Origin of the sequence: Janthinobacterium salmonicoloratum, assembly GCF_051380845.1 — a bacterium.
Lineage (GTDB): Bacteria > Pseudomonadota > Gammaproteobacteria > Burkholderiales > Burkholderiaceae_D > Janthinobacterium > Janthinobacterium lividum_F.
In genome coordinates this window covers 115343-228944 of record NZ_JBNYXV010000003.1, presented here as the reverse complement: position 1 = coordinate 228944, position 113602 = coordinate 115343, and the positions used below count along the sequence as shown (strand labels likewise).

Below are 113602 nucleotides of genomic sequence, written 5' to 3'. Positions count from 1 at the left end.
ACTCTGGTGCATAGAGGGACTGCAAAAGAGTATCGAATTGCGGTTTTGGAGTATCAGAAAGTATCAAAGTCCGGTGCTACATTGTGGTCGTGGTGCTAAGTAACTGAGCATTGCCAACGACAAAAAACACTGGAGACACACAATGAAACGTTCCGCCATTGCCGCGCTGTGCGCCGGCGCCTTTTGCTTCGCCTCGTCCGCCTTTGCCGCCACCGACCTGGTCATCGCGACCGTCAACAACGGCCACATGATCGAAATGCAAAAGCTCAGCAAGTTCTTCGAGCAAGCCAATCCCGACATCAAGCTCAAATGGGTGACCCTGGAAGAAGGTGTCTTGCGCCAGCGCATGACCACCGATATCGCCACCAAGGGCGGCCAGTTCGACGTGATGACCATCGGCCTGTATGAAACGCCCATCTGGGGCAAGAAAAACTGGCTGATCCCCATCAAGCCGGACGCCAAATACGATATCGACGACTTGCTGCCGGCCATCCGTGAAGGGCTCTCCGGCGATGGCAAGCTGTACGCGTCGCCATTCTATGGCGAAAGCTCGATGATCATGTACCGCAGCGACCTGGTGAAAAAAGCGGGAGTGACGATCGAGGACCGTCCCTCCTGGAATCAGCTGCGCGACGTGGCGGCCAAGCTGCACGATCCGGCCAACGGCGTGTACGGCATCTGCCTGCGCGGCAAGCCGGGCTGGGGTGACAACATGGCCCTGATCACCACCATGGCCAATTCCTACGGCGGCCAGCTGTTCGACATGCAATGGAAGCCGCAATTTACCAGCAAGCCGTGGAAGGATGCGGTCACCATGTATGTCGACTTGATGAAGAAATACGGCCCGCCGGGCGCGGCCGCCAACAGTTTCAATGAAAACCTGGCGCTGTTCAACCAGGGCAAGTGCGGCATCTGGATCGACGCGACGATCGCCGCCTCCTTCATCACGGACCCCAAGCAAAGCAAGGTGGCCGACAAGGTGGCCTTTGCCCAGTCGCCCGTGGGCGTGACGGAACGGGGCGCCAACTGGCTGTGGATCTGGTCGCTCGCCATACCCGCGAGTTCCAAGCACCCGAATGAGGCGCAACGCTTCATCAACTGGGCCACGTCGCCCGACTACGTGAAACTGGTGGCCAAGGAAACGAGCTGGGCCAATGTGCCGACGGGCACGCGCAAGTCGACGTATGCCAGCCCCGAGTTCCAGAAAGTGGCGAAATTCGCCGCCGCCGAAGGCAAGGCCCTGGCCACCACGCGCGCCGTGCAAAGCACCTTGCCGCCGTCGCCGTACGTGGGTGTGCAATTCGCATCGATCCCCGAATTCCAGGTAATCGGCGTGGCGGCCGGCCAGCAGATGGCAGCAGCGCTGCTGGGCAAGGTGACGGTCGACCAGGCGCTGGAATTGTCGCAGCAGACGGCGGAAAGAGAAATGCGTAAAGGCGGCTATTACAAATAAGACGTCTCCGGTCTTGCTGTGCCATTTGCTTTGTAAACAGGTGATGTGATTGGCCTTGCTGTTCAGCGGGGCCGTCACTCCCTCACGTCCCAAGAGTATCCTATGAAACGCATTATCCCCCGGACTTTGCTGACGCCGGCCGTGGTCGCCGTCTCCGTCATTTCCGTGATTCCGCTGTTGATCACGCTGTATTACGCGTTCGTGCGCTATTCCATGCTCGATCCGAGCGGCCATCCTTTCCATGGCCTGGCCAATTTCCACTTTTTCTTTACCGATGCCTCGTTTCTGCCCGCGTTGCAGAATACGTTTACCCTGCTGTTTTCCGTGATGCTGATCACGGTGGTGCTGGGCACGGCGTTGGGGCTGCTGATCAATGAAGCGTTCCCGGGACGCGCCATCGTGCGCGTGCTGCTGATTTCGCCGTTTCTCATCATGCCGGCCGTCAATGCGCTGATGTGGAAAAACATGCTGCTCAACCCGATCTACGGCCTGTTCGCGCAGATCAGCCTGTTCTTTGGGGCCACGCCCGTCGACTGGCTGTCGGCCCACCCCCTGTTTTCCATCATCATGATGGTCTCGTGGCAATGGCTGCCGTTCGCCTGCCTGATCTTCATGACGGCCCTGCAATCGATGGACCGCGAACAGCTGGAAGCGGCGCGCATGGATGGCGCCACCTATCTGCAGCAGTTGCGCTACCTCTACATTCCCCACCTGGGCCGCGCCGTCTCGGTGGTGCTGATGATCGAGATGATCTTTTTGCTGTCGATCTTTGCGGAAATCTTTACCACCACGGGTGGCGGTCCCGGCTTTGACACGACCACCATCACTTTCATGATTTATCAGCAGGCACTGCTGTCGTATGACGTGGGAGCTGCTTCGGCCGGCGCCCTGTTCGCCGTGCTCATCGCCAACATCGCCGCCTTCTTCCTGATGCGCGTCATCGGCAAGAATTTGTCGAAATAAGGAGACCTTGATGCATAGCAAACTCAATCTGCTTGGCCGCACGGCCGCCGCCTGGCTGTTCGCGCTGCTGCTGTTCTTTCCCATCTTCTGGCTGGGCCTGATGGCCTTCAAGACGGAAGGGCAAGCCATTTCCACGCCACCGCTGCTGTTCTTCACACCGACACTCGACAGCTTCCGCGAAGTGCTGGCGCGCGACAATTACTTCGGCTACGCGTGGAACTCGCTGTTTACCAGCGTGGTCTCCACCGCCATAGGCCTCCTGATCGCCATCCCGGCCGCGTATTCGATGGCCTTCTTTCCCACAGGCGGCACCATCGGTTTGCTGAAATTCATGCTCAGCTCGCGCTACATGCCCGGCGTGGGCGCCCTGATGCCGATCTATATCTGCTACCAGTACTTCGGCCTGCTCGACACGCGTATCGGCCTGACCATCATGTTCATGCTGATGAATCTGCCCATCATGATCTGGCTGCTGTACACGAGCATGAAGGAGTTGCCGCGCGAAATCCTGGAAGCGTCGCGCATGGATGGCGCCACCGTGTGGGACGAATTCCGCCACGTGGTGCTGCCCCTGTCCGTGGGCGGCATCGCTTCCACGGCCCTCGTGTGCATGGTCTGGTCGTGGAATGAATCGTTCTGGTCGCTGAACCTGGGCGCCTCCAACGCGGGCACCTTGGCCTGGCTGATCGCTTCGTACTCCAGCCCGGAAGGACTCTTCTGGGCCAAATTGTCGGCCGCTTCCCTGATGGCGATTGCGCCCATCATGGCGCTGGGCTGGTTCTGCCAGAAACAATTGGTCCAAGGTATGACCTTTGGCGCCGTTAAGTAAACACTATTGGATGACATCATGGCTTACCTTCAACTGAGCAATATCGAGAAATTCTTTGGCGAGCATCGCGCCATCAAGGGCATCGACCTGGAGATCCGGCAGGGCGAGTTCGTCGTCTTCGTGGGGCCGTCCGGTTGCGGAAAATCAACCCTGCTGCGCCTGATCGCGGGCCTGGAACCGATCGACGGCGGCAAGTTGTCGCTTGACGGGCGCGACATCACGGCCCTGCCGTCGTCGAAGCGCGACCTGGCGATGGTGTTCCAGTCGTATGCGCTGTACCCGCACATGACGGTGTTCCAGAACATGTCGTTCGCGCTGAAACTGGCTGGCGTCGATCCTGCCATCATCCGCGAGAAAGTCGACAAGGCGGCCGCCATCCTCGACCTGGGAAAATACCTGGAACGCACGCCGAAGGAGCTGTCGGGCGGACAGCGCCAGCGGGTGGCCATCGGCCGGGCCATCGTGCGCGACCCGAAAGTGTTTCTGTTCGATGAACCGCTGTCGAACCTCGATGCGGCCCTGCGCGTGCAAACGCGTATCGAGATCGCCAAGCTGCACCGCGAACTGGGCGCCACTACCATCTATGTCACGCATGACCAGGTGGAAGCGATGACCCTGGCCGACCGCGTGGTGGTGCTGCGCGACGGGCAGATCGAGCAGCATGGCTCGCCATTGGAATTGTATGACCGTCCCGCCAACCGCTTTGTCGCGCAATTCATCGGCACGCCCAGCATGAACGTGGTACCCGCCGATGCGGCGCCGCAACTGCTGGCGCAGGCGGGCAGCGCGGCCCAGGCCGACGGTTTTGTCGGTATCCGCCCCGAGCACGTGCACCTGGGCGCGGCGCAGCCGGGCAGCGTGCCCGTCACCGTCGACTTGGTGGAGTCCCTGGGCGTGGAAACCCTGACCTATGTGCGCTTGCCGAACAATGTGCAGGTGGTCTCGCGCGGCGCCGAACGCAGCAGCCTGCAGCCGGGCCAGCAGACGCACCTGACGTTCGAGCCGGGCTTCGTCCATTATTTTGACCGCGCGGGCAAGACCTATGCGGCTGCGCAAGGAGCGCTGTAATGGACGCCACCGCGTTGAACCAGGCGAACCTGGCGCGACTGCCCGCCAACGTTGCCGTGCCCGCGTATGCGCGCGGCGCGCTCGTGGGCAGCATCGTACATATCGGCGTGGGCGGCTTTTTCCGCGCCCACCAGGCCGTGTACCTCGACGATTTGCTGGCCTTGCCCGGAAATGAGCAATGGGGCTATTGCGGCGTGGGCTTGCTGCCGCATGACGCGGCCATGCGCGACGCCATGCGGACGCAGGACGGGCTGTACACGGTGGTCGATCGCAGCGCGGCCGGCGATACGGCGCGCATCATCGGCTGCATCGGCGAATACCTGTATGCGCCCGACGACCCGCAGGCCGTGCTGGAAAAGCTGGCCGACCCTGGCACGTGCATCGTCGCGCTGACCATCACCGAGGGTGGCTACTATGTGAATCAGGGTACGGGCGAATTCGACGTGCAACACACCGACATCGTGCATGAACTGGCGCACCCGCAGGCGCCGCGCTGCTCGTTCGGCTACCTGGCCGCCGCGCTGGCCTTGCGCCATCAGCGGGGCCTGGCGCCGTTTACCATCATGTCCTGCGATAACCTGCAAAACAATGGCGACGTGACGCGCAAGATGCTGCTGGCCTTTGTCGCCCTGCGCGACGGTGAGCTGGCGCGCTGGCTGGCCACGCATGGCAGCTTCCCCAACAGCATGGTCGACCGCATCACGCCGGCCACCACCGATGAACACCGGGCGCTGGTGCGCGACAGCTTTGGCATCATCGACGCCTGGCCTGTCGTGTGCGAACCGTTCCGCCAGTGGGTCATCGAAGACGAATTCCCGCAGGGCCGGCCGGCCTGGGAAAAGGTGGGCGCGCAGATGACGCACGACGTGCTGCCGTACGAAAAGATGAAGCTGCGCCTCTTGAATGCCAGTCACCAGGCCCTGTGCTACATCGGCATGCAGCTCGGTTACACGTTTGCGCACGAGGCGATGGCTGATCCTGGCATCCGCGCGCTGGTGCGGCGCATGATGGACGAGGAAGTCACGCCCTTGCTGGACGAGGTGGAAGGCATAGCCCTGGACAGCTACAAAGACACCCTGATCGAGCGCTTCTCGAATCCGGCCGTGCGCGACCAGCTGGCGCGCATCGGCACGGAGGGCTCCGCGCGCATCCCGAAATTCGTGTTGCCATCCGTGCGCGAAGCGCTGGCCCGGGGCGGCGCCATCAAGCAGCTGGCCTTTACGGTGGCGTGCTGGTTCCGTTACCTGGAAGGCCACGACGAGCAGGGGCGCGAGATGCCCCTGAACGACCCGTATGCGGTGCGCCTGCGTGCGCTGGCGCTGCAGGGTGGGGCGGACGCCACGGCGCTGCTGTCCTTGCGCGAACTGTTCGGTGACTTGAGCGACACACCAGCGTTCACGCAGGCGGTGGGGCACGCGCTGGCCAGCCTGTACGGGCTGGGCGCGCGCGGGGCGCTGGAACAGAGCGTGGCTTGAGGGGGAGGGCGCGCCATGCCACGTAAAGCCGATGCCTGCTTGCCGCAGATGGAGCTGGAACAGCAGCGCGACGCCACGCCCGGCTTCGAGCCGAAAGGCAGTTTTGGTTTCATCCGTTACCTGGAGCACGGCTTTCCGAATTCGCTGGTGCGCTGGCACTATCACGACGAGTATGAACTGCACCTGATCGTCAAGACGAGCGGCAAGGTTTTTGTGGGCGACTACATCGGCCAGTTCACGCCTGGCCATCTGGTGCTGACGGGGCCGCGCGTGCCGCACAACTGGGTTTCGCTCGACACGCCGCCGGAAGGCGTGGCCTTGCGCGACATGGTGGTCCAGTTTTCGCATGCGCCGCTGGCGTCGATGGCCGCCGCCATTCCCGAATTGAAGGATATTTTTCCGCTGCTGCAGCGCGCCTTGCACGGCGTGGAATTTTTTGGTGTCAGTGAACAGTCGCTGCGGCGCTTCCAGCGCATCCGCGACAGCAGCGGCCTGCCGCGCTTCATCGAATTTCTCACCCTACTGGGAGAACTGGCGCAGACCAGTGACTACCAACTGCTGTCGACGGTGCCGATGCAGTCGAGCGACGACGACGTGGCCCTGGCGCGCATCAGTTCCGCCATCAACTTCATCGTGCACAATTACAGCAGCCAGTTTTCGCTGAAACAGCTGGCCGAGCAGGTAGACATGCCCGAGCGGACGTTCTCGCGCTTCTTTCGCAGCGCCACGGGCAACAGCTTCACGGACTTCGTCAACCGCCTGCGCATCAACAAGGCCTGCCAGCTGCTGATGGAGACGGAGCGTTATGTCAGCAACATCTGCTACGAGGCGGGATTCAATAACGTGGCCAACTTCAACCGGCGCTTTCTGGAATTGAAGGGCATGACGCCGAAGGAGTTTCGCCAGCAGGCACTGGGCCGTTTTGGTGCCTGAGGCTTTTTGAGGTACATTCGATGGCACAGGCGGGGACAGTCTGAGAGAGACGAGCATGGAACACCTATGGCAGAAGGACAGCGAGCGCAAGGCGCCCGAACTGGAACGGGAAAGCTACGACGGCATCATCAATTACCTGGAACACGGCTATCCCAGCTCGCGCGTGCGCTGGCACTGCCATGAAGAGTATGAGCTGCACCTGATCGTCGCCACCAGCGGACGCCTGTTCGTGGGCGACTATATCGGCGAGTTCTCGCCCGGCCACCTGGTGCTGACGGGGCCGCGCCTGCCGCACAACTGGATTTCCAACGTGATGCCGGAAGGCGGCGTGGCCCTGCGCGACATGATCGTGCAATTCGCCCACGCGCCGCTGGCCGGCGCCGCGCGCGTCATCCCCGAATTGCGCGAACTGCTGCCGCTGCTGGAACGCTCCAGCTATGGCGTGGAGTTTTTCGAGATGGGAGCGGAAGCGGAGCAGCATCTGGCGCGCATCCGCGTCACGCATGGCGCCGAGCGCTTCGTCGAATTCGTCCAGCTGATGAGCAAGCTGGCGCGCACCGCCAATTACCGCCTGTTGTCGAGCGCTTCCCTGCGTTCGTACGATGATGACGCCACCCTGGCCAAGGTCAATTCCGTCCTCAACTACATCACGGACAATTATCGCGAGCCGATTTCGGCGGAAATGCTGGCCGAGCAGGTGGGCATGTCGCTGAGTAAATTCTCGCGCTTCTTCCGCAAGGCGACGGGCAACAGCTTCACGGATTTCATCAGCCGTTTGCGCATCAACAAGGCGTGCCAGCTGCTGATGGACACGGATCACTATGTGTCGAACGTCTGCTACGACGTGGGCTTCCAGAACGTGGCCAATTTCAACCGCCGCTTTTTGCAGGTGAAGGGCGTCACGCCCAAGGAATTCCGGCGCCAGGCCGATGGCCGCTTCGGCGGCATCGGCGGGCCTGTTGCGGATACGCCACTAATGTGATGCCTGTCATGGGCTTGTCACTTTGAACAGTTATCCTCCACGGCTTCAACCCCACTCTAGCCGAGGAATGCATGAAGACTGCCGTAACGTCCACCCCGAAACTGACCCTGCTGGCCATCGCCGCCGGCCTGGCCCTGGCCGCTTGCGGCGGCAGCGATAATACGCCGGCGGAGCCTTCCAAGCCCGTGGCGCAGACGGGCGTGTTCCTCGACGGCGCGGTGGAAGGGCTCGATTACGTGGCTGGCAGCGCGGCCAAGGCCAGCACCAATGCCAAGGGCGAATTCATTTGCAATCCTGGCGACACGGTGGCCTTCAGCGTGGGCGGCCTGGCCCTGGGTTCGGCGCCATGCGGCGCCGTCGTCACGCCGCTGGCGCTGGCCGCCAGCACGAATGTGGCGGACGATAAGGTCGTCAACCGCCTGCTGGCGCTGCAATTGCTGGACGATGACAGCGATCCGTCGAACGGCATCAAGCTGACGGCTGAAGTGAAGGCGGCGCTGGCCGGCAAGACGCTGGACTTTGCCGCCGCCCCGGCCGTATTCAACGCGGCCCTGGCCGCGCATCTGTCGGCCGTGGGCACGAAATTCGCCGGCCGCACGGTCGATGCGGAACGCCGCGCCCTCGTGCGCGAGCATTTCGAAGATACCCTGGCCTCGAAAGCGGGCGCGCCCGTCAACGAAGCGCTGACGCAAGCCAATCCGGTCGGCGAAGTGAAAGTCACCGTGACGCGCTACCAGATCCAGGCGGACAGCAAGTTCTACGTGCCGTACGAAGGCGCCAATGCCAAGATCAAGGGTGAATTCCCGAACGGCTTTTTGCCATCGTATGGCTCCGGCCTGGCCTACAAGGGCAAGAACGCGGCCGGTGACCTGGAATTCTATGGCTTGACGGACCGCGGCCCGAACGGCGATGGCCCGCTGGTGCCCGACCCTTCGGGCAAGGGCACGATCGGCAGCAAGATATTCCCGTCACCGAGCTTTATACCATCGTTCGGCGTCATCACGGTGGGCAAGAACGGCGCCGTGCTGGGTTCATCGACGCCGATCAAGGTATCGGCCACGGTCAACAGCTCGGGCTTGCCCGTGCCCGTGGGCGCGGTGGGCAATTCGGCCGAGATTCCCGTCATGGATGCGATGAAGTTCGATGCCGCCGGCAAGGCCGTCTTCAACGCGGGCGGCCTCGATTCGGAAGCCATCGTCGTCGATGCCAAGCGCAATGCGCTGTGGGTGTCCGACGAATACGGCCCGTTCATCGTCAAGATCGATGCGGCCACCGGCATCATCCAGGCCAAGTACGAACCGGGCAAGGGCTTGCCGGCATTGTTCGCCAAGCGCCGCGCGAACCGCGGCATGGAAGGCATGACCCTGGACACGAGCAATGACAAGCTGTACGCCTTCCTGCAAAGCCCCTTGTCCGACGGCACGGCGCCGTACTCGGTGACGAAGAAGAATGAACAGGTCGAGCGCTTCGCCCGCTTCACGCGCTGGATCGAATTCGATCCGACGACGGGCACCAGCGGCAAGATGTATGCGTATCCGCTGAATGCGGCCGACTACCAGGATGGCCGTACGGGCAACGCCAAGCTGGGCGACATGGTGGCGCTGGGCGGTGGCAAGTTCCTCGTCATCGAGCAGGGCGCCGCGCCTTCGGGCAAGGTCTTCAATAAACTGATGCTGGTCGAATTGAAGGACGCCACCGATATCGCGGCCGCCGCCTTCAATGCGACGACCTCGGACCTGGAAAAAAGCAGCATGGGCGGCGCGGCCGTCAATGGCGCCGACTGGGCAGCCGTCACGCCGCTGAAGAAAACCCTGCTGCTGGACTTGAACGCCATCGGCTGGGCTGCGGAAAAGGCCGAAGGTCTGACCCTGATCGACGACTCCACCATCGCGCTGGCCAATGACAACGACTTCGGCCTGAAGACGAAGATCTTTGACGCGAATGGCGTGGAAGTCGATGGCGCCGACGTGACCAAGTGCACGGTCGATGCCAACGGCACCATCGTCACCAGCAGCACCGCCGGCTGCAACGCCGCCAACACTATCCGCGTGGCGCGCGGCGACGACCGCGAGCGCCCAAGCCGTCTGTGGATCGTGAAGTTCGCCAAGGCGCTCAATACGTATTGATGTAGTTTGACGGATGAAAAAAAGCCGCACAGTGTGAACTGTGCGGCTTTTTTACTGTGGGCCAGGCTTACTTTTTGGTGTAAGTATTGAGCCAGTCCAGCACCGTGTGATGCCACAGCAGCGAGTTCGCCGGTTTCAGCACCCAGTGGTTTTCGTCAGGGAAGACCAGCAGCTTGCTCGGGATACCCTGGCGCTGCAGCGCCGTGAAGGTGCCCAGGCCTTGCGCGGTGGGGATGCGGAAGTCCAGGTCGCCCTGGACCACCAGCATCGGCGTCTTCCAGTTTTTTACGAAGTTCACGGGATTGAACTGTTCGTGCTTGGCTGGCGCGTCGTAGTAGGGGCCGCCGTTTTCCCATTCCGTGAACCACAGCTCTTCCGTCGCGTAAGCCATGCCGCGGTTGTCGAACACGCCATCGTGGTTGACCAGGCATTTGAAGCCGTCCGGCCAGTTACCGGCGATCCAGTTCATCATGTAGCCGCCATACGAGGCGCCCAGCGCGCAGCTGCGCTCGCGGTCCAGCCACGGGAATTTCTTGGTGGCCGCTTCCAGGCCCTTTTGCAGGTCGACCAGCGGCTTGCCGCCCCAGTCGCCGCTGATGGAGTCCGTGAACTTCTGGCCATAGCCTGTCGAACCGTGGAAGTCGATGAAAACGGTGGCGTAGCCGGCGCCCGCATACACTTGCGGATTCCAGCGGTAGCTCCAGCTGTTGCCAAAGCTGCCTTGCGGGCCGCCGTGGACTAAGAAGGCGACCGGATACTTTTCACCGGCCTTGGCATTCCATGGCTTCATGACGTGGCCGTAGACGGTTTCGCCATTCGCGCCCGCGAACGAGAACTGTTCATATTCGCCGAAACGCACATCGGCCAGGGCTGCCGCGTTCTGCTTGGTCAGCTGGACCATCGGCGCCGTTTCCGACTTGGCGTCGAGCTTGCGCGTGTACAGCTGCGCGCCCGAGGCCAGGTTGGCTTGCGCCAGCACGATGGTATTGCCGCGCACGTCGAAGTCGCCCACGGCGCCCTTGCCCGTCAGCGCAGCGACCTTGCCGCTGGCCGCGTCGATGTGGAACAGACGGTGCTGGCCCACGTCATCGGCGGCGACCAGGAAGGCCTTGCTGTCCGGCGTCCAGCGGAAATCGGCCACGGAACGGTCCCAGTCATCGGCCAGGGTGCGCTTCTTGCCCGTGGCGACATCCATCAGGACCAGGTGGAAGCGGTCCGCTTCGAAGCCCGGCTTGGTCATGGCGACATAGGCCAGGGTGCGGCCATCGGGCGAGTAGGTGGCTTTCGCGTCCCAGGCCGGATTGTCGGCGGTGAGGTTGCGCGGCGCCTGGCCGCCAGCGGCAGGAATCGTGTAGACGTCGAAGTTGGTCGACCACGATTCCGTGCGGCCGGCCACGCGCACGGAGAAGGCCACCGTCTTGCCGTCCGGGCTGAAGTGGTATTCGCCGTTGTCGCCGAACGGTTTCGATGGCGCGTCGCCATCGAGCGTGCCGCTCAGGCTGACGGGCGTGGCGCTGACCTTGCCGCTGGCGTCGATCGGCGCCGAGTACAGCGCATTGCGGCGGCCATCGGCCCAGGTATCCCAGTGGCGCACGAACATCTGGTCGTAGACCATGCCGCTCGCCTTGTTTTTCGCTTTTTCATCGAGGCGCTTTTTCGTGCAGGCGAGGTCCGCGCAATCGAGGAAGACGCCCATGCTGAAGGCCAGGCGGTCGCCCTGCGGCGACAGGCGGTAGGTGTCGACGTCCAGCGCCAGGTCGGTGACCTTGGCCGCTTCGCCGCCGTTCAGGGGCAGCTGCCACACTTGCGAGGAGCCGGAACGGCTAGAGAGGAAGTAGATGGCGTCGCCGTTCGGCGACCATTGCGGGTCGCTGGCGCTGGATTCGCCACGCGTGAGCTGGCGTGGCGCCGCGTTCGGCGCGCGCAGGTCGATCATCCACAGCTGCGTGTTGCCGCGGTTCTTGTCCAGGTTGGTGCTGCGCACCGTGTAGACGACGCGCGTGGCGTCCGGCGACAGCACGGGACTGCCCACCCGTTCCATGGCCACCATGTCTTCCACGGTGAAACCGCGCGGCGCGGCCAGCGCAGGTTCTGCAGCGGCGGCGGTGGTGGCCATGGCGGCACTGAATGCTCCCAAGAGCAGCAGACGTAAACTCATTCAAACTCCCGATTCTTATGACGACGTTATCGATATGGTATTGACGTGGCCGGCTGTACCGCCGGCAGCCCGACATCATAGCAATAAAGGCGCGCCTGCTGCGGGAGTTGACCTCCGGGGTCTCGCGCCGGACGGCGACGGGCGCGTCTTCCGGTGCGGTGCGCGACTCTTGGAAGGCGGGCATGTTGGCGCGCGGGCTATGCGGGGGACCTGTCTGTACAGAAACAACTGTTTTTGTACGAAGTGCTAGACTGCCGGCCTTTGATCACTACTCTCGACACCCATGCGCCTGACTTCCCTCGCCCTGACCGCCGCCGCCCTGTTTGCCGCCTTGCCGGCCCAGGCGGCCACCATGCCGACGCTCGAACAAATCCACGCCGCCGTGCAGGTGGGCGTGGCCAAGACCCGGGCCAAAATGCAATCGGCTTTGCCGGTACCGATCGCCGTCAAGGTCACCAGCTTGACCGGCTGCCAGGATTCGCAGGAAGTGCCGGGCGAAGTGGTGTGCCTGGTCGCCATGAGCGGGGGCATGCGCGATGCTTTCATGGTGCTGCCGCTGCGTAACGAGAACGGTACGTGGGTGGGCGTCGAGCGCAAGGATGCCAAGTTTTCGGGACCGTCGCCGGCCGAGGCGCAAGCGATGATACGCGCCTGGGCCAAGGAAGAAGTGGCGCGCAATCCGGAAGCGGCCAAGGATGTGCAGATGCAGGAGGCGCAGACGACCATGCAGGTCAAGGCCGTCAATGAGTGCGACGTCAAGCGCAAGACGGGTTATCTGGTCTGCGATACGGAATTGAGTGTGCCGAGCCGTCCGGAAGGCATCAAGACGGAACTGACGTTCATGCTGGAAAGCGGCAACTGGCGTTACCTGCCACGTTAAACGCTACGCTGTTTGCCGCCGGAACAGCCACGCTGTTCCGGTATTGCTCTCGCTCTCGCCATCCCCTGCGGCCACGCGCCACCTGCAATATTTTCAGATTACTGGGTGCTGGTGAGCGTGACGCCGGTGGCGGCGGACGGCGTGGCTGTCGGCTACATGTCCGTGCGCACCAAGCCCGCCAGCAGGCGGCGCAGGCATCCGCCCTGTACGCGCAGGCCCGGTCACGCCCCTGCGTGCGCCGGAGCGCCGCCGGGCTACAGCAGGCGCTCTGACAACGCCTTGAAGGCAACCTTGGGCACGAGAAAGGCAAACGGCTTGGACACGGGTGGTAACTGCGCCAGCAAGCCGCAGTTGGCGCGCAAGGTAGTCAGCGCTTGCACTTGATCCAGATCAACTGGCAGGTCGATTTCCCCGAAGACCAGCTTGCCATTGCGCGGCACGTGCGCGATGGCCGCATCCTGGCAGGCGAGGAAGGCGACGGCGTCGCGCCAGTTGCCGAAGAGCTGCTGCCAGTCTTCGTCGGGGCGATGGTCCGCTGTGATGTCCGCCTGCACCTCCAGCGCGGGCGCGCTGCCGGCGCCCGGCGCAATCGTGCAGCGGGCTTGCGTGGCGCTGACCTCCAGCGTCATGGAGTTCGCCAGGTGGGTCGGCAAGATGTCGCTGAACAGCCGCGTGCCCAGCGCGTGTGGCAAGCTATCCATGATGTTTTTCAGAAAATACACGCAAGGAACGTCCGGCGCGCCTGGCGGCGTGTGGTCCAGGTAGAAACGCCAGTTGCTTTGCAGGAGGGACGGCAGCAGCTTACGTAATGGGCCCAGCAGGGCAGGGCCGAAATGCCCGTGGCGGTAGGTCAGCACGGTAAATGGCGTTTTGCCGCCACGCTGCCACAAGGTCACGCCGGCAGGCAGCAATTGCTGCGCGGCGTGGGCGTCCACCAGCCAGCTCACGTAGACGACGTCGCGCACGTCGCTGTGCAGGGTCAGGAAGGGCAGGCGCGACATGATCGCCTGGCGCACGTTGGCGAAATGCGTGCAATTGGCGAGCGCGGCAAACAGGCGCCCCGGCCAGCCCGCGCGCGGGTGACGGTAAGTGTTGTCTTGCAATTGGGAACTTTCGGATACGGTGATGCAGGCGGACGGCGCCGCCTGCCGGAAACGTTACGTCTTATTGCATGTGCCAGCCGTGGCTGACGACGATCGATTGTCCGCTCAAGGCGTTCGATGGGAAGGCTGCCAGGAAGATGGCCGTTTGCGCCACGTCTTGCGTGGTGGTGAATTCGCCGTCGATGGTTTCCTTCAGCATCACATTCTTGATCACTTCCTCTTCCGTGATCTTCAACTGGGCCGCCTGTTCGGGGATTTGCTTGTCGACCAGCGGCGTGCGCACGAAGCCGGGACAGATGACGTTGGCGCGGATGCCATCCTTTGCACCTTCCTTGGCCACCACCTTGGCCAGGCCCAGCAAACCGTGCTTGGCAGCCACATAGGCGCTCTTGAACGGCGAGCCTTCGTGCGAGTGCACGGAACCCATGTAGATGATGGCGCCGCCGCGGCCGGCCTTGATCATTTCACGCATGCAGGCGCGCGTGGTGAGGAAGGCGCCGTCCAGGTGGATGGCCAGCATCTTTTTCCACTGATCGAACGGGTAGTCGACGACGGGGCTGATGATCTGGATGCCCGCATTGCTGATCAGAATATCGACGCCGCCGAAGTGGGCCACGGCATCCGCCACGCCCTGGTCGACCTGCGCTTCGCTGGACACATCCATGGCGACGGCAAATGCCTGGCCGCCCGATTGCTTGATTTCCTCGGCCGTCTTGCTGGCCGCTTCCAGGGCCAGGTCGGCGATGACCACCTTGGCGCCTTGTTTCGCGTATTCAATAGCCATTTCCTTGCCGATACCACTGGCGGCGCCGGTAATCAGTGCGACTTTGTCTTTGAGTTGCATATTAATCCTTTGCATTGCGGGTTGGAGTGATCGTGGGAAGTCAGACTATGCCAGTATAGCCAGAAAACGGGCCGCGCATGCCCCGCGCACGCCTAAACGGCTTGCTGCCTGTCAAGCTGCCTGTCAAGCATTTCCTGCAAGCGCCACGCGCCAGGATTGGTGCCCGCCCAGGTACGAAACGCGTGGTTGAAGGCGCTTTGTTCCTGGTAGCCGAGCAGAAAGGCGATGTCGACCAGCGACAAATCCGGCTCGCGCAGATAATCGCGCGCCAGGCCGTACCTGGCCTGGTCCAGCAGAGCCTGGAAGCTGGTGCCCGCGTCGGCCAGCTTGCGCTGCAAGGTGCGCGGCGTCACGGCCAGTGCGGCGGCAATGGTGGCCAGCCGTGCCGAACCCTGGCGCAAGGCCGCCACGATGGCCGCGTGGACTTGCGCGTCGATGGCGCCGCCGCTTGTCTCCGCTGCGGCCTGGCGCTGCGCCAGCAATTGTTCCGCATGCTGGCACAGCACGGGGTACAGGCTGACGTCGGCGTTCGGCACGGGCCAGTCCAGCAATTGCGCGTCGAAGGTGGCCGTGTTGGCGTCCGCGCCGAAAGTGGGCAGGCTGCCCAGCACGCGCACGTATTCGTCGCGGTGCGTCGCATGGTGCAGCAAGTCGCCGCCGCCATCGTGGGTAAACGCCAGGCGGGCCGGCGGCAGCGGCATGCCGGCCAGCCAGTCGCCGCACACGCGGATGCCGGCAAAGACGCTGTCGACCAGGTGCCGGCTGGCGCCCGGGTAGTTGCTGGTCCAGCGGTAATGCGCGACGGCGCCATCGCGCTGCAGGGTCGAGCGGCCCAGGTCATGCGCCAGCCGTTCGTAGCGGGCCGTCTGTTCCAGCGCCTGGCCCACGTTGCTGCAACTGAGTAAAATCAAACCATACGCACTGTAGGTGCCCATGCGCACGCGCTGGCCCACGTGCAGGCCGAAATGCGCATCGCCCGCCAGCCGTGCACCCGCATCGAGCAGGCGCACGTAGTCGCGCGCGGCCAAGGCCAAGCTGGGCGCGGACGCTTCCAGGCTGTGCGGCGCCACGCCGGCCGCCTGCGCCAGGACGGCAGCTGAGATGCCGTGTGCGCCCGCCGCTTCCAGCAGCGGCTGCAGATAGGCGCCGGCGACCCGGCCGTCAGTACTTGTCATGATGGAACAATGCGATTGTCATGAAAAACCAATACCCTTGGCCTGTGGCGGCATATGCTGTTGAGAAGGCAAGGACAGTATAGCAAGCCGCCGTGGCGCGCAACTGGACCAATAAGAGGGGATGTCGATGCAACGCTGGAATGGCTGGGGAGACGAGAGCATCACCTATGCGCTCAGTGACGAAGCGCTGGCCTTCCTGGGCGAGCGCCTGGGGCCGGGCAGCCCCATGCTCGACGCCACCTTCGACGACGCCTGCGCGCGGGTGCCCACCTCGCGCCTGGCGCCGCATCCGCTGATCGACACCGAGCCTGCCACGCGCGTGCGCCATGCCCTCGGCCAAAGCCTGCCCGACTGGTTCAAGCTGCGTCATGGCCGCATCGGCGCGGTGCCCGACGGCGTTGCCTTTCCCGACAGCGCGCTGCAGGTGCGCCAGCTGCTCGCGTATGCGCGCCAGGCGTGCGTGGCCGTCATCCCGCATGGCGGCGGCACCAGCGTGGCCGGGCACCTGACGGTGGCGGCGGGCCCGCGTCCCGTGCTGGCGCTCAGCCTCGTGCGCTTGTGCGCGCTGGGTCACCTGGACCGCGAAGCGCAGCTGGCCACGTTCGGCGCGGGCGTGTATGGTCCCGACCTGGAAGCGCAGCTGCGCGCGCAGGGCTACACCCTGGGCCACTATCCGCAGTCGTTCGAATATTCCACCCTGGGCGGCTGGATCGCCACGCGCTCGTCGGGCCAGCAATCCTTGCGCTATGGCCGCATCGAGCAGCTGTTCGCGGGCGGCGAAGTGGAAACGCCGGCCGGCACCTTGAACATCCCCACCTTTCCCGCCTCGGCGGCCGGCATCGACCTGCGCGAAATGGTGCTTGGCTCCGAAGGGCGGCTGGGCATCCTGACGCAGGCGACCGTGCGCGTCTCGCCGCTGCCGCCCTATGAAGCGTTCCACGCCGTGTTTTTCGCTGGCTGGGACCAGGCGCAGGCGGCCGTGCGGGCGCTGGCCCAGTCACGCCTGCCCCTGTGCATGCTGCGCCTGTCGAACGCGCTGGAGACGCAAACCATGCTGACCCTGGCCGGCCACAAGAAACTGGTGGGACTGCTGGAGCGCTATTTGTCCCTGCGCGGCTGCGGCGAAGGCAAGTGCATGCTGATGGTGGGCGTCAGCGGAGAAGCCGGGCCGGCGCGCGCGGCCCTGCGCGGCGCCCTGGCACTGGCGCGGCGGCACAGGGGCGTGCACGTGGGACGCCACATGGGCGACAAATGGAAGCAGGGACGCTTTCGCAACGTCTACCTGCGCAACGGCGCCTGGGAACACGGCTACGTCATCGACACGGTGGAAACGGCCGTCGACTGGCCGCGCGTCACGACGATGATGGTGGCGCTGGAGCAGGCGGGTGTCAGCGCGCTGGCGCAGCACGGCGAGCAGGTCCATGCGTACACGCATTTGTCGCACGTGTACGCGCAGGGCGCCAGCGTCTACACCACCTATGTGTACCGGCTGGCGCCCACCTTTGAAGAAAACATGGCGCGCTGGCGTACCTTGAAAGACGCGGCCAGCGCCGCCATCGTGGCCAACGGCGGCACCATCAGCCATCAGCACGGCGTGGGCACCGACCACGCGCCGTGGCTGGTGGCGGAAAAGGGCGAGCTGGGCATCGCCGCCATGCGCGCGCTGCTGCGCCAGTTCGACCCGCAGGGCATGATGAATCCCGGCAAACTGCTGCCTGACTTCGGCGGCGGCTTGTGAACAGAGCGGAGCTGCCTGGCCTCCTGGCGCGCGACTGGGATGTGCTGATCGTCGGCGGCGGCATTACGGGCGCCGGCATCCTGCTGGAGGCGGCGCGGCGCGGCTTGAAGGCGCTGCTGGTGGAACAGCGCGATTTCGCCTGGGGTACGTCGAGCCGCTCCTCGAAGCTGGTGCACGGCGGCTTGCGCTACCTGAAGCAGGGACAGTTCGCGATGACGCGCGAGTCGGTGCATGAGCGGCAAGCCTTGCTGACGGATGCGGCCGGGCTGGTCGAGCCGCAGGGCTTTGCCTTTGGCGATTACACCGGCAGGAAGCCGGGCCGGCGCCAGTTCATGCTGGGCCTGGCGATCTATGATGTGATGGCGGGCCGGCGCGCGCGCCGCTATGTCGATGCGGCGGACTTTGCCATGCTGGCGCCGCACATCCGGCGCAAAGACTTGCAGGGCGGCATGCTGTACCAGGACGCCAAGACGGACGATGCGCGCCTGGTGCTGCGCGTGCTGCAGGAGGCGCGCCGCCATGGCGGCGTGGCCGTCAATTACCTGGGCGTGGCATCGCTGCTGCGAGAGGGGCAACGGGTCGTCGGCGCCATCTTGAACGATGGCGTCGGCGGCGAAAAGCCAACGGTGCGCGCGCGCCTGGTGATCAGCGCCACGGGCGCCTGGGCCGACGCCTTGCGCGGCCAGGTGGGAGAAAAGCCGAAACTGCGGCCCTTGCGCGGCAGCCATCTGCTGCTGCCGGCCTGGCGCCTGCCGCTGGCGCAAGCCGTCAGCCTGATGCACCCGCACGATGGCCGCCCCGTGTTTGCGTATCCGTGGGAGGGCGTTACCCTGGTGGGCACCACCGATGTCGACCACGGCGCCAGCCTGGACCTGGAACCGGCCATCACGCGCGGCGAATTTGCATATCTGCTGGCGGCGCTGCGCTGGCAGTTCCCGCAGCTGGCGCTGGGCGAGGGCGACGTGCTGGCCACGTTTGCCGGCGTGCGTCCCGTGATCGGCAGCGGCCAGCTTGACCCGTCAAAGGAAGCGCGCGAACATGCGCTATGGCTGGAAAACGGCTTGCTGACGGTGGCGGGCGGCAAGCTGACGACGTTTCGCGTGATCGCCCTCGACGCATTGCGCCGCGCCGCGCCGCTGCTGCCGGGGTGGCAGGCGGATTTGCGCCCCTTGCCGATTTTCGACGCCACGCCTCCCTTGTCGGGCAAGGCCTTGCTGCTCGATGGCGAACAGCGCGAACGCCTGCTGGGGCGTCATGGCGCGGCCGCGCAAGCCCTGTGCGAGGCGGCGCAGGACGGCGAACTGGAGCAGATTCCCGGCACGCAGACCCTGTGGGCACAGCTGCGCTGGGGCGCGCGCAACGAGGACGTGCAGTACCTGGACGACCTGCTGCTGCGGCGCACGCGCCTCGGTTTGCAACTGGCTGGCGGCGCACTTGCTATCATGCCGCGCTTGCGCGCCATCTGCCAGGATGAACTGGGCTGGGATGATGTACGCTGGGATGCGGAACAGGCGCGCTACCTGGCCCTGTGGCGCCGCCATTACAGCGTGCCGCAAGGCGAATGAAACAAGCATAAGAATAAACAAGAGGAGAGCATCATCGAGACCACCCTGTTTGGCCTGCCCCTGGCGCTGGGCGACGCCCGCATCACCTACGACAGCCTGTCGCCGCTGGACTTGCGCCAGCCCGTGGATACCCTCGTCGACGACCTAGGAGAAGACCTGCTGCAAATCACGTGCGCGAATGGCGACATCGTCGACGTGGGCTGGTATCCGGCCTGGAATGCGCAGGGACGCTTGCGCGTGGTGGCAGTGCGGGGGCAGGACTGGGAAGCACCCGTCTTCAGCGCGCAGCCGGACAAGGATCCGCAAGCGCTGCTGCAAGCGCTGCGCGCCGCGCTGGCCAGCCTGGGCTGAGGCCATGGCGAGCGTATCCGGCCAGGGGCCGTACATTCTTGCCATCGATAATGGCACGCAAAGCGTGCGCGCGCTGCTGTTCGATCGGGAGGGGATGTTGGCGGCCAAGGCGCAAGTGTTCCTGGAAGCGTATTACTCGGAGCACCCCGGCTGGGCCGAGCACGACGCCGACGGCTACTGGCAAGCCGTGTGCGAAGCGTGCCAGCAGCTGTGGCGCGGCACCGTCATTGAAAAATCGTCGGTCGCAGGCGTGGCCGTGACGACGCAGCGCGGCACGGTGGTCAACGTGGATGAAGAGGGCCAGCCCTTGCGGCCCGCCATCACCTGGCTGGACCAGCGCAGCACGCGCGACATTCCCCAGCTGGCGCCATGGTGGCGCGCCGCCTTCCGCGCCACGCGTCTTGATGGCACGATCACGTATTTCCGTCGCGAGGCCGAGATCAACTGGATCAGCGCGCACCAGCCCGACATCTGGCGCCGTACGCACAAATTCCTGCTGCTGTCGGGTTTTTTGAACCATCGCCTCTGCGGGCGCTACGTCGATTCGACGGGCTCGCAAGTGGCGTATATTCCGTTTGATTACAAGCGCCACGCCTGGGCCGGGCGCTTCGACTGGAAGTGGCAGGCGCTTGCTGTGAAACCCTCCATGCTGCCCGAACTGGTGACCCCGGGCACGCGCATGGGCGTCATCACCAGGGCGGCCGCTGCGGCGACGGGCATCCTGGAAGGCACACCGCTGCTGGCGGCCGCCGCCGACAAGGCGTGCGAAGTGCTGGGCGCCGGCTGCGTCGAGCCGCATGTGGCGTGCCTGAGCTACGGCACCACGGCCACCATCAATACGACCAACCGCAAGTATGTGGAAGTGACGCGCTTCATTCCGCCGTATCCGGCCGCCATGCCGGGCGCCTACAGCACAGAGGTGCAGATTTTCCGCGGCTACTGGATGGTCAACTGGTTCAAGGAGCAGTTCGGCGACCGCGAACGGGCGGCGGCCGCCGAAGATGGCACGGGCTTGTCCGCCGAAGCGCTGTTCGACCGGCTGGTCGAAGCCGTGCCGCCCGGTTCCATGGGGCTGATGCTGCAGCCGTACTGGAGTCCCGGCATCAAGGTGCCGGGGCCGGAAGCGAAGGGCGCCATGATCGGCTTTGGCGACGTGCACACGCGCGCGCACATCTACCGTGCCATCCTCGAAGGACTTGCATATGCGCTGCGTGAAGGCAAGGAACGCATCGAGCAGCGCAGCGGCATCTCCATCACGGAGCTGCGCATCGCGGGCGGCGGTTCGCAGAGCGACGCGGCGATGCAGCTGACGGCCGACATCTTCGGCTTGCCCGCCGCGCGCGCCCACGTGTATGAAAGTTCTGGCCTGGGCGCGGCCATCGCCGCCGCCGTGGGCCTGGGCTGGCATGCGGACTTTCCCGCCGCCGTGCAGGCCATGACGCGCAAGGGCAAGGTATTCCAGCCGCATCCCGGGCACAGCAAGGTCTATGAAAAACTGTATCGGCGCGTGTACCGCAAGATGTATGCGCGGCTGCAGCCCCTGTACCGCGAAATTGCCGACATCACCGGCTATCCTGAAAAGTGACGCTGGAGGTGACGGCGGCTAGCGCAGGACGAGCGCCTTGACCGTTTCCCAGGCCGCGCTACCCGATTGCGTGACGCGCACCTGGTTGCGGCCCCCTTCCTTGGCCACGTACAGGGCGCGGTCGGCGGCGACGAACAGCGCTTCGCGCTTGTCCAGCTGGTGCGGGCGGATGGTCGCCACGCCGATGCTGACGGTGATCCACGGCGAAGTGATCGATTTCGGGTGCGGCAATTGCAGTGCCTCGATGTGCGCGCGGATGGCGACGGCCAGGTGCAGGGCGCCTTCGGCATCCGTGTCGGCGAACAGCAGGACGAATTCCTCGCCGCCGTAGCGGGCCGCCAGGTCGCCCGGGCGTGCGGCGTGCGAGGCGATGGCTTGCGCCACCTGCTGCAGGCAGCTGTCGCCTGCCGGGTGGCCCAGGCTGTCGTTGTACAGCTTGAAGTGGTCGACGTCGAGCACCACCAGCGACAGGGTGCCCCCGCCGCGCACCGCGCGCTGCCATTCCTTTTCCAGGAAGCTGTCGAAATGCCGGCGGTTGGGGATCTGCGTCAGCGGGTCGAGGTAGGCGGCGCGCTGCAAGGCGTCTTCCGACTGCTTGTGGTGTGTGATGTCGTGCAGCAGGCCGATATACAGGGGCTGGCGCAGGTACATGGGCGTCAGGGTCAGGTCCATGCTCAGCGCCTCGCCGTTGCGGTGGCGGATCGCCACTTCGCGCGTGCCGTGCTTGTGCGCCTTCTCCGGGTTGGCTGCGTACATGGCGAAGTAATCGAGGTATTCCTGCGTCACCAGGGGGCTGAGCAGTTCGCCGATGAAGCGCCCGGCCAGTTCGTTTTCGCGGTAGCCCAGGTACTGGTCGCAGGCCGGGTTGGTGTACTGGATGCGGCCATCGGCTTCGATGATCAGCAAGCCCTCGGCCATGTTGTTGACGATGGTGCGCAGGCGCTCGGCCTGTTCCTGCTGGGTTTCATTGTTGCTGCGGATTTGCAGCTGGGCGCGCACGCGCGCACACACTTCGGCCATGCGCAGCGGTTTGCTGATGTAATCGACGGCGCCGCAGTCGAAGCCGGCCACCACGTCTTCCGTTTCCGTCTTGGCGCTCATGAAGATGACGGGGATGCCCTGCGTCAGCGGATGCTGCTTGAGGCGGCGGCACGTTTCGATGCCGTCCATGTCCGGCATCAGCACGTCGAGCAGGATCAAATCGGGATGGGCGCGCTGGGCGATCGCCAGCGCCCGTTCGCCGGACGTGGCGACATAGGTTTGATAACCTTGCTCGCTCATCAGCTTGCGCAGCAGCTCAAGGTTGGCCGGCGCATCGTCGACAATCAAAATAGCGGCGTCGCGCCGCTGGAAATGTTCCGCACTGCCTGAACTCATTGCTTCCGGCCTTCTCGATGTACTCTGCGATGCCAGTGTTTGCTGCACTTTCGGTGAAGCTGACCGGGTTCAAATCTGCTACAGCGGTCAAATCATACATCCTTGCTAATTTTTTGGGTGAAAAAATCGACGTTGCGCGAGGTGGAAAGTATTATTTTTATACTATTTTTAAAAATATATAAACGCAGTTGCTATCGTGAAGGCGGTTTTTAAGGGGGGAAGGCGCGTGCCCCTTGGCGCTGGGGCAGAAGTGACACGCCCCGCGGCAGGCGGGGCGTGAGGAGCTCAGTTACATTTTTGCGGCGATCAGTTTGCCCAGGATGGCGATACCTTCGCGGATGCGTTCCGGCGGCACCGTCACGAACGACAGGCGCAGGGTGTGCGTGTCCGGCGTGTTAGCGTAGAACGGCGCGCCCGGCACGAAGGCGACCTTGTTGGCGATGGCTTCATCGAGCAATTTCATGGCGTCGATGTGTTTCGGCAGGGTGACCCAGATGAACATGCCGCCTTCAGGCTTGGTCCAGGTGACGCCGGCCGGGAAGTGCTCTTCCAGTGCCGACAGCATGGCCTGGCACTGGTTGCCATACAGGCTGCGGATGCTGGGGATATGCCGGTCCAGGAAGCCATCCTTGATCACTTCATGCACGACCATCTGCGTCAGTTGCGACGTGTGCAGGTCGGCCGCCTGCTTGGCCAGTTCCAAACGGCGCACCAGTGGCATCGGCGCCACCACGTAGCCGAGGCGGATGCCGGGCGTGAGCACTTTCGAGAATGAGCCCATGTAGATCACGCCATCCGGATTCATATTGATCATCTTCGGATACGGCTCGCCGCTGTAGCTGAGGGCGCCGTAAGGATCATCCTCGATCAGCGGCAGGCCGTGGCGGGCGCAGGTTTCCACCAGTTCCACGCGGCGCGCCACGGACAGGCTGCGGCCCGTCGGGTTCTGGAAGTTCGGCAGCGCGTACAAGAGGCGCGCGCCATCGGCGACGGGGTTGATGGACGACGGTACCAGGCCTTCGTCATCGGTATCGACGGAAACGAATTCGGGACGGTAGACGGAAAACGCCTGCAGGGCGCCCAGGTAGCTGGGGGTTTCCACCAGCACACGGCTGCCTTCGTCGATCAGGACCTTGCCCAGCAAGTCCAGCGCCTGCTGCGAGCCGGACGTCATCAACACTTGTTCCGGCATGATGGTGCTGCCATTGCTGGATAAGGAGTCGGCGATCCACTGGCGCAGCGGCAGGTAGCCGTCTGTCGGGCCGTATTGCAGGGCCACCTTGCCATTGTTCGACAGTACCTTGTCGAAGGCGGTCTTCATTTCTTCCACGGGGAAGGTGGCAGGCGAGGGCAGGCCGCCGGCAAACGAGATGATCTCGGGACGCTGCGTGATCTTCAGGATTTCGCGGATGAACGAGCTTTGCAGCTGTTCCGCACGTTCGGCAAAGCGCCATTGGATCGGATTCGGATTTTCAATTTTCATACGAGTCTCACAGAAGATGCCGAGCTGCGCCGGCTGGATTTGTTGGCCCGCTTGTGGCGGTGCGTGCGCAAGCGGCGCCGGATAGGCGTCGCCATGGTGCTGCGGTATTGTACGACTTGCACGCGGCTCTGCCCATCCGCACGCGCAAGGGCGTTGCAAATGGGCGTCAGGGAGTTTTACTTCAGCTTGCGTCCGATGGCCACCACGGCGATCACGGCGCAGGCAAACAGCAGGCTTTCGCCCGTCAATGGTTCATGCAGCAGCACGGCCGCGCCCACCAGCGTGAGGAAAGGCTGCAGCAGCTGCGTCTGTCCCACGCGGGCCACGCCGCCCAGCGCCATGCCCCGGTACCAGAAAAAGAAACCGATAAACATGGAAAACACGGAGATATAGGCAAAGCCCAGCCAGGCCGCGCCGCTGGCCTGCGCCATCAGCGCGCGTTGCGGCCAGGCGCTCCACAGTACCACGGGTAAGACAAATGGCAAGGCCAGCAGCAGCGCCCAGGAAATCACATGCTGGCCCGGCATGGCTTGCGCCAGGCGCCCACCTTCGGCATAACCTAGGGCCCCCAGCAGCACGGCGGCGAACATCAACCAGTCGGCAAGGTGAAAGCTGCCGCCGCCCTGGCGCAGCGCGAACGCCACCACCAGCGCCGTGCCGAGTAGGGCCATCAGCCAGAAGCCAGGGGAAGGACGTTCCTTGCCGCGCAGTACGGCAAACACGGCGGTGGCCAGCGGCAGGATGCCCACCAGCACGGCGCCGTGCGAGGCGGGCAGGCTGCGCATGGCGATCGACGTCAGCCAGGGGAAGCCCAGCACGCAGCCCAGCGACACGAGCGCCAGCGGCAGCCATTGTTCGCGGCGCGGCAACGGCGCCCGCTGGTGCCATAACCACAGGCCGGCCAGGCAGGCGGCCACCAGGGCGCGCCCCAGAGCGACAAAGGTAGGGTCGAGTTCGGCCACGGCCAGGCGCGTAAAGGGCAGGGTCAGGCTGAAGAGGGCGACGGCTGTCAATCCCAGCAACAGGCCTTTGCGGTCTGCGCCAAGGCGCAGGGGGGGACTGGGAGAGGTGGTGGCGTGCGATGGCATGGGTGTCCTGGTACTGTTGGCATGGGTAAATATAAATGGGGCGGGGTGGATCAATCCGGCCCGTACTGCTATCCTAGAGCTGAATAGCAATACAGTACAAATACACTTCCACGCATAATTTCACATACTGTCATGGTCATATGAGCAATACACTCGCCTCGCCGTCCCTGCCCTTGCTGTCGCGCGCCTCGGGCGAAACCCTGATCGATCAGATCGCTCGCTCGCTGGCGGCGCGCATCGACGACAAGCTGCTGCGCGGCGGCGCGCGCATGCCCTCGATCCGTCAGTGCGCCGCCAGCCTGGAGGTGTCGTGCGCCACGGTGGTGGCCAGCTACGACAAGCTGGTGGCGCGCGGCTACCTCGAGTCGCGGCGCGGCGCCGGCTTTTTCGTGCGCGAGCGCGGGTCCCTGAATACGCCGGCACCGCCCGCTGGCGCGCAGGACGCGGCGGTGCAGACCATGGACGTGGTGTGGCTGATCCGTAACATGTTCCGCCAGACGCCTGCCATCCCCGCGCCCGGCTCCGGCATGCTGCCGTCCGAGTGGCTCGATGGCGACCTGGTGGCGCGCGCCTTGCGCGACGTCAGCCGCCAGCCCGGCAATTTGCTGCTGAGCTATGGCGCGCCGCAGGGTTTCCTGCCGCTGCGCCAGCAGTTGCAGCTGAAACTGGCGGGGCTGGAAATCGCCTGTCCGCCCGAGCAGATCGTCACCACGGTGGGCGTGATGCAAGCGCTGGACCTGGTGGCGCGCGAGTTTGCCCGCCCTGGCGAGACCATTTTCGTCGATGATCCCGCGTACTGGCTGATGTTCGGGGCCTTTGCCGCCATGGGCATGAACGTCATCGGCATCCCGCGCTTGAATGACGGCCCCGATATCGCCGTGCTGGCCGAACTGGCGGCCCTGCACCGTCCCAAGCTGTACGTGATCAACTCGGTGCTGCACAACCCCAGTTCGACGTCGCTGTCGGCGGCCAAGGCTTTCCAGGTGCTGCGCCTGGCCGAACTGCACGATTTCCTGATCGTCGAGGATGATATTTATTGCGACATGCACCCGGGCGGCGCGGTGCAGCCGGCCACGCGCCTGGCCGCGCTGGACCAGCTGCGCCGCGTAATTTACCTGGGCGGCTTTTCCAAGAGCCTGGCGGCGAACCTGCGCGTGGGCTTCATCGCCACGTCACCGGAGCGGGCGCAGCGCCTGGCCGACCGCAAGATGCTCGCCACCCTGACTACCAGCGACATCGGCGAACGCGTGGTGTATAAAATCCTCTCGCAGGGGCTGTACCGCAAGCATGCGGAGCGCCTGCGCACGCGGCTCGACAAGGTGCGCGAGGGTACCTACCGCAAGGTCGAACAGGCGGGCTTGCGCTTCGATCCGGCATCAGCTGGCATGTTCGTGTGGGCCGATGCGGACTGCGACACGAATGTCCTGGCCGAAAAGGCGCTGGCCGAGGGGCTGGTGCTGGCGCCGGGCAGCCTGTTTTCACCGCGCCAGCTGCCGTCGACCCGCATGCGCCTGAACCTGGCTACGGTGCAGGACGAGCGTATTTGGGCGTTTTTCGCCCGCGCACTGGGGTAAACAGTACATTGCACGACATTCGGCGGGGGCTCTTGAAATCGCCTGTACCATCCCCAACTCCGTAGAATCCGTCCCATCCACAAGACTATGAGGTAAAAATGGCTGTCTCCGAAAAGCAAACCCTGGGTTTTCAGACCGAAGTGAAGCAAATGCTGCACCTGATGATCCATTCCCTGTACTCGAACAAGGAAATCTTCCTGCGCGAATTGATCTCGAACGCGTCCGACGCGGCCGACAAATTGCGCTTTGAAGCGATCGATAACGATGCCCTGTACGGCAACGATCACGAATTGAAGATCAAGGTCAGCTTCGACAAGGATGCGCGCACCATCACCATTTCCGACAACGGCATCGGCATGACCCGCGACGAGGCGATCTCGCACCTGGGCACCATCGCCAAGTCGGGCACAAAGGAATTCTTCGGCAAGCTGTCGGGTGACCAGCAGCAGGACGCGGCCCTGATCGGCCAGTTCGGCGTGGGCTTCTATTCGGGCTTCATCGTCGCCGACAAGATCACCGTCGAAACGCGCCGCGCCGGCGTGGACGCCTCTGAAGGCGTGCGCTGGGAGTCAGGCGGCGAAGGCGATTACAGCATCGAGAACATCGACAAGCCGTCGCGCGGCACGGACATCATCCTGCACCTGCGCGAAGGCGAGGACGAATTGCTGTCGAGCTGGAAGATCAAGTCCATCATCCGCAAATACTCGGACCATATCTCGCTGCCGATCGTGATGCAGAAGGAAGAGTGGGACGACGAGAAAAAAGAAACCGTCCTGAAAGACGAATTCGAAACCGTCAACCAGGCCAGCGCCCTGTGGGCCCGCAACAAGGCCGACATCACGCCGGAACAGTACGACGAATTCTACAAGCACGTGTCGCACGACTTCCAGTCGCCTTTGAGCCACACGCATAACCGCGTGGAAGGCCGCAGCGAATACACGCAGCTGCTGTACATCCCGGCCAAGGCGCCGTTCGACATGTGGGACCGCAACAAGCGCGGCGGCATCAAGCTGTACGTCAAGCGCGTCTTCATCATGGACGATGCCGAGCAACTGATGCCGACCTATTTGCGCTTCGTGCGCGGGGTGATCGACTCGGCCGACCTGCCGCTGAACGTATCTCGCGAAATCCTGCAGGAGTCGCGCGACGTCAAGGTGATCCGCGAAGGCTCGACCAAGCGCGTGCTGGGCATGCTGGAAGAGCTGGCGAATGCCGACGAGCAGGACAAGAAGGACAAGTACGCCGTCTTCTGGAAGGAATTCGGCCAGGTGCTGAAGGAAGGCATCGGCGAAGACGCGGCCAACAAGGGACGCCTGGCCAAGCTGCTGCGCTTTGCCTCGACCGCCAACGACAGCGACGAGCAAATCACCTCGTTCGCCGACTACGTGGCGCGCATGAAGGAAGGCCAGGACAAGATCTATTACGTCACGGCTGACAATTACGCCGCCGCCAAGAACAGCCCGCACCTGGAAATCTTCCGCAAGAAGGGCGTCGAAGTACTGCTGCTGACGGACCGTGTCGATGAATGGATGCTGTCGTTTATCCAGGACTTCGAAGGCAAGGAACTGGTCTCCGTCGCCAAGGGCGGCCTGGACCTGGGCGCGCTGGAAGACGAAGCGGAAAAGAAAGAGCACGAAGAAACGGAAACCTCGTACGCCGACCTGGTGGGCAAGATGAAGACCGTGCTGGCCGACAAGGCCAAGGACGTGCGCGTCACGTTCCGCCTGACCGATTCGCCAGCCTGCCTGGTGGCCGATGAAAACGAATTGTCGGGCAACCTGCTGCGCATGCTGAAGGCTGCAGGCCAGAGTGCGCCGGAATCGAAGCCGATTTTGGAAATTAACCCGAACCACCCGCTGGTGACGCGTCTGAAATACGAAGATGCGGAAGGCGGCAAGTTCGGCGACTGGGCCAACATCCTGTTCGACCAGGCCATGCTGGCCGAAGGCGGCTCGCTGGCCGACCCTGCCAGTTTTGTGAAACGCCTCAACGAATTGCTGCTCAATTCCGCGAAGTAATCGCTTAGCTGCAATCGTCAGCAAGCCGGCTCTTTCCTCGTGAAAGGGCCGGCTTTTTTTATGCTACAGTGCGCGATTATTTTATTTTATGGAAAAAGCAATGGCGCATTGCCCGGCATGTGACAGTTCCAACGTTCAACGGCTCTCCATGGTGCATGCCTCCGGCATTTCAGGCACATCGACCCATATGTCGGGCAGGATCGATGGTGATTTCATCCACGGCCATGCGCATACGCGCAGCCAGACCTTGTTGTCGCGCCAGGCCGCCAGGCCGGCGATGCAGGCCGGCCAGAAGGTAGGGCTGATCGTGTTGGGCGTGATCGCTTTTGTCATCGCCGCCGTCGTCTTTTACCAGGCTGGCGCGAATGGCCTGTTCTGGATCTTCGTGGCAGGGGGTGTCGTCTCCATCGCCTGGTCACAAACGGCCTTCATCGCCAATTGGGACAAGGATGCCGCCGCCTTGCAGGCAAAATATGCGCGTACCTTCATGTGCCATGCTTGCGGCCACCGCTTCATTCCGGTATTGAAACAGCCATGAAGACCCGCTCCGTCTGCTGTTTATTGTGTTGAGTGCGCGTAATCCGACACCGTGGCTGATGCATCAAGGCCGGCCCTCTCGTCATGAAAGGGCCGGCTTTTTTCATGGCTGATGTTCAGCGCCGCATGAACGTGCTTCAAGCCCTGACTGCAGGTACTTGAGGCATAATTGCCCCTTGTTGAATTTAATCCGTCAATGGCCGGCATGGCCGTTGGCGCAGGAGCCTGTCATGTCAGTGAGTACCCGGGACGCCCTTTTGAAGAGCGCAGAGATCCACCTGCGTACGAAAGGCTATGCTGCTTTCAGTTATGCCGATTTGTCGGAAGAGATAGGCATACGCAAGGCCAGCATCCACCATCATTTTCCCACCAAGGAAAACCTTGGCATGGCATTGATCACGCAATATATCGAGGTGTTTACAGAGAAGCTGCAAGCCATCGATGCGGCGCACGCCGATCCGGTCGAACGCCTGCGCGAGTTCGCCGGGCTGTTCCTGGCCAGCGCCAACGATCATTTGCTGCCGCTGTGCGGCGCGCTCGCGGCCGAAATGGCGGCGCTGCCCGAATCGCTGCAAGCCCTGGGCCGGCGCCTGATGGCGCAGCAGTTGGAGTGGATGGAAAAAAACATCGTTCAGGCGGCGCAACTGCATGGCTGGACCTTGCAGAAACCTGCCAGGGATTACGCCTTCATGCTGCTCAGTACCCTCGAAGGCGCCAGCTTTATCGGCTGGGCCCTGGGGCCATCGATCGATCCGCTGGCGGCATTTCACCATCTGCTTGACAGCCTGGCGTAATGCTGGCCGGTTGGCTCAGGCAAACAAGGTCGGTTTGCTCACCATCAGCGCGCTGATGGCCAAAAACACGGTCACCTTGACAAGCAGCCAAGCCTTCAGCGTGGCGTTTGACAATGTCGTGTCACTTTCTATCTTCTGTTCCTCCCGGTCGGCCCAGAAATGATCGATGGCCTGCGTGCCGATGAACAGCGCCAGTGACAGGCGCATCCAGCCTGTCTGCAGCCAGGCCCATTGCTGCTGGTACAACAGGACCAGCCCGCCAATCAACAAAACCCATCCCGCAATGCCGATCTGCTGATGCAGCATATGTAGCGTGGCGCGGCCGGCATCGTTGCGCAGCAGGTGCAGCAGGCGCGGCGCCAGCATCAAGGGGCCGACAAAGGCGATGGCCGCGGCAACGTGCAGTATCAACAGCAATTGGTAGGTATTCATGGTGCTCTCATGATGGTGGGAACGCCTGTCCCGGAAGCGTTTAGAATACGGACAAGCCCCCACATTGACTACTCGCATTCATGGCCAACACCGTAGCCCACGCAGAACCGCGCAAGCGCCCGACGCAAGCCAGGTCAAGGGCGGCCGTCTCGGCCATGCTGGAAGCGGCGGCTCGCATTATCGAGACCCGCGGCTGGGCCGCGCTGACCACCAACCATGTGGCTGAGCGCTCCGGTTTCAGCATTGGCTCCCTGTATCAGTACTTCCCGTCAAAAGAGGTGCTGCTGGCCGAACTGTTGCGACGGGAGCGCGCCCTGCTGATGCATGATATCCGGCAAGCAAGCGAGTCAAAGGTCGACCTGGCGTTGGCGCTCGAGCAGTGCATCGTCGCGGGTCTGCGGCACCAGTTCGGCCGTCCCGTGCTGGCGCTGGCGCTGGAATATGTACAATCATCGCTGCCCATGCAGGAGGAAGATGATGTGCTGCGGCAGACCCTGTGCGGCCAGATGGCGGCCATGCTGGCGCGCCATGGCGTGCTTGCCCCCGAGACTGCCGCCGCAGACATGGTCGCGCTGTGCCGCGGCATGATTGATGCCGCGGCACGGCGCGGCGAAACCGATACGGCGGCCCTGTTGCCGCGCTTGCGCCGCGCCGTGCATGGCTATCTCGGCGCATCACGGACGGAAGCCGCACGCGCCGGCTGAGCGATGGCGCGCCTCAGAGGGTGCAGCCGTCCAGGCCACAGACCTGCCCGGCTGATGCCGCCAGCTCCGCCTGGGACCGGGCATGCATTTGTTCCAGCGCGTGCTGGAATACCTCTTGCGGCTGTGCGCCAGAAATGTGCGCGCCATTGCCAAAGACGAACAGCGGCACGCCGGAAGCGATGCGCGAGGCTTTGTACTCATCGTCCTGCACCTGTTGACGCAATTGCGGTGTCGACCATGCTCGCTGCACCACATCAGCAGGGACCCCCGCTTGCGCTGCGAGCAGGGCGAGGGAGCCGCGGTCGAACAGCGACTTACCGTGCGAAACACTTTGTTCGTAGAGGACTTCGACCAGGTGTTTTTGCAATGCCTCGTCGTCAACTGCCTTGACGAGCATGTGCGCGTCCATGGTGTCGCCAAACAGCATGGTGTCGAATTGATAGTCCAGGCCTTCCGCAGCCCCATGCGACTGCACCGAGTACATCATTCCCTCGGCGGCCATCGGATCACGAAACTTTTTCAACAAGACTACCTTGAACGGTTCGGCTTGATGGTTTGGCGCAATGCGGTAAGCGCGCAAGTTGACCTGCACGGCGTCCCTGTGTTCGAAAGCGGCAAGGGCTTTGTCAAAGCGGCGCTTGGCAATCCAGCACCAGGGGCAGACGAAATCGGACCAGATATCGACGACGAGCGTTTTTGTATTGCTGTTCATGGTTTTTCCTTGAATGGCCGGCCTGGCATGCGTATTGCCAGGCCGGCTGACGCGGCTGTATCAAGCCTTGTCGAACGCGTCCAGCACGTGGGTGCTGTACACAACTGCGGCGCCGGCATTGAGGTTGATCGCCACGCCGAGCGCTTCGGCAATTTCTTCAACGGTCACGCCGAGTTTCTTGGCGGCGGCAGCGTGGAAGGCGATACAGCCGTCGCAGCGCGTGGTGACGGCCACGGCCAGCGAGATCAGTTCCCGCGTCTTCGCGTCGAGATGGTTGGTCTTGTCGCCGGCGCCGCCCAGTGCGGCAATGCCTTTCATGGTGTCGGGCGTCAGTGCGTTAAGTTGCATCGCACGTGTGTTGATGTCTTGCCGAGCTTGTTTCCAGTCTTCCATGATTTCCTCACTATGTATGCGCTTGCGCGCGGGTTGGTGGTTCGGCGATTCCCGGGATGGGAATCAGGCCTCGATCATTTCCAGCTTGGGCAGCATGCGGATGGCCTTTGAGAAATTGGCCAGGTTGACCGAGGTTTTGGTCACGGCCTGGTGTAGCGCCTCGACGCGCTCGCGCGAGGCATCCGTATGCAGTCGCACCACGTAGCTGACTTCGTCGTAGCCGGGATTGATGTTCTCGTCCAGGCCGAGGAAGCCGCGCAGGTCCAGCTTGCCGTCCGTTTCGATCTCCAGGCTGTGCACGGTGATGCCCATGGCTGCCGCATTGGCGGCGTAACCCACTGAGAGGCAGGCGTTGAGGGCGGCCATCAGCAACTCTTGCGGATTCGGCGCCGTGTTTTGACCCAGCAATTCATGCGGTTCATCGGAGGCGATCTCGAAATGGCGCGCATGCTTTTCACCGCCCAGGATATAGTGGCTGACGGTGGCCACGCTGCGCGTCTGGTGTTGCCATTTGGTCTTGACGTTGAAGCGCGCCTCGCCCTTGTCTGGATGGTCTGCCACGCCCTGGGCAAATTGTTGCAGGCCTGCTACGTCAATACCATTGAGCACGTTGGCGCCGGTCGCTGCGCCATAGGCTGGATAGTCGGTGTAGCCCTGGGACAGGGGGCCGCTGGCACCGTAATAGGTCGAGCGGTCGCTGTCGGCCAGCGGCCAGTTGTTCTGCATGCGGTCCACCAGATCCGGGTTGGAAATGAACGGCATGCCGAAGGCGATCAGGTCGAGGTCGCCTTTTTTCAGCTCGCTGCGCGCCAGTTCCTGCGTGAAGCCGCCCGCGCCGATCAGGGTGCCGCGGTAAGCCTGGCGGAATTGCGCGCCAAAGCCGGGCGGCACTTCCGCCGCCGTGATGGTCGGCTGGTAGTTCAGGTGCACATAGGCCAGCTTTCTGGTATCGAGTGCCTGCGCGACGCTGGTCCACACCTGCGCTTCGTCGGCATAGGCGCGCATGTCGTACAGGCGGCCGAACGGCGAAACGCGCACGCCGACTTTGCTGCTGCCGATGGCGGCCGACAGGGCGTCTATCGTTTCCAGCAAAAAGCGTTGGCGGTTGGCGATGCTGCCGCCGTACTGGTCGGTGCGCGTATTGACGGCGCTGCTGAGGAACTGGTCGAACAGGAAACCGTTGGCCGCCATGATTTCGACGCCATCGAAGCCCGCAGCCATGGCCACCTGTGCGGCATGCACGAAGTCGGCGGTCACACGCGCGATCTCGTCGACGGTCAGCGCGCGCGGCACGCTGGGCAGCACCGGTCCGGCCTTGCCCGGTTCGATCCAGGCGTAGACGGTGGTGTTTTCCGCCGCCACGGTACTGGGGCCGACGGGCGCCACGTTGCCAGGCTGGATAGACACATGCGACATGCGGCCCACGTGCCACAGCTGGGCGAAGATCTTGCCGCCCTTGGCATGTACGGCATCGGTCACCTGACGCCAGCCCTGGCCCTGGATTTCGCTATGGATGCCTGGCGTGTACAAATAGCCGCGGCCTTCCTCGGAGACCGGCAAGCCTTCGGTGACGATCAGGCCGGCCGAGGCGCGTTGGGTGTAATACAGCGCGGTGAGCGCGTCGGGATTATTTTCGAGCGTGCGCGTGCGCGTCATCGGCGCCATGACGACGCGGTTGGCCAGGGAAATGCCGGGCAGGTCATAGGGAGTGAACAGTTGATGCATGGGGTGCCTCGCAAAGGGTCGAATGCGCCGTGGCGCGGAAAGATTGCCGGGTGAAATACCGGGTTTGAAATAAGTCTACCATCTAGTAGGTAGGCAAGTCAACCGATGGTATTAGCAACAAAATCGCTATGATGCTGCTTTGTACGAGACGAGACGGATGATTTCCATGAAGAACCGCCTGATGGCTGGCCTGGGCGCGCATGCGCTGGGCTGCCTGCTGTTTATTGTGTTGAGCTGGCTGGGATTTTTCCTGTACACGCAGCTGTTTGGCAGCCTCGGCTCGCGCGGCGTGGCTGGCGGCCTGGCCTTGCTGCTGGTGTTTTATGTGTATGCGGGCACGAATCTGCTGCTGGCGCTGCTGCCGCCCGGCAAGGTAAAACCGCTGCTGTGCGCCTTGCTGGGTGCGGCGGTGCTCGCGTATCTGCTGCCCCAGCATCCACTGCGGGCCATCTATTTCAGCGTGCTGTCGGGCGGCTTGAGCTGGCTGGCCGTGCTGGCCAGCGTGCGCTTAATCAGATTCATGCGCGGCTGACAGGCCCGTGAGAAAGGCGGCGACCGCGCCGGCGGCCGCTTCCGGCGCCGCTTGCAGCAGCATGTGCGGCGCGGCGATATCGACCAGCTGCGTGCCTGGCGCCAGGCGCAGTATCTGCAGGGCGTTTGCCGGCGGCACCAGGCGGTCGTGGCGGGCGCGCAAATACAGCACGGGCAGGCTGCCGCGCGCGAAGCTGGGCGAGGCGTCCTTTTCCAGTATTTCCAGCACGGCGCGCAGGCGCTGGCGCAGCACGCCGGGCGGCACTTGCGCCAGCGCCGCCGCCAGTTCCGCCTGCAGTGGCGGCGTCGCATACGGCGCCAGCAGCGCCTGGCGCAGGGCGAAGCCGGGCAGGGCGCCAAAGGGAACGAATTCCAGCAGGTGGCGCAGCGGCGCCAGCATCGGGCGCGGATTGCGCACGAATGAACAGCACAGGACCAGGGCGCGCATGCCGGGCGGTGGATCAGCGCGCAAAGCTGCCCCCAGCGGCCCCGAAAACGATTCGGCCAGCAGCACGAAAGGGCGGCCCTGCTGCAAGCGCTCGCGCACGAACGCTTCCAGCGCCGCATAGTCGAGTGGCGCGACCGGATAGGCGATGGCCTGGGTGTCGATGGGGGTTTGCGCGCGCAAGGCGGCGTCAAAACGGTGGAATAGCCGGGCCGTGCCATCCATGCCAGGCAGTAGGACAAGCAGGGGAGAGGCGTGGGCTGGTGTCGTCATTGCGGCCATCATAACAGCCGCGCCGGCACGCATGCCGTCCGCCGGCCGCACCGCATGGGTGCTGGCGCCATGCTAGAATCGGCGGCGCGTCATGCGTGGCCGGAATCGCGGCCAATTCCCGACAGACAGAATCATGCATATCATTTTTTCGAATTACCGCACCCTGGGCGGCGTCTTGCTGGCAGCCGCTTGCGTCCTTTCTCAGCCCGCCGGCGCCACGGCGGCACCCTCGGCGCCGGCCGCCAAAAGCCTGTCTTCCCTGCTGACCGGCGGCCCCTTGCCGCGCCTGAGCGAAGCCCCGCAAGTGCGCGCGGCCCTGTTCGATTTCTTCGGTTACGCGCGCGGCAGCTATACGGAAGACGATGAACTGCTGCTGGCGCAGGCGCTTGAAGCGATCAGCGAAAAGCGCGACGCCACGCGCGCCGTGCTGGCCGATGGCCGCCAGTTGCTGGCGTCGATGAATGACCGCAAGCAGGGCCGGGAACGGGGCGCCATGCTGCTCGACAAGCGCGGTGCCATCATCGCATTTGGCCTGGTCAACGGGCATTGCCACCAGGAAGGCCAGCCGCTGGCGAAAGTCTGCAATCCTGATCCGAACGCGGTGCTGACGGTGTTCCACCGCAAGGGCATGCTGGTCGGCGAAGCGGCGCCCTTGCTGGCCTGGGCCCGGCAATTGCCGCCCATGCTGGCGCTGATCGCGGGCGACAAGGAAGCGGGCGCCGATGGGCAGAAGATCGCCAGTGTCGAGTATGTGCTGGCGCAGCCGGCCTTGCCGGGCTGGAACCGCACCCAGCTGCCGCCCGCCTATCCACCGGCGCTCTTGCCGCTGCTGCTCGATAAATCCACGGTGCTGACGTCGGCCGGCGCCGGCGTGTTTGCCTATCCGCTCACGCTCAAGGGCAAGAAACAGAATAATGTGCTGGACCATGCCGAAGGCCGCCCGCCGCGCGACCTGGAAGTGGCGCTGCGCAGCTACGCCAGTTTCGATGCGGTGGTGGAGCGCTATCGCCAGCTGGCCAAGGGCGCCCGGCTGCAGCGCAACGAGCGCACGGCCTACCTCGATGGCGACATGGGACAGGGCAGCTACCGCGTCTACATCCGCAACACGGGCGTCGACGGCGTGATGATCGACGTGGCGCTATGGCAGCGCAAGCTGGCGACCAGCCGCTGATTTTAGCAAGGGCGCGCCGCTTCGTAGCCCAGTTGCACCAGCTGCGCGGCGATAGCGTCGTCGCGTGTTTTCCTGCCGGTGCGCAGGCGCGCATGCGTGAGGGACGCGGGCAAGCCATGCGCCAGCAGCGCGTCGATGTCGAGCATGGTCTCGGATGCCGACAACTGGCGCAGGGCGGGCAGAGCGGCGAGGCCGGGCAGGCTGTCGAGCGTCTTGCAGGTGTGCAGGTTCAGGCGTTCGAGCACGGGATTGGGCCCCAGCGCGATCTGCCGCAGCTTGATCTGGTCTTCCACCCATAGCGCCTGCAACAGGGGGAAACGGCCGATATCACCCAGCGTTTCCAGGCCGCGCACGCGTATCACTTCCAGTTTCCTCAACAGCGACGCCTCGATATGCGCGAGCGATTCGCGGCCACCCAGCTGCAACAGCAGCCTGTCCAGGCGGGCCATCTCCGATATGAAATCCAGCGGCACCTTGTTCTTGATGCGGTACAGCGACAGATCGTGCAGCGCCGGCAGGCCGGCCAGGGTGTCGATGTGCTGGTTGTGGCCCTCGATGACCAGGCTGGCCAGGTGCGCGTAGTGGCGCAGGGGCGCCAGGTCGATATTGTTCCTGGCCGACTCGCCCAGGTTCAGGTATTCGAGGCCGCGCAAATTGTCCAGCTGCAGGATGTCGCCTTGCGCCAGCTCGTACACGCCCAGGCTCAGGCGCTTCAGGCGCGTCAGTTCGCCCAGTGCCTCCAGATGGATGGCTTGCCGGTGGAAATTGATGGACAGGCTGGCCACATGCGGCAGCGCGCGCAGGATGCTGGCATCGAACACCTTCGGGTCATAGCCGTAGATGCGGATAGTCAGTTCCGGCCCGCAGGTGGCGGCCAGGGCGTCGAGGTCCGCCAGCAGCGGCCCCGGCTTGCCCAGGGTGTCGAACTGCACCAGCACCTGCTTGCCAGAGGCGATGGCGGCGCGGATCGCCCCGGCGTCGATGCGCTCGGGGTTCTGGATGCACTGCGGCTGTCTTGTTTGCATCATTGTCACAGTCCGATAGGGTAGTCCACCTGCCTGGCGGGCGGGCAGCCTTCCGGCCCCGGGAACGTCTGCTTGCCCGTGTCATCGAAGCGCTTGCCGCATTCGACGAGCACGCGTTTGCGGAAGGTGAAAATGCTGGCCACCTTGCCGTTCGGGTGGTAGCAGATATTGTCGCCATCGCGGTCGGCCGAGCCGTAGCTGATCATGCTCTGGCCATTCACCGTGCGCGTGCTGTGGCCGCTGCGCGGCTCCGTGCATTTGAGCTGGCCGCTTTCGTAATAGGCGTTGACGACGGAAGTGTCGGCGGCGCGGTCGACCAGCAGTTCGTCCTTGCGCTTGCCGTTCGGGTAGTTCGAATAACCTTCCTGGCGCTGGCCGTACTGGAAGGCGTAGTAATACTGCGGCTTGCCGTCCGGGTAGTACATGTGGTGGTATTCGCACACGTCGTCGCGCGTGCTGCCGTACTCCTTGAAGGTGCAGCGGTGGATGTCGTTGAGCAGCTGGCCGTCTTCATAGTATTCGCGCAGGTGCGTGAGCAGGCGTCCCTGGTCGATGACGGCCAGGCGTTCCGGCTTGCCGTTCGGGTAGTAGCGTGCGTCGAGGCCCTGTTTCTTGCCGTTGTCCCACAGCGTATCGAGGCGCAGGATCTTGCCGCTGTCGTCGAACGCCTGTTCACGCCCGTCCAGCTGGCCGTTGCGATAGGTGGCCGTGTAGACCACGTATTCCTTGCCTGCCGCGCCAAGGTAGCGCGTGCGCGCGCCATCGAGCACGCCCGCCTGGTAGTGGTCGCGCACGCGCAGCGCGCCTTGCGCATCCGTGTCGAGGGCCTCGCCCTGTTTTTTGCCTTTCACAAAAGTGACGCTTTGCGTGACCTTGTCCTTGAGCTTGAGCTTCCACGGCCCGTCGCGCAAGCCGTCGATAAAGCTGCCGTCGCCGTCTTCCGTGATCCACGCGCCATGACGCGCGCCGTTGACGTAGTTGCCGCGCGTTTGCAGCTTGCCGCCCATGCGGCGTTCGTGCGGGCCGTTCAGCTGGCCGTCCGCATAGGTGTCGAAACCCGTCACTTCTTCTTCATCGGCATAGTTGACGACCGTCCAGCGGCCTTCGCGCTTGCCGGCCCGGTAGACGCCACTTTCGCTCTGTTTGGGATAGTCGAAGTGCCAGACTCCCTCGCGCATGCCGTTGATGAAGTGACCTTTTTCGCTGCCTTCGTGCATGCCCTCGCGCACCCACAGGCCCTGGCGCTTGCCCTTGGCGTACTGGCCCCGCTCGACGACCGAGCCGTCGTCCCAGGCCAGGCTGTAGAGGACGGACGGGCCATCTTCGCTGCCAGTGAATTGCTGCGGCGCCGTCTCCCACGTCACTTGCCACAGGCGGTAATTGGGCAGGATGCCGGCGCCCGCATCGCTGTACAGGGTGTAGCTGGCGGTGAGAAAACGGTCGCCTTTTTTCTGAAAGGTTTTCTTGTAGGTGATGGCGTCCTTGCCGCCTGCTGCCACGGGCTTGCCGTCATCGCTGTAGTAGCCGACGATGGCGCCTTGCGTATGGTCGATGGCGTCGAAGTCCGCATTGCCGCTCTTGCCCCGCGCGACGCTGTAATCCATCGGTGCCAGTTTCGCCAGCGCGGCCTTGACTTGCCCCGCGTTTGGGGCGGCGCTTTGCGCCACGATGCGGTTCAGTGCCGGCTGCAAGCCGTCCAGGCGCCGGTACTTGCCGGAGCCGCGATGGTAGCGGTAGGCGCGCAGACCGTTTTTGTCACCCTGGCGGAACAGCACCAGCATGGTTTGCACGCTGGTGTCTGATTCCTTGTCCAGCGCGGCGTAGAAGACGGATCGGATGACGGCGTTGCCGAACTGGTCGAGCAGCATAGGTTTCGAGCTGCTGCTCTTGCATTCGCAGTAGTAGCCGTTGACGCCCTCTTTTTCCTTGAGGAAGGCGACATCCAGGCCGCTATCCTGCGAGGCGCTGATGGCGGGGTGGGCGAGGCTCTTGCCTTCGTAGAAGGGCGCGCCGTGGGCGAGGGCGGAGCAAAGCAGCAAGGGCAGTAGCAGACGTTTCATCGTGGGGCTGGCGCCGGGGCGCCACTATGGAAAGGCCACGATTCTGCCTGCGTTCTTCCTTGTGGGCAAATGCGCGCGCGCGTATCGTGTGCGGTGCGCGCCCCGGTTCAGGGCTGGTGCGCGGCGCAAAAATCCAGCAGCAGCTGTTCGCCGTCCGGCCAAGGGCCGTAGCCGGCATCGCCGTTGATATGGCCGGCGTCGCCGATCATGGTGAAATCGCTGCCCCAGGCGGCGGCAAACGCGCGTGCCCGCGCGAAGCTGACGTAGGGATCATCGCCGCTGGCCACCACCAGGCTGGGAAACGGCAAGGCTTCCAGCGGCATCGGTGCAAAGCCCGTCGTGCCGGCGGGATAGGAGGGCGCTTCCACATCGCTGGGGGCGACGAGGAAGGCGCCGGCGATCTTGTGCGGCGAGCCGCTGGCCGCCCAATGGGCGACGAGGGCGCAGGCCAGGCTGTGCGCCGCCAGCACGGGCGGGCGCTCGCAGGCGGCGATGGCGCGGTCGAGCTCCACTACCCACTCGTCCTTGTCCGGCGTCTGCCATTCCCCATGCGGCACGCGCGACCACTGCGGGTGGCGCGCTTCCCAATGGGTTTGCCAGTGCTGCGGCCCGGAATTCCACAGGCCGGCCAGGGTCAGGACGAGAGGCGACATCGATGCTCCTTAAAGTTCAGTGCGTAGGGCGAATAGCTCCGGGAACAATACCACGTCGAGCATCTTGCGCAAATAGCTCACGCCCGCCGTACCTCCGGTACCCGTCTTGAAGCCGATGATGCGCTCCACCGTCGTCACATGGCGGAAGCGCCAGAAGCGGAAGGCCGTTTCCAGGTCCACCAGCTTTTCGGCCAGCTCGTACAAGGCCCAGTGTTTCGACGGGTCGCGGTAGACTTCCAGCCATGCCGCCTTGACCGAGGCGTCGGCGCTGGTCGGCAGGGTCCAGTCGGCGTTCAGGCGCTCGGCAGAGATGGGCAAGCCGCTGCGCGCCAGCAGCTTGATGGCTTCATCGTAGACGGACGGCGTACGCAGGGCGGCGTCGAGCACCTTGTAGGTTTCTGGCGCCGTCGTATGCACGTTGAGCAGGGCGGCGTTCTTGTTCCCCAGGATGAATTCGATCTCGCGGTACTGGAAGGACTGGAAGCCGGACGAGGCGCCCAGGTAGGGACGGATGGCCGTGTATTCGGGCGGCGTCATGGTGGCCAGCACGTCCCAGGCATGCACCAGCTGGTCCATGATGCGCGCCACGCGGGCCAGCATTTTAAAGGCGGGCGCCAGGTCGCCGCTTTGCAGGTTGGCGCGCACGGCGTGCATCTCGTGCAGCATCAGCTTCATCCACAATTCGCTGGTCTGGTGCTGCACGATGAACAGCATTTCGTTGTGGTTCGGCGACAGCGGATGCTGGGCCGTCAGGATGCGGTCCAGCGCCAGGTAGTTGCCATAGCTCATAGATTCGCTGAAATCCATCTGTGCGCCATGCCACTGCGCATCCTGGCCGCCGGCATGCATGGGGCAGCCGCTGGTGTTTTCCTTGTTCATATTCTTTTCGTCGCTCATGGGATGGTTCAGGTGACCGCATCGCGCTTGGCGGCGATGTCGTAGGCTTGGGTGTCGAGGATGTCGCGCAGGATTTCCACGGCATCCCACACGTCGGAAAAACTCGTGTACAGGGGCGTGAAGCCGAAGCGCATGATGGCCGGTTCGCGGTAGTCGCCGATCACGCCGCGCGCGATCAGCGCCTGCATCACGGCATAGCCGTGCGGGTGCGTGAAACTGACCTGGCTGCCGCGCCGCGCATGCTCGCGCGGCGTGACGAGGCCCAGCGGGTGGCTGGCGCAGCGCTGTTCCACCAGCGCGATGAACAAATCGGTCAGGGCCAGCGACTTGCGGCGGATGGCTTCCATGCTTGTTTGCGCAAAGATCTCCAGGCCGCACTCGACCAGGGCCAGCGAGACGATGGGCTGCGTGCCGCACAGGGCGCGGGCGATGCCATCGGCGGGCGCGAAGCCCGGGTCCATGGCGAACGGGGTGGCGTGCCCCCACCAGCCGGACAAAGGCTGGCGGAAGCGCGCCTGGTGTTTTTGCGGCACCCAGATGAAGGCGGGCGAGCCGGGACCGCCATTCAGGTATTTATAGGTGCAGCCGACGGCCAGGTCGGCGCCTGCGCCGTTCAGGTCCAGCGGCACGGCGCCGGCCGAATGGGCCAGGTCCCACAACGCCAGCGCGCCCTGTGCGTGGCAATGGCTGCTGATGGCGGCCATGTCGTGCTGGTAGCCGGTGCGGTAGTTCACGTGCGTGAGCATGGCGACGGCGCAATCGGTAGCGATGGCTTGCGTCAGATCCTCGGGGCTGTCGACCAGGCGCAGCTGGTAGCCGCGGTCGAGCCAGGCGGCCAGGCCTTGCGCCATGTACAGGTCGGTGGGGAAGTTGCTGCGTTCGCTGACGATGATGCGCCGTGCGGCATGGGCGGGATCGCTGGCCTGCATCTGCAGGGCGGCGGCCAGCGCCTTGAACAGGTTGACGGAGGTGGTGTCGGTGATCACCACTTCGCCCGTGCCGGCGCCCAGCAGCGGGGCCAGGCGGTCGCCCAGGCGCTTGGGCAGGTCGAACCAGCCAGCCGTATTCCAGCTGCGGATCAGGTCCGTGCCCCATTCGGCCGTGATGACGTGCTGGGCGCGGGCCAGGGCCGCTTTCGGCCGTGCGCCCAGGGAATTGCCATCGAGGTAAATTACGCCTTGCGGCAAGTCGAATTGCTGGCGCAGGGGCGCCAGGGGATCATCGAGGTCGCGCGCGCTGCAGTCATGTCGAGAAATCATGGTGGCTTTCATATTGATGCTTGTCGGGATGGCATGATATTGCTTGAGGCTTAAAGTATCGTGCGGAAGTGGCAGTGTAGCAAATCCCCGCCGCAAAGCGCGCATCCCGGCAGGCAAAGGCGGCGAAAAAATGCCGGCTTGTGGGGCGTCAACGAAAAAAATCACGATTTTTAAAAATATTTTCAAAAATCCCTAAAGTTCTGCGATTCGCCGCCGTCAACAAATACATGAACAGCGGGAATCCGTCAGGCAAGCGCCGAAATATTTTTAAATATTTTTAAAAACAAGCCTAAAGTTCCCGTTGAAGCTGCCGTTATCTCAGTAGACAGGCTTGATTCTGATCAAGTTGTTGTAAAAAAGTGATATTTTTTACAGGCCAAAAGTCGGCTAAATCCGGCATAGAGCCAACCTCCCACATCCGCGCCGTTGCTGGCGTGCAACCATGATCGAGCGGTGTTTGTCAGACAAACACCTACGGTCCTGTCCGCCATTTCCCGACCAAAAATACAGCGCTACGCCTCTGTTGCGTTTAATGTTGCTCCTGCAGAATGTATCTCACTGGCAACAAACAACGCCAGCTGAATTCAACGGATTGAGGAGATGGAAATGACTGCTAACGACATGATGGCTGAGATTCGCGACGCTAACCTGAGCTACCTGATGCTGGCCCAGCAAATGATTCGTGCGGACAAGGTTACGGCCATCTTCCGTTTGGGCATAGCCGCCGAAATCGCCGAACTGATCGAAGGCATGAGCAATGCGCAGATCCTGAAGCTCGCTGGCGGCAACATGATGCTGGCCCGCTTTCGTTTCGACGACGGCGCCATCCTGGGCATGCTGACGAACTACAATAAAGACCGCTCGCTGGCCCAGTCGCACGCCGCCATCCTGATGGCCGGCCAGGGCGTCGAAGAAATCGCTTAATTCAGCAACCTTCAGTCAGTATCAGTCAGTAGTGGAGCACACAGCATGGCCAAGAAAAGTGTCGTATCGGAAGCGCAGGAAATCCAGCTGGCCATCGAATTGATACAGCTGGGCGCCCGTTTGCAATTGCTGGAAACGGAAGTCTCGCTGTCGCGCGAACGCCTGCTGAACCTGTACAAGGAATTGAAAGGCGTCTCGCCGCCCAAGGGCATGCTGCCGTTTTCCACCGACTGGTTCATCACCTGGCAACCGAATATCCATTCCTCGCTGTTCATCAATATCCATAAATTCCTCGTCGACCACGCCGGCGCCACCGGCATCGAAGCCGTGATGAAGGCCTATAAACTGTATCTGGAGCAGATGCCGCCCGAAGCGGGCGAAGAGCCGCTGCTGTCGCTGACACGGGCCTGGACCCTGGTGCGCTTTTTCAGCAGCAAGATGCTGGACATGGCACCCTGCGGCAAGTGCGGCGGCAAGTTTGTCGTCAACTGCCTCGACCTGAACGCCGATTATGTGTGCGGCCTGTGCCACATGCCTTCGCGTGCCGGCAAGACCAAGAAGGCGCGCGATGAAGCGGCCGCCGTCGCGGCGCCGAGTGTCGCCGCCTGATACTGCCCGAATAACTGCCCCAATATAGCCTCAGCGAAAACCGGAGCGGTCGCCAGACCGGACTCCGGTTTTTTCATGGTGCTTTCGCTTACACTGGCGTTTTCCCCCTTTGACTGCCCCATGCTGCAACAAATCCTGCGCGCGCCCGCGCTCAAGGCCATCCTGATCCAGGTGCTGGCCTTTCCCCTGCTGTTGCTATTGGTATATGGCCTGGCACGTGCCGGCGTGGCCATGTCGCTGCCGGCCGTGGCGCTGGTGCAGGGCGTGCTGGCGGCGCTCATCACTTGGCGCGCGGGACTGGCGCGCTGGTGGTGTGCCATCGGCCTGCTGTTTGCGCCCGCCTTGCTGGCGGCCAGCCTGCTCGATTTGCCGCCGGCCGTGTTTCTGGCGGCCTTTGTTTTCCTGCTGAGCCTGTACTGGTCCACGTTCCGCACGCAAGTGCCGTTTTACCCGTCGGGGCCGAAGGTATGGCAGGCGGTGGCCGAACTGGTCGCGGACCGTCCCGGTGTGCGGCTGGTCGATATCGGCAGCGGCCTGGGTGGCCTGGTGCTGGACCTGGCGCGGCGCCGGCCCGATGGACATTTTTCCGGCATCGAACTGGCGCCGTTGCCGTGGCTGGCAAGCCGCTTGCGCGCAAGGCTGGCGGGGAGCCGCGCGCGTTTCCTGCGCGGCGACTACGAAGCGCTCGATTTCGGCCGCTACGATGCGGTCTTTGCCTACCTGTCGCCGGCGGCGATGGCGGCCCTGTGGCTCAAGGCGGAAAGGGAAATGTTGCCCGGTAGCATGCTTCTTAGTTACGAATTCCAGATTGCGGCACGCGAGCCCGATAAGACCATCGCCGCCACAGAGGGTGGCCCTTTACTTTACATATGGTGCTTTTAAGCAATTGTCTGCGTTATTTGCTTGCCCGTGGGGCAATCTCACGTTATTGTAGTTCCACACGGCATTTTCTCGGAATTGCATTGAAAAGCAGCACATTTCAATTAACTTCCGGTTGCTTTTTTTGTCGCTGTCTTTGCCGGCGGCGCAGCCGCCAGAAGACAGGAACAGGTTTGAACATGCCGGGCACACAGTCCCGGCCATTATTGGGAGTCAGGGCACTTGTTAGTCATAATCGGATACATCATCGTCTGCGCCTCGGTCTTCGGCGGCTTCGCGCTGGCCGGCGGCCATCTGGCGGCGCTGTTTCAGCCGCTGGAGTTGCTGATGATCGGCGGCGCCGCCCTGGGTGCTTTCCTTGTTGGTAACAATAACAAGGCCATCAAGGCAACGATCGCCGCCTTGCCCAGCCTGTTCAAAGGCTCGCGCTACACCAAAGAGCTGTACATGGAACTGATGTCGCTGTTGTTCGAAGTGCTCAGCAAGGTGCGCAAGGAAGGCTTGATGTCGATCGAAGGCGATATCGACAAGCCGGAAGAAAGCCCGCTGTTTTCCAAGTATCCGGCCGTGCTGGCCGACCACCATATCATCGAATTCATGACCGATTACCTGCGCCTGATGGTATCGGGGAATATGGATGCCTTTCAGATCGAAAACCTGATGGATAACGAAATCGAGACGCACCATCACGAAGGCGCCGTGCCGGCCCACGTGATCGCCAAGGTGGGCGACGGCTTGCCCGCTTTCGGTATCGTCGCCGCCGTGATGGGCGTGGTGCACACGATGGAGTCGGTGGGCATCCCGCCAGCCGAGCTGGGCATGCTGATCGCACACGCGCTGGTCGGCACCTTCCTTGGCATCTTGCTGGCCTATGGTTTCGTCGGCCCGCTGGCCAGCCTGCTGGAGCAGAAGCTGGAAGAGTCGAGCAAGATGTTCCAGTGCGTGAAAGTAACCCTGCTGGCCAGCCTGAACGGCTATGCGCCGGCGCTGGCCGTGGAGTTCGGCCGCAAGGTGCTGTTCTCGACCGAGCGCCCGACGTTCAATGAGCTGGAAGACCACATCAAGAAATCGAAAACGAAGTAAGCAGTGAATATACGCCTGGACACCATGAGTCATTTGCAGCACACGGAAGGGGGACGCCATGGCCGATGAAGGCATGCGCCCGATTATCGTCAAGCGTATCAAGAAAACGGCTGGCGGACACCATGGCGGGGCGTGGAAAATTGCCTACGCCGACTTTGTCACGGCCATGATGGCCTTTTTCCTGCTGATGTGGCTGCTTGGCTCCACTTCGAAGGGTGACTTGAACGGCATTTCCGAATTCTTCAAGACACCGTTGAAAGTGGCCATGGCAGGCGGTTCCGGCAGCGGCGAAAGCAATTCCGTGATCCAGGGCGGCGGCCAGGACCTGTCGCGCCAGGATGGGCAGGTGCGCAAGGCGCAGGAAGAGCAGCAGCGCAAGTCGTTCGACCTCAATTCCGCCAAGGCCGCGCTCGAACGCGAGGAAGGCAAGCGCCTGCAGGCGCTCAAGGCGCGCATCGAAGCGACCATCGATGCCAATCCCCTGCTGAAAAAATACAAGAACCAGTTGCTGCTCGATATCACCAGCGAAGGCTTGCGCATCCAGATCGTCGACGAGCAGAACCGTCCGATGTTTGCGCTCGCCAATGCGAATCTGCAACCGTACACCAAGGAAATCCTGCACGCCATCGGCTCCGTTCTGAATGAAGTGCCGAACCGCATCGGCCTGTCCGGGCATACGGATTCGACGCCCTACATGAGCGATGCCGGCTACAGCAACTGGGAATTGTCGGCCGACCGCGCGAATGCGTCGCGACGCGAACTGGTGATTGGCGGCATGAAGGAAGAGAAAGTATTGCGCGTGGTGGGACTGGGCTCGGCCGCCCACCTGGACAAGCTCGACCCCTTCAATCCGATCAACCGGCGCATCAGCATCATCGTCATGAACAAACGCACGGAAGAAAATGTCCTGCGCGATGGGTCGGCGATCGAGCTGCCGGTGACCGATGCCGCCTCCGCCGCTGTCGCTTCAGGGCTGGCGGCCGGTGCGCCGCCCGCGGCGCCAACCCCCAGCCCGGTAGCGGCGAAAAAATAACACGCAAGGCTGTCAACGCGTGGTGTATTGAAACAATGAGACCTTTATGACAAGAAAGAAAATACTTGGCTCGCATGTAAAGCGCCTGCTGTCTGGCGTGTCGGACCATGGCCGCAAGCACTTGACGGAGGTGGAAACCGACCTGGTGCAGACCGGCATCTTGCTGGAAGAGGCGATCGAGAAGCTGTCCTTCAATTTCATGGCGATACATGCGGCTGTCGCTGCGCAGCAAGATACCATCGCCCTGCTGCTCGAAGGTGGTATTCCGGCCGAGCAGCAGCGGGAAAAACTGCTGGCGTTGCAGGATGAGGTGGGGGGCTACGTGAATGCCGCCATCACCAGCCTGCAGTTCCAGGATATGACCAGCCAGCTGATCGAGCGCACCTTGAAGCGCGTGACGGGCTTGCGCGAGTTCCTCGGTACCCTGGGCGAGCATGGCGCGGAGATGTTGCCGGAGAGCGACAATGAAGAAATTGTCGCCTTGCTGGGGCGGGTCAGCATGGCGCTGGCGATTCAAAGCCTGGAGTTGCGCAGCGTGCTGCGCAAGGCTGTCAGTCAACAGCATTTGGAAAGTGGCGACATCGAGCTGTTCTAGCATGCCAGTGCGGAACGCTTGTGGTTGCATGGATTGATTAATCAAATACTCGGGCAGGATGCCCGGAAAAAGTGGGAGCAAAGATGGCCAAAACGATACTTGCAGTGGACGATTCCAGCTCATTGCGCCAGATGGTGGCGTTCAGTCTGAAAGCCGCCGGTTACCAGGTGGTGGAGGCCGTCGACGGCCAGGACGGACTGGAAAAAGCCAAGCTGCAAACCGTGGACCTGGTATTGACGGACCAGAACATGCCGCGCATGGATGGCCTGGAGCTGATCAAGCTGCTGCGCGAACTGCCGACCTATCAGAAGGTGCCCATCCTGATGCTGACGACGGAGTCATCGGACGAGATGAAATCGAAAGGACGTGCCGCCGGCGCCAATGGCTGGCTGGTCAAGCCTTTCGATCCGCAACGCCTGATCGAAGTGGTCAAGAAGGTGATCGGCTGATGCCAGCCGCGCAGCACAACGATGCAATTGACGGAGTCACCCTATGACCATCGATATTAGCCAGTTTTTTCAGGTCTTTTTCGATGAGGCCGAAGAACTGCTGGCTGAAAAAGAACGGCTGCTGCTGGCCGTTGATATTGCGGCGCCCGACGCCGAAGACCTGAATGCCATTTTCCGCACCGCCCATTCGATCAAGGGCGGCGCGTCGACGTTCGGCCTGAGCGACATGAGCGAGGTGACGCACATCCTCGAGTCGCTGCTCGACCGCATCCGCCAGGGCCAGATGGCCCTGACGGCGGAACACGTCGACGCCTTTTTGGCGGCAAAGGATATCCTTAAGATGCAGCTCGACGGCCACCGCCTGGGCAGCGCCGTCGACCAGGATGCCGTGGCCAATGTGCGCATGATGCTGCAGTCGTTCTCGCAGGACGTACCCGTGGCAGCGCTTACGCCCGTCGCGCCGGCCTTCCATACGGCGGAAAAGGCAGCCGTCAGCCATGCCGGCGGCCATCGCATCCGCCTGGAACTGCCCAGCATGGAGCCGCGCGAAGTCGATGCGCTGGCGGCCGAACTGGGCTTGCTGGGCGACGTCGCCGTGTCCACCTTGCCCGACGCGCGCAAGGTGCTGGAAGTGACGACGCATGAAAGCCTGGACGATATCCTGGCCATCTGCTCGTTCGTGCTCAATCCGGACGACATGGTGATCACGCAGGCGCCGCCACTGGCGCCAGGCGAAGCCGAAGCGGCCCGCGCGGCGCAGGAAAAAGCCCAGGGCTATGGTTTCTTCGACCCGCTGCCAGGCGCGCCTGGCGCGCAGGGTGCGGCGGATCCCGGCTATGGCTTCTTCCAGCCGCTCGAGGATATCCGCGCCGCCGCAGGCGTGCAGAGCGACGCCGAACAGGGCTACGGTTTCTTCCAGCCCCTCGAACAGATTCGCGCCGATGCGGCCAAGGCGGGCAACGCCAGCGCTGCCGCCACGCCGGCCGTGGCGAGCGCCGTGGCCGAAGCGGAGCAGGAAAAGAAACCGGTCAAGAAAGAGGGCGACAAGGCCGGCGCCGAGTCGTCGTCGATCCGCGTCTCGATCGAGAAAGTCGACCAGCTGATCAACCTGGTGGGCGAACTGGTGATCACGCAGGCGATGATCGAGCAGCGCGCCAGCGCGCTCGACCCGATGCTGCATGAAAAACTGCTCGACAGCGTCAGCCACCTGACGCGCAATACGCGCGACTTGCAGGAAGCGGTGATGTCGATCCGCATGATGCCGATGGATTTCGTCTTTTCGCGCTTCCCGCGCATGGTGCGCGACCTGGCCACGAAACTGGGCAAGAAGGTCGACTTCATCACCAATGGCGCCGCCACGGAACTGGACAAGGGCCTCATCGAACGCATCGTCGACCCGCTCACGCACCTGGTGCGCAACAGCATCGACCATGGCGTGGAAATGCCGGCCGCCCGCGTGGCAGCCGGCAAGACCGAGGCCGGCCGCCTGTTCCTTTCGGCCAGCCATCAGGGCGGCAACATCATCATCGAAGTGTCAGATGATGGCGCGGGACTGAACCGCGAGCGCATCCTGGCGAAGGCCGCGCAGCAAGGGTTGGACGTGTCCGAGACGATGAGCGACGCCGAAGTGTGGCAGCTGATTTTCGCGCCCGGCTTTTCTACCGCCGAAGCGGTCACCGACGTGTCGGGCCGCGGCGTGGGCATGGATGTCGTCAAGCGCAATATCAGCGCCATGGGCGGCGTGGTCGACATCCGTTCGGCGAAGGGTTTCGGCACGACGATCTCCATCTCGCTGCCGCTGACCCTGGCCATCCTGGACGGCATGTCGATCCGCGTCGGCGACGAAGTGTATATTTTACCGCTGGGCTTTGTCATCGAATCCCTGCAGCCAGCCGTTGAGGATATCAAGGACATCAGTGGCAAAGGGCAAGTGGTGAAAGTGCGCGGCGAATACCTGCCATTGATCCCGCTGTACCAGATGTTCGACATTGCGCCGCGCTTTACCAGTCCCTCGGAAGGCATCTGCGTGATCCTCGAGACGGAAGGGCGCAAGGCGGCCCTGTTTGTCGACGACCTGGTGGGGCAACAGCAGGTCGTGGTGAAAAACCTCGAATCGAATTACCGCAAGGTGGTGGGCATTTCCGGCGCCACCATCCTGGGCGATGGCGGCGTGTCGCTGATTCTCGATGTCGCCGCCCTGATCCGTTCCTCGCGCCAATTGGCCGACGAGTCCATTTTTTCGTAATACCGATAGATAAAAGATAGGAAAACGCACCATGTCAGATACTCAACAAACATCCGGAAGCAATGCGGGCGACGGCAAGGACATCGCCGGCCGTGAATTCCTGGCCTTCACCCTGGGCTCCGAAGAGTACGGCATCGATATCCTGAAGGTTCAGGAAATCCGTGGTTACGAAGCGGTTACCCGCATCGCCAACGCGCCTGAATTCATCAAGGGCGTGATCAACCTGCGCGGCATCATCATCCCCGTGGTCGACATGCGCATCAAGTTCAATCTGGGCACGCCCGTGTACGACCAGTTCACGGTGGTGATCATCCTGAACATCGGCGGGCGCATCGTCGGCATGGTGGTCGACAGCGTTTCCGACGTGACCACCCTGACGCCGGAGCAGGTGAAACCGGCGCCGGAAATGGGCACCGCCTTCTCGACCGACTACATGATCGGCCTGGGCACCATCGACGAGCGCATGCTGATCCTGGTCGATATCGACAAGCTGATGTCGAGCAGCGAGATGGGCCTGATCGACAAGCTGGCGGCGTAAGCAGCCGCATGGCAGCAAGGCGGCGCCCGGTGCGCCGCCGTATTGGCACGCAAAGAATCACTACAGATATGCATGTACCGGCGCGGGCAGAGGCGCGCCGGCAGGCTGCAAGGTCCGACAGAGACCAGGCCATAACACGGCGCCGTCCGGTTGAACGGGCGCCGTTCACATAAATATTGGAGACTGTAATGAGTTTGCGCGATTTCAAGATAGGCACCCGGCTGGGGATAGGTTTTGGCAGCATCCTCGCCATCCTGGTGGTGGTGATCGTTTCGGCGAATGCACTGAATTACCGTAACAAGGCCCAGTTGCTCACGGGCCTGGCACTGGCCAGCGAAAAGAATACGCAGGCGTCGCTGATGAAAAGCGCGATGCTGGAAACCGGTATCGCCATGCGCAATATCGGCCTGCAGGGCGATGTGGGCCTGATGCAGGCGGAAGAGGGCAAGGTGCGCGAGCAGCGCAAGCTGTACGACGGCGCGCGCGGCAAGCTGGCCAGCCTGGGTCTGTCCGAGGGCGAGAAGGCGCTGCTGGCCAATATCGCCAAGGTCGACGGCGAAGTCGATGCCGCTTTCAAGGAAGCGATGGGGCAGGTGCTGGCGTTTAACAGCGAGGGCGCGGCGAAGGTGATCGCCACCCGCATCGACCCCTTGAACAAGACGACCCTGGCCGATATCAACAAGCTGCTCGACTTGCAGCATGTGGCGCAGCAAAGCTTCATGGACGACTCGCTGGCGGCCGATGCGCGCCTGATGACGGTCTTGTTCATCCTCGGCGGCGCGGCGGTGGCGATCGGTGCCTGGTGTGCCATCTTCATCACGCGCTCGATCACGGTGCCGCTGTCCGGCGCCCTGGCGGTGGCGCAGAAGGTGGCTGCCGGCGAGCTGACGGCGCGCGTGGTGGTCGAGGGCAAGGATGAAACGAGCGCGCTGCAGCAGGCGCTCAAGGACATGAACGAGAGCCTGGTGCAGACGGTCAGCGACGTACGCAATGGAACGGACACCATTACCGTGGCGTCGCGCGAGATCGCCAGCGGCAATGCGGACCTGTCGGCACGCACGGAAACGCAGGCCAGTTCGCTCGAAGAGACGGCTTCGTCGATGGAAGAGCTGACGTCGACCGTGAAGCAGAACGCGGACAACGCGCGCCAGGCCAACCAGCTGGCCGTGTCGGCGTCGTCGGTGGCGGAGCAGGGTGGCAAGGTGGTGGCGCAAGTGGTCGATACCATGGGTTCCATCAAGGACAGTTCGCGCAAGATCGTCGACATCATCGGTGTCATCGACGGCATCGCGTTCCAGACGAATATCCTGGCCTTGAATGCGGCCGTGGAAGCGGCGCGCGCAGGCGAACAGGGACGCGGTTTTGCGGTGGTGGCGTCGGAAGTGCGTAATCTGGCCCAACGCTCCGCTGGCGCAGCGAAAGAGATCAAGGGCCTGATCGGCGACTCGGTCGACAAGGTCGATGCCGGCAGCCGCCTGGTGGACGAGGCGGGACAGACCATGGGCCTGATCGTCACGTCGATCCGGCAGGTGGCCGACATCATGGGCGAGATCACGGCGGCGACGCAGGAACAGAGCCATGGCATCGAGGAGGTGAACCAGGCCATCGCGCAGATGGACCAGATGACGCAGCAAAATGCGGCGCTGGTCGAGGAAGCGGCGGCGGCCGCCGAAAGCATGCAGGATCAGGCGCAGAAACTGGCCGACGCCGTCAGCATCTTCAAGCTGGACGGAGAAAGCGCGGCGCAGGCGGCCATGCCCGCGCCCGTGCCCGTGAAAGCCGTGGCACGGCCGGTGTCTGGCGTGGCGGAAAATACACGGCGGTTGGCAAAGACGGCGCAAGCCGGCACGCCACCGCCCGCGAAAAAGCTGGCGGCGGCCGGCGGCGACGATTGGGAAGAGTTCTGACGCCAACCCGGTCCCGCTAGTTATACTTGCAAAGGCATTGGTTAGAGTAGTCATAGAGAGGTAAAAACAAAATGCCGCAAACAAAAACGGATTCGGTCAAGGAATTTGATTTCACGGGCAAGGACTTCGAACGGGTCCGCGCCATGATTTACAAGCGGGCCGGCATCGCGCTGGCCGACAGCAAGCAGGAGATGGTCTATAGCCGCCTGGCGCGGCGCCTGCGCGCGACGGGTATCTCCTCGTTCGTCCGCTACCTGGACGACCTGGAAGCTGGCCGCATGGGCGACGAATGGGAAGCGTTCACGAATGCGCTGACGACCAACCTGACATCGTTCTTCCGCGAGGCGCATCACTTCCCGCTGCTGGCCGAGCATGTGAAAAAACTGAGCGGGCCGATCACCATCTGGTGTTCGGCCAGTTCCACCGGCGAGGAGCCGTATTCGATCGCCATGACGGTGTGCGAGGCGTTCAATACGCTCACGCCGCCGGTCACCATCATCGCCACGGACATCGACACGAACGTGCTGGCCACGGCCGCCAATGGCGTCTACAACCTGGACCGGCTCGACAAGATGCCGGCCGACCGTGCGCGGCGCTTTTTCTTGCGTGGCAAGGGCGACCGCGAAGGGCAGGTGCGGGTGCGCCCGGAACTGCGTCAGATGATTACCTTCAAGCCGCTCAACCTGCTGGCCGACAGCTGGCCATTGACTGGCCAGTTCGACGTCATCTTTTGCCGTAACGTGATGATTTATTTTGACAAGGCGACACAGCGCAAGATCCTGTCGCGCTTTGTGCCATTGATGAAGCCGGATGCCCTGCTGTTTGCGGGCCATTCGGAGAATTTCCTGTACGTGTCGGATTCATTGAAGCTGCGCGGTAAAACAGTCTATGAGCTCGATCAGCCTAGGGGCGCCGCGCCCAAGGTATCGTCGCATCGTACATGAGAGTGAAATATGAGCCTGGAATCCAAAGAGCAATTTGCCACTAACGTCTATTACGACAGGACGTTCAATTGTGACGCCGCCAAGATCTTGCCTGGTGAGTATTACTTTACCAACAAGGACATGCTGATCGTCACCGTGCTCGGCTCCTGCGTCTCGGCCTGCATCCGCGACCGCGTCACGGGCCTGGGCGGCATGAACCACTTCATGCTGCCCGATGGCGGCAGCGATCCGAATAGCCCGATTTCCGCGTCGATGCGCTATGGCACTTACGCCATGGAAATCCTGATCAACGATTTGCTGAAGGCCGGCGCGCGGCGCGAGAACATGGAAGCGAAAGTGTTCGGCGGCGGCGCCGTGCTGCGTGGCTTCACGGCGATCAACGTGGGCGAACGCAATGCGGCTTTCGTCATCAATTACCTGAAGGCGGAAAAGATGCGCGTGGTGGCCGAAGACCTCAACGACATCCACCCGCGCAAAGTGTATTTTTTCCCCCGCAGCGGCAAGGTGCTGGTGAAAAAGCTGATGCAGACGCATAACGATACGCTGGTACGTCGCGAACTCGATTACGCAAGTCGCTTGAAAGTTGCGCCGGTGGGCGGCGAGGTCGAGCTGTTCTGATAAACACCCGACCAAACCTGCCGCGTCGCGCTGTGCGGCTTGCGGCGGTTTTATCCGGTGTACTAATTTAATAAAGAATAAGGGCCGCAAGGCCTGGAAGGATAACTATGAAGATCAAAGTATTGATCGTGGATGATTCGGCGCTGATTCGCAGCGTCATGACGGAAATCGTGAACAGCCAGCCCGACATGGAAGTGGTGGGGGCGGCGCCCGATCCGCTGGTGGCGCGCGAGATGATCAAGCAGACCAACCCTGACGTGCTGACCCTCGATGTCGAGATGCCGAAGATGGATGGCCTCGATTTCCTGGAAAAGCTGATGCGTTTGCGCCCGATGCCGGTGCTGATGGTGTCGTCGCTGACCGAGCGCGGTTCGGAAATCACCATGCGCGCGCTGGAACTGGGCGCCGTCGATTTCGTCACCAAGCCGAAGATTTCCATCCAGAGCGGCATGCGCGAGTACACGGACATGATCGCCGACAAGATCCGTGCCGCCTCCAAGGCGCGCATCCGCGCGCGCACCCTGCCGTCGGCCAGCGACAAGGTGGCCGCGCCGCTGCCTGCGCTGCGCAGTCCGCTGACATCGAGCGAAAAGCTGATCATCGTGGGCGCCTCGACGGGCGGCACGGAAGCGATCCGCGAATTCCTCATGCAGATGCCGTCCGATTGCCCAGGCATCCTGATCACGCAGCACATGCCGGAAGGGTTTACGCGCTCGTTTGCGCGCCGCCTCGATTCGCTGTGCAAGATATCGGTACAGGAAGCGGCGGGCGGTGAACGCGTGCTGCCCGGCCACGCCTACATCGCGCCTGGCCATTCGCACCTGACCCTGACGCGCAGCGGCGCCAACTACATGACCAAGATCGACCAGGGCGAACCGGTGAACCGCCACCGCCCGTCGGTCGACGTGCTGTTCCGTTCGGCCGCGCAATCGGCCGGTAAAAATGCCGTCGGCGTGATCCTCACCGGCATGGGCAAGGATGGCGCACAAGGCATGTTGGAGATGAAGGCCGCAGGAGCGTATAATTTTGCGCAGGATGAAGCAAGTTGCGTGGTGTTCGGCATGCCGCGCGAGGCGATTGCTGTCGGCGCGACGCACGAGGTCGGCGCCCTGACGGCGCTGCCTGGCATGGTGCTGGGACACCTGGCTGCGCATGGCATGCGCGCTTTGCGCGTGTAAGCCACGTTTTATATGATCTGAGGCAAGTTTGTTCGCCTAAAAGCAACGAAAATGCTATCCTACAACTTGCTGCCGTAGTGTCGACCATAATGTCGGCATTCATGTCGATATTATTAACAAACCGCTACAGAAACAACGGAGTTATTCATGGCTGATCCAAAGATGAAATTTTTAGTCGTTGACGATTTTTCGACGATGCGCCGCATTGTCCGGAATCTGTTGAAGGAACTGGGTTATGCCAACGTCGATGAGGCGGAAGACGGCGTGATGGGCCTGGCCAAGCTGCGCGCGGAATCGTACGATTTCGTCGTCTCGGACTGGAACATGCCAAACATGGATGGCCTGACGATGCTGCAGCATATCCGCGCCGATCCTGCACTGGCCAAGCTGCCCGTGCTGATGGTCACCGCCGAAGCGAAAAAAGAAAACATCATCGCCGCCGCCCAGGCTGGCGCCAGCGGTTATGTCGTCAAGCCGTTCACGGCCGCGACCCTCGATGAAAAGCTGAACAAGATTTTCGAGAAGCTGGAAAAAGCCGGCGCCTGATCCAGGCTAGCCGTCATCAAGAAAAACGCTGCCCGTGCAAACGGGCAGCGTTTTTTTTCGCCTGTTTGTAGCTTGCCTATACCAGGCCGCCATTCGCGCGCAGCGTTTGTCCATTCACCCAGCGTCCGTCGGGGCCAGCCAGGAAGGCCACGGCGGCGGCGATATCGTCCGGCGTGCCCAGGCGTTCCAGGGGCGCCATCTTGCCCATGCGCTGTATCGTTTCCTCCGTCTTGCCGTTCAAGAACAGGGCCGTGGCCGTGGGGCCGGGAGCGACGGCGTTGACGGTGATGTTCTTGCCGCGCAGTTCCTTGGCGAAGATATTCGTCATCGTCTCGATGGCTGCCTTGGTGGCGCCGTAGACGGAATAGCCGGGCAGGGCCAGGCCAATCACGCTGGTCGAGAAGTTGACCACGCTGCCGCCGTGGCGCAAGCGCGTTGCCGCCTGGCGCATGGTGTTGAAGCTGCCCTTGACGTTGATGGCGAACAGGCTGTCGAAGGTGGCGTCGTCCGTGTCCGCCAGGGCGGGCAGCACGGGTGGCATGATGCCGGCGTTGTTGACCAGCACATCGACGCCGCCGAAGGCAGCTTTGGCCGCATCGAACAGCGCTTGCACCTCGCCCGCATCGGCCACGTTGGCCTTGACCGCGATGGCGGCGCCGCCGTCGGCCATGATGCCCGCCACCAGCGCGTCCGCCGCCTCCTTGCCGCTGGCGTAATTGACGACGACCTGCATGCCGTCGCGCGCCAGGCGGCGGGCGATGGCCGCGCCGATGCCGCGCGAGGCGCCCGTGACGATGGCAACTCTGGCTGGGGTGGATGCTGTATTCATGGATATTCTCCTGTCATGATGGGAGGCCCGCGTGCTGTCGTTGCGAACCAGTACAGCCATTGTGATCTTTATTGAATCATGGATAAAGATGGGGTTGTTGATTTTAGTGTGCAAATTATATTAACAATCGTCATTGGCCTGTCTGGCACGGACAGGCCAGCTCCCGCTGCCCGCAAGCAATTGCGCAAAGGAATTAAATATTTCCTAAAGTTAACTTTACATGTCAAATAATTTGGCCCATGATCGCTGCAGTATTCCACCTCTGTCCTCGACCCCGACAAGAAGGAGCGCACGATGCGCCGAGCACCCGTATTATTTTTCGCCTTGAGCACGGCCCTGTTGGCGGCCTGTGGCGTGAGCCTTGAACAAACCACCGTTGCGCCTGTCGCGTCTGTCGAGATGCAGGAGTCGGCCGCGCAGTTGCCTGCCGAAGCTGAGGGCAGGCATGCCTATTTGCACCGCGTGGGTGGCCATGACTATGTCAGCCTGAGCCAGAATGGCCCGCAGGGCGGCTTGCCGATATTGATGGGTACGCAGCACCATGCGCACGCCATCCGCCTGCTGGCAGCCGATCCGGCCCAGGTGCGGGCCATCCTGCGCAGCCTGAGGCTGCCTGCGAACCAGCGCAAGCTGTGGGCGGGCGAGGAAATCGTGCTCGATGCGGCCAGCTATGACATGTTGCAAGCGGCACGCGGCAGCAACAAGCCGCTGTTTGCCGAACTCAAGTTGGTAGGACTGGAGAAGTAGGAAAAGAAACGGGGCCGAACGGCCCCGCTGTGACTGCGTTTAAATTTCCAGGTTGTCGATCAATCGCGTCTGCCCCAGCTTGGCGGCGGCCAGCACCACCAGCGGTTCGCCGGCGGCCAGTTCGGCGGCGCTCGGCGCTTGCAGGTTGGCGCGCTTGCGCACGGCGATGTAGTCCGATTTCCAGCCGCGGCCGTCGAGCAGTTGCATGACAGCCTGTTCCAGTTCACCGACGGCCAGGTTGCCCTTGCGCACTTCCTCGGCCACGAAATTAAGACCCTTGTACAGTTCCGGCGCCTCGGCGCGTTCGCTTTCTGACAGGTACATATTGCGCGACGACAAAGCCAGCCCATCGTCGGCCCGGTACGTTTCGGCGGCGATGATTTCCGTCGGCAGCGCGAATTGGCGCGCCATGTTGCGGATGATCATCAGCTGCTGGTAATCCTTCTTGCCGAACACGGCCACTCTGGGACCCACGCACGAGAATAGCTTGGTGACGACCGTGCACACGCCTTCGAAGAAGCCGGGGCGAAATTCCCCTTCCAGGGTATTGCCCAGGTCATCGGGCGGGCGCACGCGGTATTCCTGCGGTTCCGGGTACAGTTCCTTTTCCGTTGGCGCGAACAGCACGTACACGCCTTCTTTTTCCAGCTTGGCGATGTCGGCCGCCATGGTGCGCGGATACTTCTCGAAGTCTTCGTTCGGGCCGAATTGCAGGCGGTTCACGAAGATCGACGCGACGACGGGGTCGCCATGCTTGCGCGCCAGGCGCATCAGCGACAGATGGCCTTCATGCAGATTGCCCATGGTGGGGACGAACGCCGTGCGCAGCTGTCCGCTGAGCTGGTCGCGCAATTCTTCGATGTCGGAAATAATTTTCATGGATTGCTTTCGCTAAAACCCCGTTGTACGGTGGTCAGTGACAAAGGGAGAGGATCAGGCGGGCGAATACGCCAGCCGGACGTAGATGGGTGCAAACGGTTCTGCCTGCGTGATTTCGATCAGGGTTTCCTTGGCCAGTTCCAGCAGGGCCACGAAGTTGACCACCACCACGGGCACGCCGCCGGCAATGTCGAACAGCTCGCTGAACTCGACGAAGCGCGACGATTGCAAGTGGCGCAGGATGCTCGACATGTGCTCGCGCACGGACAGTTCCTGGCGGCTGATGCGGTGATGCTGGGACAGCTTGGCGCGTTTCAGCACGTCGAGCCACGCCTGCTGCAAGTCCACTGGTTCCACGTCGGGCCAGGTGGGCGTCAGGCTTTGCTCGATGAAAATCTGCGTGCGCACGAAGTCGCGCTCGAACTGGGGAATGGCGTTCAGGTCGTAGGCGGCCAGCTTGATTTGCTCGTACTCGAGCAGGCGGCGCACCAGTTCGGCACGTGGGTCGCCGCCATCTTCCTCGACGTCGCTCTTGCGCGAAGGCAAGAGCATGCGCGACTTGATCTCGATCAGCATGGCCGCCATCAGCAAGTACTCGGCGGCCAGTTCCAGGTTGCGCACGCGGATCTGGTCGACATATTTCAGATATTGCAGGGTCACCTGCGCCATCGGAATATCGAGAATGTTGAAGTTTTGCTTGCGGATCAGGTAGAGCAGCAAGTCGAGCGGGCCTTCGAAGGCTTCGAGGAAGATCTCCAGCGCGTCTGGCGGAATGTACAAATCCGTCGGCATGCGCAGCATCGGCTCGCCATACAGGCGGGCGATGCCCAGCGGGTCGGCGGCAGGCGCCGCGTCCGTGCTTGCAGATGCTGCAGGGTCGCCGCTGCCGTCGCCATCAGCGACAGGTTCGGGCGACTCGATGACTGCGCCGGCACCGGAAGCGTCGGCTTCCGGCGTGACTGCAGACTCTTCAGGCAACATCGTGCCGGTTCCAGATCTTAGTTCTTGTTCTGGTAAACGTAAGCCTGTTGCTTGACGGCCGACGCCAGCTGGCGCTCCTGCTCATCGATGCTGACGGCCGGCTTGTCCCACAGCAGGGCGCGGCCCGCTTGCTGGCCCGCTTCCATGCCAGGATTCTTTGCCTTCAGTTCAGCGATGAACAAGGTGTGGTCGGATACGTAGTTGTTGTGTTTTGCAGGCAGTTTCATATTCTCTTCTGAGTGTCTTATAGGTAAGGTCAGCCGGCCGTATTTTACCGCGCCGTGTCGCTTGGCGGGTTGTTGTCTCGGCAAGTCCGGGGCGAAATTGCTAAAAATCAATAACGCAACAAACGCCGCATCACCATCGGCGCCGGTTCGGCGGGGTTGGCGTGCGAATATTCCAGTTCTTCGGCCAGGTCGAATTCGAAGGCCGCATAAAAATCGATCAGTTTGCGCTGGTCGCGCCGCACGGCCAGGCGCAATTCCTCGGCCTGGCACGACAGGCCGTGATGAATGATGGCTTCCAGCAAGTGCTGCGAGACGTGGCTGCCCCTGTAGGCGGGCAGTACGCCCATGCGTGAAATCTTCCAGATGGCGGGGTCGCTGTCGAGCGGCATCCAGCGCAGCGAACCGGCTGGAATGTCGTCGATCAGCAACACAAAACCGCCGCCGTGGCGCAGTTGTTCTGCCACCTGCTGCGCCGTTTCGTGGTGTCCACTGGACGAGGCTGCCACCTTGCCGGCCCACGCAGCGCGGGTCAGTTCGGCCATCAGCTGTGCATCGGCATTTGTTGCTTCGCGCACCACGATATTCATCATCGGTCCTTAGCGGATGCGCATGCCAGGTTCGGCGCCTGGCCACGGATTCAGGATGTAGATGCCCGGATTCGCTTTTTCGTCGGCGGCGGACGCGGCCATGACCATGCCCTCGGAAATGCCGAACTTCATCTTGCGCGGCGCCAAATTGGCCACCAGCACCGTCAGCTTGCCGACCAGTTCTTCTGGCTGGTAGGCAGAGCGGATGCCCGAAAACACATTGCGCAAGCGGCCTTCACCCGCGTCCAGGGTCAGGCGCAGCAGTTTGTCGGAGCCCTCGACCAGTTCGCAGTTGACGATTTTCGCGATGCGCAGGTCGACCTTGAGGAAGTCATCGATCTTGATCTCGGGCGCCAGTTCCTCGATGGCGGCAGCTGCTGTGGTAGCGGCTGGAGCTGCGTCATTCGCGGCGTCGCCGGCGGGCGCGGCAATGGCTGCGGCGGCTTGCGGCGCATCGAACAGCGCTTCGATCATCTTGGCGTCCATGCGCGTCATCAAATGGCTGTAGGCGCCGATGGTACGGCCCAGCATGCCGTTCGACACGGCGTCGCCGAACACTTGCGTGTCGGCCCAGGTAAATTGCTCGTCGTTGAGGAACGAGGCCACGTTCTTCGCCACGCCCGGCAGTACCGGCGACAGCAGAATCGTCAGCTGGCGGAACAGGATCAGGGCCGTGGTGCACACGTCGTGCAGTTCGGCCGTCTTTTCGACGTCCTTGGCCAGGATCCACGGTTTGTTTTCATCGACATACTGGTTGGTGATGTCGGCGATTTCCATGATCTCGCGCAAGGCCTTGCCGAATTCACGGTTTTCGAAGTGCGAGGCGATGCTGGCCTGGCGCTCGACGATGACGCCGTTGACGTCCACCGTCAGTGCGCGGTTGATCCAGCTTTGCGCACCTTCCGACAGTGACGACGCCAGCTTGCCGTCGAAACGCTTGGCGATGAAGCCGGCGCAGCGGCTGGCGATATTCACATATTTGCCGATCAGGTCGCTGTTCACGCGGGCCACGAAGTCGTCGCCGTTGAAGTCCAGGTCTTCCACTTTCGAGTTCAGCTTGAAGGCGATGTAGTAGCGCAGCCATTCCGGGTTCATGCCCAGGTCCAGGTAGCGCAGCGGCGAAATGCCCGTGCCGCGCGACTTCGACATTTTTTCATTGTTGACCGTCAGGAAGCCGTGGACATTGACTTTTAGTTTGTCGATGACCGGGTGGCCGGCAAATTTCAGCATGGCGGGCCAGAACAGCAAGTGGAAGGAGACGATGTCCTTGCCGATGAAGTGGATCTGTTCCGTGGCAGGATCGTTCAGCAGGGCGTCGAAATCGAAGCCTTTCTTGTCGCAATAGTTTTTCAGGCTGGCCAGGTAGCCGACGGGCGCATCCATCCACACATAGAAGAACTTGCCCGGCGCATCGGGAATCGGGATGCCAAAGTAGGGCGCGTCGCGCGAGATATCCCAGTCGGCCAGCTTTTCACCGGCTTCGCCCAGCCATTCGCTGACTTTGTTGACCATTTCCGGCTGCAAGCGGCCTGGCGTGTTGAGCCAATCCTTGAGGAATTCGAAGCAGCGCGGGTCGGACAGCTTGAAGAAATACTGTTCCGACGGCTTCATCACGGGCGTTGCGTTGGTGAATACGGAGAACGGGTTGACCAGGTCGGTCGGCTGGTAGGCCGCGCCGCACACTTCGCAATTGTCGCCGTACTGGTTCTTGGCGCCGCATTTCGGGCACTCGCCCTTGATGTTGCGGTCGGCCAGGAACATGCCTTTGACCGGATCGAAGAAGCGGTCGACGGTTTTCGTGACGATCAGGCCCGTATCGCGCAGCTTGCGGTAGATCGATTGCGACAGGTCGACGTTTTCCGGCGAATCGGTCGAATACCAGTTATCGAAGGCGATATGGAATCCATCGAGGTACTGGGCGCGGCCGGCGGCGATGTTGGCGACGAATTGCTGCGGCGTGATGCCTTCCTTTTCGGCGGCGATCATGATGGGCGTGCCATGCGTATCGTCGGCGCCCACAAAGTGCACTTCACGGCCGGCTGCGCCATCGCGTTGCATTCGCTGGAACCGGACCCAGATATCAGCCTGGATGTATTCCATGATGTGGCCAATGTGAAAAGCGGCGTTTGCGTAAGGCAGGGCAGTGGTGACGAACAGCTTGCGAGTCATGATTGATGCACTTTTGGGATGGATAATGGGACATTTTAACAGCGGAAAGGCAATATGAGCAGAAGCAGCACCGGCAAGTGATGCTTTTGTCTTGATCGCCCCTGGCGATTTTGCGCTAGACTGCGCGTATTGCATATATGTAGTACACACGGAGATTTACATGAGCATCACAGTAGAAGACGTCAAGGCCGCGCTGGCCCAGGTTATTGATCCAAATACACATAAAGATTTCGTTTCCAGCAAAACCGTCAAGAATCTGAAAGTCGATGGCGATGATATTTCGCTCGACATCGAGCTGGGCTACCCTGCCAAAAGCCAGATTGACCTGATCCGCAAATCCGTGCTGGCCGCCCTGCGCGTGCTGCCGGGCGTGGGCAATGTCAGCGTGGGCGTCTCGTCGAAAATCATTTCGCACACGGTGCAGCGCGGCTTGAAGCCGATGAGCAACGTGAAAAACATCATTGCGGTCGCGTCCGGCAAGGGTGGTGTTGGTAAATCGACCACGGCTGTCAACCTGGCCCTGGCCCTGGCCGCCGAAGGCGCCACCGTCGGCATGCTCGACGCCGATATCTATGGCCCGTCGCAGCCGATGATGCTGGGCATCAGCGGCCAGCCGAAGACCCTGGATGGCAAGAGCATGGAGCCGATGGAAAACCACGGCCTGCAAGTGTCGTCGATCGGCTTCATGATCGATCCGGACGAGCCGATGGTGTGGCGCGGCCCCATGGTTACGCAAGCCTTGCAGCAACTGCTCGACCAGACCAACTGGCGCGACCTTGATTACCTGATCGTCGACATGCCGCCAGGCACGGGCGACATTCAATTGACCCTGTCGCAGAAAGTGCCCGTCACCGGCGCCGTGATCGTCACGACGCCGCAGGACATCGCGCTGCTGGATGCGCGCAAGGGTCTCAAAATGTTCGAGAAAGTCGGCATTCCGATCCTCGGCGTGGTGGAAAACATGAGCACGCATATCTGCTCGAACTGCGGCCATGCGGAAGAAATCTTTGGCGCCGGCGGCGGCGCGAAGATGTGCGCCGACTTTGGCGTGGAATTCCTTGGCGCCTTGCCGCTGACCATGGCGATACGCCAGCAGACGGATTCGGGTACGCCCACCGTCGTGGCCGAGCCGGATGGCCCCGTCGCCGTGATCTACAAGCAAATCGCCCGCACCATCGCCATCAAGGTGGCGGAAAAGGCGAAGGATATGACGAGTAAATTCCCGTCGATCGTCATCAAAAACGATTAAACGTTGGGCTTGGCGCTTCCCTGCGCCAGTGTCAGCAGGGCATGGTTTCATGCAGTCCGTGTTGTTATTAAACAAGAGGAGACATCATGCAATTGACTACCGTATTCCTGCGCCAAGCCGCAGTCGTGATCGCCGGCAGCCTGCTGGCCGCCAGCGCGTTTGCGCAATCCGTCTCGTTCGTCGAGCCCGTTGATGGTGCGACAGTGACCAGTCCGTTCAAGGTCAAGTTTGCCGTCAGCGGCATGGATATCAAGCCGGCCGGTGACATGACGGCCAAGACGGGCCACCATCATTTGCTCATCAATATGGGGCCGATGAAGGCGGGCGAGATGATACCCATGGATGACAAACATTTGCATTTCGGCAAAGGGCAAACGGAAACGGACGTCACTTTGCCGCCGGGCCAGTACACCCTGACCATGCAGTTCGCCAATGGCGCGCACCAGTCGTATGGGCCGGAGTTGAGTAAAAGCATCAAGGTGACGGTCAAGTAATCGCGCATATTGATTCATGTCGGCATCAGGCCGGGTTCCAGCGATGGTGCCCGGCCTTTTTCATGGCCGTGCTTCTTGTCATCATTGCGTCATATAGTCGGCGTATGCTGCCCGATGGCCTAACTTTTGATGAGCGGATATGACGAAACATTTCTCCCTTTCCCGGCAACTGGCGCAGGCGCTGCTGCTGGTAGCTGGCGTGGCGGCATGCCAGGCGCATGCGGCCAAGGCGCTTCCTGCCATTGCGGCGCAGCCGAAGCTGGTGGTGGTATTGGTAGTGGATGGCTTGCCGCAGGAACAGGTGACGCGCTACCGCGACCAGTTCGGCCAGGGCGGTTTCCGTCGCCTGCTGGAGCAGGGCGCGTGGTTCAGCGATGCGCACCAGGCACATGGCATCACGGTCACGGCCATCGGCCACTCGGCCGTGCTGTCGGGCGCCTATCCTTACCAGCATGGCGTGATCGGCAATAACTGGATCGATCCCGTCACGAAAAAATCCGTGTACTGCACCGAGGATGGCAATTTCCACTACATCGGCGAAGAAACGCAGCCCGACGACGGCACCGCGCCGACCAAGCTGCGCGTGAGCACCCTGGGCGACGAACTGCGCTATTCCACGGGCGACAAGGCCAAGGTCGTCACGGTGTCGGGCAAGGACCGGGGCGCCATCCTGCTGGCCGGGAAAACGGGCACGGCCTACATGTACATGGAAAAGACGGGCAACTTCGCCAGCAGCACCTATTATATGCAGCAGCACCCGCAATGGGTGCAGCGCTACCAGGCCAGCAAGCCGCAGGACCGCTATTACGGCAAGAACTGGACGCCGCTGCTGGCCGATTCTGACTATGCGCGCGACGCCCGTGATGATCTGGTGCCGGCCAAGCCGGGCACGCGCAACACCTTCCCGTTCGCCTACTACAGCGACAGCGGCAAGCTCGATGGCGAGTACTACAGCCGCCTGAAGTCCGGTCCCTTCCTCGATGAACTGACCCTGGAATTCGCCCGCGCCGCCATCGATGGCGAAAACCTGGGCCGCAACCCGGCCGGCGTGCCCGACATCCTGGGCGTGAGCCTGTCAGCGCACGACTATGTGAACCATGCCTACGGCCCGGAAAGCAAGATGTCGCACGACCACCTGCAGCGCCTGGACCGCATGCTGGCCGGCTTCTTTGCCGACCTTGATAAAAAAGTCGGCATGGACAACGTGCTGGTGGTGCTGACGGCCGACCATGGCTTTGCCAACGTGCCGGAATTTGCCGAAACGCGCGGCTTCTCGGCCAAGCGCATCGACGGCGCCAAACTGGTCGATGCCTTGAACCAGCACCTGGCCACGACCCTGGGCGTGGACAAGCTGGTGACGACGTCGTCGCTGCCGAATATCTACCTCGATTACGCACTGGCGGAAAAGAGCGGCGTCAATCGCACCGCCCTGGAAGACGCGGCTTCCCGCTTCCTGCTTCAGCAGGACGGCCTGGCGCAAGTCTATACGCGCACGCAGATGGAAACGGGGGCCGTCGCCACGCGCATGGACACCCTGATGCGCCGCGCCTGGAACCGCCAGCTGTCGGGCGACCTGATGGTGGTCACGAAGCCGGCCTGGTACTTCGGCAAGGGCGTTGGCGGCACCTCGCACGGCACGCCATATACGTATGACACGAACGTGCCGTTGATGGTCTTCGGCCCCCGCTGGATCAAGCCGGGCGCCTATGGCCAGTACGCGGAAGTAGTCGACATCGCCCCGACCCTGGCCCATTTGCTGCGCATACGCCAGCCGTCGGCGTCGGAAGGGCGGGTATTGACGGAAGCGGTGCGCTAGCCGCTCGTTACAGCAGCCAGTCGATCGGCAGCACCGACAGAATCGCCACCCCCATGCGCTTCCACACGCTGGTGCCCGGCTCCGTGTCGTAGCGCGTGGTGGCGCCGTTGGCGTCGCGGGCGATCCAGTACAGCGCGCCGTCGTCGCCAAGCAGCACCTGGTAGGCGCGCTGCGGGATCGTGGTGCGCATGGCTAGGCCCAGTTGGCTGGCCAGCGCGGGGCTGTCGATGACGAGACCCATTTCCGTGTTCAATTCGATTGAGCGCGGGTCGAAGTTGAACGAGCCGACAAAGATGCGCTGGTCGTCGACGGCAAAGGTCTTCGCGTGCAGACTCGATGCGGAACTGCCGAAGCGGCCCGGCTGTTCGCGCGCATCACCCCGTTCCCACGAACGGCGCGATTCATACAGCAGCACGCCCGCTTCCAGCAGCGGCTTTCTCCACTTCGCATAGCCCGCATGCACGGCCGCCACGTCGGTCGCTTCCAGCGCATTCGTCAGGATGCGCACGCCCACGCCTTTTTGTGCCAAGTCGGCAAAGGCCTGCGTGCCGGATTTGCCGGGCACGAAATACGGCGACACCAGGTCCACTTCCTTTTCCGGCACGCCCAGCAGGTTTTGCAGGTTTTCTGCCACGCCCGTGCCTGGCCTGGCCTTGTCCAGCACCTTGGCTGGGTCGTCGCTGACCATGCGCGTGTTTGCCCATTCGAAGGGCAGGGTGCGCTCCATCATCTGCTTGACGAAGGGCGAGGTGCGCAGCGCCTGCACGTATTCCTCGGCTGCCTTGGTATCGTCGATGCGGTCCGCCTCGGCGGCGATGGTGGCCGCGTCGCCGTCGACGGGGCTGGTCAGCAGCAGCCTGGCCGGGTAGGCCGAAGCGCTGTTCCAATAGCGGTCGAAGTCCTGCGAGACGTCATCGACGACGGGACCGACGGCCAGCACGTCAAGGTCGGCAAACAGCACGTCACCGGCCGCGCCAAAATATTCGTCGCCCACATTGCGTCCGCCGACGATGGTGGCCTGGTTATCGGCCGTGAACGATTTGTTGTGCATGCGCCGGTTGAGGCGGGAAAAATCCGTGGCAAAGGCCAGCGCGCGCGGTGAACGGGGCACGAAGGGGTTGAACAGGCGGATTTCGATATTCGCCTGCTTGCCCAGCATGGTCAGGGTCTGGTCCAGTCCCGCCGTATTGTTATCGTCGAGCAGCAGGCGTACGCGCACGCCCCGTTCGGCCGCCTGGCGCAGGGCGTCGAACAGCAGGGTGCCGGTGATGTCCTTGTGCCAGATGTAGTACTGCACGTCCAGGCTGCGCTGGGCGGCGGCGGCCAGCAGGGCGCGCGCGGCAAAGGCGTCGCGCCCGTCGACCAGCGGGTAAATGCCGGAGACGCCGGGATGCTGCGCCACCATGGGGGCTATGGCCGTGGCCAATTGGGTGTGCGCCGTATCGGCCATGACGGTCGACGCGCTGCGGCCTTCCAGCGAGGGCAGTGAAGCGCAGCCGGCGAGGACGGCGGACAGCAGCAGGGGCAGCAGGAAACTGGTGCTGCGGCGGGCAAGGGTGGTGGCGGGCATGGCGGGCTTTCATCGAGTTGCCCCGATGTTAGCAGATGCGCATGCCCGCACGCGGGCGAGGTTTTACAGTTGTTCCAGCGCGATCAGCTCGGCCACCGTCTGGCGGCGGCGGATCAGGCGCGAAGCCTCCCCATCGACCAGGTATTCGGCCGCATGCGGGCGGCTGTTGTAGTTCGACGACATCGACGCGCCATACGCGCCTGCGCCTTCGAAGACGACGTAGTCGCCCACCTGCGCTGCAGGCAGAAGGCGTGTTTCTACCACGCCGCCATCGCGCTGGGTGAAGACGTCGCCCGATTCGCACAGGGGGCCGCCGACCACGGTGGCGCATGCCGGGTTGGCATCGAGAGCGCGGCCATCGTGCGCGATGACCGACATTTCATGGTAGCTGCCGTACATGGCGGGGCGCATCAGTTCATTGAAGCCCGTATCCAGCAAGGTGAAGTGGTTGCCGCCCATTTGCTTGGTGGCGCGCACTTCGGCCACCAGCAGGCCCGCGTCGGCCACGAGGAAGCGACCCGGTTCGATTTCCAGGTGCACGGCGTGGCCCAGGTGCGTCTCGATCTGCTTGCGCGCCGCATCCCACAGCTGGAAGTAGTGGTCCGTGTCGACGGGTTGTTCGCCCTCGCGGTAAGGCACGGACAGGCCGCCGCCCGTGGAAATGGCTTCGATGTCGTGGCCCATGTTTTTCACCAGGTCGACCATGGTGCCGCAGACGGTTTCCAGGTGGCTGTAGTCGACGCCCGAGCCGATGTGCATGTGCAGGCCCACCAGGTGCAGTCCATGTGCGCGGATGACGGCCAGCGCCTCTGGCAGCTCTTCGTGCCAGATACCGTGCTTGCTGTTTTCGCCGCCCGTATTGGTCTTGTTGCTATGGCCATGGCCATAGCCGGGATTGATGCGCAGCCAGACGCGGTGGCCGGGCGACACTGGGCCCAGCTGGCGCAGCATGTCGACGGAGCCGCAATTGACTTCGATCTTCGCCGCCGCCACGCGCGCCAGGGTGGCGCGGTCGAACAGGTCGCAGGTGAATACCACGCCGGCCGCGCCCTTGGTTTGCGCCGGCGTAAAGCCTGCCTGCAGCGCGCGCTCGATCTCGCCCAGCGAGACGGCATCCACGTGGACGCCCGCTTCGCGCATCAAGGTGAGTAGATGGATGTTCGAGTTGGCCTTTTGCGCGAAGCGGACGGTGTCGAACTGCGCCAGCTGCGCCACGCGCGCGCGGATGGTGGCCGCGTCATACACCCACAGGGGCGTGCCGTGTTCCTGGGCGAGTTGGGCGAGGGTCTGGTCGGTGACGGGCTTCATCGTGTGCTTTCGGTGGAATGAGGAGATGACTGCATGATGGCTGATTGTGCTTCGAATATAAAATATCCATTTAGGCCTACCTTATTCATTTATGATATGGCTATGACTATCTCCTTGCGCCATATCGAAGTGTTTCGCGCCATCATGACGACGGGCAGCGTGACGGCCGCCGCCGCCATGCTGCACACGTCGCAGCCCACCGTCAGCCGCGAGCTGGCGCGCCTCGAGCATTTGACGGGCCTCACACTGTTCGAGCGCGAGCGGGGACGGCTGCGCCCTACGGCCCAGGCGCTGCAGCTGTTCGAGGAAGTGCAGCGCGCGTATTTCGGCCTGGAGCGCATCGTCAGCACGGCGGCGGCCTTGCGCCAGTTCGACCAGGGGCAGTTGTCGATTGCCTGCCTGCCCGTGTTTTCCCAGTCGCTGCTGCCGCAGGCGTGCAAGCGCTTCGTCGCCGATTTTCCCAAGGTGAGCATCAGCATCACGCCGCAGGAGTCGCCGCTGCTGGAGGAGTGGCTGTCGGCGCAGCGCCACGATATCGGCCTGACGGAAGTGGGCAATGCGCCACCGGGCACCGCGCTCGATACCCTGATGTCCGTCGATGAAGTGTGCGTGCTGCCCGACGGCCATGCGCTCGCAAGCAAAACCGTGCTGCAGCCGGCGGACTTCGCGGGCCAGCCTTTCATCAGCCTGGCCGCCGTCGACCCCTACCGCCAGCAGATCGATGCCATCTTCGCGCAGGCGAGAGTGGAGCGGCGCATGGCGCTCGACACGCACAGCGCCGCCTCCGTGTGCGCGATGGTGCGCGAAGGCGTGGGGCTGGCCATCGTCAATCCGCTCACGGCGCTGGACTACGCGGGGCAGGGCTTGCAGATGCGCCGCTTTGCCGTGTCCTTGCCGTTCACCGTGAATCTGGTCAAGCCCCTGCACCGGCCCTTGTCGCAACTGGTCGCCCTGTTTGAGCAGGCGCTGCATGCGCAGGCGGACGAGGTGAAAAGGCGCTTGCTGCAGCTGTGACGGCGCTTGTGGAGCGGAGGCGGTCAACAGAGTAAAATGGCGTTTTACTTCAAAGCCTGATTACTTCGATGACCACAACCGCTACTCCCGTCCGTACCCGTTTCGCTCCCAGCCCGACCGGCTATCTACACCTGGGCGGCGCCCGCACCGCTTTATATAGCTGGGCGTATGCCCGCCACTTCGGCGGCACCTTCGTGCTGCGCATCGAAGACACGGACGTGGAGCGTTCCACGCCGGAAGCCGTGCAAGCCATCATCGAAGGCATGAAGTGGCTGGGCCTGGACCACGACGAAGGCCCTTTCTACCAGATGCAACGCATGGACCGCTACCGCGAAGTCGTGGCGCAGATGCTGGCCGAAGGCACGGCGTATCACTGCTACTCGTCGCCGGAAGAAGTCGAAGCGATGCGCGAGCGCATGCGCGCCGCCGGCGAAAAGCCCCGCTATGACGGCACATGGCGCCCGGAGCCGGGCAAGACCCTGCCGACCATCCCTGCCGACCGCAAGCCCGTCGTGCGCTTCAAGAACCCGCTCGATGGCGACGTGACGTGGGACGATGTCGTCAAGGGCACGATCACGATTTCGAACCGCGAGCTGGACGATCTGGTGATCGCCCGCCCGGACGGCACGCCGACGTACAACTTCTGCGTGGCAGTCGATGACTGGGACATGCAGATCACCCACGTGATCCGCGGCGACGACCATGTCAACAACACCCCGCGCCAGATCAACATCCTGCGCGCCATCGGTGCACCGCTGCCGCTGTACGGCCACCTGCCGATGATTTTGGGTGCTGACGGCGAGAAGCTGTCGAAGCGCCACGGCGCCGTCAGCGTGATGGATTACCCGGCGCAGGGCTTCCTGCCGGAAGCGATGCTGAACTACCTGGCGCGCCTGGGCTGGAGCCATGGCGACGATGAAGTGTTCTCGACCGAGCAGTTCTGTGAGTGGTTCAACCTGAATCACCTGTCGAAATCGGCGGCCCAGTTCAACAATGAAAAACTGGCCTGGCTGAACAACCACTATATCAAGCAGGCCGACAACACGCGCCTGGCCGACCTGGCGCGCCCGCAAATGCTGGCCGCCGGCGCCGTCTTCGAAAGCGCGCCAGACCTGGCGCAAGTGCTGGGCATGATGAAAGAGCGCGCCAACACCGTCAATGAGCTGGCTGCCGCCTCGATGCTGTTCTTCCGCGAGCCGCAGCCGGAAGCGGAACTGGCGGCGCAGCACATCACGGATGCCATCAAGCCCGTGCTGGCGCAGTTCGCCGAGCGTATCGCCACGGTGGAGTGGAGCAAGGAAGCCGTCGCCGCCATGATCAAGGAAGTGCTGGCCGCCAACACCATCAAGATGCCGCTGCTGGCCATGCCTTTGCGCCTGATTTTGACGGGCCAGCTGCAGACGCCGGCCATCGATCAGGTGGTGGTGATCTTTGGCCGCGACACCGTGCTGGCGCGCCTGGCAAAGTGGTTGTAAGCATCGCGATTAAATAGTCGTAATAGAGAGTGCGGAAACCGTCCCTATGAAAAGTTGCTCATAGACGAAAAAGGGTATTTGCAGAGTGAAACTTCTTTGCTATACTCTTGTTTCTGCACCAACGGGGGTATAGCTCAGCTGGGAGAGCGCTTGCATGGCATGCAAGAGGTCAGCGGTTCGATCCCGCTTACCTCCACCAGCAGCAAAATCGCAGTCAGGTTTTGTTAGTCGTTGAGGTGGTGCAGTTGTTGTTTGGCAGTTCCGCGGTCCCCATCGTCTAGAGGCCTAGGACATCACCCTTTCACGGTGAGTACAGGGGTTCGAATCCCCTTGGGGACGCCAGGTTTTGTGGTATAGTAGTGGCAGTTGTTTGTACTGATTGTTGTAAGTTCAGGCCCGTAAAAAGCGGAATCTGGATGGAAAGCAAGTAGTGGAACAAAGTCGCCAAGTGCGGCTTTTATTATTTCTGCGCCCGGGGGGTATAGCTCAGCTGGGAGAGCGCTTGCATGGCATGCAAGAGGTCAGCGGTTCGATCCCGCTTACCTCCACCAACAGCGCAGAAGTAAAACAGCAAACTGTAGAAGTAAAAATGTAGTGCCAAGGTCCCCATCGTCTAGAGGCCTAGGACATCACCCTTTCACGGTGAGTACAGGGGTTCGAATCCCCTTGGGGACGCCAGTTCAGTCTGGTGTTGTGGTTGTAAAGAAGTAGCAGTGTTTCTGCGCCCGGGGGGTATAGCTCAGCTGGGAGAGCGCTTGCATGGCATGCAAGAGGTCAGCGGTTCGATCCCGCTTACCTCCACCAATAGCGCAGAAATCACATGATAATTAAAGTCGCCTAGAGCGGCTTTTTTTATTTGCGTCAGCAATTTCTTCGCTGGGTGAAATATGGCTAAGCTGTTAGTGTGCTTGCATGGCATGCAAGAGGTCAGCGGTTAGCTCCCGCAAACCTCCACCAACAGCGCAGAAACAGGTAGTGAATAAATTAAAGTCGCCTGGAGCGGCTTTTTTTATTTCCGGAACATTTTCCGTCAATAGCATATAAGTCACTAGATATTCAAAGTCGCCTGGAGCGGCTTTTTTTGTGCCTATTGGTTGCATGGATATAACTGACAGTGATTTGCGCAGTGGTTACATTTAGCTGGCGGCTTGATTTCATCATGCCTGCGGATAAAAAATGGACCATTACATTGAGGAGACAGGATGCATCGTTTATTTGCCAGTTTTTTTCTTGCTGCCGTTATTTATGTTCCCGCGCACGCGGAGGCGCCGCCTGCGGCGAGATTTGACCCTGGTGCGCTGAAGTTGCAAAAGGGCCCGTCCAATGACGTGCTGGTGCTCGGTTCGCCCCATTTGTCGCAATTGCCGAAATCGTTTGATCCGTCTCAATTGAGCTTGCTCAACGAGCGCCTGGCGGGTTGGCGGCCGGACGCGATTGCGATCGAGGCGCTTTCCGGCTTGCAATGCGCTTTCTTGCGTGCTTATCCGCAGCGCTATGACGATACGCTGAAAACCTATTGCTATGACACTTCCGTCGCGCGGGAGGCCACGGGGCTGGATGTGATTGCGGCCAGGGCGCAGGCGGAGCGTTTGCTGGCAGCCTGGCCGGCGGCGCCGTCTGCCGCGCAGCGGCGCACACTGGCCTCCCTGTTCCTGGCCGGTGGCGAGCGTGCATCGGCGCTGGTGCAGTGGCTGCGGCTGCCAGTCGATGAGCGGCGCGCCGGTGACGGCGTGAGCGAGCCCTTGGCCGCAAACCTCAATTCCCTGCTGGGGCAACGCAACGAGAGCTATCAGATTGCTGCCGTGCTGGCGGCGAGGAGCGGGCACGAGCGGGTGCATGGCATGGATGACCATACGTCCGATATGCCTGTTGACGATGAAAAGGCTTATGCCAAGGCGATCAGGAGGGCCTGGGATAATCCCTTTTCGGCGGAGCGCAAGCGCATCCACGCCGGGTTTGAGGGGCAACTGAATACGCCTGCGGGTGTGCTGGCGGTCTATCGCGCATATAACGGACGCGCCGAGGCGGATCTGGCCTTCCGCGGCGATTTTGGCGCGGCGCTGGAAGAGTCGTCGCCGCAGCGTTATGGCCGCAACTACGTGGCCTCCTGGGAGGTGCGCAACTTGCGCATGGCATCGAATATTCGCGAGATCATGGCGGCGCGTCCAGGCATGCGCACCCTGGTCATCGTCGGCGCGTCTCACAAGGGCTACCTGGAGGCGTATCTGAGCCAGATGCATGATGTGCGCATCGTCAGTGCGGACGATATCTTGCGCTAAGGAATGCTTTTGCCGCGCCAGAAACCTGGCGCGGTTTTTCCTGCATGCCTGGCGTGCCGCCTCTTTGCATATCTTCCTGCCATGATCCTGCCCTCATAGGCGGGGTGATTCAAATAAGGTGGAAAAATGAAGGCCAGCAGTTGATTTCGTGAATCGCTTCGTGTTAAACTTCGCGCACGCTTTTTTGAGGGGCTAAGCAAAGCCTTCAACGAAGAGTCCGCTGAGAGTAAAGCCAGCACAGGTCCCCATCGTCTAGAGGCCTAGGACATCACCCTTTCACGGTGAGTACAGGGGTTCGAATCCCCTTGGGGACGCCAGGATTCAGTTGTAAAGTAATAGTGCAGTGCTGAATGGGCCTGACAAGTCAGGCTTTTTTTGTTTCTGCAATATTGCTGCAGTACCGGGTCAGGATGCGAAGTAGCGCATTCAGGACAGATTTCTGTCCCCATCGTCTAGAGGCCTAGGACATCACCCTTTCACGGTGAGTACAGGGGTTCGAATCCCCTTGGGGACGCCAGATTCGCGTAGTAAAAAGGTCGGGATGCAGGGTAGCGCATCCAGGACAGATTTTCTGTCCCCATCGTCTAGAGGCCTAGGACATCACCCTTTCACGGTGAGTACAGGGGTTCGAATCCCCTTGGGGACGCCAGACCGGCTGAATCAGCCAACAAAAAAGCCGCCTGGTAACAGTGCGGCTTTTTTGTTGTTTGCCGGCATGCCAACGTTTTTCCTTCACTCCTGCCTGCTCATGCCATTACCTAGCGATCGCGCACCATCCCTGGCTATCTTCTGCAAAGTCGTCGACAACTACGGCGATATCGGCATTTGCTGGCGTCTGGCGCGGCAGTTGAGCGGTGAGCACGGTGTGGCCGTCACCCTGTGGGTCGACGATTTGCTGAGTTTCCAGCGCATCTGTCCCGCCATCGATGTGGCTGCCGAAGCGCAGCAAGTAGTTGGCGTTGCCGTGCGCCACTGGCGCGGCCAGGAGGGCGTGTTTGCGCCCGCCGATATCGCCGACATCGTCATCGAGTTCTTTGCCTGCGATATTCCGCCCGGCTATATTGCCGCCATGGCGCAGTGCGCGCCGCAGCCGGTGTGGTTGAACCTGGAAGGCTTGACGGCGGAAGAGTGGGTCGAGGGCTGTCATGCGCTGACGTCGCCGCGCCATGGCATGATCAAGCATTTCTTCTTCCCTGGTTTCACGGATAAGACGGGCGGTTTGCTGCGCGAAGCGGCGCTCGACGCGCAGCGGCTGGCATTCCAGGCCGATGCGGCCGCCATGGCGGCATTCCTCGGGCAATTCGGCGTGACGGCAACGGAAATGCACGCCTTGAAAATATCGCTGTTCTGCTACCCATCCGCGCCGGTCGCCGAGCTGCTTGCCGCCTGGCAGGCGGGGAGCGAACCTGTGACATGCCTGGTGCCGGAAGGCGTCGCGTTCGATGCCGTTCAAGCGTTTATCGGCGACGATGCGGTGCTGGCCGGTGCGGCGCGCACGCGCGGCGCGCTCACCGTGCGCGTGTTGCCTTTTGTGCCGCAAGACGATTACGACCGCCTGCTGTGGGCCTGCGACGTCAATTTCGTGCGCGGCGAGGATTCCTTCGTGCGCGCGCAATGGGCTGGTCAGCCCTTTCTCTGGCATATCTATTTGCAGGATGAAAACTTGCATCATGTGAAATTGCGCGCCTTCTTGCAGCGCTATGCGGCCGATGCGGATGGTGTCATCGACAGCCTGGTGCAAGCGGCGCTGGCCTGGAATGGCGCGAGTGCGGACGCTTTGCCGTGGGCGCGCCTGTGGCCCGCCTTGCAGGCCGATCTGCCGCGCATCCGCGCGCGCGCTCAGGCTTGGCAGCGGCAGATGCAGGCTAATGGCGATCTGGCAAGTAACTTGCTGGCGTTCGCTGGCGCGACGAGATAGGCGCTTGCCCAAAATTAAGGTAAAATGCCCGGTTATTTCTAACGTATTTTTAACCGATCAAACGCAAGCTTGCGGCGCTGATGGCGCACAGGCGGCAGATGGTCTTCATGCAACCCACTTTTTACGTACATTCCTATGAAACCCGCAAAAGAAATTCGTGTTGGCAATATCATCATGGTCGACAGCAAGCCAATGATCGTGTTGCGTTCTGATGTCAACGGTTCGAGCCGCACGGGCTTCACCTACAAATGGAAGATGAAAAATCTTCTGACGAACACCCCGATGGAAAACGTGTTCCGCGGCGACGACAAGTTCGACGTTGTTGTTCTGGATAAAAAGCCAGTGACGTATTCGTACTTCGCCGACCCGCTGTTCGTCTTCATGGACACCGAGTACAACCAGTACGAAATCGAAGAAGAAAACCTGGGCGAAGCGCTGAACTACCTGAAAGATGGCATGGAATGCGAAGCCATTTTCTACGACGGCAAGGCTATCTCCGTTGAACTGCCTACGACCATCGCCCGTCAAGTGGTGTACTCGGAGCCTGCGGTCAAGGGCAACACTTCGGGCAACGTCCTGAAAGAAGCCAAGATCGAAAACGCCATCGACGCACATCGTCACACCGTGCAAGTGCCGCTGTTCGTGGCACAGGACGACGTCATCGAAATCGACACCCGTACCAACGAATACAAGCGTGTCGTACGCAACTGATAGGTCCTTGCACTGCGCTGCTCGCATGGCCCGGCATTGCCGGTCTGGTTTGTCCCAGTGCTTGATCATCAAGAAACGCTGCCTTCGGGCGGCGTTTTTTTTTGCTTAAAAATAATTCCCTTCAACAACAATTGTGTTGCAAGGACTGCTATGCTATGGCTAGAACATTATTGCGGTAGAAACATTGAAGTTTCCTGGAGATACCATGCAGCGCAGTCAGATGTTACGCAGTGGCGCGTCGCGGGGCGTGCCGCGTCCCGTATTGGCCCGTGCCACGGCGCCCGCCAGCCCCATGGCCCATCTGCTCGATGCTGGCGTCTTGCCGCAACAGCAGATGATGCAGGCAGGCAAACTGAGTTCGCATGCGCTGACGTCTCAGTACCTGGGGCGCATCCGTTCCCTGTGCAGCATGGGCGCGCGTGCCTATCCCGGCATTGAAATCAATCCCGATGCGTTGAAAATTGCCCTTGAAATGGACCGCGAACGGCAAGTGCACAAGGTGCGCGGCCCCTTGCACGGCATTCCCGTCGTCTTGCGCGACAATATCGCCACCGGCGACCGCATGAAGACGCGCACGCAGTCGCCCCAGGCCACGCATGCCAGCTGTGATTCCTTTGTGGCGGCGCGCTTGCGCGCGGCCGGCGCCGTCATCATCGGCAAAAGCAATATGCGCCAGTGGGCTGCCGTCAGCGTGCCGCATGCCAGTGCCAGCTGGGCCGGGCTCACCATCCTGGCCGTCGACAGTGCGGCGGACGGTGCCATCGTTGCGCCCGCATCGACTTGCGGCCTGGTCGCCATCAAGCCCACGGGCAGGATTGCCGCGGGGCAGGGTGATGAGCCAGCCACGGCCGGACCGATGGCGCCCAGTGTGCGTGAAGCGGCCTGGCTGCTTGCGGCCTTGAGCGGCGAGCGCCTGGCAGAGAGCATGGTGCTCGACGCCGCCGGCTTGCACGGGCGCCGCGTCGGCGTGGCGCGCAGCCTGTTCGGCCTGTGCGCCGGGACCGATGCCGTGATCGGGCAGGCGCTGCTGGCGTTGCGCGAGCAGGGCGCGGAACTGATCGAGATGCCACCCGCGCCCGGGCCTGGCGGCATCGAAGCGTTGCTGGGCTCGCATGGGCTTGATGCGCTGGTGGGACCCACCTGCCATGGCGTCGCGCTGGCGCCGTCGGCCTTGCCGCATATCACGGTGCCTGCCGGCGTGGTCGGGGGCTTGCCTGTCGGTCTGTCCTTCATCGGCCCTGCCCACGGCGACATGCAGCTCATTGCGATGGCGTATGCCTATGAGCAGGCGACTTTGCATCGGCGCACGCCCGCACTGCCGTCCAGCATCACCCTGGCGCTGCGTCGGCCATGATCTTCTTTTCGTTTTCTTTTGATAAACTATGCTTGCAACCTTGCTGCTGAGTGTGGCCGTGACCGCCGCTCCCCTACCTTTTGACGCTTTTGACGTGGCGCAATTGTCTGGTAGCTGGTCCGACAGCGTCAACACGAATAGTGTTTGCGAAGAAGCGCGGCACTTTACGCGCATGCAGCTGTCTGATGATCACCAGCGGCTGGCGATTTTCAATGACCGGACGTGGAAAAGCAAGTTGGGTGAAACCAACCGCTTTGCCGCGACCGTGGTGGCGGAAACGGAGCATAGCCTGACGTTACGCTATGACAATGAAACCCGCCGCAATGCCGCTGGCAAGCTGGTGGAATGGCAATTGATCATCGTCGCGCCGGGCGTATACCGCTGGCGCGAGACGGGCTGGCCGGAAGGCAAAGTCAACGGGGTTGTCGGTATCCGCTGCTCTCCCTGATGCCTGTGTGCAAGCATGCCATTCTGCTATGCTGTGCGCATTACCGATGCTTTTAGGAGATTGCATGTCCGTACGTTTGCTCTTGCCCCTGTTCCTGGGCGCTGCCGTGGCGCTGGCCACCATGCCGGCGCAAGCCCGGACGCCAAAACTGTCGCTGATCGAGCAGGCGCAAAGCTGCGATGGCGGCCATACCTGCCCGTATTTCCCCGACGTTTACAAGGCGGACTACGCCTTTCGCAAGGCCTTCAATGTAGGCCTGAAAAAGGCAGGCCTGAAGCGGCAGCGCTGGGTGCCGGATGGCGTGGCCAGCCCGCTCAAGCCCGTCGAGATCGACGGCAAGGCGCGTCTGCTGAGCAGCGTCTGCGAGCCGCACAATTGCGGCCACCACTACACCATTCTGTACGATCCGGCCGAGCGCAGCATGACGGGCGTGTATATGGGCAGCGATGCCAAGGGCGGCTTGCGCACCGTGTACTTCGGCGAGCCCAGCATTGCCGAAGCCGATTTGCTGTTGAAGAACTGATGCACGCGCCGCTACACATCTCCAGTGAGCGCGACGAGCTGGACGTGCCCATGATCCATCGCTACCTGAGCGAACAGTCGTACTGGAAGCGTGGCGTGGCGCTGGAAGCGGTGCGCAAGGGGATCGCCAACGCGCTGTGTTTCGGCGGCTATGTGGATGGCCAGCAAGTGGCGTTCGCCAGGGTCATTACCGATTACACGGATTTTGCCTACCTGCGCGACGTCTTTGTGCTGCCGCAATACCAGGGGCGCGGATATGGCAAGCAGATGGTGGCCGCCGTGCTCGGCGATGCACGCTTGCGCGATGTCGTCTGGATGCTGGGGACCGATGACGCGCATGGCCTGTATGCGGGCTTTGGTTTTGCGCCGCTGGAGGCGCCACAAAAATACATGCGCCGCCCGGCTTCATAATAGTTATTGAAATAATAGTTTATTCCAAGAAAACCATTAATATTGTTGCATGAGATTAATGTTGCATTGATAATGACAACATGTCATTATTCGCGCCCTGCAGCGTGCGCTGCGTTGCTGGTGCTGTACTTTGTCATCGCCCCTGGGCGCGGGCAAAGGTGGTGAGCGGTCCGATTCGTCGTCCCCTGGCACGTTTTCTCTACAATTTAAAGGAATACATCATGAAACAATATGGCGCCGAATTTCTCGGTACGTTCTGGCTGGTCTTGGGTGGTTGCGGCAGTGCCGTGCTGGCCGCAGCCTTTCCCGGCCTTGGTATCGGCTTTGCCGGCGTGGCGCTGGCGTTTGGCCTGACGGTGCTGACCATGGCTTACGCCATCGGCCACATCTCGGGTTGCCACCTCAATCCTGCCGTCTCGATCGGCCTGTGGGCCGGTGGCCGCTTTCCCGCCAATCAACTGTTGCCTTACATCATCGCGCAAGTGCTGGGCGCCATCGTGGCCGGCGGCGTGCTGTACGTGATCGCCAGCGGCCAGGCCGGTTTCGATGTCAGCAAGGGCTTTGCCTCGAACGGCTTCGGCGCCCATTCGCCGGGTGGCTATTCAATGCTGTCGGCGCTGGTCATTGAAATCGTGCTGACGATGTTCTTCCTGATCGTCATCCTGGGCGCTACCGACAAGCGCGCACCGGCAGGCTTTGCCCCGCTGCCGATCGGCCTGGCGCTGACCCTGATCCACCTGATCAGCATCCCCGTCACGAATACCTCCGTCAACCCGGCCCGCAGCACGGGCGTGGCCCTGTACGTGGGCGACTGGGCCACCAGCCAGCTGTGGCTGTTCTGGCTGGCACCCATCATCGGCGCCTTGCTGGGCGCGCTGGCCTACCGCCTGATTGCTGGCGAAAAAGAGTAAGTATTCAATGTAAAAGAGCAGCCTGCGGGCTGCTCTTTTACCGTTTACTCGGCGGCGCGCCACTCGCTCAGGTAGTGCTGCGGCGTGCGGCCCAGGATGCGGCGGAACATGGCGCTGAAGGCGCTGGGGCTGGCGTAGCCCAGCGCATAGGCGATGGCCGCGACGCCTTCGCCCCGGTCCAGGCGGCAGAAGGCCTCGGCCAGGTGGACTTGCTGCAGCCATTGGCGGTAGTGCAAGCCCGTTTCCTTGGGGAATAAACGGATCAGGGTGCGCGCGCTGGCGCCCGCGTCCTGCGCCCATTCCTCGATGCTGCGCCGGCTGCCGGGCGCGTCCATGATGGCCGAGCAGACGGCCACCAGGCGGCGGTCGCGCGGCCAGGGTATGGCGAGGGGCACGGTATCGGCCGCCATCAGTTCCGACAGGATCAGGTGCGCCAGCCAGTCGCCGCGCCCCGCCAGCGCATATTCGATCGGTTCGGCCAGCAAGGCCAGGATCAGCTCGCGCAACAGCCGGCTCACTTCCAGCACCTTGCAATCGGCGCCATACGGCGCCGCCACCTGCGCGTCGATGTACACGGTGCGCATGCTCAGTTCGCTCAAGATGTGGACTTCATGCACGACGCCCACGGGGATCAGCAGGGCGCGCCGCGGTGGCAATATCCACACGCCGTGCTCGGTGGAGACACGCATCACGCCTTCCGTCGCATACAGCAGTTGCGCCCGCACATGGCTGTGCGGCGCCGTGTAGTCGCCCGCAGCATATTGCCTGGACATGGCCGTCACGGGGCGCGGCACGTGCTGGTAATCATGCGAGCTGGTGCTGCGGCTGAACGGCACGCCGTCGGGGTGGGTCTGGGCGGGTTGCTGGGTGTACATATGGGTCGTTAGATTGTCACCTGGTTGTCACTTGGGCGACGATTATTGGAAGTTATCAGTTCAGCGACCATACTATACTGGCTTCTTTGCCGGGCCGCCCGCCGTGCCCGATTATTGCGGATGACACATGCACACAACCACACCTGCTCCAGCATTGGCCACGCCCGTGCCGGTGGCTCCCTCGCTTCATAGTTCCCAACAGCAATCCGGTCTGGCCATGCACATCCTGGGCGCCGTCGCCTTCGTGCATTTGCTTAATGACTTGATCCAGGCCTTGTTGCCGTCGATTTATCCGATGCTGAAAGCCGAGTTTTCACTCAGTTTTACCCAGGTCGGCCTTATAACCCTGACGTTCCAGTGCACGGCCTCGCTGTTGCAGCCCTGGATCGGCTTGTACACGGACCGCCGTCCGCTGCCGTTCCTATTGCCGGTCGGCATGTGCTTTACCCTCGCTGGCGTGCTGATGCTGTCCATCGTCTCGACCTTTCCGACCCTGCTGATTGCTGCGGGCTTGATCGGCGTCGGTTCCTCGACCTTCCACCCGGAGGCGTCGCGCGTGGCGCGCATGGCCTCGGGCGGACGCTATGGCTTTGCCCAGTCCCTGTTTCAGGTGGGCGGCAATGTGGGTTCCGCCCTGGGACCGCTGCTGGCGGCCGCTGTCATCGTGAATCGCGGCCAGGGCAATATCGCCTGGTTCAGTCTGCTGGCCGTGCTGGCCATCGGCGTGCTGTACAAGGTCAGCCACTGGTACAGCGGCCACCTGGCCAGTTTCAAGCCGAAGGCAGGCGGCCATGGGCCGAATCTGTCGCGCAACAAGGTGATAGGTGCGCTGGGCGTGCTGGCCCTGCTGGTGTTCTCGAAGTACATCTACATGGCCAGCTTGTCGAGCTACTACACGTTTTACCTGATGGACAAGTTCCACCTGTCCATCGGCGCGGCCCAGCTGTACCTGTTCCTTTTCCTCGCCGCCGTGGCGGCCGGTACCTTCATGGGCGGCCCCATCGGCGACCGCATCGGCCGCAAGCGCGTGATCTGGATTTCCATCCTGGGCGCCGCGCCTTTCACCCTGCTGCTGCCGTATGTCGACCTGTTCTGGACGGCCGTGCTGACGGTGATCATCGGCTTCGTGATTTCGTCCGCGTTTTCCGCCATCGTCGTCTTCGCGCAGGAACTGGTGCCGGGCAAGGTGGGCATGATCGCGGGGATTTTCTTTGGCCTGATGTTCGGCGTCTCCGGCATCGCCGCCGCCGCGATGGGCCACCTGGCCGACGTGGCGGGCGTCGCCTATGTGTACAAAGTCTGCTCCTACCTGCCGCTGCTGGGCATATTGACGGTGCTGCTGCCGCATATCGAGCAGGCGAAAAAATAAGCGGGTGACGCGGGAGGGCTTGACGGCCCGCCCGTGCGCATGCGATATTCTTCCCATGATCTCTTCCATCCTCCACCCAGTCCTTGCATACCGTGCCACCGCTGCGCTGTGTCCGTGTACCTGGCTTCGTGAGGATGCGGCCCGGCGCCGTTAAATTTTTTACTCCTCATTCCGATGGCCACAGTGTTGAAAAACCTGTGGCCATTTTCTTTTTCCGCAACGCGCATGAAAGTCCCGCATGACACTTCATTTGTACGACACGTATAGCCGCAGCCTGCGGCCCTTCGAGACCATCACCCCGGGCCAGGCGGGCCTGTACGCCTGCGGCCCGACAGTCTACGATTACGCGCATATCGGCAACTTGCGCACCTATCTGTTCGTCGACGGCTTGCGCCGCGCGCTCGAGTTCAACGGCCTGCAGGTGCGCCACGTGATGAACATCACGGACGTGGGCCATTTGACGTCGGATGCGGACAGCGGCGACGACAAGATCGAGGCGCGCAGCGCCCGCAGCGGCAAGTCCGCCTGGGACATCGCCTTTGAATTTACCCGCGCGTTCGAGGGCGATCTGCGCCAGTTGAATATCTTGCCGCCCACCGTCTGGTGCCGCGCCACGGACCATATCGCCGAACAGATCGCCTTTATCCGCGACCTGGAAGCCAAGGGCTATACCTACCGCACGGACGACGGCATCTATTTCGACACGACGCGCCAGGACAGTTATGGAAAACTGGCGCGCCTGAACCGCGACGGCCTGCAGGCGGGGAAAAGGGTGGATCTCGGGGAAAAGCGCGATATCTGCGACTTCGCGCTGTGGAAGTTCAGCGGCGTGCCGGGGCAGCGGCAGATGGAGTGGGACAGCCCGTGGGGCCTGGGTTTCCCCGGCTGGCATATCGAATGCTCGGCCATGGCGGAAAAGCATCTGGGGACCTATTTCGACATCCATTGCGGCGGCGAAGACCACGTGGCCGTCCACCATAGCAACGAGATCGCGCAAACGGAAGCGCGCCACGGCACGCGCCTGGCCAACTTCTGGATGCATGGGGCTTTCCTCAAGACCCAGGATGCGAAGATGTCGAAATCCTCGGGTGATTTTTTACGTTTGCAAAGCCTGGTGGAGCAGGGCGTCGATCCACTGGCTTACCGCTACCTGTGCCTGGGCGCCCATTACCGGAGCAGCCTCAATTTCACGGACGACGCCTTGCGCGCCGCGGCCAGCGGTCTGGCGCGCCTGCGCTCCACCGTGCATAGCCTTGGCGAGGCGCGGGGTGAGGCCGATCCCGTATGGCTGGCGCGTTTTGCGGCGCAGATCAACGACGACCTGAACTTTCCGCGCGCGCTGGCGGTGGCCTGGGAACTGCTGAAAAGCGAGCAGCCGGACGCCGTGAAAAAGGTCACGATGGCCCGCTTCGATGCGGCGCTGGGACTCGATCTGCTGGCCTGGCGGCCGGCGCATCTGGCGGTGCCGCAGCAGGTGCAGGCATGGATGGCGGAAAGGGCTATCGCCCGCGCGCAGCGACTGTGGGCCGAGGCGGACCGTTTGCGTGAACTGGCGCGCGCGGCCGGCTATGACATCGACGATACGCCGCAGGGCCAGCAGGCGCGCCTCTTGTGACGATGCTATCTGTGTCAGTGCGGCATAATGGCCGCCTGATGAAAATGGAGATGCCGTGAAGCGTCGTTTGCTGCTACTGAGTTGTTGTTTTGCCTTTTCCTGCGCGCAGGCGGCCAGCGAGTGTCCGGGCTTTCCCGTGCTGGCCACATCAGGCGAAGCGTTGCTGGCGCAAGTGCGCGCGCTGCCGCCCATTGGTGTCGACCGCGAACGGCAGGCGTGCGCGCCGGCGACCATCATCGATTTTGCCTACAGCGGCGGCACCTTGTGCAGTTTTGGTGGTGACAAGGAGAGCGTGGAGGCGGCGACGGCCGCCGTCACGCGCCTGGCTGACGGCGGCGAACTGGTCGAGTACCTGTATCTGTTTGCGTATGCGCCGGCATCGCACGCGCGCTTGCTGGCGTTGCTGGCCGCGCGTTTTACACCAGTGGACAAGGCGGCCTATCCGGCCTTTTTGCGGGCCGCCAGGCCGGGCAAGGAAACCACGGCCCTGTTCACGCATGGCGGCTTTTATATCTCGTTGGGCAAGCCCACCGAAGGCGATTCTGCCGAATGGTACTCGAATGTGATCTTTGAAAAGATGGACAAGCCTGCGCTGGGTGTGCGCAAGGTTTGCCGGGAGGAGCGCGATGGCTGAAGCGGACGCCTTTCCGGCGGCACTCACGGGCACACTGGCGCGGCTGCTGCCCGTGCTGTCCAAAGGCCAGTTGCACGCGCCGTCGGCACCGTTTGACGTGCATCAGGATGGCAAGCTGCTGCGCATTCCCGTGCGCAGTTACTACGATCGCGAGCAGTTGCTCACTTGTACCCAGTTGCCCGGCGACGCGGGCGTGCTCGCCCTGTGCCTGGGCACGCGCCACCACGACGGCCATTTGCGCGAAGCGTGTTTAAAGCAGTTGCTGCTGCAGGAGCGGGCGTGGACGGTGCCGTTCGTCGTGCACCTGTGCGGCGAGTATGTGCTGGAGATCGTGCAGGGAATCGGCGCGGCGCTGCCGGCCTGGAATGCGCAGGCGCTGGCGCGCTATCTGCGGGAGAATCCCGCGTATGTGGAGACACTGGAGCGGCGCGCCGTCAGCTACTGGAACTGCTACTACCGCAGGCGCTACCCCGCATGGGAGGACTATCCGGGATGCAGGGCCATGGCGGCCCTGCGTGCCTTGCAGGCGCTTACGCCTCGATAAAGCGCATCTTGAAGCTGCGGCCCTTGATGTTACCGAAGTCGCGGCCCAAGGTATTGCCCGCGTTCAGGCGCTTGAAGGCCGCTTCGGCCACCTTGCGATCGAGCGCGACGTAGGTCATGAACTCGAACACGTTGATCTTGCCCACTTGCTCCTTGGTGAGGCCGGCGTCTCCCGTCAGCGCGCCCAGCAAATCGCCCGGACGCAGCTTGTCCTTCTTGCCGCCCATGATGCACAGGGTGACCATCGGCGCCGGCAGCGCCTCCAGCCCGTCATCTTCCGCCAGTTCCTTCAGGTCGTGCCATTCGGCGGCGCTGTTCTGGTACTGCTCGATCAGCTTGACCCATTTTTTCTCGTTCGGCGCGCACAGCGACAGGGCCAGGCCCTTCTTGCTGCCGCGGCCCGTGCGGCCGATGCGGTGGATATGCACTTCCGTGTCCTTCGACACGTCGACGTTGATCACGGCGCCCAGGTCGGAAATATCGAGGCCGCGCGCGGCGACGTCGGTTGCCACCAGCACGGAGCAGCTGCGGTTGGCGAACAGCACGAGGATTTCATCGCGCTCGCGTTGTTCCAGCTCGCCGTACAGTGCCAGCGCGGAAAAGCCTTGCTGGCGCAGTTCCTCGGCCAGTTCGCGGCAATGCACCTTGGTGTTGCAGAAGGCCAGGGTGGATTCCGGCTTGAAGTGTTTGAGCAGCTTGCCGACGGCGCCATTGCGCTCGTCGAAGCCGATTTCATAGAAGCGCTGTTCGATCTTGTCGTTGTCGTGCTGTGCCTCGACCGTCACTTCCAGGGGATTGACGAGGAACGACGCCGTGGCGCGGCGGATGTCTTCCGGATACGTGGCCGAGAACAGCAAGGTTTGGCGGCGCGCCGGGCAGGCGCTGACGATGCCGGCGATTTCCTCGTAAAAGCCCATGTCCGTCATGCGGTCGGCTTCATCGAGCACCAGGGTCTGCACGTGATTCAGGTTGATGGTGCCGCGGCCCAGATGGTCGCGCAGGCGGCCCGGCGTGCCGACGACGATGTGGGCGCCATGTTCCAGCGAGGCGATTTGCGGGCGCATCGGCGCGCCGCCCGTCAGGGTCAGGATCTTGATGTTGCCAGCCGCGCGGGCCAGGCGGCGCAGTTCATTGGCCACCTGGTCGGCCAGTTCGCGCGTCGGGCACAGCACCAGGCCTTGCACGGCAAACCAGGCCGGATTGAGCTTGTGCAGGATGCCGATGCCGAAGGCGGCCGTCTTGCCGCTGCCCGTCTTGGCCTGGGCGATCAGGTCGCGGCCATCGAGCACCGCCGGCAGGCTTTGCGCCTGGATGGTGGTCATCTCGTGGTAGCCGAGCGAGTCCAGGTTGGCCAAAAAGGCAGGCGTCAGCGGCAGGCTGGAAAAAGAAGTGGTGGCGGAGGTGGTGTTCATAGGGGGCGGAGCCGGTAAAAAGCGGGTGGATGGGCACAGTCTACAGGCGTTCTACGCCCTTGTGCGGATGGTGGTGTGGAAGCTGGCGGCAAACGGCCGCCCGCGTGTTGTATTAATTATCGGGCGCCCAGATGGGCAAGCCGGTGAGATCAAGGCCGGCGTCGCGCGTCCATACGGGCAGGCCCGTGGCATCGGTCGGCTCCAGCAATTCGAGCTGCACCTGCTTCAAAGCCACCTTGCGCGCGCGCGTGCGGCGCTGTGGCTCCGGCGCCGGCTCTGTCGCCTCGTGCGCTGGCGGCGGGCCGAAACCGGGCAAGTCGATGGTGGCGTTGTCTTTTTTATCTCTCATTTCTGAACCTCTGGCCCCTGGCAGCGACAAAACGGCGCCGGGGAGCGGGCAAAAAGCTGTCCGCCATGTGAATACGCTTTAACTTCATCCACAAAACAAAAGCCCGGCTACTGGAGTCGGGCTCATTGTTGGAACATCCGTCAGGAATACCTGACCTGCGGATTTAAGTGCGGCACGCAGTGTATCACAGGCGTGCCGCACCGTGTGGGGCGCCGTTATGTAATCAGCGGAAGCTGAGGGCTCCCGTCAAGTCGCCCGGCGGCAGCGCGCCGCGTGACGCAAACGCGTCGTTGCGCACTTTCAGGCCTTCGAGCAGCGGCAAGTCGTGCAGGCGCGTGATCAGGCGCAGGATCGACGTCGTGTCATAGAAGCTGTGGTCGACGGCGCCTTTTTTCGCGTAGGGCGAGACGACGATGGCGGGAATACGCGTGCCCGGACCCCAGCGGTCGCCCTTCGGCGGCGCCACGTGATCCCACCAGCCGCCGTTTTCATCGAACGTGATCACCACGATCATGTCCTTCCACTGCGGCGATTCCTTCAGATGCTGGATGACGTTGGCCACGTGCTGGTCACCCGATTCGATATCCGAGTAACCGGCGTGCAGGTTCAGATTGCCCTGCGGCTTGTAGAAGGTCACGGCCGGCAGCTTGCCTGCCACGGCGGCGGCGAGGAATTTGTTCGAAATCGGGCTGTCGCCCGTGCCGCCGTCGCGCAGGTGCTCGGCGCGCGCGGCAGTGCCGGGGGCGAACTGCTTGAAGTAGTTCAGCGGCTGGTGGTGAAACTGGAAGTTGGGCTTGCTGCCGCCGCCCTTCTGGTCGAGCGCCGCTTGCCAGCCGCCGCCATACCACGCCCAGCTGACGCCCTTGCGCGACAGCAGGTCGCCGATGGTGTCATAGGTTTGCGGTGGCAGGGTGTTGGCGTCCGCCGGGTCGGCATGCAGCGGGTCGCCATCGAAGGCGGGGCGGACATAGCTGGGCTGATATGGCGGCGCCATGGTGTTGACGGCATAGCCGTCCGGCGTGAGGGCGCCGTCGTTCACGTACTTCGGCTTGCCATCGAGCGCGGAGGCGGGGCACTCGGGCGAAATGGCCAGGCGCACGCCTTGCGGGCCGTCGGACAGCACGGCGATCTTTTTCTTCGCCGCCGTCTCGGCCGCATTGAAATATTCGTTGGCGCGCCCCGTGACGAGGAACTGGTGGTTCATGTAGGAGCCGCCGAAGGCCGCCATGAAGAAGTTGTCGCACAGGGTGTACTGCTCGGCGATCTGCCACAGGTTCAGGTTTTTCGATGTTTCGCCGTAGTGGCCCATCACCAGCCCGCCGCTGTCGGCCCACGCGGCAAAGCCGTCGTTTTTGCCGCCGTTGATCTGCATCTGGTTGTTATAGAAGCGGTGCACCAGGTCGCGCGTGATGATGCTCTCGGGCAGGGGCTTGCCGGCTGCGTCGCTCAGTTTGTAGGGCGCGTTCGGCAGGCCGGAAATCTGGTCTTCCTTGATCAGGTAATCGATGCCGCCGATATTTTGCTGGTTCGGCACCAGGCCGCCCCAGATCTTCGGCAGGGTGGCCAGCGGCTTGCCGTCGCGGTCCAGCTGTTGCGCCTGTTCTTGCGTGACGGCGGACAGGGGCGTGCTGGTGCCTGGGAAGTTGGCGAACAGGTTATTGAAGCTGCGGTTTTCCAGGTAGATCACGACCACGTTCTTGACGTGCGCCTTGAGTTTCGCGTCGAGCGAGCCCTTGGCGATGGTCTTCTTCGCGGGTGCGGCGTCGGCCAGCGCCGGCAGGCTGGCGGCCAGGCCGACTGCGGAAGCAGCCTGGAAAATGCGTCGGCGCGAGGGATTGGCGGGTTGGTCGGCCGGATCGGCTGGCAGGGCGGGGGCGAGGTCCTTCACACATTCTCCTTGGGTGTCTCTATGGGCACGGGCGTTGGCGGCAATGGCCGGCAACGCCCGTGAAGCGGGAAAATTGTATCACCGGCCCTGCGCCAATGTGAAATATTCAGCCCGGCCTAGAATTGATAGCGCACCTTCAACGCCACCTTGCGCGCCGGGCCATACATGCCCGAGTACCACCAGTCCGAGATCGAGGCCGTGTACTGCTTGTCGAACAGGTTGGCTACGTTCACGGTGGCCGACAGCTTGTCGTTGACGTTGTAGCGCGCCATCAGGCTGGCTACCGAATACGCCTTCTGTTCCCAGTGCAGGGTACTGTTGATCTGCCATGCGTCGATGTCGGAATACACGCGGCTTTGCCAGTTCATGCCGCCGCCCACCGTCAGGCGATGCAGCTCGCCGGGCAGGCGGTAGGTGGTCCACAACTTCACCAGGTGGCGCGGGAAGGTGCTCAGGATGGCCTTGCCGTCATTATTTTCCGTCTGGCTGTACGACCACGAGGCCGAGATGTTCCAGTCCGGCGTCAGTGCGCCCGTCGCTTCCAGGTCCACGCCCTGGGTTTTGGCGCCCTTGATGGTGCGGCTGGCGGAAATCTTTGTGCCAGGCACGTTGTAACCGGGATCCGACTCGGCCAGGTTGTTCTGGCGGATCTGGTACAGCGCGGCTGCCGTGTTCAGGCGGCCATCGAACCAGCCGCTCTTGATCCCAGCTTCCAAGGTCTTGCCTTCGCGCGGCGCCAGCAGCTTGCCGTAGCGGTCTTGCGATGCTTGCGGCTGATGGATGGTGGAGTAGCTGGCGTAGGCGCTGTGCGTGCCATCGATGTCGAACACCAGGCCGCCATACGGCGTGATGACGCGGCTTTCCGAGGCTGGCGACGCGCTGTAAAAGGGCTCGGCAGGCGCGTCCGAAATGTAATTTTCGTCGTAGCGTAGCACTTTTGCCCCGGCGATCAATTTCAGGCGCTCGGAGAGATGGAGGCGCGTGGCGGCATACACGCTGGCCTGGCGGCGCGTGCTGTCGTTGGTGGCATAGGTGTCGCCAAACACGGGCGTCGCCGTGCGATTCCAGCGGTACAGGTTGGCGGGAGTGCGCTCGATGCTCTTGTCGAAACGGCCATCCGTCGTGCTTTGAAATTCACTGTAGTCCATGCCCAGCACCAGTTCGTGCTGGCGGCCGAATGCGCTGAACGGTCCGCGCACGTTGACATCCACGCTGTTGACCTGGAGCTGGTAGTCGCGGTAGTCGGCGTTCAAGCGCAGGCCATCGCCCGTGGCCCGGTCGGGCAAGCCGCCACTGACGTTCAGATAGACGGCGCGCTCTTCCTGCGACGACTGCACGCGGTTGGCCGATATTTTCAGCTTCCAGTCGTTTGCCAGCGCGTGTTCCAGGGTGGCGAAGAGGTCAGTCGAATTGGTGTCGAAACGGTTCGACTTGGCGGCCGGGCTGAAGGAGCGTGGCAGGTCCGTCATGGCGCCATTACTGTAGAACAGGGGGAAGCCCAGGTAGGACAAGGATCCGTTCGAGCGCTTGCGCTGGTGGGTGATGCCGGCCGTCAGCTTCGTGTCGGCGGACAGGTCCGCCTCGACCACGCCATACACGACTTTTTTATCGTGGCTGTAGTTGTCGACGATGCTGTCGCCTTCCTCGTACACCGTCACCAGGCGGCCACGTACGGTGCCTGCCTCGTTGAGCGGGCCGGCAACGTCGGCCAGGCCACGCCGTTCATTGTAGGAACCCAGCTCGCCCTCGACGGAGGCCTGGAACTGCGCCGTCGGCTTCTTGCGCACCATGTTGATGGCGCCCGAGGCATCGCCCGCGCCCGTCATCAGGCCGGAGGCGCCGCGCAGCACTTCGATGCGGTCGTACAGCGCCATGTCGGCCAGGCTTTGCGACGGTATCGCATTGAGGCCCATGGTTTCGGAGTGCGTGCTGACGCCATCGAGCTGGTAATTGGTGATCGAATAGCCGCGTGAAGTAAATCCCGTGCGCTCGCTGCCCAGCGAGAACAGGGTGATGCCCGGCGTTTGCGCCATCACTTCCGCAATGGTGCTCAAGCCCTGGTCCTGCATGCGCTGCTGCGTGATGACGCTGACCGACTGGGGCGTTTCCTTCACGGACAGGCCCAGCGGCGTGGCCGTGGCGATCGGCAGGGTGGAGACATACGCGCCCGAGCCTTCGGTGGCGTCCTGCTGCGCTTTCACCGACACTTCCGGCATCATTGACAGCGCTTCGCCGCCCACCGCCGCATCGGCCGGGCGCAGCACATAGCTGCCGTTGGCGCTGCGCTCGGCCTTCAACCCGGTGCCGCGCAGCACGCCGTTCAGGGCCGCCAGCACGTCGTGGCGGCCGCTCAAGCCTGCCGACGTCTTGCCGCGCGTCTGCTCAGGGGTAAAACTGAGGATCACCCTGGACTGGCTGGCGACCTGGCGCAGCGCCGCCGCCAGGTCGCCGGCCGGCACCTGGAAGTCGAGACTGGCCGCTGGCGCTGCGGCGCTTTCCTGCGCCAGGGCTGGCGCCTGGGCGTTCAGCAGCAGGGCCGAACCGATGAAGACGAGTTGGATGGCATACGCCATGGGCTTGATGGACGGCTGGGAATGAATGGCAGGAGACATGGTTACCTTGTGTTGTAGTCGTCAAAAGAACTTTCCATACACAGGTCACGCGAGAATCGAAAGCGGGTACTTTTCTTTTCGTTGGCGTCAAAATAAATCTTCAGCGCTGCTGGCGCGCCTCTACCTGCACCCAGTAGCGCGTGCGCAGGCGTACGTCCACCGGCAGGGAGTCGGGTAGCGACAGCAGCACGGCATCGAGGTCGGCGAGCGGGAAGACGCCGGAAATGCGCAGACCGGCAACGGCGTCGTCGCAGCCCAGCAAGCCGTGACGGTAGCGGCTCAATTCATTTAGGAAGTCGCGCAGCGGCATGGCGTCGGCCAGCAGCAAGCCCTGGCGCCAGGCCCAGATGTCGGGAGAGACGGCGTACGCGGGCAGGGTGCCCTGCGCCGTCATGCCGCCGCCCTGGCCAGCGCGGATAACCGGGGTGGCATCGCCATGGCGCGGCATCAGCCTGACGGCGCCATCCTCGACGGCGACCAGGGTGCTGCCCTCGGCTTGGCGCACCGAGTAGCGCGTGCCCAGCGCCTGCGCGTGGCCATGCGCGGTTTCGACGAGGAAGGGGCGGTAGGGCAGGCCCGTTTCACGGGCGGTGGCGATGAAGACTTCGCCTCGCACCAGTTGCAGCAGGCGCTGCGTACCCGTGTAGCGGATGTTGACGGCGCTGCCGCTGTTCAGGTGCAGGCGAGTGCCGTCGGGCAGGGCCAGCTCGCGGCGTTCGCCCACGCCGGTGGACAGGTCGGCCAGCGCGGCGCGGGCAATGTCGGGCGCGTAGGACGAGCGCGCGCCGAACCAGCCCGTGATGCCGATGGTCGATACCCACGCCAGCAGTTGCAGGCTGTTGCGCCGCGAGATAGAACGCGAGTTGGGACTTGGCAGCAGCGCCTTGCGGCTGGCCTGCGCATCGAGTGCCCGCAAGCCGCCGCTGACGCTTTCGATGTGTTTCCACGCCCGTTCATGGTCGGGGTGCGCCTGGCGCCACTGCTGCCAGGCCGTTTTTTCCGCCGGCGTGGTCTCTCCGCTCATCAGGGTGGCCAGCCATTCGGCTGCCTGCATGGCGATGGCCAGGTCGATGGGCTGGCCCTGCGCGTAGACGGTGGCGCCGCGCATCTCAGGGGCCGGCAAAATCGGGCACGGCAAAAAAGCACAGCAGGTTGGCCTTGCTCAGGTATTTTTTGACGGAATGCGTGGTGGTGCCCAGTTCGGCGGCGATCTCGGCGTAGCTCATGCCGTCCAGGTGGGCCAGCAGGAAGGCGGCCTTGGCCTTGGCGGAGAGCTGGTCCAGCGCGCGGTCGATCCGCTGCAGCGATTCGAGCAGGATGGACATCGCTTCCGGCGAGGGTGTGCAGGCTTGCGGCTGGTGCAGCAGGGCGTCGAGGTAGGCCCGTTCGAGCTCTTCGCGCCGGCAGTGATTGGCCAGCAGGCGCTTGGCGATGGTGGCCAGGAAAGGGCGCGGCTGCGCGATCCCGGCGCTGCTGCGCGCAATGAATATCTTGAGGAAGGTATCCTGCGCCAGATCGCCCGCCAGCCCCGCATCGTGCAGGCGGCGCTTCAGCCAGTGCAGCAGCCAGGAGTGATGCTCGGCATACAGGGCCTGGAAATCGGACGGCGGGGAAGGGGCGGACAGCATGCGTACAGGACGTCTTAATCTAAATGAGAATTGTTCTCATGATAGCGTAGCGGCGCCCGCCAGGCAATCAGGAAAACGCGGCGTTGCTGAAATGCGACTGCCCGTCCGGGCCGCGCGCGGCAGTGGATTTGCGCCTGCGCACGGCAGATGTAAAAGTTTCCTTGGCGCAAGCTTTCATGTGAGAAAATGCGGGCTGTCGATGTGGTGCGGAGCGAAAAATGATGTGGATGGTTGGCGGTGCCCTGGTTCTTTTGGTCGCCAGATTTTTATGGCTGGCCTACTTTCATCGGGTCAACGCGATGTCGCGCCAGGCGGAACTGATGAACTGGCTCGACATCGGCCGGGTGTCGAATGCCGATGGCGGCAAGGATATTTTGTTGGCGAGAAATGAGCGCGGCGCCAGGATCGACTGGCGCACGGGGGAGGTCTGGCTGATGAATCCCAAGGTCGCCGAGCCCTTTGCCGACTTTCTGGCCGTCGAACGCTGGCTGACTTTGCGCGACATGCCGACGGCGGACAAGCCGGCGGCAGTTGCGCCCGCACCAGCGGAGCCGGAACCCGAAGCGGCGCCGGACGCCGGGCCCGTGCGCGACACCTTGCCGGCGTTCCAGCAAAAGGTCGATGCTTGCCTGGCCAAGGCGGAGGGTGGTCAGGAATTGCTGGAAACCAAGCAGGCTTTCGAGGCGGGCAGCGAGCCTTACCTCGAGGCGTCGACGGAATTGAGCAAGACGGCGCTGGAGCTCGAAGTGTCGCCAGCGATGGTGGCCACTTTTCATATCAGCGCCTTTGCCGCGCTGGCTGAAACGGCGGGAGCCGACAAGCTGGAAAGAGTGGCGGCCAGCCTGCATGCGGCGGCCAGGCAGATCAGGGCCAGCGTCAGCGCGTAAGTCATCGCACGAGTAAGGGCGAAACCAGGCCTGGAATGAAAAACCGCTGAATCCCTTGCAGGAGTCAGCGGTTTTTATGTATTGGTTGCGGGGACAGGATTTGAACCTGTGACCTTCGGGTTATGAGCCCGACGAGCTGCCAGACTGCTCCACCCCGCAGGCGAATTATATACGAGTTTGTTGCATTGCGAAAGAGCGGATGGCATTTGCTTTGCATGATGGTCGCGGGCATAGCGCGACGCAATGGAAAAAGCCGCTGATCCCTTTGCAAGAATCAGCGGCTTCCATGTATCTGGTTGCGGGGACAGGATTTGAACCTGTGACCTTCGGGTTATGAGCCCGACGAGCTGCCAGACTGCTCCACCCCGCAGGCGAATTATAGCGGGGTTTGCTGCAATGCGCAATGGCCTTGCAGCAGATCTGGTATCAGGCTGCCGCCAGGCGCCACAGCGACGTGATTTCCTTCGAACGGGCCGCGTGCAGGCTGTCCGTCGCATCCTGCGCGCGCGGGTGCGTGGGTTTGACGTCCAGGCGGTCGATGACTTTCAAGCCCGCTTGCGCTATCCATTCCAGCAATTGCGCGCGCGGGCGCAGGCCCAGGTGCTCGGCCAGGTCGGACAGGATCAGCCAGCCTTCACCAGCTGGCTCCAGATGATCGGCCAGGCCGGCGAGGAAACCGCGCAGCATGCGGCTGTCCGGATCGTAGACGGCGTACTCGATGGGCGAGCTGGGGCGGGCCGGCAGCCACGGCGGATTACACACGACGAGCGGCGCGCGTCCGGCAGGGAACAGGTCGGCCTGCACCACGTCGACCTTGTCGTGCAAATCGAGGCGGGCCAGGTTTTCGCGCGCGCAGGACAGGGCGCGCGGGTCCTGGTCGGTGGCGACGATGCGTTGGATGCCGCGCTGCGCCAGCACGGCGGCCAGTACGCCCGTGCCGGTGCCGATATCGAAGGCCAGGCTGGCGCGTGCGGGCAGCGGCGCTTCCGCCACCAGACCCACGTATTCGCCGCGGATCGGCGCGAACACGCCGTAATGCGGATGGATGCGCTGGCCCAGGGCCGGCAGTTCCACGCCCGTGCGGCGCCATTCATGCGCGCCGATCAGGCCCAGCAGCTCGCGCAGCGAGGCGACGAACGGTTCTTCGCCGCGGCCATACGCTTCATTGCAAGCCAGTTTCACGTCCGGCGCGCGGCGCAGCGGGATCGTGTAGTCGGCATCGAAAGGCAGCAGCAGCATGGCCAGGGTGCGGGCGCGTTGCGACTGGGCCTGGCGGTGCAAATGGAAGGCTTCCGTGGCGGACGGTTCCGGTTTTACGAGCTTGGCGGCCTTGGCTTTTTTGCTGGGCTTGTCGTTCTTGTGGTCGGCGCGCCGCGCCAGCGCCTGCAGCAGCTGGCGCGCGTTCTGGAAGTCGCCGCGCCACAGCATGGCCGTGCCTTCGCAGGCCAGGCGGTAGGCCTGGTCTGCCGTCGTGCGGTCATCGGCGATGACGACGCGCTTGGGCGGCGGCATGCCGCTTTCCGAGCGCCAGCGGGCCGAATGCTCGGCGCCGTTTTCGCTCCAGTGGATCTGCGGATGGACGGTAGGTGAAGAAGTGTCGGACATGGGATTCAATCGATAGAAGGGGGCGCGCGGCATGGTCGCCTGCGCAGGCCGTCTTCCATTATACGTTGCTGGTCGTGCTGTTTGCCGTGTCGGTGCCATAGGCGAGTGCCAGCGCACGAGCGCGCGCCTGCTCTTCCTTGCCGGTCTCGGCGGCATGGTCCGGCTGCACCAGCTTGAGCAAACGCAAGTTCAGGCTGCCCGCCAGGTCGCCATCCTTGTCGCTGGCGCTGGCGCCTTCGGACGTGCCCTGATGGATATTGCTTTGCAATTGCTGGCCCAACAGCTTGAACAGGTCGTGCAGATTGCCGGCGAAGCGCGTGGCGGGCAACTCTTTGGCGGGCAGGCTGGCGTCATCGGCGGAGCTTGCTTCCTCGACTGCCTCTTGCGTTTGCTCAAGGACGCCCGCGCTGATGTTCGATTGATATTGCACTTCCACTTCGAAATCGAAGGTTTGCCCATCGGCCGTGGTGATCTTGCCCTTGCCGATGAAATGCGCGTTTTCATCGAGGCTGAAGGCTGCCGCGCGGCTGCTGCCTTTGGTGCCCGAGACGCTGGCGTTGCTACTGCTGAAGCTGGAACCGGCCTGCAGGTCGACCGAATCGAAGGCGATGCTGGCGCCGTCGCCGAACAGCTGGCGTGTCATGTTGGTCAGAAAATCCTGCGTCACGTCGACGGTGGCGTTGCCCAGCGCATCGGTACGTTGTGAGAGTCCCTTGGCCGACAGGTCCAGGCCATTTTTCGACAGGGCCACCACGTCTTGCGCGGTGCGTTGCATCAGGGGCGAGGCGGCCAGGCCGGACGTGCCGGCGCCCGTTTTTTGCGGCGCTTGCCCTGCCAGGGTAGTGGCGGCAGGCTGGCGCGAGCCGGGGCCGAGGGGAGGAGCGAGGGCGGGAAGCTGGGACATGAACAAATTCCGAATGAGCAAGTACTCAGTTAACGGCAGTCGTGTCCCATTCTTTAACCATTAGTGGTGGTGCGACCAGCTACCGTCAGCCGACTCCAGGTAGGACTTGACGGCATCGGCCTGGCCCGTGGCGTGGCGCTTGAGTTCGCCACATGCGCAAATGCCCTGGTAAGGCTGGATATGCGAGCAGGCGGAGACTTTTTGCAGGTAAACCTGCATGGATTTGTGACATTTTACGCACTTGAAGGTGAGGCTGCGGGCGGCTTTCATGGGGTTCCTTGAACTGTTGCGGGGCGTAGAGTTCGTCTACGCGAAGGCGGCGATTTTAACGTACTCCGGCCATCGTTACACGTTGTTGCATCTGCGCCACGCGCACGTCAACTGAATCCGCGCCATGACGTTGAACGTATACAGGAGGTCGTCTGACCGCCATTGAAGAGGTAGCACCATGGACAAGCATGACAAGGAAAAGCCTGTACAGCCCGCCAAGGAACTGGTGAGGAAGTGGCTGAAAGCGGAATTGGCACAGCGCCGGCCCCCGCCCGACCCTGAGCAGATCCGCCGCGAACTGGGTTGGGATTTGCTCAGGCTTGGCCGCGAGCCCATACCTCGTTGATGCGCTAGCGCACCGTCACTACGCTCTTGCCGCCGGAACCTGGCTGCACAAGGATACGGGTGGCGATGCGCTCCGTCATTTCCTGCACATGCGAGATGACGCCCACCTTGCGGCCCATCGCCTGCAAGCCGTCGAGCGCATCCATGGCCACGTGCAGGGTTTCCGTGTCGAGGCTGCCAAAGCCCTCGTCGATGAACAGCGATTCGACGCGCACGCGGTTCGAGGACAGTGAGGCCAGGCCCAACGCCAGGGCCAGCGAGACGAGGAACGATTCGCCGCCAGACAGCGAGTGCACGGAACGCAGCTCGCCGCCCATGTCCTGGTCGCGCACCATCAGGCCGAGAGACGGATTGTTCGGGTTGTCGATGCGTTCGAGCTGGTAGCGGCGCGCCAGGTGGTTCAGGTGCGCGTTGGCATAGCCGAGCAGCACCTCCAGCGTGAATTGCTGCGCATAGTTGCGAAATTTCTTGCCGTCGGCCGAACCGATCAATTCATTCAGGCTGGCCCAGCGCCGCTCGATGACGGCTTGCGCCTCGATCTGCGCCAGCATCGATTGCGCGCTGTGGCGCCGCGCGTCGTCCTGCGCGATGGCCAGGCGCAACCGCGTCGCTTCCTGGTTGGCTGCCTGGCGTTCCTGCACCAGTGCGTCGAGTGCCGAATGCAGCGCGGCCACGTCCATTTCCAGTGCCTCCGGCGGCTGCTGCACATGGGCCGCCAGTTGCTGTCGGCGCTCCGCCAGCACGGAGAGCGCCGCCGTATGGCGGTCGGCGATCACTTGCAGGGCGTCGCGTTCGGCGCGCATGGTCTCCACGGAGACGGCCAGACGCGCGCGCAGCTCTTCAAGTGTGGCGGGCGCCTGGCCGGCATGGGCCTGCTGGAACTGGCGCAGCCAATCGTGCAGGGAGGCAGCGGCGCTGTTTTCCTGTGCATGCAGGGCGGCCAGGCGCTGCGCCAGCTGCGCGCACGCTTCGTCCAGGCGCGCGCGTTGCTGGCTGGCCGCATGGGCTGCCGCTTGCTGCTGTGCCAGCCGGTCTTTGGCCTGCGCGATGGCTACTGCCAGGCTGCGTTCCACTTCGGCCACGCCCTGGCCTTGCCATAGCGCGTTGCGCGCCGCTTGCAGTGTCGTGAGCTGCTTGTCGACGGCGGCAAAGGCGGCGTGGGTCTCCTGCGCCGTTTGCTGTGCCTTGCCAGCGGCCAGCAGCGCCGCTTCCAGCTGTGCGGCCAGGGTCGCCAGCGCGTGGCCGCGCTTGTCCTGGTCTGCCTGCTGTTTCAGCCATTGCCGGCTTTCTGTGTCGCGCGCCGCGCGGAAGGCGGCGGGGCCGGCGCGCCAGTTGTCTTTCCAGCCTTCGGCGCCTTCCACGTCGTCAAACGCGGCATCGAGCTGCGCCAGCAAGCCGTCAAGCATGCTGCGCGACGTCTCCGCCTTGTCCTGGCTGGCCGCCTGTTGCGCCTGCAACTGCGCCAGCCGTGTCTGCGTTTCGGCGACGACGGCCGTCAGGCGCGCGTGTTCGGCGCCGGCCAGTTCGTGCGCCGCCTGCGCTTGCTCGCGCCGCGCGTTGGCTTGGCGCAGCGCCGCCTCCTGCTGCGCCAGCGCCTGCAGGGCCGCCGCATTGGCCGTCAGTTGTTGCGCGAACCAGTCCGCGCGCTGGTTTTCCTGCGGCAGATGCAGGGTGTCGGCGTGCGGCTGCCATTGCGCGTTCAAGCTGTCGATGGCGGGGGGCAGGGCCGCCAGTTCGGCATCTATTTGCGCCTGTTCGCGCGCAGTCGCTGCCAGCGCCGCCCTGTGCGTGGCCAGCTGCTCCAGATTGCTGCGCGCCTGCGTGCGGCAGGCCAAGACTTCATCCTGCAAGGCGGCCAGCATCGCCTGCAAAGGGTGGTTGGTATGATCTGCATGGGTGTACGGGTGTTCCAGTGCGCCGCAGACGGGGCAGGGCTGCTCGTCTTGCAAGGTGGCGCGCAGCTGCTCCACGCTGGCCGCGCATGCCGCTTCCGCGCCTTTCAATGACTTTTCCGCTTGCGCCAGGCTCGCTTCCAGCAATGCCGTTTGTGCCGCTGCCGCCGCCAGCGCCGTGTTTTCCGTTTGCGCGGCTTGCGCCAGTTGTGCGGCCCTCGCTTGCCCATGCGCCAGCGCCTGCTGCTGGCGCGCCAGCTCCGTCCACGTCTTTTCCGCCGCATTCAGCTGGCGTGCATAGTCTTCCAGCTGGCCGCGCTGTTGCTGCAGCAGCTGTCCGTCAATGGCTTGCACGGCGGACAGCGCCTCGCGCCGCTGCGCATCGTGCGCGGCGAGCGTGGCGGCGGCGGCCGTCAACGCGGCTTGTGCCTCATGGCCCGCCTTGCCTGCCGCGCGCACCAGCTGCGCCGCTTCGGCCACTTTGGCATCGGCGGCATCGGCTTGCGCGGCGGCCTGGCCGGCCTGGGCGAACAGCTGGTCCGACAATTGCCACGACGTGGCCAGCGCCTGCCAGTGCTGGTGCGATGCCAGCCACAGTCGGCCCGTTTCCTGTTCCGCCTGCATGGCGTGCTGGCGTTGCTGCAGATCGTGCAGCGCGCTGCGCGCCGTCTCGTTGGCCTGGTCGGCGGCCAGGGCGCCATCTTGCGCCTGGCGGTGCGCAGGCAAGTGGGCTGCGATGCCCGCGTCTAGCGCCTTGGCTTGATCGAGCAGGGGCGCCGCGTCACGCTGCGCCGCTTCCCTGGCCTGCAAGGCCGCTGCCGCCAGCTGCACGGCTTGCGCCAGTTGCGCCTCGCTGGCGACGGCGTGCGCCGCCTGCAGGCGCGACGCTTCCAGCGCGGCGCCGGTGCCGGCGATATCGCTGGCCAGGCGCGCCACATCATCGATGAGGGGCCGCGCCGGCTGCAGCAGTTCCCACTGCGCCAGCGCCGCGCGGCGCTCTTCGGCAGCGGCCCGTTCGGCATCCGCGCGATCGAGCGCCTCTTGCGCCGTCACTACCTGGCTTTGCAGCTTGTTCGTCTCCTGGTGCCAGCGCTGCTGCAGTTCCAGCACTGCCTTGCGCAAGTCGATGTGTAGCAGGGTGGTCTCGGCCGCGCCGCACAGCGCCTCGGTATCGGCGCGTTCTTCCGGCGACAGGGGCCGCTGGTCGGCCAGTTTTTCGCCCAGGCGTTCGAGGACCAGCTTTTCCTTTTTCGCCCGCTCGAAGGCGCGTATGGAAATGTCGGTATAGATGCTGCTGCCCGTCAGGGTTTCCAGCAACTCGCCTCGTTCATTGTCTTCCGTCTTGAGGAAGGTGGAAAACTCGTTTTGCGCCAGCAGCACGGCACGCGTAAACTGGTCGAACGACAGGCCGATGCGTTTTTCGATCTCTTCCTTGACTTCTGTCTTGGTGCCGCCGATGGGCTGCAGCGCGGGCAACTGGTGCAAGCTCATGGCGGTCGCCTGCAGCGCCCCTTCGGCCCGGGTGCGCGAGCGGCGCACGCTCCAGCGCGCGCGGTAGCTTGCGCCGTCGTTGCCGACGAAGTCGACTTGCGCGTAACCATCCGGCGTGCCTCGGCGCAGCAAGGTGCGCGTATCCTGGGCGTTGACGGTTTCCTTGCCCACGTCGGGCAGGGCGCTGCCCCGGCCCAGCACTTTCAACAGACGCGGCGTGGCGTCGTACAGGGCCAGGCACAGGGCGTCGAGCAGGGTGCTCTTGCCCGCGCCCGTGGGGCCGCTGATGGCGAACAGGCCGGCGGACGCCAGCGGCTCCTGCTGGAAGTCGACTTCAAATTCGCCGGCCAGCGAGGCCAGGTTCTTACCGCTGATTTTCAGGATTTTCATGGTTCTTCAGGGCGCTCAAGCGCCAGGCAGCAGCAGTTCGGCCAGGGCCGACAGTTGTTCGGGCGGTGCTTCCTTGCCGTATTTTTGCAGGTACAGGCGGCGGAAGATGTCGTCGGGCTGCAGCTGGCCCAATTGGTCGAGCGTCATGTTCTCGGGCGCGCTGCTGCGCGCGGCGCTCGATGTTTCGATCTTCGCCAGACGTACTGGCTTGCCGTCGAGGGCCGTTTCGATGCGCGTGCGCAGGCCCGGTTCGGGTGCGTCGAGGCGCACGCGCACTTCCAGGAAGGGTTGCGCTTCGGCCGGCGCCGCGGGCACGTCGAGGGCGGCCAGCTGCGCCAGCACGTCGGCTATGGGCGCCGGTGTGGAGGGGATGCGCAAGAGGGGCACGGCGCGCGGCACCTCGATGGCGCGCACGGAGTGCAGCGTTTCGCCGTCGATGTCGAGGCACAGCACCTGGTGGCGGTAGTTCACTTCCGCGAACGACAGGGGTATCGGGCTGCCGCAGTAGCGGATGTGCTCCTGCCCGCCCACGGCCTGCGCCTTGTGCAGGTGGCCCAGCGCCGCATAGGCGATGGCGGTATCAAAAATCCCCGACGGCAGCATTTCCGTGCCGCCGATGACGATGCGGCGCTCGGAGTCGTTGGACATTTCGCCGCCCACCATGTGGCAATGGCCCATGGCAAGGATGGCTTGCCCGGGCTGGCGGCGCGCCAGCGCCAGATCCGCCAACTGGCGGTACAGCAGGGCGATGCCGCCCAGGTAGGCGTCCTGGCTATCGCCGGCCGGCAGCTTCGGCACGTCGCCGGGGCGCAGGAATGGCACGGCCAGGCACCAGGCCTGCACTTGCCCATCGCTGCCGGTGAGCGGCAGCAGCAGGCGTTCCAGGTCGAGCTGGCCGGCTTCGTCGCGCAGCAGATGGCCGATGACGTGCGTGCCATGCGCGGCCAGCAGGGGGCCGGGCGCTTCCAGCCGGCCGGCCGAATCGTGGTTGCCGGCGACGACGACCAGTTGCAGCGCGGGCAGGCGCGCGCGCGCCTGCTGCAGGAATACGTACAGCTGCTTTTGCGAGGCGGCGGAAGGATTGGCGTTGTCGAACACGTCGCCCGCCACCAGCAGCACGTCGACCTGCTCCGTCACGAGCGTGTCGAGCAGCCAGTCGAGGAAGCGCTGGTGCTCGTAGCCCCGTTCATAATTGTGCAGGGTCTGGCCCAGATGCCAGTCGGAAGTGTGCAGCAGGCGCATGGTATGGCAAGGGAAGGGAAGACAGGCGCCAATATAGCAGGAATGGCGGCATGCGCCAGCGGCTATATCAAGTGGTCAGTATGCCGGCGCGATAGGTATTCCTGCCATCCTGCTTGGCCTTGTACAGCAGCACGTCGGCCCGCTGCAGCAGCACGGCGGGCGAGATGTCTTCGTCGCGGTAGAAAGCCAGGCCGATGCTGGCGGAAATGTGCACGGTAATGCCATCGAGTTCGAATGGCTGCTGCATGGCGGCGACGATTTTTTCCGCCAGGACGGCCGCGTCGTCGGGCCGTGCGATCTGTTCCATGATGATGGTGAATTCGTCGCCGCCCAGGCGGGCGATGATGTCGGTGGCGCGCATGGTCTGCGTCAGGCGCTGGGCGAAGGCGCGCAGCAGGGCGTCGCCGGTGCCGTGGCCGTGCGTGTCGTTGACGGGCTTGAAGCGGTCGATATCCATGTACATGACGGCCATCAGGTGCTGCTGCTGGCGGCTGGCGTGCATGGCGTCGCTGAGTTTTTGCTGGAAGCCCGCGCGGTTCGACAAGCCGGTCAGCGCATCGACCTGGGCCAGCTTCAGCAAGCGCTGTTTTTCGCGCTTTTGCACGGTGATATCCTGGCGCATCACGTGAAAGCCCACCACCTGCAGCTTGTCTTCGCCGATCTGCGGGATGTAGATCACTTCCAGGCAGCGCTCGATGCCTTCCTTGTCGTCTTCTTCCTCGAAGCTCAGGGTTTCGCCGGCCAGCACTCGCTCGATATACGGCGCCACCGTGCGGTAGCGCGCCTCGCCCACCGTGTCGCGCACGCTCTTGCCCAGCGCCTGCCGGCCCGTCAGGCCGAATTCGCGTTCATAGGCGATGTTCAGGAAGCGGTAGACCTGGTCGGCGTCGATATACGCGATCATGGCCGGCAAGGTGTCGGCGATGGTGCGCAGGCGCGCCTCGCTTTCCAGTAGCGCCACTTCCGATTCGCGCAAGGTGGTGATGTCGTCCAGGCTGCCCACATAGCCTTCGATCTGGCCGTCGATGAGGATGGGGGCGATCTTCACGGAGACCCAGACCAGCCTGCCGTCGCGCTGCAGGCAGCGCAGGGTGGACTGGAATGGCGCGTGGCTGCGCGTGAGCTGTTCCAGCGCCACGTGCATCAGCGGATAGTCGTCCGGGTGCAGGGCGCTGGTCCAGCCGGCGCCCAGGGCGGCCGCGCGCGGCAGGCCCGTGATCGATTCGAAGGTGCGGTTGACGTAGGTGCAGCGGCGCTGGCGGTCCAGGCGCACCAGCCCGAGCGGAGAGGCGTCGTTGACGGCGGCCAGCTCGGCCTGTTTCTGGCGCAGTTCCAGCTCCTGCTGGCGGCGCTGCGAGATATCCTCGGCGATGCACAGGATATGTTCGATCTGCTGGCGCTCGTCGAACACGGGCACGGAGACGGCGCGCAGGTAGCGCAGGCTGCCATCGCGCAGGCGCAGCGGCTTTTCCGTATGGTCGATGACGCCGCGCTCGGCCAGGATGGCGCGGTCGTCCTCGGCATCGTGCAGGCCGAAGTCGGGCGGGAAGGCCTGGCAATCGGTCTTGCCGATGACGTCGGCGGCCAGGTGGCCGGTGATATCCTCGGCCGCCTTGTTCCACACTTCCATCTGGCCGAAGTTTTCCGGGCGCGCGCTTTTCACGTAGACCAGCACGGGCAAATGGTCGATCAGCGACTGCAGGAAGCTGCGGTTGTCCTGCAGCGCCAGTTCGTCGTGCTTGCGCGCGCTGATGTCGCGCGAGGTGACGGCCACGCCGTCGGTGATCGGCACCACCTGGTGGCGCAGCCAGCGCGTGCCGCCCGAGGCCAGCGCCAGCTCGAATTCATCTTCCAGCGGCTGGCCCGTTTCCATCACCAGCACGAAGCGCTTGAAAAAGCGCTCGTCGCGTAGCAGCGGCACCCGCGGCAGCACGCGCTGGCCCAGCAGTTCGGAGCGTGGCTTGCCCAGCATGTCGGCGGCCCGCTCGTTGACGTCGGCGAAGATGAAATCTTCCACCGGCTTGCCCGGCGCGGGGCGCCAGGCCTTCAGCAGCAGCACGGCATCGAGGCTGGCCTGGTGCGCCGCGCGCAGCAGCGCTTGCGTTTCCGTGGCCTGACGGATGCTGCGGCGCAGGCGCGCGCTCTGGCGCATCAGCAGGGCCGTAAAGCCGGCAATCAGTATGCTGGCGGCGAGCAGCGCGCCGACATACATCCGGCGGCGGTGTTCGAAGCGCGTCAGGGCGGCGGCGCGGCTTACGCCCACCACGGCCAGCAGCGGGTAGCGCGGCAGTTCGCGGTAGCTGTAGATGCGCGCCGTCGCGTCGACGGGCGGCTCGATCAGCAGTTCATCCGGCGCATGCTGCGGCGGTCCCGGCATGCGGAAGTCGATGCGGTCGCTGAGGATCAATTGCTCGCCGATGCGCCCCGCCGTCAGGCCGCTGTCGCGCGCTACCAGCATCAGCGCGCCATGCTCATCGAGGTTCAGGCGGTCATAATCGTCGACAAAATACGTGGGGTCGACGAGGATGATGATGGCGCCGGCAAAGCGGCCTTGCGCGTCGTTCAGGCGGCGCGCCAGGCGGATGGCCCAGCGCTTGCTGCCCGCGTCGAGCATGGGCGTGTCGACCAGGGCCGTATCGGACGCATTGGCGGCCAGCGCCCTGAAAAATGCCTGCTTGGCCAGGTTTTCCGGCAGATAGGCGTTGGCGCTGTCGAGCACATTGCCCTGTGCGTCGATGAGGGCGATCGGCAGTTCCAGTTTCGATGGCAGCACGCTGTCGAGCAGGCCCTGGCGGCGCGTGAATTCATTCAGGCGCAGGCCGCCGTCCGTTTCCTCGTATTTGAGCTTGAACAATTGTGTGGCATGGTCGGCCTGGCGCAGGGTGAAACTGGTATGGTCGGCCAGCGTACGCGCCAGCGACTGGCTGACGGCCACGGCGTCGCGCACGGCGCTGGCCCGCTCCTGGCCCACCTGGTAATAGACGGCCGCCCACAGCGCCAGCAGCAAGATGAGCGCGAACAGGGGCACCAGGCTGAGACGGTACAGGCGGCGGGCAAGGCGTTGCAGGGGTCTTGTTATCGCTATCACGGGCGCTTGCAGGCTAGAGTCATGGAAAAGGGGAGGGGCGGCGTGGCGCGCATGATAGCCGAAATCGGCTGCCTTGCGCGTAACCCTGTTGCCGCCGCTTCCGTCGTCTGTTCGCGGTCTGTCGCTAGGCTTATTTTGCGTTAAATGAAGTATCTGTGGTGCCGCGCACGCTAAAAAAAGCACGCCGGCGGCGACACGGGCTGGCGGCGTGGCAGAAAAAGTACAATTGCGCCTCCATCCTCATTAAAATGGGCGCTTCTACCTCCCATATCGAAAGTTGTCATGCAGAGTAAAAAGCCCGACGCGGCAAGACTGGACAAGATCGTGGCCGAAGCGCGCCGCGCCGCCGACCAGCGCGAGAGCGGCTACCGCGAGCGTTCGCTGAAGATGTATCCGTGGGTATGCGGCCGCTGCATGCGCGAATTTACGCGCGCCAACGTGCAGCAGCTGACGGTGCATCACCGCGACCATAACCACGACAACAATCCGCCCGATGGCAGCAACTGGGAACTGCTGTGCCTGTATTGCCACGACAATGAGCACTCTCGCTACCTGGAAGCGGACCGTGGCGCCGGCCTGCTGTCGGCCGAGGTGGCGCCCGCCACGCACAATCCGTTTGCCGCGCTCGCTGGCCTGATCAAGAAAAAGGACTGAGCGGGCCATCTGGCCTTGATCCCATGCGCATCTTGCTGACCGAAGACGATCCGCAACTGGGTCGCGCCACGCAGATCGGCCTGGAACAGGGCGGTTATGCCGTCGACTGGGTCACGAGCGCTGAACAGGCGCACACGGCCGTGCGTCTGCACGACTATGGCTGCATCCTGCTCGACCTGGGCTTGCCCGGGCAGGACGGCATGCAGGCGCTGGGCGTGCTGCGCGACAAGGGCTACAGCGGCGCCGTGCTGGTCGTCACGGCGCGCGACCAGGTGGGCGAGCGCATTGCCGGACTCGACGCGGGCGCCGACGACTTTATCGTGAAACCGTTCGACCTGGACGAACTGGCCGCGCGCATCCGCAGCGCCTGCCGCCGCGCCGCCGGGCGCCTGCGCGAAAACCTCGTGCACGGCGACCTGGTGCTCGATATCGCGGACAGGCAGGTGACGCAACGGGGATTGCCCGTGATGTTAACGGTGAAGGAATTTCGCATCCTGCAACTGCTGCTGGAACACGGCGGCCGGGTGCTGAGCCGGGAACAGCTGGAAAAAAACTTGTACAGCTGGGGCGATGAAGTGGAAAGCAATGCCGTGCAAGTGCATATCCACCACCTGCGCAAGAAGCTGGGGCGGGATTTGATACGCACCGTGCATGCGATCGGTTACTGCATCGACAAGCCGAAAGCCGCTTGACGAAAAAACGGGCGGCCCGCAGGCCGCCCGCTTGATCAGAAATCGACAGTCGCTGACAGCCACAGACGGCGTCCGTCCAGGCTGTTGACATAGCGGTTGGCGTAGGTCAACGTCGGCGCCGATGAACCACGGTAAGGTTGGTAGTCGACGAAGTCCTTGTTGAGCAGGTTGTACACGGCCGCGTTGAGGGTGACGCGCTTGTTCAGCTGGTAGCTGCTGCCCAGGTGCAACATGGTGTAACCCTTGTAGTCGCCCAGCGCGGCCTTGGCGGCGCGCGTGGAAGCCGAGGTGCCCGGATCGCGGAAGCGCTCGCTGCGGTACTCGGCGCGCAGCCAGCCGTTCCATTCGCGCGAGATATCCCAGCTCAGGCGCGCGTTGACGGCGTGCTTGGGCGTGTCGCTCAGGGGCTTGCCGGCGTTGCTGCCGCTCTTCTGTTCGCTTTCCGTGTACGTGTAGTTGGCGCTGGCCGACAAGGTCTTGCCCAGCGGGAAACGCGTGTTCAGCTCGACGCCGCGCGTGACGGCCTCATCCACGTTGACGGATTGGCCAAACGCGTCGACGTTGGGCCAGTTGCCGAAGCTGACGCAACCGGGACGGTTCGGCGACGGACGGTAGTCGCAGTTGACGAGGCCCGTGCCCGTCGTGATCTTGTCCTTGAATGTATTGTTGAACACGGTGCCGCTGGCGGTCCAGCCGGCCAGATTGTCGAAATACGCGCCGATTTCCGTTGTCGTGCTCGTTTCCGGTTTCAGGTCCGGGCTGCCGACGAGGGGGATCGTGCCCTGGCCGCCAAAACCGTTGATGCCTGGCGACAGTTGCTCCACGCGCGGTGTCTTGTATCCCTTGCTGACGCCGCCCTTGACGGTCCAGCTTGGCGCTGCGTTCCATACGGCATAGGCACGGGGGCTGGTCTGGCCGCCAAAGATGCTGTGATCGTCATAGCGGGCGCCGAAGGTCAGCGCGACATTCTCCAGCACCTGCCATTCGTCTTCCACGAACAGGGCTTTTTGCGTGAATTCGAATTTTTTCGGCGCCACGCCGTCCGTCATTTCCGCTTTCCACCATTGCGCGCCGATAGTGGCCATGTGTTTGCCCAAAGGCATGACCAATTTGGTATCGAAGACCTGGCTTTCCACTTCCAAGGTGCGCGCGCTGCCGGCGACGGCGCCTGGCGTGCGTGGCGGAATCGTGCGGCCCAGGGTTTCCGTCTTGTTCACCATGTAGCTGCTGTCCAGGGTGCCGAAGCCGAAGCGGCCCGTGTGCGACAGGGTCCACTGGTCGCGCTTGTATTTCTGTTCCGGGCCGTAGCCGCCCTGCACGCTCTTGGTACCGAGCTGGCCGTTCGAATTGTCGTAGGTCTGGCGGCCCGCGTCGGCGTCGAGGATGACGGTATGGTAGCGGTTCGGCGTGAAGGCCAGGCGCGCGCCAAAGTTTTCAATGTCTGCACGCACGGGGTTGGCGCCCATGTTCGGCGTGGTTCCCGGACCGTCCGCGCCGTTGTAGCGGATGTCGGCCGCATCGCGGCGCTGCTTGCTGCCGCGCAGGGATAGGCCCAGCAGGTCGGTGGTGATGGGGCCGCTCAGGTAGAAGCGGCCGCTTTTCACGTCGCCAAAGTCCGATTCTTCCTGCAAGGTGTAGTCGGCCGAGACGGAACCCATCCACTGCTTGCCCACCTTGCGCGTGATGATGTTGATCACGCCGCCCATGGCGTCCGAGCCGTACAGGGTCGACATGGGGCCGCGGATGATCTCGATGCGCTCGATGGCGGCCAGCGGCGGCATGAAGCTCGTCTGCGTGCCGCCGAAGCCGTTCGGCGTGACATTGCCGGCCGCATTCTGGCGGCGCCCGTCGATCAGCACCAGGGTGTAGTCGCTGGGCATGCCGCGGATGCTGATGTTCATGCCGCCCGTCTTGTCGCCTGCCGCGCCCACGTCGATGCCTTCCACGCTTTCCAGCGCCTGCGTCAGGTTGCCGAAGCGCTCCTTCGACAGTTCCTGGCGCGTCAGCACCGTGATCGAGGCCGGCGCCTGCTTGATATCCTGCTCGAAACCGGAAGCGGAGACCACCACTTCCGGCATGCTGGCCGGCGTGCCCGTCTGGGCGTGAGCCGGCAGGCAGAACAGGGCGGCGAGCGCCAGGGCAAGAGTGGTGGGACGCGGCAGGTGCGCGCGGCGGGTGTTGTTGGACATGCAAACTCCTGGAGGGTTGATTAGTTATTGGTCTGTATTTCTGAGGTAATGGGAATCATGGTAGCAATAAGAATCATTTACAATTGCCGGCATGGCTACCCAAAAAATATTTCGCTCCGGATCTTGCGCAGAAGTTCTTAAGAGATTCTTAACCGCTGGCGGCAGCGTGCAAACTCCCCCTCGCGCCCACTCGATGCCTGCCGCCGCGGCCGGCGCATGAGCGCCCTTGCCTTGAAAACCTGGTCGTTGCGGCGCACCTTGCTGGGCGTGCTGCTGGGCCTGACCCTGCTCCTGTGGGTGGGCAGCGCCGCCATCGTCTACGTGGAAGCGCGCCGCGAAAGCCAGGAATTGTTCGACCAGTCGCTGATCGAGACGGGGCATTTGCTGCTGTCGCTGGTGGAAAAGGACGTGCGGCAACACGGCTTGACGGGGCCCATCGACCTGCCGCTGCGCGGCCAGCCGAATCCCCACCAGTATTTGCTGTTCAAGGTGCGCGACGCGCAGCAGCGCGTCTTGTACCGCAATGACGCGGCGACCGATATCGCCCTGTCGCGCAGCGCGCCGGACGGCCTGTCCTGGACCAGCATCGGCGGCCAGCGCTGGCGTTTGTTTTCGCTGTGGGACCCGCAGCGTACCCTGCAACTGCTGGTGGCCGAACCGACCAGCCATCGCGACGACATCAGCCGCGGCTTCTTTTACCGCATCGCGCTGTTCGGCCTGCTGCTGGTGGCGCTGGCCACCATCGCCATCTGGTGGAGCATCCACCGCGTGTTTCGCGTGCTGCAGGCGTCCGCCGATGAAGTGTCGGCGCGCACGCCCGACGACCTGGCCGACGTGCATGTGCACGGCGCGCCCACCGAGCTGCATCCGCTGCTGCTGGAAATTAACCGCCTGTTCGGCAGCGTGCGGCAAAGCCGCGACAACGAGCAGCGCTTCACGGCCGATGCGGCGCACGAATTGCGCACGCCGCTGGCCGCCATCAAGACCAATCTGCAAGTGCTGCAGCGGGCCCGCAGCGCGGACGAGCGCGAGGAATTCATCACAGCCCTGGGCGCCAGCGTGGAGCGCGCCACGCGCCTCGTCAATCAGTTGCTGGCGCTGGCGCAGCTCGATCCGCAATCGGGCGCGGCGGCCGACTTGCGCGCGGGGGACCTGGCCGACCTGCTGGCCGGGCAGGCCGCGCAGTGGCAGCAATCGAGCCGGCAGTATCAGCTGTCGCTGAGCGTGAACCTTGCACCGGCGCCGTGCGCGCTGCATGTGGACAGCCTGCAGATGTTGCTGCGTAACCTGGTCGAGAATGCGCTGCGCTATACGCCGGCGCCAGGCGCCATCGAGATCAGCTGCGGCGTGGAAGCGGGGCGCAGCTACCTGCGCGTGGCCGATTCCGGTCCGGGGATAGCGGTGGCGCAGCACGAGCGCGTGTTCGAGCGCTTCGTGCGCCTGGGCGGTGGCCAGGTTCCCGGCAGCGGCCTGGGCCTGTCCATCGTGCGCCGCATCGCCGAGCGGCATGGCGCGCACATCGTGCTTGGCGCCGGCTTGCAGGGCCGGGGGCTGGCGGTGACGGTCGTGTTTCCCGCAGCGTAGCGTGGCCACCGGCTGCGCGATCCGATAGCGAGAAAACGCACAAGGCATGTGCAGAATGCGGTATCTTTCTGCTATGCACAGCCCACACCAGCCCACTCCTCCGGACGTCCCCTCCTTATCGCTGGCCGCCGCGCGCGCCTTGCACCTGGCCGCGCAGGGCTTGCTGCAGGCGCGCCGCAAGAAGGCCGTCAAGGCCGACGTGCTGGCCGCCGTGCGGCAGATGGGCGTGCTGCAGATCGACACCATCCACGTGGTGGCGCGCAGCCCGTATCTGGTGCTGTGGAGCCGGCTGGGCGACTATCCGCAGCCGTGGCTGGAGCAACTGCTGGCCGAGGGCGCGCTGTTCGAATACTGGGCGCATGAAGCCTGCTTCGTGCCCATCGAAGATTACGGCTTGTACCGCCACCGCATGCTGGACCCGGCCGCGATGGGCTGGAAATACTCCGTTAAATGGATGGCCGAGCAGGGCGACGCCGTGGCTTCGGTGCTCGAACATATCCGCGCCAACGGCGCCGCGCGCTCCGCTGATTTTGAGCGCACGGACGGCCAGGCAGGCGGCTGGTGGAGCTGGAAGCCGGAAAAGCGCTCGCTCGAAGTGCTGTTTACGTCGGGCGTGCTGATGATCGCCAAGCGCCACAATTTCCAGCGCTATTACGACCTGGCCGAACGCGTTTTGCCGGGCTGGCATGACGGCATGCTGCCGTCCGAAGAACAGGTGCGCCGGCGCCTGCTGCTGGCCAGCGTGAAGGCGCTGGGCCTGGCGCGGGCCAGCTGGATCAGCGACTACTTCCGCACCAAACAATCGCGCGCCAGCCTGGCGCACGATTTGCAGGCACTGGTGGACGAGGGCGCGCTGCTGCGCTGCACGGTCGATGGCTGGATTGACGCCGTCTACGTGCATGCGGAACATGCGCAATTGGCGCGTGACGCGGCCGCCGGCAAGCTGGCGCCCACCCTGACGACGATACTCTCGCCGTTCGACCCTGTCGTCTGGGACCGGCGCCGGGCGCTGGAATTGTTCGGCTTTGACTACCGGCTCGAATGCTACACGCCGGCCGAGAAGCGCCGGTATGGATACTTCACCCTGCCGATCCTGCGCCGCGGCGCGCTGGTGGGGCGCCTGGACGCCAAGGCGCACCGCGCGCAGGGGCGCTTCGAGATCAAGTCGCTGGCGCTGGAAGAGGGCGTGCGCGTGAGTGCCCGCCTGGTGCAGGACGTGGCTGGCGCCGTGCAGCGGCTGGCGCTCTGGCATGCCTGCCCGGATATTGATATTGCGCAAGCGCAGCCGGCGCTATTTGGCGCGCAGCTGGCCGAGGCCCTGTACGACAGCGGCGCTGCCGCAAGGCGGGCCGCATGATGCTGCCACCGGCTCCTCCCCACCTGCTCGACGCCAATGGCGTTCCACGCTTTGGCCGCTACACGGGGCAGCTGGACGCCTTCGACTGGGCCGCGCTGGCGCCGCCGCACGCGCGCGGCGCCCTCTGGCGCTTGTTCCACCACAAGCGCTGGCATTACGTGGCCTTGTCCACGCCCACCCTGTTCTGCGGCGTGGCCATCGTCGACCTGGGCTGGACCAGCACGGCCTTCGCGTATGCCTTCGACCGTCACAAGGGCAAGATCGTGGCGTCCTTTTCGCAGGATGGCATTCCCGGCCTGTGCGCGTCGGTGGCGCCGCATGCGGGTGCCAGCAGCCGTTTCCGTTTCCTCTCGCAAGTGATCTCCATCGAGGCCCAGCCGCAGCAGCGCTACCGTTTGCGGCTCGATTGCGGCCATTTCGGCATCGATGCGGAATTCGGCCCGCCCGTGGCGCCCACCTTGCTGGCCGTGGGACTCGTGGGCGAGGGCGGCAGCGTGCATGCCACGCAAAAGTCGGGCGGCTTGCCCTTGTGGGGCACGGTGCGCTGCGGCGCCATGGGCTACAGCTTAGACGACGGCGTGGCCAGTTTCGATTATTCGAACGGCTTGCTGGCGCGCGAAACGGAATGGCGCTGGGCCTCGGCGCACAGCCTGGACCTGGGTTTCAATCTGCAGGCCGGTTATTTTGGCGCACATGAAAACGCGCTATGGCTCGATGGCCAGCTGTATCCGCTGGGCCGCGCGCATTTCGACTTTAATCCCGATAACCCGCTGGCGCCATGGCATGTGTGGACGGACGACGATTTGCTGGACCTGCACTTCAAACCGGAAGGTGCGCGGCGCGAGGATAAAAACCTGTGGATCGCCGCCAGCCGCTACATCCAGCCCATCGGCACTTTCAGTGGATGGGTGCGCACCAGCGCGGAGTCTCCCAAGCGCATCGTGACGCAGCTGGCCGGGGTGACGGAAAGCCACCGCTCGCGCTGGTAGGTGTATGGTTTTTTGCGAAAGGCGCGACAAAGTCAAATTTTTTTGGCAATGCATCCTATACACTGGCGCAGCCGCTCCGGCAAACCATGAGGCCAGAACATGAGTATCCGTAATCTCGACAAGCTGTTCAAGCCGGCCTCAGTGGCCCTGATCGGCGCCACGGCGCGCGAACGCAAGCTGGGCGCCATCGCCCTTTACAACTTGCTGGGCGGCGGCTACCAAGGTGAGATTTGGCCCGTCAATCCCAAGTACGACGAACTGATGGGCCTGAAATGCTACCGCAAGCTGGCGCACTTGCCCAAGGCGCCGGACCTGGCCATCATTTGCACGCCGCCCGCCACCATCACGGCCCTGATCCGCGAACTGGGGGCGCTGGGCGCGCGCGCGGCCATCGTCATGACGTCCGGTCTGGACCCCGTGCGCGAGCAGTCGCTGCGCCTGGCCATGTTGAAAGCGGCAAAACCGCATCTGCTGCGCATTCTTGGCCCCAACAGCATGGGTCTGCTCGTGCCGAAGCTGGGCTTGAACGCCAGCTTCGCCCATGTGGGCGCGACCAGCGGCAAGATCGCCTTCGTATCGCAATCGGGGGCGCTGGTGTCGGGCGTGCTCGACTGGGCCAACGCGCACGGCGTGGGCTTTTCCAAGTTCATTTCCCTGGGCGCCAGCTATGACATCGATTTCGGCGACCTGCTCGACTACCTGGCCGGCGACATCGATACGGCCGCCATCCTGCTGTACATGGAAGATATCCAGGCGGCGCGCAAATTCATGTCGGCGGCGCGGGCTGCCGCGCGCAGCAAGCCCGTCATCGTCTTGAAAGCGGGACGCGAGGCGGAAGGCGCGGCCATGGCGGCCTGGCATACGGGCGCGCTGGCCGGTTCCGACGCCGTGTATGACGCGGCCATCCGCCGCGCCGGCATGCTGCGCGTGTATTCGGCCGAAGAGCTGTTCGATGCCGTGGAAACCCTTACGCATATCCGCTCGCAGCGCGGCGAGCGCCTGGCGATTCTGTGCAACGGCGGCGGCCTGGGCGTGATGGCCACCGACGCCCTGGTGGGCAGCGGCGGCAAGCTGGCCGAACTGTCGCCGGACACCGTGATCGCGCTGGAAAAGGCGCTGCCACGGGGCTGGTCGCACGACAACCCCGTGGGCTTGCCCGGCGACGCGGCCGTGCAGCGCTATGCCGACGCCATCAAGCCGCTGCTCGACGAGCCGCAGGCGGACGCCTTGCTGCTGCTGCACGCGCCCACGGCCATGGTCTCGTCGATCGAC

General features: G+C 63.2%; 99 protein-coding genes, 10 tRNA genes and 1 pseudogene (1 of these 110 only partly in view). 68 read left to right on the top strand and 42 right to left on the bottom strand.

What is annotated here, in order from left to right:
- The first annotated feature begins 142 nt into the window (after nucleotides 1-142).
- The 8 genes from ACQ4WY_RS17750 (at nucleotide 143) to ACQ4WY_RS17715 (ending at nucleotide 9829) form a co-directional block, all read left to right on the top strand.
- Complete coding sequence (locus ACQ4WY_RS17750) at nucleotides 143-1453, top strand: ABC transporter substrate-binding protein (protein WP_436505144.1); 1311 nt, start codon at nucleotides 143-145, stop codon at nucleotides 1451-1453.
- 102 nt (nucleotides 1454-1555) lie between these two features.
- Complete coding sequence (locus ACQ4WY_RS17745; protein ID WP_436474667.1) at nucleotides 1556-2416, top strand: carbohydrate ABC transporter permease; 861 nt, start codon at nucleotides 1556-1558, stop codon at nucleotides 2414-2416.
- A gap of 10 nt (nucleotides 2417-2426) precedes the next feature.
- Complete coding sequence (locus ACQ4WY_RS17740) at nucleotides 2427-3245, top strand: carbohydrate ABC transporter permease (RefSeq protein WP_353658047.1); 819 nt, start codon at nucleotides 2427-2429, stop codon at nucleotides 3243-3245.
- 18 nt (nucleotides 3246-3263) lie between these two features.
- Nucleotides 3264-4313 (top strand): ABC transporter ATP-binding protein, encoded by a 1050-nt coding sequence (locus ACQ4WY_RS17735; protein WP_436505143.1) that lies wholly within the window; start codon nucleotides 3264-3266, stop codon nucleotides 4311-4313.
- Nucleotides 4313-5788, top strand: coding sequence for a mannitol dehydrogenase family protein (locus ACQ4WY_RS17730; protein WP_436505142.1), 1476 nt, complete (start codon nucleotides 4313-4315; stop codon nucleotides 5786-5788). Before ACQ4WY_RS17735 ends, ACQ4WY_RS17730 begins: the two co-directional genes overlap by 1 nt.
- A 15-nt stretch (nucleotides 5789-5803) precedes the next feature.
- Entirely contained in the window at nucleotides 5804-6721 is a 918-nt protein-coding gene (locus ACQ4WY_RS17725) for a helix-turn-helix domain-containing protein (RefSeq protein WP_436505141.1), read from the top strand.
- A gap of 55 nt (nucleotides 6722-6776) precedes the next feature.
- Entirely contained in the window at nucleotides 6777-7703 is a 927-nt protein-coding gene (locus ACQ4WY_RS17720) for a helix-turn-helix domain-containing protein (protein WP_436505140.1), read from the top strand.
- Nucleotides 7704-7774: 71 nt separating this feature from the next.
- On the top strand, nucleotides 7775-9829 hold the full coding sequence (locus ACQ4WY_RS17715; RefSeq protein WP_436505139.1) for an esterase-like activity of phytase family protein: 2055 nt from the start codon (nucleotides 7775-7777) through the stop codon (nucleotides 9827-9829).
- Between the two features lie 67 nt (nucleotides 9830-9896).
- Here the strand turns inward: ACQ4WY_RS17715 and ACQ4WY_RS17710 are convergent, their stop codons facing one another.
- A complete protein-coding gene (locus ACQ4WY_RS17710) occupies nucleotides 9897-11987 on the bottom strand; it encodes a S9 family peptidase (protein WP_436505138.1) in 2091 nt (696 codons plus the stop codon).
- 283 nt (nucleotides 11988-12270) lie between these two features.
- Between ACQ4WY_RS17710 and ACQ4WY_RS17705 the strand changes: the two genes are divergently transcribed.
- Entirely contained in the window at nucleotides 12271-12867 is a 597-nt protein-coding gene (locus ACQ4WY_RS17705; protein ID WP_436505137.1) for a hypothetical protein, read from the top strand.
- A gap of 254 nt (nucleotides 12868-13121) precedes the next feature.
- Here ACQ4WY_RS17705 and ACQ4WY_RS17700 read toward each other — a convergent pair whose 3' ends face one another.
- From ACQ4WY_RS17700 to ACQ4WY_RS17690, 3 genes are all read right to left on the bottom strand, one after another.
- Nucleotides 13122-13970: a DUF2071 domain-containing protein gene (locus ACQ4WY_RS17700; protein WP_436505136.1), complete on the bottom strand. Its 849-nt coding sequence runs from the start codon at nucleotides 13968-13970 to the stop codon at nucleotides 13122-13124.
- Between the two features lie 61 nt (nucleotides 13971-14031).
- The gene (locus ACQ4WY_RS17695) at nucleotides 14032-14814 is read right to left on the bottom strand and encodes a 3-hydroxybutyrate dehydrogenase (protein ID WP_353658038.1); all 783 of its coding nucleotides are present in this window, start codon (nucleotides 14812-14814) and stop codon (nucleotides 14032-14034) included.
- Nucleotides 14815-14906: 92 nt separating this feature from the next.
- Nucleotides 14907-15989: an AraC family transcriptional regulator gene (locus tag ACQ4WY_RS17690; protein WP_436505135.1), complete on the bottom strand. Its 1083-nt coding sequence runs from the start codon at nucleotides 15987-15989 to the stop codon at nucleotides 14907-14909.
- 127 nt (nucleotides 15990-16116) lie between these two features.
- Between ACQ4WY_RS17690 and ACQ4WY_RS17685 the strand changes: the two genes are divergently transcribed.
- The 4 genes from ACQ4WY_RS17685 to ACQ4WY_RS17670 all read left to right on the top strand — a co-directional run bounded on the left by ACQ4WY_RS17685 (nucleotide 16117) and on the right by ACQ4WY_RS17670 (nucleotide 21228).
- The gene (locus ACQ4WY_RS17685) at nucleotides 16117-17727 is read left to right on the top strand and encodes an FAD-binding oxidoreductase (protein WP_436505134.1); all 1611 of its coding nucleotides are present in this window, start codon (nucleotides 16117-16119) and stop codon (nucleotides 17725-17727) included.
- Complete coding sequence (locus ACQ4WY_RS17680; RefSeq protein ID WP_436505133.1) at nucleotides 17724-19292, top strand: glycerol-3-phosphate dehydrogenase/oxidase; 1569 nt, start codon at nucleotides 17724-17726, stop codon at nucleotides 19290-19292. Before ACQ4WY_RS17685 ends, ACQ4WY_RS17680 begins: the two co-directional genes overlap by 4 nt.
- Nucleotides 19293-19415: 123 nt before the next feature.
- Entirely contained in the window at nucleotides 19416-19643 is a 228-nt protein-coding gene (locus ACQ4WY_RS17675) for a hypothetical protein (RefSeq protein WP_436505132.1), read from the top strand.
- Between the two features lie 4 nt (nucleotides 19644-19647).
- The gene (locus ACQ4WY_RS17670) at nucleotides 19648-21228 is read left to right on the top strand and encodes an FGGY-family carbohydrate kinase (RefSeq protein ID WP_436505131.1); all 1581 of its coding nucleotides are present in this window, start codon (nucleotides 19648-19650) and stop codon (nucleotides 21226-21228) included.
- A gap of 18 nt (nucleotides 21229-21246) precedes the next feature.
- Here ACQ4WY_RS17670 and ACQ4WY_RS17665 read toward each other — a convergent pair whose 3' ends face one another.
- The 3 genes from ACQ4WY_RS17665 to ACQ4WY_RS17655 form a co-directional block, all read right to left on the bottom strand.
- Complete coding sequence (locus ACQ4WY_RS17665) at nucleotides 21247-22605, bottom strand: diguanylate cyclase (RefSeq protein WP_436505130.1); 1359 nt, start codon at nucleotides 22603-22605, stop codon at nucleotides 21247-21249.
- Nucleotides 22606-22894: 289 nt separating this feature from the next.
- Nucleotides 22895-24088, bottom strand: coding sequence for an aminotransferase-like domain-containing protein (locus ACQ4WY_RS17660; protein WP_436505129.1), 1194 nt, complete (start codon nucleotides 24086-24088; stop codon nucleotides 22895-22897).
- A 176-nt stretch (nucleotides 24089-24264) separates the two neighbouring features.
- The gene (locus ACQ4WY_RS17655; RefSeq protein ID WP_436505128.1) at nucleotides 24265-25176 is read right to left on the bottom strand and encodes a DMT family transporter; all 912 of its coding nucleotides are present in this window, start codon (nucleotides 25174-25176) and stop codon (nucleotides 24265-24267) included.
- Nucleotides 25177-25316: 140 nt separating this feature from the next.
- Between ACQ4WY_RS17655 and ACQ4WY_RS17650 the strand changes: the two genes are divergently transcribed.
- From ACQ4WY_RS17650 to ACQ4WY_RS17635, 4 genes are all read left to right on the top strand, one after another.
- Entirely contained in the window at nucleotides 25317-26750 is a 1434-nt protein-coding gene (locus ACQ4WY_RS17650; protein ID WP_436505127.1) for an aminotransferase-like domain-containing protein, read from the top strand.
- A gap of 98 nt (nucleotides 26751-26848) precedes the next feature.
- Nucleotides 26849-28768: a molecular chaperone HtpG gene (gene htpG / locus ACQ4WY_RS17645; protein ID WP_436505126.1), complete on the top strand. Its 1920-nt coding sequence runs from the start codon at nucleotides 26849-26851 to the stop codon at nucleotides 28766-28768.
- 148 nt (nucleotides 28769-28916) lie between these two features.
- Nucleotides 28917-29306, top strand: coding sequence for a hypothetical protein (locus ACQ4WY_RS17640; protein WP_436505125.1), 390 nt, complete (start codon nucleotides 28917-28919; stop codon nucleotides 29304-29306).
- Between the two features lie 229 nt (nucleotides 29307-29535).
- A complete protein-coding gene (locus ACQ4WY_RS17635; protein ID WP_436505124.1) occupies nucleotides 29536-30099 on the top strand; it encodes a TetR/AcrR family transcriptional regulator in 564 nt (187 codons plus the stop codon).
- A gap of 15 nt (nucleotides 30100-30114) precedes the next feature.
- On the opposite strand, the gene ACQ4WY_RS17630 is transcribed toward ACQ4WY_RS17635, so the two are convergent.
- Nucleotides 30115-30531 (bottom strand): hypothetical protein, encoded by a 417-nt coding sequence (locus ACQ4WY_RS17630; RefSeq protein ID WP_436505123.1) that lies wholly within the window; start codon nucleotides 30529-30531, stop codon nucleotides 30115-30117.
- A gap of 80 nt (nucleotides 30532-30611) precedes the next feature.
- Here ACQ4WY_RS17630 and ACQ4WY_RS17625 point away from each other — a divergent pair, with 80 nt between their 5' ends.
- Entirely contained in the window at nucleotides 30612-31235 is a 624-nt protein-coding gene (locus ACQ4WY_RS17625; protein ID WP_436505122.1) for a TetR/AcrR family transcriptional regulator, read from the top strand.
- 13 nt (nucleotides 31236-31248) lie between these two features.
- Here ACQ4WY_RS17625 and ACQ4WY_RS17620 read toward each other — a convergent pair whose 3' ends face one another.
- From ACQ4WY_RS17620 to ACQ4WY_RS17605, 4 genes and pseudogenes are all read right to left on the bottom strand, one after another.
- Nucleotides 31249-31947 carry a DsbA family oxidoreductase gene (locus ACQ4WY_RS17620; protein ID WP_436505121.1) on the bottom strand — a complete coding sequence of 233 codons (699 nt, stop codon included), beginning with the start codon at nucleotides 31945-31947 and terminating at the stop codon, nucleotides 31249-31251.
- Between the two features lie 60 nt (nucleotides 31948-32007).
- Complete coding sequence (locus ACQ4WY_RS17615) at nucleotides 32008-32340, bottom strand: carboxymuconolactone decarboxylase family protein (RefSeq protein WP_121668995.1); 333 nt, start codon at nucleotides 32338-32340, stop codon at nucleotides 32008-32010.
- Nucleotides 32341-32403: 63 nt separating this feature from the next.
- Entirely contained in the window at nucleotides 32404-32829 is a 426-nt protein-coding gene (locus ACQ4WY_RS17610) for an OsmC family protein (protein ID WP_436505443.1), read from the bottom strand.
- A 141-nt stretch (nucleotides 32830-32970) separates the two neighbouring features.
- Nucleotides 32971-34065: pseudogene (locus ACQ4WY_RS17605) on the bottom strand (alkene reductase); the annotation flags it as partial.
- A gap of 166 nt (nucleotides 34066-34231) precedes the next feature.
- On the opposite strand from ACQ4WY_RS17605, the gene ACQ4WY_RS17600 reads away from it, so the two are divergent.
- Nucleotides 34232-34597 (top strand): hypothetical protein, encoded by a 366-nt coding sequence (locus ACQ4WY_RS17600; RefSeq protein ID WP_436505120.1) that lies wholly within the window; start codon nucleotides 34232-34234, stop codon nucleotides 34595-34597.
- Here ACQ4WY_RS17600 and ACQ4WY_RS17595 read toward each other — a convergent pair.
- Nucleotides 34574-35314, bottom strand: a complete 741-nt coding sequence (locus ACQ4WY_RS17595; RefSeq protein WP_436505119.1) for an alpha/beta fold hydrolase — start codon at nucleotides 35312-35314, stop codon at nucleotides 34574-34576. The two genes, ACQ4WY_RS17600 and ACQ4WY_RS17595, sit on opposite strands and share 24 nt — an antisense overlap.
- 133 nt (nucleotides 35315-35447) lie before the next feature.
- On the opposite strand from ACQ4WY_RS17595, the gene ACQ4WY_RS17590 reads away from it, so the two are divergent.
- Nucleotides 35448-36485: a hypothetical protein gene (locus ACQ4WY_RS17590; RefSeq protein WP_436505118.1), complete on the top strand. Its 1038-nt coding sequence runs from the start codon at nucleotides 35448-35450 to the stop codon at nucleotides 36483-36485.
- Between the two features lie 2 nt (nucleotides 36486-36487).
- Here ACQ4WY_RS17590 and ACQ4WY_RS17585 read toward each other — a convergent pair whose 3' ends face one another.
- The 5 genes from ACQ4WY_RS17585 to kynU all read right to left on the bottom strand — a co-directional run bounded on the left by ACQ4WY_RS17585 (nucleotide 36488) and on the right by kynU (nucleotide 42379).
- The gene (locus ACQ4WY_RS17585) at nucleotides 36488-37513 is read right to left on the bottom strand and encodes a leucine-rich repeat domain-containing protein (protein ID WP_436505117.1); all 1026 of its coding nucleotides are present in this window, start codon (nucleotides 37511-37513) and stop codon (nucleotides 36488-36490) included.
- 2 nt (nucleotides 37514-37515) lie between these two features.
- A complete protein-coding gene (locus ACQ4WY_RS17580) occupies nucleotides 37516-39570 on the bottom strand; it encodes a toxin-antitoxin system YwqK family antitoxin (RefSeq protein WP_436505116.1) in 2055 nt (684 codons plus the stop codon).
- A gap of 107 nt (nucleotides 39571-39677) precedes the next feature.
- Nucleotides 39678-40223 (bottom strand): RBBP9/YdeN family alpha/beta hydrolase, encoded by a 546-nt coding sequence (locus ACQ4WY_RS17575; protein WP_436505115.1) that lies wholly within the window; start codon nucleotides 40221-40223, stop codon nucleotides 39678-39680.
- Between the two features lie 9 nt (nucleotides 40224-40232).
- Nucleotides 40233-41120 carry a tryptophan 2,3-dioxygenase gene (gene kynA, locus ACQ4WY_RS17570; protein ID WP_353658015.1) on the bottom strand — a complete coding sequence of 296 codons (888 nt, stop codon included), beginning with the start codon at nucleotides 41118-41120 and terminating at the stop codon, nucleotides 40233-40235.
- Nucleotides 41121-41128: 8 nt separating this feature from the next.
- Complete coding sequence (gene kynU / locus ACQ4WY_RS17565) at nucleotides 41129-42379, bottom strand: kynureninase (RefSeq protein WP_436505114.1); 1251 nt, start codon at nucleotides 42377-42379, stop codon at nucleotides 41129-41131.
- A 606-nt stretch (nucleotides 42380-42985) separates the two neighbouring features.
- Here kynU and flhD point away from each other — a divergent pair.
- The 14 genes from flhD to cheY all read left to right on the top strand — a co-directional run bounded on the left by flhD (nucleotide 42986) and on the right by cheY (nucleotide 55927).
- Nucleotides 42986-43303 carry a flagellar transcriptional regulator FlhD gene (flhD, locus tag ACQ4WY_RS17560; protein ID WP_353658013.1) on the top strand — a complete coding sequence of 106 codons (318 nt, stop codon included), beginning with the start codon at nucleotides 42986-42988 and terminating at the stop codon, nucleotides 43301-43303.
- A 45-nt stretch (nucleotides 43304-43348) separates the two neighbouring features.
- A complete protein-coding gene (gene flhC / locus ACQ4WY_RS17555; protein ID WP_353658012.1) occupies nucleotides 43349-43912 on the top strand; it encodes a flagellar transcriptional regulator FlhC in 564 nt (187 codons plus the stop codon).
- Between the two features lie 120 nt (nucleotides 43913-44032).
- Nucleotides 44033-44794: an SAM-dependent methyltransferase gene (locus ACQ4WY_RS17550; protein WP_436505113.1), complete on the top strand. Its 762-nt coding sequence runs from the start codon at nucleotides 44033-44035 to the stop codon at nucleotides 44792-44794.
- A gap of 219 nt (nucleotides 44795-45013) precedes the next feature.
- Nucleotides 45014-45874 carry a flagellar motor stator protein MotA gene (gene motA, locus ACQ4WY_RS17545; RefSeq protein ID WP_353658010.1) on the top strand — a complete coding sequence of 287 codons (861 nt, stop codon included), beginning with the start codon at nucleotides 45014-45016 and terminating at the stop codon, nucleotides 45872-45874.
- Nucleotides 45875-45932: 58 nt separating this feature from the next.
- Entirely contained in the window at nucleotides 45933-46907 is a 975-nt protein-coding gene (gene motB, locus ACQ4WY_RS17540) for a flagellar motor protein MotB (protein ID WP_353658009.1), read from the top strand.
- A gap of 46 nt (nucleotides 46908-46953) precedes the next feature.
- Entirely contained in the window at nucleotides 46954-47502 is a 549-nt protein-coding gene (locus ACQ4WY_RS17535) for a chemotaxis protein (RefSeq protein ID WP_353658008.1), read from the top strand.
- A gap of 83 nt (nucleotides 47503-47585) precedes the next feature.
- A complete protein-coding gene (locus ACQ4WY_RS17530) occupies nucleotides 47586-47951 on the top strand; it encodes a response regulator (RefSeq protein WP_034758362.1) in 366 nt (121 codons plus the stop codon).
- 43 nt (nucleotides 47952-47994) lie between these two features.
- Nucleotides 47995-50196 carry a chemotaxis protein CheA gene (gene cheA, locus ACQ4WY_RS17525; protein WP_436505112.1) on the top strand — a complete coding sequence of 734 codons (2202 nt, stop codon included), beginning with the start codon at nucleotides 47995-47997 and terminating at the stop codon, nucleotides 50194-50196.
- A 31-nt stretch (nucleotides 50197-50227) separates the two neighbouring features.
- Nucleotides 50228-50734, top strand: a complete 507-nt coding sequence (locus ACQ4WY_RS17520) for a chemotaxis protein CheW (RefSeq protein WP_034758356.1) — start codon at nucleotides 50228-50230, stop codon at nucleotides 50732-50734.
- Nucleotides 50735-50922: 188 nt separating this feature from the next.
- Entirely contained in the window at nucleotides 50923-52641 is a 1719-nt protein-coding gene (locus tag ACQ4WY_RS17515) for a methyl-accepting chemotaxis protein (RefSeq protein WP_436505111.1), read from the top strand.
- A 71-nt stretch (nucleotides 52642-52712) separates the two neighbouring features.
- Nucleotides 52713-53585: a CheR family methyltransferase gene (locus ACQ4WY_RS17510; RefSeq protein ID WP_353658005.1), complete on the top strand. Its 873-nt coding sequence runs from the start codon at nucleotides 52713-52715 to the stop codon at nucleotides 53583-53585.
- A 9-nt stretch (nucleotides 53586-53594) separates the two neighbouring features.
- The gene (cheD, locus tag ACQ4WY_RS17505; RefSeq protein WP_034758343.1) at nucleotides 53595-54203 is read left to right on the top strand and encodes a chemoreceptor glutamine deamidase CheD; all 609 of its coding nucleotides are present in this window, start codon (nucleotides 53595-53597) and stop codon (nucleotides 54201-54203) included.
- Between the two features lie 107 nt (nucleotides 54204-54310).
- A complete protein-coding gene (locus ACQ4WY_RS17500) occupies nucleotides 54311-55381 on the top strand; it encodes a protein-glutamate methylesterase/protein-glutamine glutaminase (RefSeq protein WP_034778028.1) in 1071 nt (356 codons plus the stop codon).
- A 147-nt stretch (nucleotides 55382-55528) separates the two neighbouring features.
- Nucleotides 55529-55927 carry a chemotaxis response regulator CheY gene (cheY, locus tag ACQ4WY_RS17495; RefSeq protein WP_010396677.1) on the top strand — a complete coding sequence of 133 codons (399 nt, stop codon included), beginning with the start codon at nucleotides 55529-55531 and terminating at the stop codon, nucleotides 55925-55927.
- 76 nt (nucleotides 55928-56003) lie between these two features.
- Here cheY and ACQ4WY_RS17490 read toward each other — a convergent pair whose 3' ends face one another.
- Nucleotides 56004-56756: an SDR family oxidoreductase gene (locus ACQ4WY_RS17490; RefSeq protein ID WP_436505110.1), complete on the bottom strand. Its 753-nt coding sequence runs from the start codon at nucleotides 56754-56756 to the stop codon at nucleotides 56004-56006.
- A gap of 294 nt (nucleotides 56757-57050) precedes the next feature.
- Between ACQ4WY_RS17490 and ACQ4WY_RS17485 the strand changes: the two genes are divergently transcribed.
- Entirely contained in the window at nucleotides 57051-57503 is a 453-nt protein-coding gene (locus ACQ4WY_RS17485; protein ID WP_436505109.1) for a hypothetical protein, read from the top strand.
- Nucleotides 57504-57542: 39 nt separating this feature from the next.
- Here the strand turns inward: ACQ4WY_RS17485 and panC are convergent, their stop codons facing one another.
- The 5 genes from panC to metG all read right to left on the bottom strand — a co-directional run bounded on the left by panC (nucleotide 57543) and on the right by metG (nucleotide 62346).
- Complete coding sequence (panC, locus tag ACQ4WY_RS17480) at nucleotides 57543-58382, bottom strand: pantoate--beta-alanine ligase (protein ID WP_436505108.1); 840 nt, start codon at nucleotides 58380-58382, stop codon at nucleotides 57543-57545.
- A 54-nt stretch (nucleotides 58383-58436) separates the two neighbouring features.
- On the bottom strand, nucleotides 58437-59363 hold the full coding sequence (locus ACQ4WY_RS17475) for a segregation and condensation protein A (RefSeq protein WP_436505107.1): 927 nt from the start codon (nucleotides 59361-59363) through the stop codon (nucleotides 58437-58439).
- 17 nt (nucleotides 59364-59380) lie between these two features.
- Nucleotides 59381-59590 carry a DUF3460 family protein gene (locus tag ACQ4WY_RS17470; RefSeq protein WP_034778041.1) on the bottom strand — a complete coding sequence of 70 codons (210 nt, stop codon included), beginning with the start codon at nucleotides 59588-59590 and terminating at the stop codon, nucleotides 59381-59383.
- A gap of 107 nt (nucleotides 59591-59697) precedes the next feature.
- The gene (locus tag ACQ4WY_RS17465) at nucleotides 59698-60177 is read right to left on the bottom strand and encodes a GNAT family N-acetyltransferase (RefSeq protein ID WP_436505106.1); all 480 of its coding nucleotides are present in this window, start codon (nucleotides 60175-60177) and stop codon (nucleotides 59698-59700) included.
- A gap of 9 nt (nucleotides 60178-60186) precedes the next feature.
- On the bottom strand, nucleotides 60187-62346 hold the full coding sequence (gene metG, locus ACQ4WY_RS17460) for a methionine--tRNA ligase (RefSeq protein WP_436505105.1): 2160 nt from the start codon (nucleotides 62344-62346) through the stop codon (nucleotides 60187-60189).
- Between the two features lie 160 nt (nucleotides 62347-62506).
- On the opposite strand from metG, the gene apbC reads away from it, so the two are divergent.
- From apbC to ACQ4WY_RS17445, 3 genes are all read left to right on the top strand, one after another.
- Nucleotides 62507-63595, top strand: coding sequence for an iron-sulfur cluster carrier protein ApbC (gene apbC / locus ACQ4WY_RS17455; RefSeq protein WP_131687374.1), 1089 nt, complete (start codon nucleotides 62507-62509; stop codon nucleotides 63593-63595).
- Between the two features lie 86 nt (nucleotides 63596-63681).
- Entirely contained in the window at nucleotides 63682-64089 is a 408-nt protein-coding gene (locus ACQ4WY_RS17450; RefSeq protein ID WP_436505104.1) for a DUF4399 domain-containing protein, read from the top strand.
- Between the two features lie 139 nt (nucleotides 64090-64228).
- Nucleotides 64229-65905, top strand: a complete 1677-nt coding sequence (locus ACQ4WY_RS17445) for an alkaline phosphatase family protein (protein ID WP_436505103.1) — start codon at nucleotides 64229-64231, stop codon at nucleotides 65903-65905.
- Between the two features lie 7 nt (nucleotides 65906-65912).
- Here the strand turns inward: ACQ4WY_RS17445 and ACQ4WY_RS17440 are convergent, their stop codons facing one another.
- On the bottom strand, nucleotides 65913-67475 hold the full coding sequence (locus ACQ4WY_RS17440; protein WP_436505102.1) for a phospholipase D family protein: 1563 nt from the start codon (nucleotides 67473-67475) through the stop codon (nucleotides 65913-65915).
- Nucleotides 67476-67538: 63 nt separating this feature from the next.
- Nucleotides 67539-68783 carry a diaminopimelate decarboxylase gene (gene lysA, locus ACQ4WY_RS17435; RefSeq protein ID WP_436505101.1) on the bottom strand — a complete coding sequence of 415 codons (1245 nt, stop codon included), beginning with the start codon at nucleotides 68781-68783 and terminating at the stop codon, nucleotides 67539-67541.
- A gap of 102 nt (nucleotides 68784-68885) precedes the next feature.
- On the opposite strand from lysA, the gene ACQ4WY_RS17430 reads away from it, so the two are divergent.
- The 18 genes from ACQ4WY_RS17430 (at nucleotide 68886) to aqpZ (ending at nucleotide 79826) form a co-directional block, all read left to right on the top strand.
- Nucleotides 68886-69797: a LysR family transcriptional regulator gene (locus ACQ4WY_RS17430; RefSeq protein WP_436505100.1), complete on the top strand. Its 912-nt coding sequence runs from the start codon at nucleotides 68886-68888 to the stop codon at nucleotides 69795-69797.
- 68 nt (nucleotides 69798-69865) lie between these two features.
- A complete protein-coding gene (gene gltX, locus ACQ4WY_RS17425) occupies nucleotides 69866-71272 on the top strand; it encodes a glutamate--tRNA ligase (protein ID WP_436505099.1) in 1407 nt (468 codons plus the stop codon).
- Nucleotides 71273-71395: 123 nt separating this feature from the next.
- Nucleotides 71396-71471 (top strand) — tRNA-Ala (locus ACQ4WY_RS17420).
- A 67-nt stretch (nucleotides 71472-71538) separates the two neighbouring features.
- Nucleotides 71539-71614 (top strand) — tRNA-Glu (locus ACQ4WY_RS17415).
- A 133-nt stretch (nucleotides 71615-71747) separates the two neighbouring features.
- A tRNA-Ala gene (locus ACQ4WY_RS17410) sits at nucleotides 71748-71823 on the top strand.
- A 51-nt stretch (nucleotides 71824-71874) separates the two neighbouring features.
- Nucleotides 71875-71950: transfer RNA gene (locus ACQ4WY_RS17405), tRNA-Glu, on the top strand.
- 50 nt (nucleotides 71951-72000) lie between these two features.
- Nucleotides 72001-72076, top strand: a tRNA-Ala gene (locus tag ACQ4WY_RS17400).
- 398 nt (nucleotides 72077-72474) lie between these two features.
- Nucleotides 72475-73551, top strand: a complete 1077-nt coding sequence (locus ACQ4WY_RS17395) for a DUF5694 domain-containing protein (protein WP_436505098.1) — start codon at nucleotides 72475-72477, stop codon at nucleotides 73549-73551.
- A 241-nt stretch (nucleotides 73552-73792) separates the two neighbouring features.
- A tRNA-Glu gene (locus ACQ4WY_RS17390) sits at nucleotides 73793-73868 on the top strand.
- Nucleotides 73869-73992: 124 nt separating this feature from the next.
- Nucleotides 73993-74068 (top strand) — tRNA-Glu (locus ACQ4WY_RS17385).
- A 56-nt stretch (nucleotides 74069-74124) separates the two neighbouring features.
- A tRNA-Glu gene (locus ACQ4WY_RS17380) sits at nucleotides 74125-74200 on the top strand.
- 99 nt (nucleotides 74201-74299) lie between these two features.
- The gene (earP, locus tag ACQ4WY_RS17375; protein WP_436505097.1) at nucleotides 74300-75469 is read left to right on the top strand and encodes an elongation factor P maturation arginine rhamnosyltransferase EarP; all 1170 of its coding nucleotides are present in this window, start codon (nucleotides 74300-74302) and stop codon (nucleotides 75467-75469) included.
- Between the two features lie 135 nt (nucleotides 75470-75604).
- Entirely contained in the window at nucleotides 75605-76180 is a 576-nt protein-coding gene (locus tag ACQ4WY_RS17370; protein ID WP_034758247.1) for an elongation factor P, read from the top strand.
- 205 nt (nucleotides 76181-76385) lie between these two features.
- Nucleotides 76386-77534: an amidase family protein gene (locus ACQ4WY_RS17365; RefSeq protein WP_436505096.1), complete on the top strand. Its 1149-nt coding sequence runs from the start codon at nucleotides 76386-76388 to the stop codon at nucleotides 77532-77534.
- A 28-nt stretch (nucleotides 77535-77562) separates the two neighbouring features.
- Nucleotides 77563-77982 (top strand): hypothetical protein, encoded by a 420-nt coding sequence (locus ACQ4WY_RS17360; protein ID WP_353657989.1) that lies wholly within the window; start codon nucleotides 77563-77565, stop codon nucleotides 77980-77982.
- Between the two features lie 64 nt (nucleotides 77983-78046).
- Entirely contained in the window at nucleotides 78047-78505 is a 459-nt protein-coding gene (locus tag ACQ4WY_RS17355) for an Ivy family c-type lysozyme inhibitor (RefSeq protein WP_436505095.1), read from the top strand.
- Nucleotides 78505-78915, top strand: coding sequence for a GNAT family N-acetyltransferase (locus ACQ4WY_RS17350; RefSeq protein ID WP_436505094.1), 411 nt, complete (start codon nucleotides 78505-78507; stop codon nucleotides 78913-78915). The genes ACQ4WY_RS17355 and ACQ4WY_RS17350 overlap by 1 nt, the downstream gene beginning before the upstream one ends.
- A 221-nt stretch (nucleotides 78916-79136) precedes the next feature.
- The gene (aqpZ, locus tag ACQ4WY_RS17345; RefSeq protein WP_034778070.1) at nucleotides 79137-79826 is read left to right on the top strand and encodes an aquaporin Z; all 690 of its coding nucleotides are present in this window, start codon (nucleotides 79137-79139) and stop codon (nucleotides 79824-79826) included.
- 44 nt (nucleotides 79827-79870) lie between these two features.
- Here the strand turns inward: aqpZ and ACQ4WY_RS17340 are convergent, their stop codons facing one another.
- The gene (locus tag ACQ4WY_RS17340) at nucleotides 79871-80701 is read right to left on the bottom strand and encodes an AraC family transcriptional regulator (protein WP_436505092.1); all 831 of its coding nucleotides are present in this window, start codon (nucleotides 80699-80701) and stop codon (nucleotides 79871-79873) included.
- A gap of 127 nt (nucleotides 80702-80828) precedes the next feature.
- Between ACQ4WY_RS17340 and ACQ4WY_RS17335 the strand changes: the two genes are divergently transcribed.
- From ACQ4WY_RS17335 to ACQ4WY_RS17320, 4 genes are all read left to right on the top strand, one after another.
- Nucleotides 80829-82070, top strand: coding sequence for an MFS transporter (locus tag ACQ4WY_RS17335; RefSeq protein ID WP_436505091.1), 1242 nt, complete (start codon nucleotides 80829-80831; stop codon nucleotides 82068-82070).
- Between the two features lie 238 nt (nucleotides 82071-82308).
- Nucleotides 82309-83685 carry a cysteine--tRNA ligase gene (gene cysS / locus ACQ4WY_RS17330; protein ID WP_436505090.1) on the top strand — a complete coding sequence of 459 codons (1377 nt, stop codon included), beginning with the start codon at nucleotides 82309-82311 and terminating at the stop codon, nucleotides 83683-83685.
- Nucleotides 83686-83740: 55 nt separating this feature from the next.
- Nucleotides 83741-84319: a hypothetical protein gene (locus ACQ4WY_RS17325; RefSeq protein WP_436505089.1), complete on the top strand. Its 579-nt coding sequence runs from the start codon at nucleotides 83741-83743 to the stop codon at nucleotides 84317-84319.
- Complete coding sequence (locus ACQ4WY_RS17320) at nucleotides 84312-84863, top strand: hypothetical protein (RefSeq protein WP_436505087.1); 552 nt, start codon at nucleotides 84312-84314, stop codon at nucleotides 84861-84863. The genes ACQ4WY_RS17325 and ACQ4WY_RS17320 overlap by 8 nt, the downstream gene beginning before the upstream one ends.
- Here the strand turns inward: ACQ4WY_RS17320 and dbpA are convergent.
- From dbpA to ACQ4WY_RS17290, 6 genes are all read right to left on the bottom strand, one after another.
- The gene (gene dbpA / locus ACQ4WY_RS17315) at nucleotides 84850-86274 is read right to left on the bottom strand and encodes an ATP-dependent RNA helicase DbpA (RefSeq protein ID WP_436505086.1); all 1425 of its coding nucleotides are present in this window, start codon (nucleotides 86272-86274) and stop codon (nucleotides 84850-84852) included. The genes ACQ4WY_RS17320 and dbpA overlap by 14 nt on opposite strands.
- Before the next feature lie 112 nt (nucleotides 86275-86386).
- Nucleotides 86387-86623, bottom strand: coding sequence for a hypothetical protein (locus tag ACQ4WY_RS17310; RefSeq protein ID WP_353657982.1), 237 nt, complete (start codon nucleotides 86621-86623; stop codon nucleotides 86387-86389).
- 223 nt (nucleotides 86624-86846) lie between these two features.
- A complete protein-coding gene (locus ACQ4WY_RS17305; RefSeq protein WP_436505085.1) occupies nucleotides 86847-88511 on the bottom strand; it encodes an acid phosphatase in 1665 nt (554 codons plus the stop codon).
- 116 nt (nucleotides 88512-88627) lie between these two features.
- A complete protein-coding gene (locus ACQ4WY_RS17300; protein ID WP_436505084.1) occupies nucleotides 88628-91123 on the bottom strand; it encodes a TonB-dependent siderophore receptor in 2496 nt (831 codons plus the stop codon).
- A 100-nt stretch (nucleotides 91124-91223) separates the two neighbouring features.
- A complete protein-coding gene (locus tag ACQ4WY_RS17295) occupies nucleotides 91224-92231 on the bottom strand; it encodes a FecR domain-containing protein (protein ID WP_436505083.1) in 1008 nt (335 codons plus the stop codon).
- 1 nt (nucleotide 92232) lies between these two features.
- Nucleotides 92233-92751 (bottom strand): sigma-70 family RNA polymerase sigma factor, encoded by a 519-nt coding sequence (locus tag ACQ4WY_RS17290; protein WP_436505082.1) that lies wholly within the window; start codon nucleotides 92749-92751, stop codon nucleotides 92233-92235.
- Nucleotides 92752-92969: 218 nt separating this feature from the next.
- On the opposite strand from ACQ4WY_RS17290, the gene ACQ4WY_RS17285 reads away from it, so the two are divergent.
- Entirely contained in the window at nucleotides 92970-93638 is a 669-nt protein-coding gene (locus tag ACQ4WY_RS17285) for a hypothetical protein (RefSeq protein ID WP_436505081.1), read from the top strand.
- Between the two features lie 82 nt (nucleotides 93639-93720).
- Here ACQ4WY_RS17285 and ACQ4WY_RS17280 read toward each other — a convergent pair.
- The 5 genes from ACQ4WY_RS17280 to ACQ4WY_RS17260 all read right to left on the bottom strand — a co-directional run bounded on the left by ACQ4WY_RS17280 (nucleotide 93721) and on the right by ACQ4WY_RS17260 (nucleotide 96417).
- A tRNA-Met gene (locus ACQ4WY_RS17280) sits at nucleotides 93721-93797 on the bottom strand.
- A 134-nt stretch (nucleotides 93798-93931) separates the two neighbouring features.
- A tRNA-Met gene (locus tag ACQ4WY_RS17275) sits at nucleotides 93932-94008 on the bottom strand.
- Between the two features lie 56 nt (nucleotides 94009-94064).
- Nucleotides 94065-95243, bottom strand: coding sequence for a methyltransferase (locus tag ACQ4WY_RS17270; RefSeq protein ID WP_436505080.1), 1179 nt, complete (start codon nucleotides 95241-95243; stop codon nucleotides 94065-94067).
- Between the two features lie 58 nt (nucleotides 95244-95301).
- Complete coding sequence (locus tag ACQ4WY_RS17265) at nucleotides 95302-96147, bottom strand: hypothetical protein (protein ID WP_436505079.1); 846 nt, start codon at nucleotides 96145-96147, stop codon at nucleotides 95302-95304.
- A gap of 60 nt (nucleotides 96148-96207) precedes the next feature.
- A complete protein-coding gene (locus tag ACQ4WY_RS17260) occupies nucleotides 96208-96417 on the bottom strand; it encodes a hypothetical protein (RefSeq protein WP_034755039.1) in 210 nt (69 codons plus the stop codon).
- Between the two features lie 178 nt (nucleotides 96418-96595).
- On the opposite strand from ACQ4WY_RS17260, the gene ACQ4WY_RS17255 reads away from it, so the two are divergent.
- Nucleotides 96596-96763, top strand: coding sequence for a hypothetical protein (locus tag ACQ4WY_RS17255; RefSeq protein ID WP_353657975.1), 168 nt, complete (start codon nucleotides 96596-96598; stop codon nucleotides 96761-96763).
- Nucleotides 96764-96767: 4 nt separating this feature from the next.
- Here ACQ4WY_RS17255 and ACQ4WY_RS17250 read toward each other — a convergent pair whose 3' ends face one another.
- From ACQ4WY_RS17250 to ACQ4WY_RS17240, 3 genes are all read right to left on the bottom strand, one after another.
- On the bottom strand, nucleotides 96768-100535 hold the full coding sequence (locus ACQ4WY_RS17250; RefSeq protein ID WP_436505078.1) for an AAA family ATPase: 3768 nt from the start codon (nucleotides 100533-100535) through the stop codon (nucleotides 96768-96770).
- A 15-nt stretch (nucleotides 100536-100550) separates the two neighbouring features.
- A complete protein-coding gene (locus tag ACQ4WY_RS17245; protein WP_436505077.1) occupies nucleotides 100551-101777 on the bottom strand; it encodes an exonuclease SbcCD subunit D C-terminal domain-containing protein in 1227 nt (408 codons plus the stop codon).
- 67 nt (nucleotides 101778-101844) lie between these two features.
- Nucleotides 101845-104865: a sensor domain-containing diguanylate cyclase gene (locus ACQ4WY_RS17240; RefSeq protein ID WP_436505076.1), complete on the bottom strand. Its 3021-nt coding sequence runs from the start codon at nucleotides 104863-104865 to the stop codon at nucleotides 101845-101847.
- Between the two features lie 282 nt (nucleotides 104866-105147).
- Here ACQ4WY_RS17240 and ACQ4WY_RS17235 point away from each other — a divergent pair, with 282 nt between their 5' ends.
- Together ACQ4WY_RS17235 and ACQ4WY_RS17230 are read left to right on the top strand one after the other, a co-directional pair.
- On the top strand, nucleotides 105148-105519 hold the full coding sequence (locus ACQ4WY_RS17235) for a YajD family HNH nuclease (protein ID WP_034755042.1): 372 nt from the start codon (nucleotides 105148-105150) through the stop codon (nucleotides 105517-105519).
- Nucleotides 105520-105542: 23 nt separating this feature from the next.
- Nucleotides 105543-106211, top strand: coding sequence for a response regulator (locus ACQ4WY_RS17230; RefSeq protein ID WP_436505075.1), 669 nt, complete (start codon nucleotides 105543-105545; stop codon nucleotides 106209-106211).
- 35 nt (nucleotides 106212-106246) lie between these two features.
- Here the strand turns inward: ACQ4WY_RS17230 and ACQ4WY_RS17225 are convergent, their stop codons facing one another.
- On the bottom strand, nucleotides 106247-108400 hold the full coding sequence (locus ACQ4WY_RS17225; protein ID WP_436505074.1) for a TonB-dependent receptor domain-containing protein: 2154 nt from the start codon (nucleotides 108398-108400) through the stop codon (nucleotides 106247-106249).
- Between the two features lie 216 nt (nucleotides 108401-108616).
- Between ACQ4WY_RS17225 and ACQ4WY_RS17220 the strand changes: the two genes are divergently transcribed.
- The 4 genes from ACQ4WY_RS17220 to ACQ4WY_RS17205 all read left to right on the top strand — a co-directional run.
- On the top strand, nucleotides 108617-109984 hold the full coding sequence (locus tag ACQ4WY_RS17220; RefSeq protein ID WP_436505073.1) for a sensor histidine kinase: 1368 nt from the start codon (nucleotides 108617-108619) through the stop codon (nucleotides 109982-109984).
- A gap of 73 nt (nucleotides 109985-110057) precedes the next feature.
- Complete coding sequence (locus tag ACQ4WY_RS17215; protein WP_436505071.1) at nucleotides 110058-111341, top strand: winged helix-turn-helix domain-containing protein; 1284 nt, start codon at nucleotides 110058-110060, stop codon at nucleotides 111339-111341.
- The gene (locus tag ACQ4WY_RS17210) at nucleotides 111338-112330 is read left to right on the top strand and encodes a DUF2804 domain-containing protein (RefSeq protein ID WP_436505070.1); all 993 of its coding nucleotides are present in this window, start codon (nucleotides 111338-111340) and stop codon (nucleotides 112328-112330) included. The genes ACQ4WY_RS17215 and ACQ4WY_RS17210 overlap by 4 nt, the downstream gene beginning before the upstream one ends.
- A gap of 99 nt (nucleotides 112331-112429) precedes the next feature.
- Nucleotides 112430-113602: the beginning of a bifunctional acetate--CoA ligase family protein/GNAT family N-acetyltransferase gene (locus ACQ4WY_RS17205; RefSeq protein WP_436505069.1), read on the top strand. It continues 1494 nt past the right edge of the window; 1173 of the gene's 2667 nt are visible here — the first part of the coding sequence; the start codon lies at nucleotides 112430-112432; its stop codon lies off the right edge, out of view.

Coding starts and splice junctions, on each gene's coding strand:
- ACQ4WY_RS17640 (WP_436505125.1), top strand. CDS start 28,917: ATGGTGCATGCCTCCGGCATTTCAGGCACATCGACCCATATGTCGGGC.
- panC (WP_436505108.1), bottom strand. CDS start 58,382: ATGAAAATTATTTCCGACATCGAAGAATTGCGCGACCAGCTCAGCGGA.
- ACQ4WY_RS17580 (WP_436505116.1), bottom strand. CDS start 39,570: ATGAAACGTCTGCTACTGCCCTTGCTGCTTTGCTCCGCCCTCGCCCAC.
- flhD (WP_353658013.1), top strand. CDS start 42,986: ATGACTGCTAACGACATGATGGCTGAGATTCGCGACGCTAACCTGAGC.
- flhC (WP_353658012.1), top strand. CDS start 43,349: ATGGCCAAGAAAAGTGTCGTATCGGAAGCGCAGGAAATCCAGCTGGCC.
- ACQ4WY_RS17210 (WP_436505070.1), top strand. CDS start 111,338: ATGATGCTGCCACCGGCTCCTCCCCACCTGCTCGACGCCAATGGCGTT.
- ACQ4WY_RS17575 (WP_436505115.1), bottom strand. CDS start 40,223: ATGTCGCCTCTCGTCCTGACCCTGGCCGGCCTGTGGAATTCCGGGCCG.
- ACQ4WY_RS17300 (WP_436505084.1), bottom strand. CDS start 91,123: ATGTCTCCTGCCATTCATTCCCAGCCGTCCATCAAGCCCATGGCGTAT.
- ACQ4WY_RS17735 (WP_436505143.1), top strand. CDS start 3,264: ATGGCTTACCTTCAACTGAGCAATATCGAGAAATTCTTTGGCGAGCAT.
- kynU (WP_436505114.1), bottom strand. CDS start 42,379: ATGATTTCTCGACATGACTGCAGCGCGCGCGACCTCGATGATCCCCTG.
- aqpZ (WP_034778070.1), top strand. CDS start 79,137: ATGAAACAATATGGCGCCGAATTTCTCGGTACGTTCTGGCTGGTCTTG.
- ACQ4WY_RS17310 (WP_353657982.1), bottom strand. CDS start 86,623: ATGAGAGATAAAAAAGACAACGCCACCATCGACTTGCCCGGTTTCGGC.
- ACQ4WY_RS17220 (WP_436505073.1), top strand. CDS start 108,617: ATGAGCGCCCTTGCCTTGAAAACCTGGTCGTTGCGGCGCACCTTGCTG.
- ACQ4WY_RS17245 (WP_436505077.1), bottom strand. CDS start 101,777: ATGCGCCTGCTGCACACTTCCGACTGGCATCTGGGCCAGACCCTGCAC.
- ACQ4WY_RS17430 (WP_436505100.1), top strand. CDS start 68,886: ATGACTATCTCCTTGCGCCATATCGAAGTGTTTCGCGCCATCATGACG.
- ACQ4WY_RS17670 (WP_436505131.1), top strand. CDS start 19,648: ATGGCGAGCGTATCCGGCCAGGGGCCGTACATTCTTGCCATCGATAAT.
- ACQ4WY_RS17290 (WP_436505082.1), bottom strand. CDS start 92,751: ATGCTGTCCGCCCCTTCCCCGCCGTCCGATTTCCAGGCCCTGTATGCC.
- ACQ4WY_RS17665 (WP_436505130.1), bottom strand. CDS start 22,605: ATGAGTTCAGGCAGTGCGGAACATTTCCAGCGGCGCGACGCCGCTATT.
- ACQ4WY_RS17715 (WP_436505139.1), top strand. CDS start 7,775: ATGAAGACTGCCGTAACGTCCACCCCGAAACTGACCCTGCTGGCCATC.
- ACQ4WY_RS17225 (WP_436505074.1), bottom strand. CDS start 108,400: ATGTCCAACAACACCCGCCGCGCGCACCTGCCGCGTCCCACCACTCTT.
- ACQ4WY_RS17440 (WP_436505102.1), bottom strand. CDS start 67,475: ATGCCCGCCACCACCCTTGCCCGCCGCAGCACCAGTTTCCTGCTGCCC.
- ACQ4WY_RS17215 (WP_436505071.1), top strand. CDS start 110,058: ATGCACAGCCCACACCAGCCCACTCCTCCGGACGTCCCCTCCTTATCG.
- ACQ4WY_RS17395 (WP_436505098.1), top strand. CDS start 72,475: ATGCATCGTTTATTTGCCAGTTTTTTTCTTGCTGCCGTTATTTATGTT.
- ACQ4WY_RS17485 (WP_436505109.1), top strand. CDS start 57,051: ATGCGCCGAGCACCCGTATTATTTTTCGCCTTGAGCACGGCCCTGTTG.
- metG (WP_436505105.1), bottom strand. CDS start 62,346: ATGACTCGCAAGCTGTTCGTCACCACTGCCCTGCCTTACGCAAACGCC.
- ACQ4WY_RS17695 (WP_353658038.1), bottom strand. CDS start 14,814: ATGCAACTCAAAGACAAAGTCGCACTGATTACCGGCGCCGCCAGTGGT.
- ACQ4WY_RS17450 (WP_436505104.1), top strand. CDS start 63,682: ATGCAATTGACTACCGTATTCCTGCGCCAAGCCGCAGTCGTGATCGCC.
- ACQ4WY_RS17685 (WP_436505134.1), top strand. CDS start 16,117: ATGCAACGCTGGAATGGCTGGGGAGACGAGAGCATCACCTATGCGCTC.
- gltX (WP_436505099.1), top strand. CDS start 69,866: ATGACCACAACCGCTACTCCCGTCCGTACCCGTTTCGCTCCCAGCCCG.
- ACQ4WY_RS17655 (WP_436505128.1), bottom strand. CDS start 25,176: ATGCCATCGCACGCCACCACCTCTCCCAGTCCCCCCCTGCGCCTTGGC.
- ACQ4WY_RS17500 (WP_034778028.1), top strand. CDS start 54,311: ATGAAGATCAAAGTATTGATCGTGGATGATTCGGCGCTGATTCGCAGC.
- ACQ4WY_RS17255 (WP_353657975.1), top strand. CDS start 96,596: ATGGACAAGCATGACAAGGAAAAGCCTGTACAGCCCGCCAAGGAACTG.
- ACQ4WY_RS17360 (WP_353657989.1), top strand. CDS start 77,563: ATGCTTGCAACCTTGCTGCTGAGTGTGGCCGTGACCGCCGCTCCCCTA.
- ACQ4WY_RS17445 (WP_436505103.1), top strand. CDS start 64,229: ATGACGAAACATTTCTCCCTTTCCCGGCAACTGGCGCAGGCGCTGCTG.
- ACQ4WY_RS17690 (WP_436505135.1), bottom strand. CDS start 15,989: ATGACAAGTACTGACGGCCGGGTCGCCGGCGCCTATCTGCAGCCGCTG.
- ACQ4WY_RS17730 (WP_436505142.1), top strand. CDS start 4,313: ATGGACGCCACCGCGTTGAACCAGGCGAACCTGGCGCGACTGCCCGCC.
- ACQ4WY_RS17710 (WP_436505138.1), bottom strand. CDS start 11,987: ATGAGTTTACGTCTGCTGCTCTTGGGAGCATTCAGTGCCGCCATGGCC.
- ACQ4WY_RS17635 (WP_436505124.1), top strand. CDS start 29,536: ATGTCAGTGAGTACCCGGGACGCCCTTTTGAAGAGCGCAGAGATCCAC.
- earP (WP_436505097.1), top strand. CDS start 74,300: ATGCCATTACCTAGCGATCGCGCACCATCCCTGGCTATCTTCTGCAAA.
- ACQ4WY_RS17270 (WP_436505080.1), bottom strand. CDS start 95,243: ATGTCCGACACTTCTTCACCTACCGTCCATCCGCAGATCCACTGGAGC.
- ACQ4WY_RS17520 (WP_034758356.1), top strand. CDS start 50,228: ATGTCAGATACTCAACAAACATCCGGAAGCAATGCGGGCGACGGCAAG.
- ACQ4WY_RS17630 (WP_436505123.1), bottom strand. CDS start 30,531: ATGAATACCTACCAATTGCTGTTGATACTGCACGTTGCCGCGGCCATC.
- ACQ4WY_RS17295 (WP_436505083.1), bottom strand. CDS start 92,231: ATGCGCGGCGCCACCGTCTACGCGCAGGGCCAGCCCATCGACCTGGCC.
- ACQ4WY_RS17260 (WP_034755039.1), bottom strand. CDS start 96,417: ATGAAAGCCGCCCGCAGCCTCACCTTCAAGTGCGTAAAATGTCACAAA.
- ACQ4WY_RS17585 (WP_436505117.1), bottom strand. CDS start 37,513: ATGATGCAAACAAGACAGCCGCAGTGCATCCAGAACCCCGAGCGCATC.
- ACQ4WY_RS17595 (WP_436505119.1), bottom strand. CDS start 35,314: ATGACGACACCAGCCCACGCCTCTCCCCTGCTTGTCCTACTGCCTGGC.
- ACQ4WY_RS17530 (WP_034758362.1), top strand. CDS start 47,586: ATGGCCAAAACGATACTTGCAGTGGACGATTCCAGCTCATTGCGCCAG.
- ACQ4WY_RS17340 (WP_436505092.1), bottom strand. CDS start 80,701: ATGTACACCCAGCAACCCGCCCAGACCCACCCCGACGGCGTGCCGTTC.
- ACQ4WY_RS17490 (WP_436505110.1), bottom strand. CDS start 56,756: ATGAATACAGCATCCACCCCAGCCAGAGTTGCCATCGTCACGGGCGCC.
- ACQ4WY_RS17230 (WP_436505075.1), top strand. CDS start 105,543: ATGCGCATCTTGCTGACCGAAGACGATCCGCAACTGGGTCGCGCCACG.
- ACQ4WY_RS17335 (WP_436505091.1), top strand. CDS start 80,829: ATGCACACAACCACACCTGCTCCAGCATTGGCCACGCCCGTGCCGGTG.
- ACQ4WY_RS17465 (WP_436505106.1), bottom strand. CDS start 60,177: ATGAATATCGTGGTGCGCGAAGCAACAAATGCCGATGCACAGCTGATG.
- ACQ4WY_RS17620 (WP_436505121.1), bottom strand. CDS start 31,947: ATGAACAGCAATACAAAAACGCTCGTCGTCGATATCTGGTCCGATTTC.
- ACQ4WY_RS17370 (WP_034758247.1), top strand. CDS start 75,605: ATGAAACCCGCAAAAGAAATTCGTGTTGGCAATATCATCATGGTCGAC.
- cheD (WP_034758343.1), top strand. CDS start 53,595: ATGAGCCTGGAATCCAAAGAGCAATTTGCCACTAACGTCTATTACGAC.
- ACQ4WY_RS17515 (WP_436505111.1), top strand. CDS start 50,923: ATGAGTTTGCGCGATTTCAAGATAGGCACCCGGCTGGGGATAGGTTTT.
- ACQ4WY_RS17705 (WP_436505137.1), top strand. CDS start 12,271: ATGCGCCTGACTTCCCTCGCCCTGACCGCCGCCGCCCTGTTTGCCGCC.
- ACQ4WY_RS17750 (WP_436505144.1), top strand. CDS start 143: ATGAAACGTTCCGCCATTGCCGCGCTGTGCGCCGGCGCCTTTTGCTTC.
- ACQ4WY_RS17725 (WP_436505141.1), top strand. CDS start 5,804: ATGCCACGTAAAGCCGATGCCTGCTTGCCGCAGATGGAGCTGGAACAG.
- cheY (WP_010396677.1), top strand. CDS start 55,529: ATGGCTGATCCAAAGATGAAATTTTTAGTCGTTGACGATTTTTCGACG.
- apbC (WP_131687374.1), top strand. CDS start 62,507: ATGAGCATCACAGTAGAAGACGTCAAGGCCGCGCTGGCCCAGGTTATT.
- ACQ4WY_RS17550 (WP_436505113.1), top strand. CDS start 44,033: ATGCTGCAACAAATCCTGCGCGCGCCCGCGCTCAAGGCCATCCTGATC.
- ACQ4WY_RS17320 (WP_436505087.1), top strand. CDS start 84,312: ATGGCTGAAGCGGACGCCTTTCCGGCGGCACTCACGGGCACACTGGCG.
- ACQ4WY_RS17235 (WP_034755042.1), top strand. CDS start 105,148: ATGCAGAGTAAAAAGCCCGACGCGGCAAGACTGGACAAGATCGTGGCC.
- lysA (WP_436505101.1), bottom strand. CDS start 68,783: ATGAAGCCCGTCACCGACCAGACCCTCGCCCAACTCGCCCAGGAACAC.
- ACQ4WY_RS17615 (WP_121668995.1), bottom strand. CDS start 32,340: ATGGAAGACTGGAAACAAGCTCGGCAAGACATCAACACACGTGCGATG.
- ACQ4WY_RS17740 (WP_353658047.1), top strand. CDS start 2,427: ATGCATAGCAAACTCAATCTGCTTGGCCGCACGGCCGCCGCCTGGCTG.
- ACQ4WY_RS17600 (WP_436505120.1), top strand. CDS start 34,232: ATGAAGAACCGCCTGATGGCTGGCCTGGGCGCGCATGCGCTGGGCTGC.
- kynA (WP_353658015.1), bottom strand. CDS start 41,120: ATGAGCGACGAAAAGAATATGAACAAGGAAAACACCAGCGGCTGCCCC.
- ACQ4WY_RS17590 (WP_436505118.1), top strand. CDS start 35,448: ATGCATATCATTTTTTCGAATTACCGCACCCTGGGCGGCGTCTTGCTG.
- ACQ4WY_RS17625 (WP_436505122.1), top strand. CDS start 30,612: ATGGCCAACACCGTAGCCCACGCAGAACCGCGCAAGCGCCCGACGCAA.
- motB (WP_353658009.1), top strand. CDS start 45,933: ATGGCCGATGAAGGCATGCGCCCGATTATCGTCAAGCGTATCAAGAAA.
- cheA (WP_436505112.1), top strand. CDS start 47,995: ATGACCATCGATATTAGCCAGTTTTTTCAGGTCTTTTTCGATGAGGCC.
- ACQ4WY_RS17470 (WP_034778041.1), bottom strand. CDS start 59,590: ATGAAACTGCCTGCAAAACACAACAACTACGTATCCGACCACACCTTG.
- htpG (WP_436505126.1), top strand. CDS start 26,849: ATGGCTGTCTCCGAAAAGCAAACCCTGGGTTTTCAGACCGAAGTGAAG.
- ACQ4WY_RS17475 (WP_436505107.1), bottom strand. CDS start 59,363: ATGTTGCCTGAAGAGTCTGCAGTCACGCCGGAAGCCGACGCTTCCGGT.
- ACQ4WY_RS17355 (WP_436505095.1), top strand. CDS start 78,047: ATGTCCGTACGTTTGCTCTTGCCCCTGTTCCTGGGCGCTGCCGTGGCG.
- ACQ4WY_RS17720 (WP_436505140.1), top strand. CDS start 6,777: ATGGAACACCTATGGCAGAAGGACAGCGAGCGCAAGGCGCCCGAACTG.
- ACQ4WY_RS17285 (WP_436505081.1), top strand. CDS start 92,970: ATGATGTGGATGGTTGGCGGTGCCCTGGTTCTTTTGGTCGCCAGATTT.
- ACQ4WY_RS17265 (WP_436505079.1), bottom strand. CDS start 96,147: ATGTCCCAGCTTCCCGCCCTCGCTCCTCCCCTCGGCCCCGGCTCGCGC.
- ACQ4WY_RS17250 (WP_436505078.1), bottom strand. CDS start 100,535: ATGAAAATCCTGAAAATCAGCGGTAAGAACCTGGCCTCGCTGGCCGGC.
- ACQ4WY_RS17650 (WP_436505127.1), top strand. CDS start 25,317: ATGAGCAATACACTCGCCTCGCCGTCCCTGCCCTTGCTGTCGCGCGCC.
- ACQ4WY_RS17660 (WP_436505129.1), bottom strand. CDS start 24,088: ATGAAAATTGAAAATCCGAATCCGATCCAATGGCGCTTTGCCGAACGT.
- cysS (WP_436505090.1), top strand. CDS start 82,309: ATGACACTTCATTTGTACGACACGTATAGCCGCAGCCTGCGGCCCTTC.
- ACQ4WY_RS17535 (WP_353658008.1), top strand. CDS start 46,954: ATGACAAGAAAGAAAATACTTGGCTCGCATGTAAAGCGCCTGCTGTCT.
- ACQ4WY_RS17365 (WP_436505096.1), top strand. CDS start 76,386: ATGCAGCGCAGTCAGATGTTACGCAGTGGCGCGTCGCGGGGCGTGCCG.
- dbpA (WP_436505086.1), bottom strand. CDS start 86,274: ATGAACACCACCTCCGCCACCACTTCTTTTTCCAGCCTGCCGCTGACG.
- ACQ4WY_RS17510 (WP_353658005.1), top strand. CDS start 52,713: ATGCCGCAAACAAAAACGGATTCGGTCAAGGAATTTGATTTCACGGGC.
- ACQ4WY_RS17745 (WP_436474667.1), top strand. CDS start 1,556: ATGAAACGCATTATCCCCCGGACTTTGCTGACGCCGGCCGTGGTCGCC.
- ACQ4WY_RS17350 (WP_436505094.1), top strand. CDS start 78,505: ATGCACGCGCCGCTACACATCTCCAGTGAGCGCGACGAGCTGGACGTG.